Below are 109,967 nucleotides of genomic sequence, written 5' to 3' on the forward strand. Positions count from 1 at the left end.
GCCTTGGGCAAGTGCTCACTTACGTCAAGGTCCGCCGGGGCGCGGCGCCCGGCTACCGGTTCCCGAGGATCAGCTCGGAGCCCTTCTCGCCGATCATGATCGCCGGGGCGTGGGTGTGGCCGCGGTTGAGCGTCGGCATGACCGACACGTCCACCACCCTGAGCCCTTCGAGGCCGCGCACCTTGAGCGACGGGTCCACGACCGACCCCTCGTCCGTGCCCATCCGGCAGGTGCCGACGGGGTGGTAGAGGGTCTCGCCGCGCTCGCGCACCCACTGGGCCAGCTCCTCGTCGCTCTCCGGCCCCCAGTACGGCGCCATCGGCCCGCCCGCGTACCGCTTCATCGCGCTCGTCGCGAACACCTGCTTGGCCGTCCTCAGCCCGGCGACCAGGCGTTTGACGTCGGCCTCCGCGCTCAGGTAGCCGGGGTCGATCAGCACGTCCCGGCCGTTCAGCCCGACCCGGCCGCGGCTCTCCGGTTGCAGCAGCACGACGCCGACGGTCAGGCCGTGCCCGGTCGGCGGGGTGAGCCCGTGGTTCACGAACGGGCCGGGGGCGAAGACGAGCTCGATGTCGGGGGCGGGCTCCTCGTCCGAGGTCCGGACGAAGGCGACCGCCTCGCCGACGTTCGTGGTGAGCATGCCCGAGCGCAGCACGACGTAGCGCAGCAGGTTCACCAGGGACTCGGCCTTGGTCAGGGTCACCGGCTCCCTGCACTCGACGTACACGCCGGAGGCGAGGTGGTCCTGGAGGTTCTTGCCGACCTCGGGCAGCTCGCGCACGACCGGCACCCCCGCCTCGCGCAGCTCCTCGGGCGCGCCCACCCCCGAGCGCATCAGCAGGTACGGCGAGCCGATCGCCCCCGCCGACAGGACGACCTCCTTGGCCGCCCTGACCAGGGTGCCGCCGCTGTGCTCGATGCCGACGGCGCGGGCGCCCTCGAACACCACGCGGTCCACGCCCGCCCCGGTGAGCACCGTGAGGTTGGGCCTGGCGGCGGCCGGGCGCAGGTAGGCGTCGGCCGCGCTCCACCGGCGGCCGCGGTTCTGGGTGACGGGCGTGGGGCAGCAGCCCTCGTTGGAGCGGCCGTTCAGCTCGTCGAGCCGGGTCAGGCCCAGCTCCTCGCAGGCCCGCAGGAAGGCCGCCGTGGTGACGTTGGGGCTGCGCAGCTCGGAGACGTAGAGCGGGCCGGAGGTGCCGTAGACGCCGCCGTGGTTGCTGCCGACGCGCTGCTCGGCCCTGGTGAAGTACGGCAGCACCTCCTCGTACGTCCAGCCGGGCACCCCCCACTGGTCGTAGTCCTCCTGGCAGCCGCGCACCCACATCTGGGCGTTGAGCGAGGACGAGCCGCCGATCACCCGGCCGCGCGGCCAGTAGAGCTCGCGGCCGGACATCTCGTCCTGCTTGGCCGTCGTGAAGTTCCAGTCGTAGTCGGTCTTGAACAGCTTGGCGAACCCGGCGGGCATGCGGATCTCCAGCTTGTCGTCATGCCCGCCCGCCTCGACCAGCGCCACCGACACCGACGGGTCCGCCGACAGCCGGTTGGCCAGCACGCACCCGGCGGACCCCGCTCCGACGATCACGTAGTCGTACTGCATGAGCACTCCAGGGGGCTAAGTAACCTTCCACTTGCTTACTCCAGGTGAGCCGGTGCGTCCATATGCATCTGTAACCTCTGTTACCTACCGGTCGGTATGTAGGGGCTGCCAAGATGGCGGCAAGCGCGTACAGAGGAGGAAGGCGTTCATGCTCAACTTGTCGGTCGTCCTGGAGGACAGCGCCAGAAACAACCCCGACGGCACGGCGATCGTCTTCGGTGACATGCGCCTGCCGTACGGCATGATCGACACTGTCGCCCGCCAGGTGGCGAACCTGCTGGTGTCGCGTGGCATCGGCAAGGGCGACAAGGTGGCCCTGGCCTGCCCCAACCTGCCGTACTTCCCGTTCGTCTACTTCGGCATCCTCAAGGCCGGCGCCACGGTGGTGCCGCTGAACGTGCTGCTGCAGAGCCGGGAGATCGCCTACCACCTCGACGACAGCGACGCCAAGGCGCTGTTCTGCTTCGAGGGCTCGCCGGAGCTGCCGCTGGGCGAGCGCGGCAAGGCGGGGTTCGAGGCCGCGGACGGCTGCGAGCACTTCTTCGTGCTGCCCGCCACCCCGCTGGCCACCGAGTCCCCGTACGGCGAGACGGTGTGGGCCGCGCTCAACGGCGTGCCGGCCGACTTCGAGACCGTGCAGACCGCCCCCGAGGACACCGCCGTGATCCTCTACACCTCGGGCACCACCGGCCAGCCCAAGGGCGCCGAGCTCAGCCACCAGAACATGCTGATGAACGCGCTGATCAGCGACAGGATGTTCCCCCGCTCCGAGGGCGGCGACACCTATCTCGCGGTGCTGCCGCTGTTCCACTCCTTCGGCCAGACGACCGTCATGAACACCGCCTTCATGCGCGGCGCGACCGTCGTGCTGATGCCGCGCTTCGAGCCGGGCGAGGCCCTCGACCTCATGCGCAAGGAGAACGTGACGACCTTCGCCGGCGTCCCGACGATGTACTGGGGCATGCTGACGAAGATCCACGCCGAGGGCGCCGAGGCGCCGCGGAGCCTGAAGGTGGCCGTGGCCGGCGGCGCGTCCTCGCCGGTCGAGGTGCTGAAGGACTTCGAGCAGACCTTCGGCTTCGGCATCCTGGAGGGCTACGGCCTGTCGGAGACCTCCCCGGTGGCCAGCTTCAACCAGCTCGGCCGGCCCACCAAGCCCGGCACGATCGGCACGCCCATCTGGGGCGTGGAGATGAAGCTGATCGACGGCGACTGGAAGACGGTCGAGGGCGAGGGCCCCGGCGAGATCGCCATCCGCGGCCACAACGTCATGAAGGGCTACTACGGCCGCCCTGAGGCGACGGCCGAGGTGATCAAGGACGGCTGGTTCCGCACCGGCGACATCGCCACCCGCGACGCCGACGGCTACTACGCGATCATCGACCGGGCCAAGGACATGATCATCCGTGGCGGCTTCAACGTCTACCCGCGTGAGCTGGAGGAGGTGCTCATGACCCACGAGGCCGTGTCGCTGGCGGCCGTCGTGGGCGTGCGGCACGAGTCGCACGGCGAGGAGGTCAAGGCGTACGTCATCCGAACGCCCGGCTCGTCGGTCACCGAGGACGAGCTGATCGCCTGGGCCAAGGAGAACATGGCCGCCTACAAGTACCCGAGGATCGTCGAGTTCCGCGACGCCCTGCCGATGACGGCCACCGGCAAGATCCTCAAGCGCGAGCTCCGCTGACCGGCCCCGCCGACCACGAGGGCGCGGGCGCGAGCCCGCGCCCTCGTCTTTCCTGACAGCGGGCCGGCAGACGATCAGGAAGAGGTTCTGGAGTGTCCACCGATCCGAGCGCGGTCTTCCGCCGCTACCTGGGCGCGATGGTGCTCAACAGCCTGGCCGCCGCCGAGGCGGCCGGGCTCAACGCCACCGACTACTACGCGCTCAACCTGCTCGACCTGCACGGGCCGCTCACCTCCGGCGAGCTGGCCGTGCAGACCGGGCTGACGACCGGCGCCACCACGCGGCTCATCGACCGCCTGGAGAAGGGCGGGTTCGTACGGCGCGTGCCCGACCCCGCCGACCGGCGCAAGGTGATCGTCGAGGCGGTCGCCGAGCCGCCGGGCCTCGACGCCGTGCTGGCCGGCACCAGGAGCAGGCTGGCCGGCCTGGTCAGGGCCTACTCCGAGACCGAGCGGGCCACGCTGTTCGACTACTTCGGCCGCGCCGCGTCCGCCTACCGGGACGCCACCGACGAGATCGTCTCGTCCCGGCGCGGCTGATGCGGCCGCTCGCGCTGTTCGACCTGGACAACACGCTGATCGACCGGCTGGCCGCGTTCCGGCTGTGGGCGGCCGAGTTCGCCGCGGGGCGCGGGCTGGGCCCGGACGCCGTGAACCGGCTGGTACGGCTGGACGCCGACGGATCCGTGCCGATGGACCTCTTCTTCGCCCGCGTACGCGAACGCTTCGCCCTGGCCGAGCCCGTCGAGGAGCTGTGGCGGGACTACCGGGCCAGGCTGCCGTTCCTGGTGGAGTGCCGGGCCGAGGTGCTGGCGGGGCTCGACCGGCTGCGGGCGGCCGGGTGGGCGGTCGGGATCGTGACGAACGGGATGGCCGACAACCAGACGGGCAAGATCCGGCGTACCGGGCTGGCCGAGCGGGTGGACGGATGGGCGATCTCCGGCGCGGAGGGCGTGCGGAAGCCCGATGCGCGGCTGTTCGAGATCGCCGCCGGCCGGTGCGGGGCCGTGCCGGCGGGCGGCTGGATGGTGGGCGACGACCCGGACAAGGACGTCGCGGGCGGCCGCGGCGCCGGAATGCGGACGATCTGGATCGACCGTGGGACGGGCGTGGCCCGTCCCCAGGCGGACGTGACGGTGGAGGACGTGCTCGCGGCCATGGAGGCGTTGACCGGGATGCCGGGGAGCGGGGGCGGTCGCTAGCGTGGGCCCATGCGTAGCAAGCCCGCGGATCTGGACGAATCGCTGCTGACGTCCGCCCTGGAGGCGTGGGGGATCGAGGCCGCCGGGCCGGCGTACGCGCCGGTGGGCTTCGGCGACCACCACTGGATCGCGACCGGCGCCGACGGACGGCGCTGGTTCCTCACCGCCGCCACCCTGCCCGCCGAACCGGACGAACGCGGCTCGCGGGCGGCGTTCCGGGAGCTGGGGAGGGCGCTGGAGACGGCGGCGGCGCTGTCCGCGACCCTGGGGTTCGTGGTCGCGCCCGTGCCGGACCTCGACGGCGGCGCGCTGCTCCGCCCGCTCGCCCCCCGGTACGCGCTGAGCGTCTTCCCCTTCATCGATGGCGTCACCGGCGATTTCGGCGACGAGCCGAGCGACCAGGAACGCGCCCAGGTCATCGACCTGCTGGCCGAGCTGCACGCCACACCCCCGCCCCCGTCGGCCCCGCTGCGCCCGCTGGAGCCGGCCGGACGGGCGGCGCTGGAGCGGGCCCTCGCCGAGACCAGCCGCCCGTGGACCGGCGGCCCGTACGCCGAGCGCGCCAGAGCCCTGCTCGCCCGCCACGCCGGAGCCCTGCGCGCCCGGCTGCGCGACTTCGACCGCGGATCGCGCGACCTCGGCCCTCTCGTCCTCACCCACGGCGAACCGCATCCGGGCAACCTGCTCCGGCACCGGGGCCGCTGCCTGCTGGTCGACTGGGACACCGTCGGCCTGGCCGTACCGGAACGGGACCTGTGGCTGGTCGCCAGGACCCCCGAGGACCTGGCCAGGTACGCGGCCGCCACCGGCCGTACGCCCGACCCCGCCGCCCTGGCCCTCTACCGGCTGCGCTGGAGCCTCGACGACGTCGCCGGGTACGTCGCCTGGTTCCGCGCCCCGCACGGCCACACCCGCGACGCCGAGCTGAGCTGGCAGTTCCTCACCGGTGCGGTCGATGACCTGGCCGACGGCGTGGCCTCCGCCCTTTAGCCCCGACATGCCCGCATACTGGCACCACTCCCCTCATGCACGACCTGCTTCGCCTGTCCCCTGAGGAGGAGATCATGAGGTTTTGGGTGGTCGCCGGCGCGTTGACGGCACTGCTCGCGGACCCCGCCGCGGTCGCCGTCGCCTCCGCCGGGCTGCCACTCCCGGACGACCCCGTCATGGAGGACGGCACCGAGCGCTCCGAGAACGAGACCAACCCGCAGGGCGCCCGTCCGTCCACCAAGGGCGGCACCTGGACGGGCATCAAGGTGCGCCCGCGCCGTCCGCGCCAGGACAGCGACGTACGCGTGCTCATCCACTGCGACGACGGCGCGACCGACGCGGTCGTGTCCGCCAAACCCTTCAACCCGCCGGGCTCGTTCCTGCCCGCCACGGCGCTCGGCGTCGGCCTGAAGAACGGCCGCGGCTTCGACACCAAGTACATCGCCTACGACGCGCTGCTCGGCCCGCGCGTGGTCAGGCTCCAGTGTGTGCGCATCAAGATGCTGGAGCACCCGCGCAGGCGGATCGTCCGGCTGGTCAGCAGGGACAGCACCGTCGTCCTCGTCCGGCCGTTCAGGAAGGACCACTACTGAGCGCGCTCGGGTTCAGTCCCCGATCAGCTCCGCGAGCACCGCGGCCTCGCTGATCTCGGGCTGCTTCGTCGCGGTGAGCAGGGTCAGCGTGCCCTTCCCGGCGAGTTCGCGCAGGTGCGCCACCGCCTCGGCCCGCTCCGGCTCGGCCAGCTCGCTCCGGTAGCGGTGGCCGAACTCCTCGAACCGGTCGGGGTCGTGCTTGTACCAGGTGCGCAGCTCGGTCGAGGGGGCCACCTGCTTGCACCATTCGTCGAGGTGGGCGTCGGCCTTGGCCAGCCCGCGCGGCCACAGCCGGTCGACCAGCACCCTGGCGCCGTCGTCCGGCTCGGGCTCCTCGTAGACCCGGCGCACCCGCACCTTGTGCCCAGCCGTCACCGTCGCCCCCTTCTCCCGCCGGGCGGGTCGGGAGAGGGCCGAGGGCCCCCTCCCCGTCCGTCACGGCCAGTTGACCGCCGGGCGCAGCTGCACGCCGGACCGGCCGTCGTCGTCCAGCTTGACGCCCAGCACCTGGTGGAGCTGGACCTTGTTACGCTCGAAGCCCACGATGCAGCCGGCCATGTACAGGGCCCACACCCGGGCCGTGCCCATCCCGACCTCCTGGACGGCCTCGTCCCAGTTGGCGTCGAGGTTGTCGCACCAGTGACGCAGGGTCTTGGCGTAGTGCTCGCGCAGGTTCTCCTCGTGGCGGATCTCGAAGCCGATGTCCTCCATCTGCCTGACCAGCCAGCCCACGGACTCCAGCTCGCCGTCGGGGAAGACGTAGCGGTTGATGAAGCCGCCCTTGTTGAACGTCTTCTCCTTGCCCGTCGGACGGGTGATGCAGTGGTTGAGAATGCGGCCGCCGGGCTTGAGCTTGCCGTACAGGAACTCGAAGTACGACGGGACGTTGTCCTTGCCGATGTGCTCGGTCAGGCCGATCGAGCTGACGGCGTCGAAGCCGGTCTCGCGCACGTCGCGGTAGTCCATGAAGCGCACCTCCGCGAGGTCCTGGAGACCCGCGTCGGCGATCGCCTTCTGGGCCCACTCGGCCTGCTGGCGGCTCAGGGTCACGCCCAGGGCCTTGACGCCGTAGTGCTTGGCGGCGTGGATGACCATGCCGCCCCAGCCGCAGCCGACGTCGAGCAGGCGCATGCCGGGCTTGAGGTCGAGCTTCCTGGCCACCAGGTCGAACTTGGTGTACTGGGCCTCCTCCAGCGTCGCGCCCTCCTCGGGGTAGGTCGCGCACGTGTAGGCCATGGACGGCCCGAGCACCCAGCGGTAGAACCGGTTGGACACGTCGTAGTGGTGGTGGATCGCCTCGGCGTCACGCTGCTTGGCGTGGCGCGAGCCGAGCCGGGCCAGGGCGCTCTGACGCACCTCCTGCGGGGGCGGCGGCACCCGCATGAGCAGCGGCTTGACGCCCAAGGACCGCACGGCCGCGAGCTTCTCACCCGCGGTCAGGTCGTTGGTGGTGATGTTCCACATACGATCGAGCAAGGTGTACAGATCGCCATGCACGTCGATGTGACCGGAAATGTACGCCCTGGCCAGGCCCAGCTCCCCAGGGGCCTGCGCCAGATAGGCCACCGCGATGGGCGACTTGACCTCAAGGCCGAGATCGGCGCCGTCAGGACCGGCCTTGCTGCCGTCGTAGGCCATGAACGAGATGTTCGCGTCAGAGCCGACGATCTTCTCAAAGATGCTTGCGAGAGCCATGCTCACCTTCCCCGTACACACTTTTCGTACAGGTCCAGCAGGCGACCGTTCGGGTCGTATTCCCGCTTGACCGGCCAATAAGCATCACCGTTGTACAGCTCCCAGAACTGCTCACGGGCGTAGAAGGAGGTCGAGTAGAGCGACTTGTGGCCGTCCAGCTCGTGCACCGAGTCCTCGATGAGCTTGTTGTAGTAGCCGTCGAACTGGCCGCGCGGCAGCGGGACCATGCCCCAGAAGCCGAAGTTGACGTAGAGCTTGCCGGGCTCCAGCGGGTACAGCGGCCAGCGGGAGCTCGCCCGCAGCGGGCACATCCACACGGGGGTCATGCCCACCTTGTCGTGGAAGAACTCCAGGAACTGCGCGCCGCGCTCGATGGGCACCTCGACGTCCTGGATGACCGACTCCTGGACGGGCTGGTCGCGCCACCGGTCGATGCGGGCGGTCAGGCCGGTCCGCCGGTCGAGGGCGACCAGCCTGCGGTAGACGTCGGAGCGCATCCAGCGGCGCGGCATCAGCGAGCGGACCACCGGCTGCTGCACGCCGAACGCCCGCGAGCACCAGAACCAGTCGGTGTCCCAGCGCCACAGGTAGTCGTGGATGCTCAGCCAGTCGCGGCTGCGCTGCCTGATCGACTGGTAGTAGATGCGCATGCCGGTGTAGTCGGAGACGTAGGGCGCGCGGTCGGCGAAGCGGCCCAGCGTGATGTACATCTCCTCCGGGTCGAAGAAGACGCCGTCCACGAAGTCGACCTGCTCGCCGTCGTGGACCATGCTGTCGCTGATCTCCTGCATGGCCAGCATGCACTTGGCCGCGTCGGTGAACCTGATGTGCGTCAGGTGCACGTACGGCTGGACCTTGCGGAGCTTGATCCGGATGCGCAGCGCGTAGCCGAGCGTCCCGTAGGAGTTGGGGAAGGCGCGGAACAGATCCTGGTGCTCGTTGTCGTCACGGGCCACGATGATGCGGCCGTCGCCGGTGAGGATCTCCAGTTCCTCCACCGACTCGTGCGGAAGGCCGTCCCTGAAGCTGGTCGACTCGATGCCGAGGCCGGTGACGGCGCCGCCGAGCGTGATCGTCTTGAGCTGCGGCACCACGTACGGCATGAGCCCGTGCGGCAACGTGGCCTCGACCAGGTGCTCGTACGTCGTCATGCCCTGGACCTCGGCCGTCATCGTCACCGGGTCCACGCTGATGACTTCGTCCAGGTCCCTGGCCGACAGCTTGGCCGTCTTGCCCCCGTCACGGAACCTGAACAAGTTGGACGTGGACTTGGCCAACCGGGGAGCGGCGTCGCCGGGGATCTCGGCGTAGGACTGCCGGATCTGCTCTACTGCCCGTTGGTGTGTCGACATCGTCGTCGTCACGGAAGCACCCCCTTGAGCTGGTAGAGATCGTCCGTAAGACCGTATCTCCCGCGGGGCGACTCGAACAGACCGGGGTCGTTAAAGACACGAAAACTGTTCATCGTGCCAGGTGAAACGCCTATATGGGAGGCGAATGCGGAAATCTCCTGCGTACGACGGGTGAGACCCCGTTGAGGACGGCACGTACCTCTCGTCCCTCCAGTGCCGCCGCGAGGTTGTCCAGCGTCGCCGTGAGCAGGCGCGTCGTCGCCTCGGGCGTCACCCCGGCGGCGTGCGGCGACAGCAGCACGTCCGCCAGGTCGCGCAGCGGATCGCCGGCGGGCAGCGGCTCGGTGTCGAACACGTCGAGCGCGGCCCCGCCGAGGTGCCCGTCGCGCAGCGCGGCGACCAGCGCCGCCTGGTCGACGACGCCGCCCCTGGCCGCGTTGACCAGCAGCGCGCCCTGCTTCATGCGGCGCGGGTCGATCAGCCCGCGGGTCTCCTCCGACAGCGCGATGACCACGACCAGGACGTCGCTGGTGGCCACCAGCGTCTCCAGGTCGGCGCGGCCGGGCGCCTGCCGCGGGGACCTGGTCCAGTAGGAGACCTCGCAGCCCAGGGCGCCGAACAGGCGGACGCAGTTCTCGCCGATCGGGCCGTAACCGACGACGCCGACCCGGCGGCCGCTCAGCTCACGCGGCCTCAGCCCCTGCTGCGGCCACTCCCCCGCGCGTACGGCGGCGTCGGCGGCCCCCAGCCTGCGCGACAGCGACAACGTGGCCGCCAGGCACCACTCCGACACCGCGACGGCGCTGACGCCCGGCGTGTTGGCCAGCGGCACCCCGGCCTCGGCCAGGGCGGCCAGGTCGTGGCCGTCGACGCCCACCGAGGGCTGCTGCACGAAGGCCAGCGCGGGCGCGTGCTTGACCGCCTCGGCGTCGAGCACGAGCGTGGAGGTCCAGTCGCCGAGCACGATCTCGGCCTCGGGCAGCGCGGCCAGCAGCCCGGCCCGGTCGCGGGTGGCGGGCACGCGGACCGTCACCCGGTCGCCGAGCGGGGCGAGCAGGCCGCGCGTCGCCTCCTCGGGCAGCGGCGGCAGGGCGAGCAGGTTCCAGGGGCTCATGCCTTCACCGTAAAGCTGTCGATCACCTGTCGCATCAGCCCCCTGTTGCGCAGCCACTGGTCCTGGGCGACCGTCCAGGACAGGATGTAGGCCGTCTCGCCGGACACCACCGCGCGGCGCACCTCGTGGTAGGTCATGCCGGGCCTGATCCAGCCGGTGCCCGCGGCGCTGGCCGCCGTCCAGGAGAACTCCCACTCGACCGCCTTGACGCCCCGGTGGACGACCACGCGGCGGCCGCGGCTGATCACCTCCTGACCCTCCTCCCGCAGCGTCTCCTCCGAGTCGCGCAGGATCTGGTTGGCGTCGAGGCTGGAGAACAGGGCCTGGACGCCGAGGTGGGCGTTGCCGTCGCGGCGCGTCCACTCGGTGGAGGACTCGCGCAGCGCGCCCCGCCAGCCGATCGGGCGCAGGATCGACCAGCCGTCCCGCGAGGTCCACGCGCGCACGAGCGGGCGCACCCGGCGCACGGTCGGCGTCGGGGTGGCCGACGGCGTCCGGCTCGTCGTGGGCTCCTGCGAGGGGGACGGCGTCAGCGGGCTGGCCGCGGCGGCCGGCTGGGCGGTGCGCGGGGCGCCCTCGGCGGGCGGGGCGAGCTTGAAGTAGGCGACGGCGCCGCCCGCGACGAGCACCACGGCCGCCGCGGCCACGGCCAGCACGGCCCGTCCGCGTCCGCCGCCGCCCGGCTTCTTCTCCGGCAGGTCGGCGTAGGCCGGCTTGGCCGCCACCTCGATGGCGGCGAGCAGCCGGTCGGCCTCCTCGGCGTCCACCCGCTCGGCGGGCTCCTTGCGCAGCAGGCCCTTCAGGACCGGATGCATGATCGGCGGGATGCGCCGGTAGTCGGGCTCCTCGTTGAGCAGCGCGTTGAGGGTCGCCATGGCCTCGCCGCGGTCGAAGGGCGAGCGGCCCACCATCGAGGCGAACAGCGTCGCGCCGAGCGACCACAGGTCGGAGGGCGGTCCGGCCTCGTCGGCGCGCACCCGTTCGGGGGCGAGGAAGCTGGGCGAGCCGGTCACCATGCCGGTCCTGGTCAGCGAGGCGTCGCCCTCGACCGTGGCGATGCCGAAGTCCATCAGCACCACGCGGCCGTCGTCGGCGATCAGGATGTTGGCGGGCTTGACGTCCCTGTGCAGGATCCCGGCCTCGTGGGCGGCCTTGAGCGCCGACAGCACCTGGCGGCCCACGTCGGCCGCCTGCCGTACGGGCAGGGCCCCGGAGGTGGCCACGACCTCTTCCAGCGAGGGGTGCGCGACCAGCTCCATGACGATCCAGGGCCGCCCGCCCTCCTCGACCACGTCGTAGACCGCGACCACGGAGGGGTGGTTGAGCTTGGCCGCCGTACGGGCCTCGCGGGCGGTGCGCATGAGGTGGCGCTCCTGCTCGCCCGGCGACAGCCCCTCGGGCAGCAGCACTTCCTTGATGGCCACCTGCCGGTTGAGCAGCGTGTCGTAGCCCTCCCAGACGACGCCCATACCCCCGCGGCCCAGTTCGCGCAGTAACTGGTAGCGCCTGGCGACTAGCTGGTTGCTCTCCGAAACCATGTCCTACCCCTGTAGCGGCGCGAGCGCCTGCTGCAGACAGCCGCTGGACGCCGGCGATCTGTAGACCACCCGAACAGTGGGCAAGTTTCCCATACCTCCCACGAGTTCGCGGGGAGGACGCAGGAAAGGCCGCTTGCCACGACTCGCCGAAGGTTGTTCTACTGGGGCAGGTTCTGAGCCCCCTTGTGACGCTGTCGAGGAGATGTCCATGTCGAAGGGTAGTGGCGGTCCGCTGGCCGGAGTGCGCGTTCTGGAGCTCGCGGGGCTGGCCCCGGGGCCGTTCGCCGGGATGATGCTGGCCGACCACGGCGCCGAGGTGCTGCGGGTCGACCGGGTGAAGGCGGTGTCCGACAGACCCCGCACGGACGTCATGGACCGCGGCAAGCGGACGATCGGCCTGGACCTGAAGTCGCCCGAGGGCGTGGCCGCCTTCAAGGAACTGGCCCGCAACGCCGACGTGGTGATCGAGGTGTTCCGCCCCGGCGTCGCCGAACGGCTCGGCATCGGCCCCGCCGACCTGCACGCGGTGAACGAGCGGCTGATCTACGGCCGGATGACCGGCTGGGGCCAGGACGGCCCGCTCGCGCCCACCGCCGGCCACGACATCGACTACATCGCGATCTCCGGCGTGCTGTCGATGCTCGGCCGCGAGGACGACCGGCCGACCCCGCCGATCAACATCCTCGGCGACTTCGCCGGCGGCGGCCTCATGCTGGCCTACGGCGTGCTGCTGGCCCTGTTCGAGCGCGAGCGCACCGGGAAGGGCCGCGTGATCGACGCCGCCATGGTGGACGGCGCCGCCGTGCTCTTCTCAATGTTCTACCAGGCCGCGCAGAGCGGCTTCTGGGGCCCGCGCGGCACCAACCTGCTCGACACCGGCGCCCCCCAGTACGACACCTACGAGACCGCCGACGGCGGCCACCTGGCGGTCGGCTCGCTCGAACCGCAGTTCTGGGACGCCATGGTGAACCTGATGGGCCTGACCGGCCTGCCCGACAGGAACGACAGGACGCAGTGGCCCGCCCTCAAGGCCCGGCTGGCCGAGGAGTTCGCCAAGCGCACCCGTGCCGAGTGGGAGGCCCTGTTCGAGGGGTCGGACGCCTGCGTCTCCCCCGTCCTGTCCATGGCCGAGGCCGCGCGGCACCCGCACAACGTCGCCCGGGGGACGTTCACCGAGGTCGGCGGCACGACCCAGCCGATGCCCGCGCCGCGCCTGCTCGGCACGCCGGCCCCGGACCTGTCGCCGGCCACGCGTCTCGCGGACCTGTCCGCCTGGGGGTTGTCGGCGGAGGAGGCGGAAAAGCTGCGCGAGCGGGGCGTCCTGGCCTGAGACGGCATTCCCGGGCGTGCGTTCAGTCAGGGGCGTGACGGCGTTCTCTGGGCGTTCGTGGGCGTTCCTGGGCGTTCCTGGGCGCTCGTCAGGGGTGTGACGGCGTCGCCGGGCGTGTGTGGGCCGTGTAGTCCTTGAGGGTGATCGAGTCGTGCAGGCGCACCCCCTTGCTGCTGATCTTGGTCGCGGCCCTGGTGAGGGCGACCGGCACGTGGTTGACCAGCCGGATGCCCTGGGTGAGCGCCCACAGGTCGAACCGGCTCCCCGGCACGATGCCCCTGGCCGCACGGCGGGCGAACGAGCGGCTGCGGCGCACGTAATCGCCCATCTCGGCCTCATAGGCGGGGTAGGCGGTCCGGTGGTCGCCCCCGTGCGCGGCCAGCTCGCCCGCCAGCACGTACGCCCCCACCACCGCCAGGCTCGTGCTGCCGCCCACGGCCGGGCCCGGGCAGTAACCGGCGTCCCCGGCCAGCGTCACCCGGCCACGCGACCAGGAGTCGAGCCTGAGCTGGGTGATGGAGTCGAAGTAGAAGGCGGGCGTGCGGTCCAGCTCGTCCAGGATTCTGGGGACCTGCCAGCCCAGGCCGCCGAACCGCTCGCGCAGCAGTTCCTTCTGGCGGGCCACGTCCCGATGGTGGTAGTCGAGCGGCTCCGGCGTCCTGAACAGGAAGCCGGCCCGCGCGTCGTCCATGTGCGGGGCGCTGTACACGGCGGCCATCCAGCCCTCGCCCGCCATGGCCTCCATCCGGCCGTCCAGGTCCAGGAAGTTGGGGACGGAGGCGACGGCGAGGTAGGCGCCGATCCAGGAGGTGAAGCGCTCCTCGGGGCCGAAGGTCAGGCGGCGCACGTTGGAGTGCAGCCCGTCGGCGCCGATCACCAGGTCGAAGCGCTCCTGCCGGCCGCTGTCGAAGCACACCTCGCCGTCCTCGGAGATCGAGGCGATGGAGTCGCCGAAGACGTAGGCGGCGTCATGGCGGGTCGCCTCGTGGAGGACCTCGCTCAGGTCGTCGCGCATGATCTCGACGTGCCGGTCGGAGACGGCCGTGAGGACGCGGCGCAGCTCCAGTTCCACGGGCCGCGCCCGGCCCTCCCGGTGGACCCTGAGCCAGTCGGTGCCGGTCTTCTTCGCCATGATCGGCCTCAGGACGCCCATTTTCTCGACGATGTCCATGGCCGGTTTGAACAGGTCGACCGCGTGGCCGCCCGACTTCCTGAGCGCCGGGGCGCGTTCGACGACCGTGACCTCGAAGCCGTACCTGGCCAGCCAGTACGCCAGCACCGGCCCGGTGACGCTGGCTCCCGAGACGAGGACCTTCATGGCCGCTCTCCTTACTTAACGGTTGGTAAGTCCACGCTAGCACGCGTCCTTACTTAACGGTAGGTAAGGGATAAACTTCTGCCATGCCCAGTGACACCAAGTCCCGCATCCAGGCGGTGGCCCGCGAGCTGTTCGCCGAGCAGGGCGTGCAGAACACCAGCCTGCGCCAGATCTCCGACCGGCTGGGCATCACCAAGCCCGCGCTCTACTACCACTTCGCCTCGCGCGACGACCTGGTGCGCAGCATCGTGCAGCCGCTGGTGGAGGACTTCGAGCGCTTCACCGCCAGGCGGCAGCCCGGCGACCCGCGCGCGCTGCTCGACGACTACTTCGAGCTCATGTGGCGCCACCGCGACGTGACCGGGATGATGGTGCGCGACATCTCGATCCTGTCCTACCTCGATCTCGGTCAGCGCATGTTCGAATGGCGGCGCGAGCTGATCGCCCTGCTGCTCGGGCCCGACCTCACGCAGGCCCAGCAGATCCGGGCCACGGTGGCGCTCGGCGGCATGGCCGACTGCACGGTCGAATACGCCGGCCTCCCGTTGGAGGACGTCAAACCGACGGCAGTCGCAGCGGCAGCCGACGCCCTCGGCCTCTGACCAGGCCGACCACGCGAACCTCGCCCCCTCACCCCCTCGCCAAGCGACCTGAACGGCCGCGCCCTCAGGGTGCGGCCTGGACGGCCGCGTGGAGGTCGGCGCCTTCGGGGGTGACCTAGACGGTCGGCGCCCTCGGGATGTGGCCTAGACGGTCGGCGCCCTCGGGATGTGGCCTAGACGGTCGGCGCCCTCGGGATGTGACCTAGACGGCCACGTAGAGGTCGGCGCCCTCGGGGTGGTGGACCTCCAGGTCCGTGGTGAAGGCGCGGGAGGGCTGGCCGCCCGACTCGGTGAACTGCCACACCTGCTGCCACGCCTCGATCAGCGCCTGCGGCATCGGCCCGCGGGCCTGCAGCCGCAGCGACTTGGCGATCGGCACGCGCACCGCCACCATGCCCTCGGGCAGCCGCGGCACCGTGCGCACGCCGATCCCGACGATCTGCGTATAAGCGCCGGTGTGGTCGCTCTCGTAGTCGGTGAGCACCGCGTAGAGGTTCTCGTCGACACGGCCCGGCACGTGCGCGAAGGCCCCCGGCGCGCCCGCCCGCTGCCACAGCGCGGGCAGCGTCGCCCGCGCCGGATCCGCCTCGTCGGCGTTCGTCGTGCGTACGGCGAAGCCCACCACGGTCAGCTCGGCCCGTTCGACGATATCCACGACTTCCCTCCCCCAAATGTGTCCCCGGCCGATCATAAGCCCCGGAGAAAGGGGGAAACCCCTTGTTGAACCTGTCACCCCATAAGATGGATGAACGTGAAGTTTCTCAATGACCAAGAGCCTCGCTACGATTTGACTTACAGCGACGTGTTCATGGTGCCGTCGCGCTCCTCGGTCGGATCGCGGCTCGCGGTCGACCTCTCCACGAACGACGGCACGGGCACCACCATCCCCCTCGTCGTCGCCAACATGACCGCGGTCGCCGGCCGCCGCATGGCCGAGACCGTGGCCCGCCGCGGCGGGATCACCGTGATCCCCCAGGACATCCCCCTCGACGTCGTCGCCGAGGTGGTCGACTGGGTCAAGAAGCGCGACCTGGTCCACGACACCCCGCTCACCCTCACCCCGCACGACACCGTGGGCGAGGCGCTGCAACTGCTGCCCAAGCGCGCCCACAACGCGGTCATCGTCGTCGACTGGGACAACCGTCCCGTCGGCGTGGTGACCGAGGCCGACTGCCAGGGCGTGGACATGTACACGCAGCTGTCCGAGGTCATGTCGAGCGAGCTGCTGACGCTGCCCGCCGGGCTCGACCCGCGCGCCGCCTTCGACCGCCTGCACGGGGGACGTCACCGCCTCGCGCCCATCGTGGACGAGGACGGCCGGCTGGTCGGCATCCTCACCCGTACGGGCGCGCTGCGGGCCACGCTCTACCAGCCCGCACTGGACGCCCAGGGCCGCCTGCGCATCGCCGCGGCCGTCGGCGTGAACGGCGACGTCGCCGCCAAGGCCAAGGAACTGCTGGAGGCCGGGGCCGACTGCCTGGTCGTGGACACCGCCCACGGCCACCAGGAGAAGATGATCGCCGCCCTGCGCGCGGTACGGGCGCTCGACCCCGGCGTACCGGTCGCGGCGGGCAACGTGGTGACCGCCGAGGGCGTGCGCGACCTGGTCGAGGCGGGGGCCGACATCCTCAAGGTCGGCGTGGGGCCGGGCGCCATGTGCACCACGCGGATGATGACCGGCGTCGGGCGTCCGCAGTTCTCGGCGGTGCTCGAATGCTCGGCCGAGGCCCGCCGTCTCGGCAGGCACGTCTGGGCGGACGGCGGCGTCCGGCACCCTCGGGACGTGGCGCTCGCGCTGGCCGCCGGGGCGTCCAACGTGATGATCGGCTCGTGGTTCGCCGGCACGTACGAGTCGCCCGGCGACGCCCGTACCGACGCCGACGGGCGCAAGTACAAGGAGAACTTCGGCATGGCCTCCTCGCGGGCCGTACGGCTCAGGACCGCCGAGGACTCCGCCTACGACCGGGCCAGGAAGGCGCTGTTCGAGGAGGGCATCTCGACCTCGCGCATGTACCTCGACCCCAAGCGGCCCAGCGTGGAGGACCAGATCGACGGGATCGTCGCGGGCCTGCGGTCGTCGTGCACGTACGCGGGTGCGGCGAACCTGGAGGAGTTCCACCGCCAGGCCGTCGTCGGCATCCAGAGCTCGTCGGGCTACGCGGAAGGCATGCCTCTGCACCAAAGCTGGTGACCCACCCGGCACCGTCCGTTGGTGCGCCGGGTTCGCCGTGCTCGGGCGCGGCCTACCGGGGCCAGGCGCGGTCGCAGGCGGCGAACGTCTCGGCGGGCGCCGGCCCGATGCCCCGGGCCGCGCCGGTGACCACGGCGACGCGCCCGGTGACCAGCACGGCGCCGGGAGAAAGGGCGGCCATGAACGACGACGATATCCCGACGGCATAGAGTCGTCGGGTTATTGTCATCGTCAACAGGAGCACATTCGTGGCACTCGAGAAGCCTGAGATCGACTTCCCCGAGGGCAACCCGCCCGCCGATCTGGAGATCGTCGACCTCGTCGAAGGCACTGGCCCCGAGGCCAAGCCGGGCCACAACGTCAGCGTCCACTACGTGGGTGTCTCGTTCTCGTCCGGAGAGGAGTTCGACGCGTCGTGGAACCGCGGCCAGGCGTTCGAGTTCCCGCTCGGGGGCGGCCGCGTCATCGCGGGCTGGGACCGCGGGGTCGCCGGGATGAAGGTCGGCGGCCGTCGCAAGCTCGTCATCCCGCCGCACCTCGGCTACGGTGACCGCGGCGCGCCGCCGCGCATCAAGGGCGGCGAGACGCTGATCTTCGTGGTCGACCTGCTCGGCGTCAGCTAGACCGGGAACGGGCGGGCCGCCGACAGCGGCCCGCCCGGCTTCCTGGGTCTCCCTGCTTCCGCGGCTTCCCCCGCTTTGGCAAAACCCGGGACAAATCGGGTGGGGAAATGTCGGCGTGGTGAGGCACGATAGCGGTGTGCTTCTGATCGACGTGGTCCGTACCTCCGACGCGGTGACGCGCACCTCCGCACGGCTGGGCAAGGTCGGCCATCTGGCCGAGCTGCTCGCCCGGGTCGGCCCGGACGAGGCGGAGATCGCCATCGCCTACCTGTCGGGCGATCTGCCGCAGCGCCAGGTGGGCGTGGGCTGGCGCTCGCTGGAGGACGTCCCGCAGCCCAAACTGGCGGCCACCGCCACCCTGACGGCCGTCGACGCGCTGCTGACCCGCATCAAGGCCATCTCCGGCCCCGGCTCGCAGGCGGCGCGCAGGGCGCTGGTCGCCGAGCTGTTCGCGGGGCTGACCAGCCAGGAGCAGCAGTTCATGCGCAGGCTGCTCAACGGCGAACTGCGTCAGGGCGCCCTCGACGGCGTGATGATCGAAGCGCTGGCCAAGGCGTCCGGTGCGCCGTCGGCCGACGTGCGGCGCGCGCTCACCCTGCGCGGCTGGCTGCCCGCCGTGGGCGCGGCGGCGCTGACGGGCGGCGTGACGGCGTTGCACGCGTTCAGGCTGGAGGTGGGCCGGCCGGTCTCCCCCATGCTCGCGGGCAGTGCCCCCAACGTGGCCGCCGCGCTGGAGAAGGCGGGCACGCCCGCGTCCCTGGAGTGGAAGCTCGACGGCGTGCGCGTGCAGGCCCACCGCTCGGGCGCGGAGGTGCGGGTCTTCACCCGCACACTCGACGACATCACCGCGCAGGTGCCCGAGCTGGTCGAGGCGGTGCTCGGGCTCGACTGCGCCGACCTGGTGCTCGACGGCGAGGTTCTCGCGCTGCGGCCGGACGGGCGTCCCCACCCGTTCCAGGTGACCGCGAGCCGCGTCTCCAGCAAGACAGACGTCGCCAGGCTGCGCGAGCAGACCCCGCTCAGCGTGTTCTTCTTCGACGCGCTGCGCGCCGACGGCGCCGACCTGCTCGACCTGCCGTACTCGCAGCGCCAGGAGGCCCTGGCCCGCGCCGTCCCGCCCGGCCTGCTGACGCCGCGGCTGATCACCGCCGACGTGGCGGAGGCGGAGAAGTTCTTCACGGACGTGGTCAAGGCGGGCCACGAGGGCCTGGTGGTCAAGTCCCTGTCCGCTCCCTACGCCGCCGGCCGACGTGGCGCGGGCTGGGTCAAGGTGAAGCCCCGGCACACCCTCGACCTGGTGGTCCTGGCGGCCGAGTGGGGCCATGGCCGGCGCCAGGGCAAGCTGTCGAACCTCCACCTGGGCGCGCGCGACCCCGAGGGCGGGTTCGTCATGCTCGGCAAGACGTTCAAGGGGCTCACCGACGAGCTGCTGGCCTGGCAGACCGAGCGGTTCCTCGAACTCGCCGACGGCCCCACCGACGAATGGGCGGTCAAGCTCCGGCCCGAGCTGGTCGTGGAGATCGCCTTCGACGGCGTGCAGCGCTCGCCGCGCTACCCCGGGGGGATGGCGCTGCGCTTCGCCCGGGTGCTGCGCTATCGGCCGGACAAGCGCGCCGAGGACGCCGACACCGTGGACACCGTCCGCTCCCTGATGTTCTGAGACCGCTCCTCCCGTTCACGCTCCCCGGACCGGCTGGACGTCCAGAGCGAGGGTTGCCCCGTGGATCTCCCGCTTACGGCTTGAGGCCGGAATCTCCTGTCACGTGGTCTTTGGCGAGTTCTGCCGTTCTCCAGAAACCCCAAGATCCTCGGCGTACGCTCGGCGTTCTGGGCCTCTTGCGCCCTTAAGAGAGATATGTCACTGTATGTCGCATTAAGTTGTCTTTACCTGCTGTTTGTCGCATATGTTCTTCCTCGCCCGCCGGATCCCCATCCCTTGCGGGCGGACAGGCCGTCACGCGCCTCCACACCCCCATGACCTGGCCTTTCCCTTTCATGTCCCCTAGCTAGGACCGTGGTTTACCTTGGGCCAGCACTCCCACAAATCGTCCCCCAACGACCGCAAGCTCTCCCCGGGCAAGCGCCGCTGGACCGCCATCGCCGCAGGCGCCGCCGTCGTGGCCGCCGCCTCGACCACCGCCTGGGCCGCCGTCGGCAACGACGCCCCCGCCACCACCACCGCCAAGGACGCCGCCACCGCGGCCACCTCGGCCCGCACCGCCAACCCGCCGGGCGCGGCCCAGGTCTCCCAGGCCAAGCCCATCACCCCGGCTCCCAGCACTTCGAGCCCCAGCGCTTCGAGCCCCGGCGCCTCGACCGCCACCGCTTCGGAGCCCGGCGCGAAGACCGTCCCGGACAGTCCGCACGGCGACACCCCCGCGCCCAAGGCGCCCGCCGCCGCACAGCCCGCCGCCACCGAGACGGCGGCGTCCGAGACGGCGAAGACGGCCAAGACCGTCAAGCCGGTCAAGCTCAGGACGACGAAGCCGAAGGTCCGCGTCCTGTCCTCCGGGACCTGTGGCGCCTCGTACTACGGCGAGCCCCAGATGACGGCCAGCGGCGAACGCTTCAACCCCTCCGCCATGACCGCCGCCCACAAGTCCCTCCCCCTGGGCAGCCGCGTCCGCGTCACCAACCCGCGCAACGGCTCGTCGGTCACCGTGCGCATCAACGACCGCGGCCCGTACGTGGGCGGCCGGTGTCTCGACCTCTCCACGGCCGCGTTCGACGCGATCGGCAGTCTGAGCTCGGGCGTGATGACCGTCCGCTACGAAGTTCTGGCCCGCTGACCGCCCCTCCGGCCCCGTCTCGGCCCCGCCCCCGCCTGTTCGCCATCCGGGGGCGGGCCGGGCCCTCCCCCAGCACCACCCACCACGAATCCCCCGACAACCTCGCAGACCCTCCGGCATCCGCCCACCCGCGCCCCGGGCATTCCCCACCAACGCCCCGAGCATCCCCCGCCCGAGCCCCGGCACATCCCCCGGCCTGAGCCCCTTCCTCTGAGAGCAGCGGGTGCGGCTATTTGACCAGCCGGACCGTCAGCGGGTAGCGGAAGGCGCTCTCCGACAGGGCGGAGATGCCGCCGACGATGCCCAGGACGACGGCGGCGACCCAGATCACCGGCAGAAGCACGATACCGATGACGGTGAAGGGCAGGATGAACGTCGCCCCCACCACGGTGAGCTGGAAGTTCAGGGCCTCAAGTGCCTGCCGACGCAGGTACGGCGACGTCTTGGCCGCGGTGAGCAGCAGGATCAACGGGCCGACGACCGGGATCCCGACGGCTATCAGCAGGTGGCCGAACGCGGCCTGGAGGCGTTCGTTGCTCTCCGAAGCCCGCACCGGACGGACCGGCTGCGGCATCGGCGGCGCGAAGCCGGGCACCGCCGTCCTCCCGTACAGCTCGTTCATGATGGGCATCAGGTCACCGTGGGTACGGGCGGTCATCGCGCGCCCCAGCCGGTCGTCGAACTCCAGCTTGTCGAACCGGCCCTCCGCGTAGGCGGCCTTGACATGCTCGACGACGTGCTCTCGGTCCAGGTCGGTGACGCGCAGATGAGCTGGCGGCACCTGTCCCGGCCCCGGGGTCTTGGGTACCCCAGCCATGATGGTCATGCCTCTCCTTGGAATCGGCGGTCAACCTTCATACTGCGTCCTCGGAGCCGGACGTGCCATCGGGAGAAACCCGGAGCTGTCCCCGAGATCATCCCCGACGCCGGAGCTCCAGACGGTATAAAAAGGATTCATGAGATGGCGAGACCGCTACGGTATCCGTCGGCTGCGCGGCCAGAAGATCGCGCGGTTCGACCGCGAGGCGACCGATGCCGACATCGAAGCGCTCATCGCCTTCGCACGTTCGCGGCGTGGCGTCGAGTTCTACGTCGAGCCGGAGACGTTCGCCACCGACACGACCGCTGTGGCGGTGGCTGACGACGGCGAGTGGACCAGGCGGAGGGTCGGGTCGCCCGCCGTGATCCACAAGGTCGCCCGAGATCTGGCGTTACCGGTGTACGACGTGCAGCTGACGGGCTATCCCCCTCGGATGCGGGCGTACAACGAGCGCCGCCGCCGTGAAGAAGGCAGCCTGTAGTTCTGGTGGAAAGGGCGCTGGTCGATGTGACCGGCGCCCTTTCTTCATGCGCTCCCACCCGGCCCCCGGTGCCGGACGGGCCCGTGCGGGGACGGGTCGTCGTCGAGCAGGCCGAGCATGGGGACCAGCCAGCCGCCGTTGGCCGGGCCCATGGCGGTGTCGAGCTCGGCGGGGGTGGGGAGGCGGTCTCGGACGATGGCGGGTGAGAGCAGGCTCTGCAGGGCGTGCATCAGGAGGTTGGCCATCGAGTAGTGGGGGTCGGTGGTGAGCGCGCGTTCGAGGGCGATGGTGGCGAGGATGTTGTCGCCCGTGCGCCAGGCGGCCATGGCCAGCAGGGAGGCGGCCGGTGGGACGAAGCGGGGCTCCAGGCGGCGCGTGAGGTCTTTCCACAGGGGCAGGTGGGCGTCCCGCATCGTGGTCCAGGCTTCGTCGCGGACTCTGATCACGCTCAGGGCCAGGCCCAGCCGGGCGGCTTCGACATCGTCGAGGCGGACGCCGGCGGAGTGGGCGGTCAGGCTCGCGCGGACTGCGGTGAGCGCGTCGGCGACGTAGCTCCGGGCGAAGGTGTCCAGGTCGGGGGCTGCTGTCAGGCGGGCTCGCACCTCGGCCACGGCGGCCGCGGTGGCCCGGCGCATCGCCATGCGGACCGGGCCCGTTGCCGGGGCGATCGTGCGTTCCAGGCTGCGGCGGTCGGGAAGGGCGACCATGCCGCGCACCGTCGCCTCGGCGGCGATCTGGCTGGTGGTCGGGTCGTAGGGGGTGCCCTCGGGCGGGCAGCAACGGGGAAGCTCGCAGACGTAGGACCAGTAGCGCCCTTCATGGGCGCGGATCGCGTCGCCCACGTGGATCTCCGACGCGGCGGCCACGAGCCTGGCCTCGTCGACGGCCGGGGTCACCGTCTCGCCTCCGCCGTAGCCGACGACGACCATCTCGGTGATGCCTTCGCGGGCGAAGAGCTCGGTGAGGGGGGCGAGGGTGCCCCGGGGGAACGGGAGGCTCCACCTCGCGGCCACCTTGGCCTGGCCGTGGTGGAGGCCGATCACGACCAGGCTGTCATGGGGGTGGAAGCCGACCAGGTAGGGGACTGCGGCCAGGATGTCGGCCGGGCTGGTCAGGGTGAGGCAGGGGGCCGGGGCGTTGGTCGTCATGAGCGCCAGGGTGCCGGGAAGGCCCGACCCGAGAACGCCCGAGCGCGGTTCTGTGGACGAGAAGCGCCCCGCCGCCCGTCCTGTGGAAAACCGTGTGGGGCGTCGTTGGGGTCAGGGGGACGGTGGGGTCAGGGGGGTTGGGGCTGGGGTGGGGGGTGGGGTGGGGGCGATGCGGGCGCGTACGAGGAGGGCGGCGCCCGCCACCGCCGCCGGCATCATCACGACCGCCACCAGCGGCACCAGGAACAGCAGGAAGCCGACCACCCCGAACCCCAGCGTGGTCGCCATGTTCCGGCGCAGCAGCGCGAAGCGTTCCTTCCTGGACACCCCCCGGCGTTCGAGGGCCAGCGTGGTGAGCTCGACCGTCAGGAAGAACCCGGAGACGAAGGCCCCCACCACGGGCACCACCGTCTGGCCGATCACCGGCACGAACCCCAGGAAGAACAGCGGCACGGTGAGGAGCAGCACGTAGAACAGGGTGATCAGGCTGTCCCGGATCGAACGGGGCAGCGTACGCCACCACGGCTGCTCCACCGCCCCGGGCAGCGGATCGGCCTCGGCCGAGAGCCGTTCGTAGAACGGCTCGCCGATCGCCAGCGTCAGCGCCGCGAACGTCAGCACCGCCAGCGCCAGCCCGCCGAGGAAGATCGCGATGCCCACCAGCGTGCGGAACAGGTCGACCCAGCTCCACGAGTCGGCGAACGGGGTGAAGAACTCGGCCAGGTCGCGGGCGTGGGTGCCGAGCAGGATCAGCGCCACCACGTAGACGGCGAACGCGATCACCGCCGGGATCAGCCCGAACAGCCACCACCGGCCGTGCCGCGACACCCATCCGAGACCCTGGAAGAAGAAGCCGACACCGGCCGCGAAGTCGCGCAGAGATCGCATGCCCGGCAGGCTAGCGCCAGAACGACGTGACCGCGTAACCCAGTTCGTCGAACAGCTCGCGCAGCAGCGGCAGGGACACCCCGAGCACGTTGCCGTGGTCGCCCTCGATGCCCTCGACGAACCAGCCGCCGCGCCCCTCGATGCTGAACCCGCCGGCCAGGCCGAGCGGCTCGCCGGTGGCGACGTAGGCGGCGATCTCGTCCTCGGACGGCTGGCCGAAGCGCACCACGGTGCTGGCCACCTGGGCGGCCTGCCGCCCCGCCGGCACGTCGATCACGCAGTGGCCGGTCACCAGGCGGCCGGTGCGCCCGCGCATGATGCGCCACCGCTCGACGGCCTCCTCCGCGGTGCCCGGCTTGCCGTAGGGACGGCCGTCGAGTTCGAGGATCGAGTCGCAGCCGATGACCAGCCCCTCCTCCAGCCCGCTCGCGACCGCCTCCGCCTTGGCCCTGGCCAGGACGAGGCTGAGCGCCGCCGGCGAGTGCGCGGTGTAGGCGTCCTCGTCGACGCCGGAGACGATGACCTTGGGGTCGAGGCCGGCGTTGCGCAGCACGGTGAGGCGGGTGGGAGAGGCAGAGGCCAGAACGATCACCGTCCCAGCTTACCGAAGGCCCGCGCGGTCACCAGTCGTGGTTGGGGGTCCCTCTGGCGGGCTGCCGGTCGGCCGGGTCGTACGGGCCGCCCTGGGCCGGGACGGCGCCGCCGAAGATGCCGCTGAGCAGGCCGTCGAGCAGGTGGCCGAGGCCGCCGGGCAGCGAGGCGTGCTCCTGGCGCAGGTCGGCGGCGAGGGCGGAGGCGTCCATGTTCGCCTTGGCGGCGCGGTTGGCCAGCAGGGACATGACCATGGGGGCGACGAGGGGAAGCAGTCTCATGATGGTGCCGGAGCTGACGCAGGCCAGTTGCGAGAGCCCGGCGGCGGCCCGTTCGGTGCCCTGGCCGCCGAGGACGTGGCCGAGGATGCTGTGGCCGTCGCGGGTCAGCGAGGCCACGTCGCCGTTGAAGGGGTCGGTGTCGACGTGGTCTTCGAGGGCGCCGCGCAGGGCCTCCGCGCCGTCGGGGTGTTCGGCGTTGCGGGCCATGCCGCCGAGGACCGTGCCGGCCACGGCCTCGACGACCTTGCGCGCCGTGGCCGTGTCGGTGCCGAGCATCCCGGCGATCTGGTCCACCCCTGAGTCGCCGAGCTGAGCGAGAAGCTCGTCATTCAGTGTCAAGACGGTCCCCCGATCTGAGTCGCGGGAGACGTTCCCCGGCCGTGATCGAGCCAAGGCCGGGGTTCCCCTAAGTCTCGGGAAAGCCGGGTTTCCCGGGGTTCAGTCGAGGGCGGGCTGCTTGCTGCCGCTGGCCAGGCCGGCGGCGGCGTACGCGCTCACCTCGTCGAGCGTCTCGTGTTCGAGCAGGGCCGCGACGATGCCGTCGAGCCGTTCCCGGTTCTCGGTGAGCACCTGGACGGCGCGTTCGTAGCACTCGTCCACGATGCGCCGTGCCTCCTCGTCCACCGTGGCGAGGGTGGCCGGCGACGCCTGCGGCGCGGAGCCGTCGTTGGGCAGGATGGTCAGCGGGCCGACCTTCTCCGACATGCCCCATCGGCCCACCATGCCGCGCGCGATCATGGTGACCTGTTCGAGGTCGTTCTCGGCGCCGGTGGTGATGATGCCGTAGACCACCTGCTCGGCCGCCATGCCGCCGAGCGCGCCGGTGATGCGGCCGCGCAGGTACTGCTCGTCGTAGGCGTAGCGGTCGGTGTCGGGGGTGGACAGCGTGACGCCGAGCGCCCGGCCGCGCGGGATGATCGAGATCTTCCTGACCGGGTCGGCGCCGGGCTGGAGCATGCCGAGCAGGGCGTGTCCGGCCTCGTGGAAGGCGGTGCGGGTGCGCTCCTCCTCCGGCATCACGATGCTGCGCGCCGCGCCGAGCTGAAGCTTCTCCAGCGCGTCCGCGAAGTCGGACATGTCGACCTTCTCCTTGCCGCGCTTGGCGGCGAGGAGTGCGCCCTCGTTGACGAGGTTGGCCAGGTCGGCACCGGTCATGCCGGGGGTGGTCTTGGCGATGCGGTCGAGGCTGACCTCGCCGTCGAGCGGCACGCCGCGCGAGTGCACCTCCAGGATCGCCGTGCGCCCGGCCGCGTCGGGCAGGCCCACCTGCACCGTACGGTCGAAGCGCCCGGGACGCAGCAGCGCCGGGTCGAGGATCTCGGGCCGGTTGGTGGCCCCGATGACGATCACGCCTTCGGCGCCGGAGAAGCCGTCCATCTCGGTGAGGATCTGGTTCAGCGTCTGCTCGCGCTCGTCGTGGCCGCCGATGCCGCCCGCGCCGCCGCGGGCCCGTCCGATGGCGTCGATCTCGTCGATGAACACGATCGAGGGAGCGACCTTGCGGGCCTCCTCGAACAGGTCGCGCACGCGCGAGGCGCCCACGCCGACGATCATCTCGATGAACTCGGAGGCGCTGGCCGAGAAGTACGGCACCTTCGCCTCGCCCGCCACGGCCCTGGCCAGCAGCGTCTTGCCGGTGCCGGGAGGGCCGGCCAGCAGCACGCCCTTGGGCAGCTTGGCGCCCAGCCTGCGGTACTTGCCGGGGTCCTTCAGGTAGTCGACGACCTCGACGAGCTCGTTCTCCACCTCGTCGATGCCGGCGACGTCGTCGAACGTGACGCGCACCTTGCCGGCCTCGACCGGCTTGGCGGCCTTGGACTTGCCGAGCCCGCTCAGGCCGCCGCCCATCATGCTCGCGCCGCGGCGCATGACCCAGATCCACAGGCCGGCCAGCAGCAGCACGGGCAGCAGCGACAGCAGCAGGTTGGAGAAGAAGCCCCGGGTCAGCGGCTTGGAGGTGGTCTCCACCTGGGCCGACTTGAGCTGCTGGTCGAGCTGGTCGGTGTTGGCGAAGGCGGGGATCTCGGTCTGGAACTTGGTGTAGGACTCGCTGCTCTCGGGGTTCTTGGCCGAGCTCCTCAGGTCGCCCTCGACCGACAGCCCCTGGGCGTAGATGTCCTTGACGTTCTTGGCGTCGACCTGCTTGGTGAACTCGGTGTACGAGATCGTCTCGACCGAGTTGCTGTCCACGAAGGACGACACGACGAAGAAGCCCGCGTACACCACGAGCAGGGTGACGACGAATCGCCACCAGTTGATCTTGGGCCGCCCGCCAGGCGAACCGGGCAGGCCCTCCGAGCGCCAGGGCGGCTTGACCTTGCCCTTGTTCGGTGCCTGCGGCGGTCCAGAGCGTTCCACGGCGTCACTCCCCCACATCGCCGCATACATGATCTTTCTAGCCTAGAACACGCACTCCCGAGACCACGCGGCCAATATCACGCCAACGCTTTCTCTGCGAGTCAGGCACTGTGACGAACGCAAGTCCTGGCTTGCTCATTCCCCCGTCCATGACTACGACGGCCGCTCTTGACGATTGTTTGCCGTATTTGACGCGATATACGAGCATCCATCCGGTTTTAACCCGTTGCGAGGCGAGCCAGCTGATCTTGGAGCCCTTGGGGTGGTGGTTGAGCGTCCAGCGGGCGGCCAGCAGCGCCGTGTCGCGCGGCGACCTCTGCTCCATGATCGGCAGCGGGCAGGTCACGAGCATGCCGCGCAGCTTGCCGCCGCGCGCCGCCGGCAGCACCTGCTTGCTGGTGAACGGCGCCGCGCCGTGCGTCTTCCACGGCTTGCCCAGCCGGGGCACGGCCAGGCCGGTGCGCCTGTCCTTCACCACGCTCTTGGCCGGCCGAGGCAGGGCCATGCGCTTGACGCGGCCGGTCAGCCGGGGCACGCGCGGGTCGGCGTACAGGGCCTGCATGGCGGTGTAACCGGGCGCGAGGGAGGAGCCCGGCGACGGTGTGGGGGTCGGGACGGGGGGCGAGGAAGTGGGGGACGAGGAAGTGGGGGACGACGTCGGCGTGGGGGTGGCCGACGACGTGGGGGCCGGAGCGGACGAGGCGGGTGCGGCCGGCGGCGCGGTTACCGGCCCCGCCACGACCTCGTCCGGCCCGGACGGGAGCGCCAGGACGATCACCGTGGCGCCGAGCGCCACGGCCGCCACGACGGCGAGCCCCCGATAGATCGACCGCATCCGGACATCGCCGATGCGGGAGCGCCTGGGCGGTGAAACGGGGGTCGCAGGGCGGTCTGTGGTTCTCACTCGTGAACCCTCGGTCTCATCTTCCCCATGGAGCACGACGGGAGCGTACGACATATCCCGCCATTGCGTGTGTGAAGCGACCGAAGTGCAATCATGGCGGGGTGGAACAGGTGGAACTGCGGTTCGGCGAGGACTCCCGGTTCGCCCAGACGCACACGAACCTCTCGGCGGTCAGGTGGGAGCCGACGGGCCTGTGGGTGGCCGGCGACGAGACCGCCACCGTCGAACGGCTCACCTGGACCGGCGACCACTTCGGCGACGAGCGCTCGTTCGCCCTGGCCGACTACGTCGAGCTGCCGGCCGGGCGCTTCGACGAGGCCGACATCGAGGGCCTGGCCAGGGCCGACGGCCACCTGTGGGCGGTCGGCTCGCACAGCCTCAAACGCCGCAAGGCCAAGCCGGGCGAGCCGGAGAAGTCGATCAGAAGGCTGGGCACGGTCGTCCGCGAGGAGAACCGGTTCATCCTGGTCCGCCTGCCGCTCGACGAGACCGGCGAACGGCCGCTGCCCGGCGCGATCCTGTCCGGCGGACGCAACGTCGCCGCCATGCTGGCCGACGACCGCCATCTGGCGCCGTTCCTGGCGCTGCCGGGCAAGGACAACGGGCTCGACATCGAGGGCATCGCGGTCGTGGGCGAGCGGGTCTACCTGGGGCTGCGCGGGCCGGTGCTGCGCGGCTGGGCGGTGGTGCTGGAGATCCGGCCCGTGGACGACGGCGGCGGCCGGTTACGGCTCGACGGGCCGTACCGCAAGCACTTCCTCGACCTCGGCGGGCTGGGCGTGCGGGACATGTGCCCGCACGGCGGCGACCTGCTGCTGCTCACCGGCCCCACCATGAGCCTGGACGGCCCCGTTCGGGTCGTGCGCTGGCGGGAACGGCAGGACGGCGGGCTCGTGCCCGCACACGACCTGGAGACCGTCCTGGAGCTGCCCTACGGCGTCGGCGACGACCACCCGGAAGGGCTGGCCGTGCTGCCCGACGGCCGGCTCATGGTCGTCTACGACAGCCCGTCGCCCGCCCGGATCACCCCGGCGGGCGGCGTGCTGGCCGACATCTTCACGATCTAGCCACCCGCCCGAGGAGCCAGGGCGCCTCGGCGACGAACGTGCACGAACCCGGCTCGATCTCGGTGAACCCGGCGTCGCGCACCACGGGCAGCCCGGCGGCCACCTTGGCGTCGAAGTCGTCCCGGTCCGGCGCGGCGCGCACGGAGACCGCCAGGCCGTCCGCCCGCCAGGCGGCCCGCTCGGCCTCGTCGCTGGCCCACCAGGCGAGCTGCGCGGCGTGCCCGGCCTGGGCCATGGCCTTGCCCGCCGACATGGTCAGCCTGGGGTTCTCCCACAGGACCGGCGGGCCGGACGGTTCGCCGGGCTCGGCCGTGTCACTCAGCTCGGTGCCGCCCACCTGGAGCCGGGCCAGATCCTTGGGCCAGGCGTCGAGCGGGACGGGCGGGTGCACCCGCACCTCCGCCGTGCGGTGCTCGATCGTGCGGCCGGGCAGCGCGGCGGCCCTGCGCCACTCGGCGCCCCTGGCGCGGCGCACCACCTTGCGGATCTTGCCGGTGGACTGCCAGGCGTGCAGCTCGGCGGCCCACTCCCCCGGGCCGTCCAGCAGGCTCAGCACGGCCATGGCGGCGGCCTCCAGCGCGTCGGTGCGCTCGGGGGGAGCGGCCCTCTCGATCCTGACCACGAGGGGGAGGACCATCAGTTCGGTCTCGTTCATCACCGTCTAGCATGCCGGATGGCCAGGGACATTCCCGCGGCCAGGAGGCAGAGGGCGCCGGCGGCGTACCAGGCCAGGTCGTAGGCGCCGAGCCGGTCGCGGGTCAGGCCCGCGCCCACGGCGGCGATCGCGGCGCCCACCTGGTGCGAGGCGAACACCCAGCCGAACACGACGGCGCCGTCCTGGCCGTAGATCCGGCGGCACAGGGCGACGGTGGGGGGCACGGTGGCCACCCAGTCCAGGCCGTAGAACACGATGAAGATCAGCATGCTGGGCTCGGTGGTGGCCGCGAACAGGCCGGGCAGCAGCATCAGGGACAGGCCGCGCAGGCCGTAGTAGACGCCGAGCAGCAGCTTGGGGTTGATCTTGTCGCTGAGCCAGCCGGAGGCGACCGTCCCGACGATGTCGAAGACGCCGATGATCGCGAGCAGCCCGGCGGCGACCGGCTCGGCCATGCCGTGGTCGTGCGCGGCGGGGATGAAGTGGGTGCCGACCAGGCCGTTCGTGCTCATGCCGCAGATCGCGAAGCCGCCGGCGAGGAACCAGAAGGCGCGCGTGCGCGCGGCCGAGCGCAGCACCGTCAGCGCCCGCGCCGCCGCGTTCCCGGCGGCCGGCCTCGTCCGTACGGCGTCCGCCTCGGCGCCGAGAGCCGTCGTGCCCACCTCCTCGGGGTGGTCGCGCAGCAGCCACCAGACGAACGGCACCACCGCCAGCGCGGCGGCGGCCACCGTCAGGGACGCGGCCCGCCAGCCCGGCCCCTCGGCGAGCTGGGCCAGCACCGGCAGGAAGATCAGCTGCCCCGTCGCGCCCGCCGCGGTCAGGATGCCGGTGACGAGCCCCCGGTGCCGGACGAACCAGCGGTCGGTCACCGTGGCGGCGAACACCAGCGCCATCGACCCGGTGCCGAGCCCGATGAACACGCCCCAGAACAGCAGCAGGTGCCAGCTCGCCGTCATGATCACGGTGAGCCCGCTGCCGACCGCGACCAGCAGCAGCGCCAGCGACACCACGCGGCGCATGCCGAAGCGGTCCATCAGCGCGGCGGCGAAGGGGGCGGTCATCCCGTAGAGCACCAGGTTGATCGACACGGCGAGCGAGATCGTGCCCGTGCTCCAGCCGAACTCGTCGTGCAGCGGGGTGATCAGCACGCCGGGGGTGGCGCGGAAGCCGGCCGCGCCGAGGATGGCCACGAAGGCCACGGCCGCGACCCACCAGGCGCGGTGGATCCTGGGGGTCCGCGTGGGGGTGGGGGTGGTGCTCAACGTCATGCGCCAATCCTGATTTACAGGCATTTAGTGGCGCGAGTGGCCCGAAAGCCAATATGTGCAAGAATCAGGCCATGGCCCACCGAGTCGCGGTCGTCGTGCTGAACAACTTCGCCCCGCTCGACCTCGGCGTGCCCGGCCAGGTCTTCCAGTCGGCCGAGACGCCGGACGGCGAGAAGCTCTACGAGGTCGTGACCTGCTCCCCCGACCGCGAGCCGGTCCGCTGCACGGCCGGCTACACCGTGCTGCCCGACCACGACCTCGACGTGCTCGACACGGCCGACACGGTGCTGGTCCCGGGCATCCACGGGGGCCGGGCGATGAAGGACGGCACGATCACCGCCACCTTGCGCGCGGCCCTTCAGGACCGCCCGCGCGTCATGTCGATCTGCACGGGCGCGTTCGTCCTGGCGGCGGCGGGCCTGCTGGACGGCCGCCCGGCCACCACGCACTGGCGCGAGGCGGCCCGGTTCGCCACCCTGTTCCCGCTGGTCAAGCTGGACCCCGACGTGCTGTTCGTGGACGACGGCGACGTGCTGACCTCGGCCGGCGTCGCGGCGGGCCTCGACCTGTGCCTGTACGTGATCAAGCGCGACCACGGCGCCGAGGTGGCCAACCGGACCGCCCGCCGCTGCGTGATGCCCCCCTGGCGGGACGGCGGCCAGGCACAGTACATCGAGCGTCCCCTGCCGCACGACGACGCCGGCGGCACCGCCGCGACCCGCGACTGGATGCTGGCCCACCTCGACGCCCCGCTCGACCTCAACGCGCTGGCCGGCCACGCCAGGATGAGCGTGCGCACCTTCACCAGGCGCTTTCGCGAGGAGACCGGGATGAGCCCGGCCAAATGGCTGACCGGCCACCGCGTCGGCCACGCCAGGCGCCTGCTGGAGACCACCGACCTCGGCGTGGAGGACGTGGCCAGGCGCTCCGGCTTCGGCACGGCGGTCTCGCTCCGCCAGCACCTGCACGCGGCCGTGGGCGTCGCGCCGCTGACCTACCGGCACACCTTCCGCCGCTCCTGAGCCGCTCGCCGGGAAGGCGCGGGACGGCCTACTCGAACAGGTCGGGCTGCTCGCGCACGATCTGGTCGTGCAACGGCTGGTAGTTGATCCAGCCGACCAGGTCGTTGCCGATCTGCTGGTGGGTGAGGGCGGCGTTGTCGGGCTCGATGGGCACGACCTGCCCGGCGGCCTTGGCGAGGAGCTGCACCTGCGCCGAGCGTTCCATGGTGATGAACCACCAGGCGGCCGCGTCCACCGTGTCGCCGACGGTCAGCAGGCCGTGGTTGCGCAGCACGAGGGCCTTGTTGCCGCCCAGGGTGGCGGCGATGCGCTTGCCCTCCTCCAGGTCGGTGACGACGCCCGTGTAGTCGTCGAACAGCGCGTTGTCCTGGTAGAAGGCGCAGGCGTCCTGGGTGATGGGCTCGATGGTCTGGCCGAGCGCCGACAGGGCGCGGCCGTGGACGGAGTGGCTGTGGGCGGCCGCGACCACGCCGGGACGGGCCTGGTGCACCTGGGAGTGGATGGCGAAGGCGGCCTCGTTGACGTGGTAGCGGCCCTCGACGACCTGGCCCTCGTGGTTGACGAGGATGAGGTCGCTGACCCTGACGTGCTTGAACGACATGCCGAACGGGTTGACCCAGAAGTGGTCGCTCAGCTCGGGGTCGCGGGCGGTGATGTGCCCGGCCACACCCTCCTCGAACCCGAACCTGCCGAAGATGCGCAGCGCCGCCGCGAGCCGCTCCTTGCGGTGCCGCCGCTCCTCCTCGATCGTCTCGAACGTCGGCGGCAGGCGGAAGATGAGGTTGTCCGGCATGGCTCTCCTCGTGCACAGAATGTTGTTCTGACCGCAGACTAGCGCCTGAACGGCACGCCCGCCGTCCGCGATCTGGCCAGGATCACCAGGGCCTCCCCGAGCAGGCCGACGCCGATCGACAGCGGGATCGACCTGACCTCCTCGTGCATGCCGGCGGCCAGCGCCAGCGCGCCCACGCCGAAGCTGATCGCGAACGTCACGGCCCACACGACCAGCGTCTTCCAGGTGTAACGCTGCCAGAGCACGCCGTCCTTGGGGAACACCTGCGTGGTGGCCGCCCTGAGTGCGCCGAAGGCCACGCCGATCAGGGCGGTGACCGCCAGCCACGTGACGTCGAGAACGGTCGGGTGCACGTCGAGCAGGCCGTGGAGGCCGATGCCGATGAGGATGACCGGCGGCGCGTACACGTCCTTGGCGATGAGCGGCTGGCCGATCATGCGCCTGGCGACGGCGTAGACGACGAGCGCGGCGATTAGTAGCACGTCCATGCTAAATAAAGTAGCAGGGGCGTGCTATAAAGGACAACATGCCGAAAGTCGTCGATCCCGAGGCCCGCCGCGACGAGGTGGCCGACGCCGTGTTCCGGGTCGTGCGCCGCGCCGGGTTCGAGCAGGCGTCGCTGCGCAACGTGGCGGAGGAGGCCGGGCTGGCCATCGGCTCGGTGCGCCACTACTTCGCCGGGCACACCGAGCTGATGACCTTCGCGATGCGCGCCTCGATCGAGCGGGTCGGCGCGCGCCTGGAGGAACGCGTCGGCCCGCTGCTCGCCGCGCAGGACGGCGAGGAGCGGGCCGAGCGGGTCGAGCTGATGTTGTCGGAGCTGCTGCCGCTGGACGAGCCGCGCCTGGAGGAGGCGGCCGTCTGGCTGGCCTTCACGACGGCCGCGCGCACCCGGCCCGAGCTGCGTCCCCTGGCCCGCGAGGCGTACGACGGCATGCGCCGGCTGGTCGGCCGCATCGTCGAGGGCATCGCCGCGCACGGCGGCCTGGGCGACGCCGAGGTGGAGACCGAACGGCTGTGCGCGCTGATCGACGGGCTCACGGTCGAGGGCGTGCTGCACCCCGAGCGGATGACGCCCGCGCTGATGCGCCGCTGCCTACGCCGTCATCTCGACACCCTTGCCGAACCACGTCTCTAGCGCCCGCGTCAGCGTCTCGTCCGGCGTGCCGGCCCAGGCCACGTAGCCGTCGGGGCGCACCAGCACGGCCTCTGCCGGGCACGACGGCACGGTGACCGTCTCGACCCGCTCGTGGCGTACGCGCAGCTCGCCGGTGCGGTCGAGCAGCAGCGGCCGGGCCCGGGAGGCGGGCTCCGGCGGCAGGTCGGCCAGGAACCGGCCGGCCAGCGGATGCCCGTCGCCGGGCGTCGGGTAGGGCAGGTCGGAGCCCGCCAGGAGCGCGGCGAAGCGCCGCCGGTTGGCGTCGTCGCCCAGCAGCTCGGCGAACAGCTCGCGCAGGGCCGTCACGTCCGGGCCCGGCGCGGCCAGGGCGAGCTGGGCGCTGGAGTGCATGGCCACCCGCTCGGCGGCGGGCCTGCGCTCGGCGTCGTAGGTGTCGAGCAGCCCGGCCGGCGCCCAGCCCTGGAGCTCGGCGGCCAGCTTCCAGGCCAGGTTGGCGGCGTCCTGGAGGCCGAGGTTGAGGCCGGGAGCGCCCATGGCGGAGTGCACGTGGGCGGCGTCGCCCGCCACGAAGACGCGGCCCGCCCGGTAGCGGTCGGCCACCCGGGTCTCGCGGCCGTTCAGGCGCCTGAGCAGGTGGGGGCCCTCGCCGGTGGGCGGGCCGAGCGGGAGGTCAGCCCCGAGCACGCGGGCCAGGCTCGCGCGCAGCTCGCCGATGGTCATCGGCTCGTCGTCGCCGGGGATCTCGCCGCCCCACTCCATCGAGGTGACCGAGAGCACGCCCGGCCCCGCGGGCAACATCGCGTACGCGCCGCGCTCGGTCCGGTGCCAGGTGTAGAGCACGAACGTGCCGTGGCCGGGCACGTCCATCTCGACCGTGCCGGGGCTCACGACCGCTCCCGGCACGGTGACGTGGGCCGTACGGCTCACGACGTCGGCCGCGCGCACCCCCGGGAAGCCGATGCCGGACCGCTTCCTGACCAGGCTGTGGGCGCCGTCGCAGCCCACCAGGTAGCGCGTACGCAGCTCGTAGGGGCCTTCGGGGCCCGACACCGAGAGCGTGACGCCCTCGCCGTCCTGCTCGAAACCGGTCAGCTCGTGGCCGCGCCGGATCTCCGCGTCCAGCTCGACGGCCCGCCGCTCGAACAGCTCCTCCAGCTCGGGCTGCCGGACGCCGAGGGCGCGCAGCGGATTGCCGTCGAGCCCGGCCAGGTGGAGCGGCATGGCGCCGAAGACGAACGCGGGCACGGGCGCGGGCGCCGTGGTGAGGCCGCGCTGGTGCAGCAGGCCGACGACCTGGCCGATGATGCCGTTGGCCTTGGGCTGGTCGCTGCGGACGGGCAGGCGTTCGAGCACGACGGGCCGCACTCCGGCCAGGCCGAGCTCGCAGGCCAGCATCAGGCCGTTGGGGCCGCCGCCGGCGACGACGACGTCGACGGTCGTGAGCTCTTGTCGGGTCACGAGGTCTCTCCTTCAGGCGAGGGGCAGGGGGCGGGCAGTCCGGCGGCCAGGCAGCCCAGGGCCTCGCGCAGCAGCGGCACCAGCGGGACGGGCGGATCGGAGCGCAGCCAGTGGCCGACGGCGACCTGCACGGCGGCGCTCACCGTGGCCGCCACCAGGTGCGGGTAGAGGTCGCGGCGCGCGTCGGCGCCCGTGCGCTCGGCCACGGCCGCGGCCAGCTCGCCGTCGGCCGCGAACTGGGCCTTGAGCGCCTCGGCGCGCAAGGCGGGCTCGCCGGCCAGCAGGCGGGTGAGGGCCAGCCGGTCGCCGTCGGGCGGCGCGGGGCTGGCCATGGCCTGCTCCCACGGCTCGGCGACCGCCGCGACCAGCGCCTCCCACAGCGGCTCGGCCGCCGGACGGGCGCGCAGCACGGCCACCGTCCGCCGGACGCGGTCGGTGTGGCGGGCGGCGAGGGCCTCGTACTTGCTGGAGAAGTAGTTGTTGAACGTGCGTGGCGACACGCCGACCAGGTCGGCGACGTCCTCCACCCGGACGTTCTCCAGCCCGCGCTCCAACGCCAGCCGGAGCGCCGCGTCCATCAGCGCCTCGCGGGTCGCCTGCTTCTTCCGTTCCCTCAGTCCGCTCACTCTTTCAGAGTACGCACTTTTGCGGAGTAAGCAATCTTTCCGAATGAGCATTTTTTTACTAACGGAAAAAGGCGCCGGCCGGCGTTAGATTGGAGGCATGTCCACCATCCTGACCATGGAGTTCGCCGGTACGGTCAGGGCCGACCGCTCGGGCCCCGTCGACCGGCTGCGCGACGCCGGTGCGATGACCGAATGGGTCCGCGAGCACGCGGCCGACCTGGGCGTCCCGCCCGACTTCACCGCCACGGAGGAGCTGCGCGAGCAGACCGTACGGCTGCGCCAGGCCGTCAGGGCACTCCTGGCCAGGGCGATCGCCCCCGACCCGCCGAGCGTCGCGGACGCCGGCCGCCTGCCCGGCTTCGCCGAGTCGCTGGCCCTGGTGAACGCGACCGCCCTGGCCGCCCCCACCGCTCCGCAGCTGTCGTGGACCGGCGAGCCGTCGCTGACCCTGGTCCCGGCCGTGAAGGCGAACCCGTCCACGCGCCTGCGGGGGCGGCTGGCCGTCGCGACCGTGGAGTTCCTGGCCGGGCCCGACCACACCCTGCTGCGCACCTGCGGAGCTCCGCGCTGCGTGCTCTATTTCGTCAAGGAGCACGCGCGCCAGGAGTGGTGCTCGCCGGCCTGCGGCAACCGCGCGCGGGCGGCCCGCCACTACCGGGAGCACAAGAAATAGCCTCATCTAACGCCACTGAGCCGGTTTTGCCGTTATATTGTTTTCTAACGGCAAAACAGCCGCGCAGGCGTTAGACGAGGAGAGTCGTATGTCATTCCAGACCGGGCACGTCGGGCTCAATGTCACCGACCTCGACAGGTCCAAGGAGTTCTACGGCCGCGTCTTCGGCTTCACCGTCGCGAGCGAGTCCCAGGAGGACGGCCGCCGCTACGCCCTCCTCGCCCAGGACGGCAAGCTCGTGGTGACGCTCTGGCAGCAGAGCGACGGCCGCTTCCCCACCGCCCTGCCCGGCCTGCACCACCTGTCCTTCCAGGTCGAGGACCTCGCCGCGGTGCGCAGGGCCGAGCAGGTCGTGCGGGAGATCGGCGCGACGCTGCACCACGGCGGCGTGGTCCCCCACGGCGAAGGCGCCACCTCAGGCGGCGTGTTCTTCGAGGACCCCGACGGCATCCGGCTGGAGATCTCCGCACCCGGCGCCGCCGGTGACCGTCCCGCCCCCAGTGCCGGCGCCCCGACCTGCGGATTCTTCTAAATGAGACATCCAGGGGAGATCGCCGTCCAGGCGCGGGCCGGGGTGCGGACGCCGGGCGCGTTCGGCAGCTCGCGCACCCGTCCGGAGATCCCCGAGGTGGCCGCCGCGTTCCTGCGGGCCCAGCACCTGCTGGTGGCGGGCGCGGCCGACGACCTCGGCCGGGTGTGGGCCGACGTGCTGACCGGCCCGCCCGGGTTCGCCGACGCCGACGCCGACCGCACGATCACCGTCCGGGCGCTGCCCTCGGCGCCCCTGCGGGACCTGTTCACGGCGGAACGCGACATCGGGCTGCTGGCCATCGAGCCGCACACCCGGCGCCGGATGCGCGTGAACGGCACCGCCGTACAGGCAGGGGACGGGCTGGTGATCTGGACGGAGCAGGTGTACTCCAACTGCCCCAAGTACATCCAGACCCGCGAGCCCACCGCCGCGCCGGGCCTCCCCGAGGTCGTCGGCGGCGGGACGGCGTTCGCGCCGCACCACGCCGAGTGGATCGGCGCCGCCGACACGTTCTTCATCGCCACCCGCGCCGAGGGCCTGGGCGCCGACGTCTCGCACCGAGGCGGCAACCCGGGGTTCGTCCGGGTCACCGGGCCGGGATCGCTGGAGTTCCCCGACTACACCGGCAACTCGATGTACATGACGCTCGGCAACCTGGAGCTGGACCCCGCCGCCGGGCTGCTGTTCGTCGACTGGGAACGCGGCCGCACCCTCCACCTGACCGGGCGGGCGGAGGTGGACTGGAGCGCGGAGCAGCGGTCGGTGCGGTTCGAGCTGACCGCGTACACGGAGGTGGACGGCACGGTCGGCGCGGGGTGGACCGCGCCGGGCCTCCACCGCTTCAACCCGCCCGTCACCCGCTGACGGCGGCGGACCTGCCAGGTGAGGGGCCGAAGGTGCGGCGGTAGGCGGAGGGCGAGGTGCGCATGGCCCGCGTGAAGTGGTGCCGGAACGTCGCCGGGCTCTCGAACCCGACCGCCGCCCCGATCTCCTCCACCGGCGCCGCCGTCGACTCCAGCATCGACAGGCTCGCCGCCACCCGCTGCGAGATCACCCACCGCAGCGGGCTGGTCCCGGTCTGCCGCTTGAAATGCCTGATGAACGAGCGTTGCGACATGTGTGCCACCCCGGCCAGGTCCGCCACGCCGATCGGCTCGGCCAGGTGTTCCAGCGCCCATCCCATCGCCCTGGCCACGCCGCCGTCGTCCGTGACGGGCGTGACGGCGGCCTCGATGAACTGGGCCTGACCGCCCTCCCGGTGCGGCGGGACGACCAGGCGGCGGGCGACCGCGTTGGCCACGTTCGGGCCGTGGTCGGTGCGTACCAGGTGGACCAGCAGGTCGAGGCCGGCCGCGCTGCCCGCGCTGGTCAGCACGTCGCCGTCGTCCACGTACAGGACCGAGGGGTTGACGCGGACGGCGGGGTGGCGACGCTGGAGCAGGTCGGCGTAGCGCCAGTGGGTGGTGGCCTCGCGGCCGTCCAGGAGGCCGGCGGCGGCCAGCGCGAACGCGCCGGAGCAGATCGAGACCATCCGGGCGCCCCGGCCGTGGGCCAGGCGCAGCGCCTCGACCAGCTCGCCGGAGACCTCGCCCCGGACGTCCGCCACGCCGGGCACGATCACCGTCCCGGCCCCGGCCAGGACGTCGAGCCCGTGCGCGGCCTGCATGGTGAACCCGCCGACCACGCGCAGCGGCTCGGGCGTCTCGGCGCACACCTTGAGGTCGTACCAGGGCACGTCCAGCTCGGGCCGGGGCAGCCCGAAGAACTCCACGACGCACCCGAGCTCGAACGGCGCCATCCCGTCGAAGGCCAGCACGGCGACCGTGGGCAGACGGGCGGGCGACGGGAGCGGACGGACGGTGGACGGAAACGGCACATCCGCATATTAACCGCCCATATCCGGTGCCAGCAGGTTAGCGCCCCCCTCCCTGCGGCAGGAGTGATATATGCATATTTCGGGGGTAGAGACCGTTTTCCCCGATCACCGCTACGAGCAGGCGGAGATCACCGAAGCGTTCTCCCGTCTGACGGACTGCGACGAGGAGCTGCTGCGGCACTTCCACGCGGCCACCGGCGTCGTGGGCCGAAACCTCGCGCTCCCGCTGGACGGCTACACCAAGCTCGACTCCTTCGCCCGGGCCAACGCCCTGTTCATCGAGATCGCCCTCGACCTGGGCGAACAGGCCGTGAGGGGCGCCCTCGAAAAGGCCGACGTGCCGCCGGGGAAGGTCGACCACCTGCTGTTCTGCTCGACCACCGGCCTGGCCACCCCCTCCCTGGACGCCCGGCTGGCCCAGCGCCTCGGGTTGCGCGGCGACGTCAAGCGGGTGCCCGTGTTCGGCCTCGGCTGCGCGGCCGGGGCCTCGGGCCTGTCGCGCCTGTACGACTACCTGCGCGGCTGGCCCGACCAGGCCGCCGTGCTGGTCTGCGTGGAGCTGTGCTCGCTGACCATCCAGCGCGACGACACCTCGATCGCGAACCTGATCGCCAGCGGCCTGTTCGGGGACGGCGCGGCGGCCGTCGTGGGCACCGGACGCGGCAAGGGCCCCGAGGTGGTCGCCACCCGCAGCAGGCTCTACCCCGACACCGAGCACCTGATGGGATGGGAGGTGGGCGACCACGGCTTCCACATCGTGCTCGACGCCGACCTCACCGACTTCGTGGACCAGGTGCTGGCCGACGACATCCGGGGCTTCCTGGCCGACTACGGCCTGACCCCCGACCAGGTGCCGACATGGATCTGCCACCCCGGCGGCCCCAAGGTCATCGAGAAGATCGTGGACAGCCTCGACCTCGACCCCAAGGCTTTGGACGTGACCTGGCGGTCGCTGCGGACGTACGGGAACCTGTCGTCGGTCTCGGTGCTGCACGTGCTCCAGGAGACGCGCGGCCATCCCGGGCGCCCCGCCGTGCTGATCGCGCTGGGCCCCGGCTTCTCCGCCGAGCTGCTCCTGCTTCACTGGTGATGACGACCGGGCGACGGCCGCACCGGTGATAACGGCCGGGCGACGGCGGCCTTCCCAGGCCCGGCGCGACCGCCCGCGCATGCCACCTCATTGATCCCTGTTCGTCACAAATGATCACGCGACGATCGCGGTTTGTACTCGCTTGCGTCTCCGGCCCGGCCGCTGCCACCCGAATCCCCGTCATAGGACGCGGAGGTGGTTGCGATGAGATTTCGTCCCTTAGCCATTCGTCCCTTAGCCATCAGCGTCGGGCTCGCCGCGCTCCTCGGACTCGCCGCGTGCGGCGGCTCCGGCGGATCGTCCGGCAGCGCGGCGCGGGCCCCGCTGTCGGACGCGCAGCGTCGGCCCGCGCCGAGCGCGTCCGCGACCGGCGCCCAGGAACCCGAGCAGGACACGACCAAGGCGCAGATCTCCACCTTCGCCCTGGACGTGGACACCGCCTCGTACGGCTACGCCCGCCGTACGCTCCAGGAAGGACGCTGGCCGGCGCCCGGCGAGATCCGCCCCGAGGAGTGGGTCAACGCCTTCCGGCAGGACTACGCGCAGCCCACCGACGACGGCTTCGCCGTGCACGTGGACGGCGCGCGGCTGCCCGGCCGCGACGAGGCCGTGCTCCGCGTGGGCCTGCAGACCCGCGCGTCCGACGCCGCCGCGCGCCGCCCGGCCAACCTCACGTTCGTGGTCGACGTCTCCGGCTCGATGGCCGAGACCGGCCGCCTCGACCTGGTCAAGTCGTCCCTGCACAAGCTGCTCGACCAGCTCGCGCCCGGCGACCAGGTGTCGCTGGTGGCCTTCAGCGACGAGGCGGAGGTGCTGGCCTCCATGACGCCGCTCACCGCCCGGAGCCAGCTCCACGCGGCGGTGGACGAGCTGGACACCGCCGGCGGCACGAACCTGCAGAGCGGCGTCCTGACCGGGTACCGGGAGGCGTCCCAGGCGTTCCGGCCCGCCGCCACGAACCGGGTCATCCTGCTCTCCGACGGCCTGGCCAACCAGGGGGAGACCGAGTGGCGGACCATCGTGGAGCAGGTCAAGGAGTACGCGGGCAAGCAGGTCACGCTGCTCACCGTCGGCGTCGGCCGCGACTACGGCGACGAGCTGATGGAGCAGCTCGCCGACAACGGCGACGGCATGGCCGTCTACGTGGACTCCGAGCAGGAGGCCGACAAGGTCTTCACCACCCAGCTCCCGGCCAACATCGAGGTACGCGCGCGCGACGCCAAGGCGCAGGTCGTCTTCAACCCCTCGGTCGTGGAGACCTACCAGCTCATCGGGTACGAGAACCGCACGTTGTCGGCCGAGGAGTTCCGTGACGACAGCCGCGACGGCGGCGAGATCGGCCCCGGCCACTCGGTCACCGCCCTGTACGCCCTCCGCCTCAAGCCGGGCGCCCGGGGCCAGCTCGCCCAGGCGACGGTGCGCTGGCAGGACCCCGACACCCGCGAGGCCGCCGAGGCCGGCAAGTCGCTGCGCGCCGACGACCTGAACGACTCCATCTGGACCAAGACGCCGGTCAGGCTGCAGGTGGACGTGGTGGTCGCCGCCTTCGCGGTCTACCTGCGGGACAGGAAGGCGTTCGGCCTGGACCTGCCGACCCTGCGCGAGCACGCCGGGCGCCTGGCACAGGCGTCGGAGGACCCGATGGTCACCGAGCTGGTCACCCTGATCGACAAGGCCGGCTCGGTCGGCTGACCACCCGGCGGGATCAGGCGGGGTCGGGGGCCAGCCGGGAGGACACGAAGCCCTGGTGGGGCGAGCGCGAGACGGGCAGCGCGCCCGCGTAGAGCTCCCCCACCATCGGCCTGGGCTCCGGATGGCAGAACACCGACGAGCCCGTGCGCAGGATCGCCGGGCTGTTCATCACCAGCGGCAGCCAGGCCAGCAGGAAGGGCAGCGCGTTCGCGGCCTGCTCGGGGGTGAGCTCCTGGCCGCCGACGACCGGCAGCACCGCCGCCACGCACCGCTCGCGGAACGACGCGTCCTTGGCGGCCAGCCGTTCCAGCTCCCGCCGGGACCGCCGGTAGGCGCGGTTGCCGGTCAGCTCGCCGCAGTCGAAGACGGTGGCGTTGGCCGCGCCCATGCCTTCGAGCACCCGGATCACCCGGTTGCGCGTGTTGTTGGCCGCCGACCGCGCCTTGATCAGCGCCGCCCCGGACGGCACCCCGCGCGCGACCAGCGTGCCGGCCAGCTCGACGCCCGGCACGAGCACGTGGACGCCGGTGAACGTGCGGGTCGCCCACTCCAGCAGACTGCGGATGGCCCGAAGGGTGAAGAACCCGTCGAACGCGCTGACCTCGACGACGGCATGCTCATGAGCGGCGAGGATCTTCGCGCACCGCGCGGTCAACGGGACGGCCTGCACGCTGGACATGGCACGGAGAGTAGCAAGATTTGACTGTGCGTATGCCTGGTACGCGCATGTGTTTCGCCGGTCCCGAAGTCCTATACACTTGTGATCGCAGCAAGGGGCTATGGCGCAGTTGGTAGCGCGCCTCCATGGCATGGAGGAGGTCTGGGGTTCGAATCCCCATAGCTCCACCCCTCATCCGCCCGGGCGTTCGTCCCGGGTCATTCTTCCGCCCGCAGCTCGTAGTCCATCGTGTAGGAATGCGAGCCGTCCGGGGCGATGGTGATGGTCATCCCTCCCCTGAGGCCGGTCAGTTCGCCGGTGCCCGAATCGGGGACGACCGTGACGGTGAGCGACTGCTCCCCACGGTCGCTCATCGCCTGGTGCGCCACGACGAAACTGCCCTTCCGGCCCTCCAGGGTGCCCTCGACGCGTTCGAGCGCCACGTACGCGCGCGAGTCCTCGACCGGGGTCGAGGTCACCATCAGGTGGACGACGCTCGTCCCGGTCAGGTCGCCGTGGAAGGTCTTGGTCATGCTGACGAGGCCGAGCGTGACGCCGTCGCGGTCGTCGAAGGACGGCTTGGCGTCCCAGCCGGCGGTGTCGAAGGTTCCCTTTGCGGTCATGGGGCCATCGTGCCGGTCATACCTGTCAGGTTGCGTCAGGTACCGGCCAGGCGTTCGACGACGGGCGCGAAAGCGTCGATGAACTGGGCGTTCACCGTGACGTACGAAACGCCGAGGCGGTCCCTGCGCCGCCGGAGGGTCTCGGCCATCTCGTCGGGGGTGCCGGTGAGCAGGCCGGTGGCGTCGGGGCCGAGCGGGCCGAAGCGGCCGGCCAGCCAGGCGGGCGGCTCGCTGCCCGCGGCCACCAGGTTCATGCCGAGCTCCAGGTCGTGGAAGCGGTCGCCGGCCAGCTCGTACAGCTCGTCCAGCTTGGCCGCGACCTGGTCCTCGGTGTGCTGCGGCGGCACGCCGAGCGCCACCGTGTCGGCCTTGCGCGCGGCCAGCCCGAGCACGCGGGCGCCGGTCGCGGCGACCAGGATCGGCACGTCCTTGACCGCGTCGATCGTCGCGGCCAGGCGTTCCACGCGTTCGGCCGGGGTGCCGAACGGCACGCCGAGCGCCGCCGCGTCCTGCTCGGCGCCGGGACGGCCGGCGCCCAGCCCCAGCTCGAAGCGTCCGCCGGTGAGGGTGTGCAGGGTGGCGGTCTCCCAGGCGACGGTCTCGGGCGTCCGGTACGGGGCGCTGACCACGTACGTGCCGACGCGCAACGTCGTGGTGACGGCGGCGGCCGTGGCCGCGGCGGCGAACGGCGACAGCGTCCCGAGCGTGTCGGGCACGAGCAGGGTGGCGAAGCCCAGGCTCTCGACCCTGCGGGCCAGCCCGGTCCATGCCTCGGCGTTGAGCGCGTAACCGGCGACGGCGCCGAATCTGAACGGGTGATCGGTCATGCGCTCCACGATGCCGCGCCGGGCCGGCGGGCACATCGTCCGCCGGACCGGTGACCCGCTACGACGGCGGGTGCATGCCCGGCACGGGCCGCTACTCCCCCAGCAGTAGCCGGACGAAGTCGTTGGCGAACTTGCCCGCCGGGTCCAGCCGCCGGACCAGCTCGCGGAAGTCGTCGGGGCAGGCGGGCCGGCGGGTGGACAGCTTGCCCCAGTGCGGCAGCGGCTCGAAGGGGGCGAGCGTCCGCTCGACCATGTCGAGCGCCGGGAGCACGGTGGCGACATCCCTGACCCAGGTGAAGTGCACGCCCACGCTGTCGCGGTCACGGAAGGGGCTGAGCCACAGGTCGTCGGCGGCGATCGTGCGCACCTCCGAGACCCGCAGGGCCGGCCGGACGCGGTCGCCGACGGCGTACAGCTCGCGCAGCGCCTCGACCGCGTGCGCCCGGGGCAGCAGGAACTCCGACTGGAGCTCGTCGCCGGCGCCGCTCGGCGGGGCGTCGGGGCGGAAGTGCGGCAGCCGCTCGTGCCAGGGGCCCGGCACGCCGAGCTGCGTGGTGCAGGCGTCGGCGGGCATGCCGGCCAGCGGGTGGCGGGGCCCGGGAGCGGGACGGGTGCCGTACCAGGAGTCGTCGGTGAACTCCTCGCGGCGCTTCAGCCAGACCCGGGTGTCGCGCCAGTCGGTGAACAGGCTGACGCTGTAGCCGTTGGCCATGATGTCGTCGAATCCGTCGAGGGCGTCGGGCGTCAGGCCCTCGCGGACGTACTGGCGCAGCTCGAAGGCCGGTACGAGGTCGAGCGTCAGCGTGCTGACGACGCCGAGCGCGCCCAGCGCGACGACCGCCCCGGCGAAGTCGTCGTCCCCGCGTGACAGCGACAGCAGCGAGCCGTCGGCGGTGACCAGCTCCAGCCCGGACACGGCGGCGGCCAGGCAGCGGTTGGCGTCGCCGGAGCCGTGCGTGGCGGTGGCGACCGAGCCGCCGACCGAGATGTGCGGGAGCGAGGCCAGGTTCTCCAGCGCGAACCCGGCCGCGTGCAGCGCCTGGGCCAGCCGCGCGTACGTGGTGCCGGCCGCGACCCGGACCTTGCGCGCCGCGCTGTCGATCTCGATCGTCGCGGGCATGCGGTCGAGCACGACGAGGTCGCCGGTGGTGTCGGCGACGTCGTTGAAGGAATGACCGCTGCCCAGCGCCCGCACCCGGTCGCCGGCGGCCACCAGGCCGCGCAGCTCGTCGAGGCCGGCGGGACGGTGAACGGCTCGCGCCCGGAAGGCGGTGTTGCCCGCCCAGTTGGTCAACATCACGGCTTCACCCTATTCATCCGAATTCGCTTGCCGATGTTCCCGCCTGTCACTACGTTCGGCCCCGTGCTGTATCTGTCCGAGGCCATGGGCCTGGCCACCCTCGTGCTGTGGCTCTACTGCCTCTTCGACGTGATCACCACGCCGGACGCGGTCTGCAGGAACCTGCCCAAGATCGTATGGGTGCTCGTGGTCCTGCTGTTCCCACTGGTCGGCTCGGTCATCTGGCTCGTGGCGGGCCGCCCGGAACGTGCCCCGCAGGCGGCCGCGCGCCCGAGCGCCTTCCCCGAGTACGACCGCCCGGGGCGCTTCGCCGCCACCAACCCCGACGACGACGAGGAGTTCCTGCGCCGCTGCCGCGAACGCGCCGAGGAGCAGCGCAGGAACGCCCCGAAGAAGCCGCCGGAGGACTAGGAACGGACTAGAAGCCCTGGGCCAGGCGGTAGTACGCCTGGTTCCAGCGCATCTCCTTGACGAACTGCGCCGTCGTGGTGTCCTTGTCGATCACCAGCAGCTCGACGCCGAGCATGTCGGCCAGGTCGGTGAGCTCCTCGCGTCCGACGGCGGTGGACAGCACGGTGTGGTGCGGCGCGCCGGCGGTCAGCCACGACTCGGTGGAGGTGCGCAGGTTCGGCCGCGGCGACCAGACGGCGCGGGCCACGGGCAGCCTGGGCAGCGGCTCCGGCGGCGCGACGACGTCGATCTCGTTGGCCACCAGGCGGAACCGGTCGCCCATGTCGGCCAGGCCGACGACGACGCCGGGGCCGGGCGCGGCGTCGAACACCAGCCGCACCGGGTCCTCCCGCCCGCCGATGCCCAGCGGATGGATCTCGCACGACGGCGTCCCGGCGGCGATGGACGGGCAGACCTCCAGCATGTGCGCGCCGAGGATGAGCTCGTTGCCGGGCGTCAGGTCGTAGGTGTAGTCCTCCATGAACGACGTCCCGCCGGGCGTCATCGACTTGAGGGTGCGCAGCAGGACCGAGGTCTTCCAGTCGCCCTCGCCGCCGAAGCCGTAGCCGTCGGCCATCAGGCGCTGCACGGCCAGGCCGGGGAGCTGACGCAGGCCGCCGAGGTCCTCGAAGTTGGTGGTGAAGGCCCGGAAGCCGCCGCTCTCGAGGAAGCCGCGCAGGCCGAGCTCGATCCTGGCGGCGTACCGCAGGGACTCGTTGCGTTCGCCGAGCAGCTCGGGGGCCACCCGGTACAGCTCGGCGTACTCCTTGACCAGCGCGGACACGTCGGCGTCGGAGGCCGCGTCCACGGCCTCGACCAGGTCGTTGACGCCGTAGGTGTTGACCGAGACGCCGAACCGGAGCTGCGCCTCGACCTTGTCTCCCTCGGTCACGGCCACGTCGCGCATGTTGTCGCCGAAACGGGCCAGCTTGAGCGCCCGCACCTCGGCCACGCCCCTGGCCGCGCGCGCCCACGCCTCGATGCGCGCGCCGACCGCCGGGTCGCTGACGTGCCCGGCGACGGTCTTGCGCGGCACGCCGAGCCGGGTCTGCACGAACCCGAACTCGCGGTCGCCGTGCGCGGCCTGGTTGAGGTTCATGAAGTCCATGTCGATCGAGCTCCACGGCAGCTCGACGTTGGCCTGCGTGTGCAGGTGCAGCAGCGGCTTGCGCAGCGCGTCGAGGCCGGCGATCCACATCTTGGCCGGGGAGAAGGTGTGCATCCAGGCGATGACGCCGGCGCACTCGTCGTCCGCGTTGGCCTCCAGCATGACGCGCCTGATCGCCGTGGCGTCGGTCAGCACGGGCTTCCACTGCACGGGCACGGGAAGCTGCTCGGCGATGCGCCGCGACTGCTCGGCCACCTGGCGCAGCGTGTCCTCGCCGTACAGTCCCTGGCTGCCGGTCAGAAACCAGATGTTCAACGCGGGCTCCTCTGTCCGTAGACGTTCTGATAGCGGTCGTACAGGCGGTCGACGTGGGCCGGGCCGATGGGCAGCGGCGTGCCGAGCTGCCTGGACACGTGGACGGTGCGGGCGACGTCCTCGCACATCACGGCGGCCTTGACGGCGGCCTTGGGGTCCTTGCCGATGGTGAAGACGCCGTGGTTCTGCATGAGGACGGCCGGCGAGCGGTGGCCCGCGAGCGTCTCGACGATGCCCTGGCCGATGGAGTCGTCCCCGATCAGCGCGAACGGGCCGACCGGGATCTCGCCGCCGAACTCGTCGGCCATCGCCGTCAGCACGCACGGGATGGGCTCGCCGCGCGCGGCCCACGCCGAGGCGTAGGTCGAGTGGGTGTGCACGACGCCGCCGACCTCGGGCATCTTGCGGTAGACGTAGGCGTGCGCGGCGGTGTCGCTGGAGGGTGCGTGGGCGCCCTCGACGAGGTTGCCGTCGAGGTCGCACACGACCATGTTCTCGGGGGTCAGCTCGTCGTAGGAGACCCCGGACGGCTTGATGACGAACAGGTCCTCCCCCGGGATGCGGCCCGAGACGTTCCCCGCCGTCCAGACGACCAGGCCGTACCGGACCAGCTCCGCATGAAGCCTGGCGATGGTGGTTCTCACTGGGCGGCCTCGTTCCTGATCGTGCGGAGCGTGTGGAGCATGCGTCCGTCCCCGAAGTGGTCGTGCAGTTCGCGGTACTGGGCGTACAGGCGGTCGTAGGCGTCGGCGCGGGCCTCGTCGGGCACGTACGCCGCCCGCGTGCGCTTGCCCATGGCCGCCGCGGCCTCCTCGATGCCCGGGTAGGCCCCGGCGGCGACGGCGGCGTGGATCGCCGAGCCGAGCGCCGGGCCCTGGTCGGAGCCGATGACCGACAGCGGGCGGCGCAGCACGTCGGCGTAGACCTGCATGAGGAAGCGGTTCTTCAGCAGCCCGCCGGCGACCACGAACTCCTCGACGGGCACGCCCGACTTCTCGAACGTCTCGACGATCATGCGGGCGCCGTACGCGGTGGACTCGATGAGCGCGCGGTAGACGTCCTCGGGCCTGGTGGCGAGGGTCTGGCCGACGATCACGCCGGACAGGTCGTGGTCGACCAGCACCGAGCGGTTGCCGCCGAACCAGTCGAGCGCGACCAGCCCGTGCGCGCCGACGGCCTGGCGCTCGGCCAGCTCGGTCAGGCGCTCGTGGCCGTCGGTGCCGAAGGAGTCGACGTACCAGGCGAAGATGTCGCCGACGGCGGACTGGCCGGCCTCATAGCCCCACAGGCCGGGCACGATGCCGTCCCGGACGACGCCGCACATGCCGGGCACCTCGGCCAGCCGGTCGCTGGGCATGATGTGGCAGGTGGAGGTGCCCATGATGGCCACCATCTGGCCGGGGCGCACGGCGTCCGCGGCGGCGGCGGTGACGTGGGCGTCCACGTTGCCGACGGCCACGGCGATGCCCTCGGGCAGGCCGGTCCACGCGGCCGCCCGCGCGGTCAGGACGCCGGCGAGGCCGCCGAGGGGGGCCAGGGTGGTGCCGTTGACGTCGTCGCCGACCACACCGGTGGCCAGTTTGCCGGCGAAGCCGGAGAAGCCGGGGTTCAGGGCGGCGAGGAAGTCCTCGGAGGGGTAGCTCCCGTCCTGGAAGACGCCCTTGTAGCCGGCCGTGCAGATGTTGCGGCTCTCGACGCCGGAAAGCTGCCAGATGATCCAGTCGGCCGCCTCGATCCAGCGCTCGGCCCTGGCGTACACCTCGGGGGCCTCCTCCAGGACCTGGAGGGCCTTGGCGAACTCCCACTCGGAGGAGATCTTGCCGCCGTAGCGCGGCAGCCAGCTCTCGCCCCGGGTCGCGGCCAGCTCGTTGATCCGGTCGGCGTGCGGCTGGGCGGCGTGGTGCTTCCACAACTTCGGCCAGGCGTGCGGCTGCTCGGGCGTCTCGAAGCACAGGGGCGTGCCGTCGGCCGTGGTCGGCAGCACGGTGCAGGCGGTGAAGTCGGTGCCGATACCGATCACGTCCTCGGCGGCGACCCCGGCGGCGGCCAGGGCCTCGGGCACGGCCACGCGCAGCACGTCCAGCCAGTCCCGCGGGGACTGCAGCGCCCAGTCGGGGCCGAGGCGCACGCCGGTACCGGGCAGCGTGTGCTCGATGACGCGCTCGGCGTACTCGTGGACGGCGCTGCCCAGCTCGGCGCCGTCAGCCACGCGGACGACGACCGCGCGCCCCGACAGCGTGCCGAAGTCCACTCCGACCACGAACTTGTTAGCGTTCACATTGCACTCCAGGAAGTTGTCTGTTCGCCTGCCGGTTACCACGCCGGAGCGGCGGCCGGCGCGGTGCTGGACCTGACGACGAAGCTGGGACGCACCACCATGCGCTCGTACGCCGCCGGCCCGGCGTCGATCTGCCGCAGCAGCACCTCGATGCAGTGGCGGCCCACCACGTCGAAGTCCTGCCGGACCGTGGTGAGCGGTGGCGAGAAGAACTCGGACTCGGGGATGTCGTCGAAGCCCACGACACTGATCCGGCCGGGGACGGGCACCCCGGCCTCGCTGAGCGCGCGCAGCACGCCCAGCGCCATCTGGTCGTTGGCGGCGAACACCGCGGTGACCCCGTCCATGCGGGCCAGCCTCTTGCCGGCCTCGTACCCGGCGCGCGGGCTCCAGTCGCCGGCCAGCGGCTCGGGCACCGGGCGGCCGGCCTGCTCCAGCGCCGAACGCCAGCCCTCGACCCGGCCCTCGGTCTCCAGCCAGTCGGCCGGCCCGGTGACGTGCCAGACCGTCTCGTGGCCGAGGTCGAGCAGGTGCCGGGTGGCCAGCCTGGCGCCCTCGACCTGGTCGATGCAGACCGCGGAGACGTCGGCGCCGTGCGCGCCCTCGACGACGACCGCGGGCACCCCGGCGGGCAGGCTGTCCAGGGCGGAGGCGGCCGAGCGCTGCGGCGCGACCACCACCACCCCGTCCACGCTCTGCTCGGCCAGGTAGTCGAGCGCGTCGCGGACGCCGGCCGCGTCGATCGACTTCAGGCTGACGATGCTGACGAAGTACCCCGCGGTCCTGGCCGCCTGTTCGATGCCGAAGACCATGCTGGCCGGGCCGTACAGGGTGGTGTCGAAGCTCACCACCCCGAGGGTCCGCGACCGCTTGGTGACCAGCGCGCGGGCGACCAGGTTGCGCCGGTAGCCCAGGCGGGTGATGGCCTCCTCGACCCGGGCGCGGGTGTCGGCCCGGACGTTCGGGTGGCCGTTGAGCACCCGCGAGACCGTCTGGTGCGACACGCCGGCCTCCTTGGCCACGTCGGCCATGACCGGCGGACGCGGCCTGGGGCTCGGTAGCACGGGTTCTCCTTTCGCGGGGCTGCCTGGACCTGCGGCGGTCAGCGGGAGGCGCCCGCCCGGCGCTTGGTCCACACGTCGAACGCGACGGCGGCCAGCAGGACGGCGCCCTTGACGAGCATCACGCGCTCACTGGGCGAGCCGATGAGCGACATGCCGTTGTTGATGACAGCCATGATCAGACCGCCGGTGATCGCGCCGACGACCTTGCCGACACCGCCCTGGACGGCCGCGCCGCCGATGAAGGCCGCCGCGATGGCGTCCAGCTCGAAGCTGTTACCGGCGGTCGGGCCCGCCTGGTTGAGCCGGCCGGCGAAGATGATGCCGGCGATGGAGGCCAGCACGCCCATGTTGACGAAGATCCAGAAGACCACCGACTTGACCTTGACGCCGGACATGACCGCCGCCTGGAGGTTGCCGCCGATGGCGTAGATCTGCCGGCCGAAGACCGTGCGGTTGGCCATCAGCGAGTACGCCAGCACCAGCACGGCCAGCAGCACCAGCACCCACGGCAGGTTCTTGAAGCGGGCGAGCTGCACGACCAGGAACAGGATCAGCGCGGCGCCGGCCGCCATCTTCAGCGCGAACACGGCCATCGGCTCGACCGACTGGCCGTAGCCCCTGCGGGCGTTGCGGGTGCGCCACTGCGCGGCGACCATGCCGCCGATCGCGACCAGGCCGATGAGCAGGCTGAACAGGTCGGCGCCGCCCAGCGGGCCGAGGCCCACGTTGCCGAGGTAGCCGTCGGTGAAGCCGTTGGCCAGCGTGCGGACCTGGTCGGGGAACGGGCCGATGCCCTGGTTGCCCAGGACGGTCATGGTCAGCGCGCGGAACAGCAGCATGCCGGCCAGCGTGACGATGAAGGCCGGGATGCCGAAGTAGGCGATCCAGTACCCCTGCCAGGCCCCGATGAGCGCGCCGGCGGCGACCGTGATCAGCAGGGCCAGCGGCCACGGCAGGCCCATGTTCACCATGAGCACGGCGGCCAGCGCTCCGGTGACCGCCACCACCGAGCCGACCGACAGGTCGATGTGCCCGGCGATGATGACCAGGATCATCCCGATCGCGAGGATCAGGACGTAGGAGTTCTGGACGATGATGTTGGAGATGTTCTGCGGCTGGAGCAACGCGCCGTCGGTGAGCACCGAGAACAGCACGATGATCAGCGCGAAGGCGATGTAGATGCCGCTCGAACGCAGGTTCAGCGACAGGCCGCCCAGCGACACCCGGCCGGGCCGCCGCGGCGCTCCCCCGTCGCTTCCCGCGCCGACCTGCACGTCGGCGGGCGTGATGCTGCTCATCGGGGCTACTCCTGTCCCTTGGTCATGAGATGCATGAGGCTTTCCTGGGTGGCCTCCCGGCGGGGGACCTCGCCGGTGACGCGACCTTCGGAGAGCGTGTAGATGCGGTCGCACAGGCCGAGCAGCTCAGGCAACTCACTGGAGATCACCAGCACGGCCTTGCCCTGGTCGGCGAGGCGGTTGATGATCGTGTAGATCTCGTACTTGGCGCCGACGTCGATGCCGCGGGTGGGCTCGTCGAGGATGAGCACGTCGGGCTGCGTCAGGATCCACTTGGACAGCACGACCTTCTGCTGGTTGCCGCCGCTCAGCTTGCCGACGACGCTGTTGACGCTGGGCGCCTTGATGTTCATGCTCCGGTGGAACTCCTCGGCGACCTTGTACTCCTCGTTCTCGTTCACCCAGCCGCGCCGGGCCAGGCCCTTGAGCCCGGCCGCGCTGATGTTGCGCTTGATGTCCTCGATGAGGTTCAGGCCGTACCGCTTGCGGTCCTCGGTGGCGTAGGCCAGGCCGTGGTGGATCGCGTCCTGCACGTTGCGGATCTCGATCGGCTTGCCGTCCTTGAAGACCTTGCCGGAGATGTGCACGCCGTACGTGCGGCCGAACAGGCTCATCGCCAGCTCGGTGCGCCCGGCGCCCATCAGGCCGGCCAGGCCGACGATCTCGCCCCTGCGCAGGGTGAGGGAGGCGCCGTCCACGACCTTCCTGCCGGGCTGGCTGGGGCTGTGGACCGTCCAGTCCTCGATCCGCAGGACCTCCTCGCCGATCGTCGACTCGTGCGGCGGGAAGCGGTTGTCCAGCGCGCGGCCGACCATGCCGGAGATGATCCGGTCCTCGGTGACGTGGTCGGTGGCCATGTCCAGGGTCTCGATCGTGCGGCCGTCGCGGATGATCGTGACGGAGTCGGCGATCGCGGTCACCTCGTTGAGCTTGTGGGAGATGATCACGCAGGTGATGCCCTCGTCCCGCAGCCCGCGCAGCAGGTCGAGCAGGTGGGCCGAGTCGTCGTCGTTGAGCGCGGCGGTCGGCTCGTCGAGGATGAGCAGCCGCACCTCCTTCGACAGCGCCTTGGCGATCTCGACGAGCTGCTGCTTGCCGACGCCGAGGTCGGAGACCGTCGTGGTCGGGTTCTCGTTCAGGCCGACGCGGCGCATCAGCTCGGCGGCCTCGTAGTTGGTGCGGTTCCAGTCGATGAAGCCGCGCCTGGCGCGCTCGTTGCCGAGGAAGATGTTCTCGGCGATCGACAGCTGCGGGCTGAGCGCCAGCTCCTGGTGGATGATGACGATCCCGGCGTGCTCGCTGTCGCGGATGCCGGCGAACTCGCAGCGCGCGCCCTCGAAGGTGATCTCGCCGTCGTAGTCGCCGTGCGGGTAGACCCCGGACAGCACCTTCATCAGCGTCGACTTGCCGGCGCCGTTCTCGCCGCAGATGGCGTGGATCTCGCCGCGCCGGACGGCCAGGTTGACGTCCTGCAGCGCCTTGACACCGGGGAACGTCTTGGTGATCCCGCTCATCCGCAAGATGTGCTCGGTCATATGCCCCTCGCTCAGGTGTGGGAAGTGCCCCCGGGGGACCGCCGTCCCCCGGGGCGGGCCCTTACTTGAGCTGGTCCTCGGTGTAGTAGTTGCCGCCGACGATGATCTCCTTGTAGTTGCTCTTGTCCACGATCACCGGGTCGAGCAGGTAGGAGGGGACGACCTTGTTGCCGTTGTCGTAGTCCTTGTCGTTGTTCACCTCGGGCTTGCCGCCCTTGAGAACCGCGTCGGCCATCTTCACCGTCTGCTCGGCGAGCTTGCGGGTGTCCTTGAAGATGGTGGAGTACTGCTCACCGGCGATGATCGACTTGACCGAGGCGAGCTCGGCGTCCTGGCCGGTCACGACGGGGTAGGGCTGGCCGCTGGTGCCGTAGCCGGAGCTCTTGAGCGCCGACAGGATGCCGATGGACAGGCCGTCGTACGGGGACAGCACGCCGTCCACCTTGGTGCCGCCGGTGTAGGTCTTGGTGAGGATGTCCTCCATGCGCTTCTGGGCCGTGGCCGGGTCCCAGCGCAGGATGGCGGCGGTCTTGAAGTCCTTCTGGCCGCTCTTGATCACCAGGGTGCCGTCGTCGATCTTCGGCTGGAGCACCGACAGGGCGCCGTTCCAGAAGAAGGTGGCGTTGTTGTCGTCGGGCGAGCCGCCGAACAGCTCGACGTTGAAGGGGCCCTTCTTGCCGTCGTCCACGCCGAGGCCCTTGAGCAGCGAGGTCGCCTGCTGCACGCCCACCTTGAAGTTGTCGAAGGTGGCGTAGTAGTCGACGTTCGGGCTGTTGCGGATCAGGCGGTCGTAGGAGATGACCGGGATCTTGGCGTCGGCGGCCTGCTGGAGCTGCGAGGTGATCGCGGTGCCGTCGATCGAGGCGATGATCAGGAGCTTGGCGCCCTTGGTGATCTGGTTCTCGATCTGGTTGGCCTGCGTCGGGATGTCGTTCTCCGCGTACTGGAGGTCGACCTTGTAGCCCAGCTGTTCGAGCTGCTGCTTGACGTTGTCGCCGTCGTGGATCCACCGCTCGGACGACTTGGTGGGCATCGTGACGCCGATCAGGGCGCCCGCGCCGCCGGCGGCGGCCGACGTGGAGGCGTCGGCGTCGACCGTCTTCTGGCTGGAGCCGCAGGCCGTCATGGTCGCGGCGAGCGCGATGGCGGACACCACGCCCCCGATACGTCCCAACCTCATGTGGCACTCCTTGCAATGGGGGTTGCGGCAGCGGATGTGAGCGTTAACTGCCGATCGAGCACAGGATTCAGTCACAGAACATGCCGAATCAGAACAAAGTTCGCGCGCTTCGTTCCCGCTGATTGTTATCGCTAACAAAGACTCTGTCAACGGTTGGACCTAACCTCACGGAAACCTTTAGGTAACTTTCGCGGCAGCCTCCTCGCAGGTCAGCGCCTTGAGCGCGCACTGAAGAGCCGTTGCAGGACGATGAAGACGAAGAGCAGCAGACCGATGAAGATCTTGGTCCACCAGGAGCTGAGCGTGCCCTCGAAGCTGATGATCGTCTGGATCAGACCGAGCACCAGCACGCCGAGCACCGTGCCGAGCAGGAAGCCGCTGCCGCCCGTGAGCAGCGTGCCGCCGATCACCACGGCGGCGATGGCGTCCAGCTCCATGCCCACGGCGTGCAGGCCGTAGCCGGAGAGCATGTAGAACGACAGCAGCACGCCGCCGAGCGCCGAGCACAGGCCGCTCACCGTGTAGACCGTGATCTTCGTCCGTCCCACCGGCAGTCCCATGAGCAGCGCCGACTGCTCGTTGCCGCCCGTCGCGTACACGGCCCGGCCGAGCCGGGTGTAGTGCAGCACGTACGCCGCCACCAGCACCACCGCCACCGCGACGAGCACGCTCGGCGAGATCCACAGACCGGCGACCAGGTCGATCCTGGTCTGCGCGAACGCCGTGAACGTCGGGTCCTCGATCGGGATGGATTCCGTGCCGATCGTGTAGCACAGCCCCCGGGCCAGGAACATCCCGGCCAGCGTCACGACGAACGGCTGGATGTCGAAGGCGTGCACGATGTACCCCATCACCAGCCCGAGCCCGGCCCCGACGGCCAGCACCAGCGGCACCACCACGTACGGCGGCCACCCCGGCCCCGACATCAGCGACGCCGAGATCATCGTGGACAACGCCACCACCGACCCCACCGACAGGTCGATGCCCCCGGTCAGGATCACGAACGTCGTCCCCACCGCCACCACCAGCAGGAACGCGTTGTCGATGAAGACGTTGAGCACCACCTGCCCGCCGGCGAACCCCTCGTACCGGACGCCGCCCACGACGAACATCGCCACGAACAGGCACGCCGTCACGAGAACGGGCAGGTACCGGGCCGGCAACGCGACCCGGCCCACGGTCATGGTCGTCACAGGGTCACCCGCACTTTCTCCTCGGGGGCCGAGCCGGCCGGCGCGCTCCGGACGCGCCGGCGCAACGCCTTCGCGCGGAACGACGGCGACTGCACCAGGCAGACCGCCGTCACGACCAGCGCCTTGAACAACAGGGTCGTCTCGGGCGGCACGCCGATGGAGTAGATCGTCGTGGTCAGCGTCTGGATGATGAGCGCGCCGAGCACGGTCCCGCCCAGTGAGAAGCGCCCGCCGGCCAGCGAGGTGCCGCCGATCACCACGGCCAGGATGGCGTCCAGCTCGATCCACAGGCCGGCGTTGTTGCCGTCGGCGCTGGAGACGTTCGAGCTGATCATGAGCCCGGCGATGCCCGCGCACAGGGCGGCGAAGGCGTAGACCATGATGATGATCCCCCGCGACCTGATGCCCGCGAGCCTGCTGGCCTCGCCGTTCCCGCCGACCGACTCGATCAGCAGGCCCAGTGCCAGCCGCCGGGTCAGGAACGCGGTGACGGCCAGCACCGCCAGCACCAGCAGCACCCCGAACGGCACCGCCAGCAGATACCCGCCGCCGATCAGCTTGTACGCCGGGCTGTTGACCGTGATGATCTGCCCGTCGGTGATGAGCTGGGCCAGGCCGCGCCCGGCCACCATGAGGATCAGCGTGGCGATGATCGGCTGGATGCCCGCCTGCGCGACCAGGAACCCGTTCCAGGCGCCGAGCACCAGGCACAGCGCGAGCGCCGGCGCCACGGCGGCGAGCACGCCGGCGTCCTCGCTGATCCGCAGGCAGGCCAGCGCGCCCGAGATCGCCACCACCGAGCCCACCGACAGGTCGATGCCGCCGGTCGCGATGACCAGCGTCATGCCGAGCGAGACCAGGATCAGCGGCGCGCCGAAGCGCAGGATGTCGATCAGGCTGCCGTACAGGTGGCCGTCCCGGACCTGGACGGAGAAGAAGCTGGGGGTGAAGAACACGTTCAGGGCCAGCAGCAGCGCGAGCACCGCCACCGGCCACAGCAGCCGCCGCATCAGGCCCGCCCTCCGCTCGCGATCGTCTCCATCAGCACGTCCGTGGTCAGGGCGTCGTCGTTGGGCAGCTCGGCCACCAGCCGCCGGTCGCGCAGCACCCCGACCTTGTGGCTGAGCCGCAGCACCTCCTCCAGTTCGGCGGAGATGAACAGCACCGCCATGCCGCCGTCCGACAGCTCGGCGACCAGGCGCTGGATCTCGGTCTTGGCCCCGACGTCGATGCCCCGGGTGGGCTCGTCGAGGATGAGCAGCCGGGGCTCCAGGATGAGCCAGCGCGCCAGCAGCACCTTCTGCTGGTTGCCGCCGCTCAGGTTCCGGACCAGGTGCTCGGGGTTGGGCGGGCTGATCCGCAGGGCCTTGACGTACCGGCCGACCAGCTCGTCCTGCTGCTCGCGGGGCACGGGCCTGGTCCAGCCCCGGGTGGCCTGGAGCGCCAGGATGATGTTCTCGCGCACGGTGAGGTCGGGGATCAGGCCGTCCTCCTTGCGGTTCTCCGAGCAGAAGGCGATCTTGTGGTTCATCGCCGCGCGCGGGGTGCGCAGCGCGACGGGCGCGCCGCCGACGGCCAGCTCGCCGCCGCCGGCGTGGTCGGCCCCGAACAGCAGCCGCGCGACCTCGGTGCGCCCCGAGCCGAGCAGCCCGGCCAGGCCCACGACCTCGCCCTCGTGGATGGTGAGCGAGAACGGCTCGACGGCCCCGGCCCGGCCCAGTCCGCGCGCCTCGACCAGCGGGCGGTCGAAGACCTTGGCCTCGCCGTGCAGGCGTTCGAGGGCGGCCAGCTCCTGGCCGATCATCTTGCCGACCAGCTCGATCTGGGGCAGCTCGCGGGTCAGGTACTCGCCGACGAGCCGTCCGTTGCGCAGGATCGTCATACGGTCCGAAATTTCGTAGATCTGGTCGAGAAAGTGGGAGACGAAGAGGATAGCGATGCCTTCCTCCTTGAGCCGCCGCATCACCCGGAAGAGCTGCCGCACCTCGTCGGCGTCCAGGCTGGAGGTGGGCTCGTCCAGGATCAGCACCCGTGCCTCGATGTCGACCGCCCGCGCGATCGCCACCATCTGCTGCACCGCCGGCGAGTACGCCGACAGCGGCGCCGAGACGTCGATGCTCAGGTCCAGCCTGGTCAGCAGCTCGCCGGCCCTGGCCCGTACGCGTTTCCAGTCGATGCGCCCGAACCTGCGCGGCTCGCGGCCGATGAAGATGTTCTCGGCCACCGACAGGTTCGGGCAGAGGTTGACCTCCTGGTAGACCGTGCTGATGCCGCCCTGTTGCGCCTCGCCCGGGCCGGCGAAGGCGACGGGCCGGCCGCCCAGCTCGATCGTGCCCGAGTCGGCGGGATGCACGCCGGTGAGCACCTTGATCAGGGTGGACTTGCCCGCGCCGTTCTCGCCCATGAGCGCGTGCACCTCGCCGGGCAGCAGCCGCAGGTCCACGCCGTCCAGGGCCTTGACCCCGGGAAACTGTTTGCCGATCCCGTTCATCGTCAGGACCGGCACGGGTGCGGCCATGCGCCTCCCCTTCCGCCTGAAGGGGCCGGGCTCCGGGCCCGGCCCCTTGCGATCAGTACTGACGGCTGGACAGGACCTGCTTGGCCTGCTCCTGCGTGAACGTGGTCTCCTCGGTCACCACGCGGGCCGGCACCTGCTCGCCCTTGACGACCTTCTTGGCCAGGTCCATGAGCTGCGGGCCGAGCAGCGGCGAGCACTCGACGATGTAGTTGATCTTCCCGTCGGCCAGGGCCTGCATGCCGTCCTTGACGGCGTCGACGGTGATGATCTTGATGTCCTTGCCGGGCACCTTGCCGGCGCCCTCGATGGCCTCGATCGCGCCCAGGCCCATGTCGTCGTTGTGGGCGTACAGCACGTCGATGTCCGGGGTGGACTTCAGGAAGGCCTCCATGACCTCCTTGCCCTTGGCCCTGGTGAAGTCGCCGGTCTGCGAGGCGACGACCTTGAACTTCGGGTCCGCGCCGATGACCTGGGCGAACCCGGCCTTGCGGTCGTTGGCGGGGGCCGAACCGGTGGTGCCCTGGAGCTCGACGATGTTCACCGGGTCCTTGACGTCCTTGTACTCCTCCACCAGCCACTGACCGGCCTTCTTGCCCTCCTCGACGAAGTCCGAGCCGAGGAAGGTCTTGTAGAGGGAGGTGTCCTTGGAGTCGACGGCGCGGTCGGTCAGGATGACCGGGATCTTCGCGTCCTTGGCCTCCTTGAGCACCGTGTCCCAGCCGGACTCCACCACCGGCGAGAAGGCGATCACGTCCACCTTCTGCTGGATGTAGGAGCGGATGGCCTTGATCTGGTTCTCCTGCTTCTGCTGGGCGTCGGAGAACTTGAGCGTCACGCCCGCGGTCTTGGCCGAGTCCTGGACGGACTTGGTGTTCGCGGTGCGCCAGCCGCTCTCCGCGCCGACCTGGGCGAAGCCCATGGTGATCGAGCCGCCGCCGCCGCTGCCGCCGCTGCCTCCGCCGCAGCTCGCCACCGACATCGCGGTGAGCCCGGCGAGCACCAGCGCCGAGATCCTCTTCAACACGTGGGGGGTTCCCTTCTCATGTGAGCGCTAACAGCCGAGGTCGGCCGCCTGCGCCTTCCTGTCTCGGGGGCCTGCGCGGTCCCGTCGGGCCGCGCCCGTCTCGCGGGCCGGCGACCGCGGGACGCCACCTCGCCTCCTCGGCCGCGACCGGGAGGAGACGGTCCCGGACCGACCCCGCGACCGCTCCCTTCCCGGCTTGGCCATGACTGTGAACGTTAACAAGCACCCCCGTCAAGGGTCCCCTTCATTACGGTCGCGTCACGCCGGACACCCCTTGACTCCAGGGGTGTCCGGTCCCTAACGTGGCGCCGATTACCTCTGTGAGCGCTCACCTCTCCTGGTAGCGCTAACAGCCTCTGGCCCGAGGAGCGCCCATATGCAGCGATCCGTCCCGGTGCCGGGAAGCCCACGGCCTCCCGGCCCGCCCGCCGCCGTACGCCTCAGACCGGCACGACGCGATGGTGGGTGGTGATCCGGCCGTCGTCGTCCAGGACGTGGAAGACGAGCCCCGGCGGCAGCGCGTAGTCGGCGCAGCCGGCCAGCGTCGTGGCGCCCTCCCACGGCAGCCTCAGCGTGGACACCACGCCCGGGGCCACGAGCAGCGGACGTCCGGCGAACGTGGTGGCCGCCGCCGTGTGGGCGTGGCCGACCAGCACGGCGGTCACGCCCGGATGCCCGGCCAGCAGGGCCGCGAGGCGTTCCGGACGCTCCAGCATGATCGTGTCGACCGCCGAGTGCAGCGTGACGGGCGGGTGGTGGAAGGCCACGAGCACCGGCAGGTCGCGTTCCCCGGCGAGCACGCCGTCGAGCCAGGCCAGCGTCTCGTCGTCCAGGTCGCCCGCGTCCTGGCCGGGGATGGAGGAGTCGCACACCACGTAGACGGCCCCGTCCGTGCGGTGGACCCGGTTGACCGGCCCGGACGCGGCCGGCTCGCCGAGCAGCACCCGGCGGAACTCCTCCCGGACGTCGTGGTTGCCGGGGCACACCAGGACCGGGTGGCGCGAGGTCAGCAGTTTGCGCGCCTGCTCGTACTCCTCGGCCAGCCCGTGGTCGGCGATGTCGCCGCTGACGAGCACCGCGTCGAGGTCGTACGGGAGGGCGTCCAGGTAACGCATGACGGCGTCGGCGCGCTCGACGGACCGGTCCGAGCCGCCGATGTGGATGTCGCTGAGATGGGCGATCACGAGCATGACGAGAAGTCCTTTCGGGATACGTCCTCGACGCTAGCCGCCTGCCGAAGCGGTCGTAAGATCCAGTTCCGTGCTGAAACGCGAGACCAGTGGCTCGGCGCGTCCGGAGTCGTGACCTGGGCGTTCGGGGATCGCAGCGTCCCGGGCGCGGAAAACCCCGATAAATGCGGGCTTCTCGGGTAGTTGACGGGCTCTCACGACCTCGATGGAGGAGTCCGATGAGCTGGAGCTACCGCAAGACGATCAAGCTGGGCCCGGTCCGGCTGAACCTGTCCCGCGGCGGCGTTGGACACAGCTGGGGCAACCGGCTGTTCAGGGTGACGCGTACCGCCGACGGCCGCCGTACGCTGTCGGTCAATCTGCCCGGCGGCTTCCACTGGCGCAAGACGCTCAGCGGGCGCTGATCCCCCGCCGGAACGACGGGCCGGAGGCGAGCGGCCTCCGGCCCGTTCCCGTCTTCCCGGGACGCCGGACGGATGATGATCTGTAGGCATGAACGCCCATATGAGCCCGGAGGAGTTCCGCCGCCACGGCAGGCAGGTCGTCGACTGGATCGCCGACTACATGGCGGGCATCGAGTCCCGTCCGGTCAGATCGCGGGCCGAGCCGGGAGAGATCCGCAGCGCGTTGCCCGCGGAGCCGCCCGAGCACGGCGAGCCGTTCGAGGCCGTCCTGGACGACCTGAACACGATCCTGCTGCCCGGGATCACCCACTGGCAGCACCCGTCCTTCTTCGCCTACTACCCCTCCAACGCCAGCGGCCCGGCCATCCTCGGCGACCTGCTCTCCAGCGGGCTCGGCGTGCAGGGCATGCTGTGGGTCACCAGCCCGGCCTGCACCGAGCTGGAGACCGTGGTGGTGGACTGGCTGGCGAGCCTGCTCGGCCTGCCCGCCCACTTCAGGACCGACGCGCGCGGCGGCGGCGTGATCCAGGACTCCGCGTCGAGCGCCTGCCTGGTCGCGCTGCTCGCCGCCCTGCACCGGGCGAGCGGCGGCCGGGCCGGGCGCACGGGGATCGCCGAGCGGTACACGATCTACGTCTCGTCGCAGACGCACTCCTCGCTGGAGAAGGCCGCCCGCGTCGCCGGCCTGGGCTCCGACGGCGTACGGGTGGTCGACGTGAACCCCCGTACGCTGGCCATGGACCCCGGGCGCCTGCGCGAGCTGATCGCGGCCGACAAGGCGGACGGCGCGGTGCCGGCCATGGTCTGCGCCACCGTCGGCACCACCTCCACGGCGGCCGTCGACCCGGTGCCCGAGATCGGCGAGGTGTGCCGCGAGCACGACGTGTGGCTGCACGTGGACGCGGCCTACGCCGGGGTCGCCGCCGTCTGCCCCGAGTTCCGGATGCTCAACGACGGCGTGGCCGAGTACGCCGACACCTACTCCACCAACCCGCACAAATGGCTGCTGACCAACTTCGACTGCACCGTGCTGTGGACGGCCGACCGCGCCCCCTTGCTCGGCGCGATGTCGATCCTGCCCGAATACCTGCGCAACGCCGCGACCTCGACCGGCTCGGTGGTCGACTACCGCGACTGGCAGATCCCGCTGGGCCGCCGCTTCAGAGCGCTCAAACTGTGGTCGGTGATCCGCTGGTACGGCGCCGAGGGCCTGCGCGCCCACATCCGCAAGGGCGTCTCCCTGGCCCAGGACCTGGCCGCCCGGATCGCCGCCGACCCGGCCTTCGAGCTGCACGAGCCGCACCCGCTCGGCCTGGTCTGCTTCCGCCCCCGCTGGCCCGGCCTGTCACCCGCCGACGCCGACGCGGCCACGCTGCGCCTGCTGGAGACCCTGAACGCGGGCGGCTCCCTCTACCTCACGCACACCAGGATCGGCGACCGCATCGTGCTCCGCATGGCCATCGGCGGCCCCGCCACCGAACGCCGCCACGTCGACCAGGCCTGGGCCGACATCGGCCGGGAACACGCCGCCCTGGCCCGGCACACCGCCCGGAACGGCTAGATCGGCAGCCCGGCCTGCGCGGCCAGGGCGCCGAGGACCTTGGCGAGCACGGCCCGGTCCCCCGGGCCGAGCCCGCCGGTCAGCTCCGCGTCGAGCTCCAGCGTCACCTCCAGGCACCGGCCCAGCAGCGCGCGCCCGTCGTCGGTGAGGTCGAGGACCTGACGCCGCCGGTCGTCGGGGTCGCGCACCCGTGAGATCGCGCCGAGCCGTTCGAGGTGGTCGGCCAGCGTCACCACCAGGCTCGGCGCGACGCCCATGGCCCTGGCGACGTCGAGCTGCGAGGCCGCGCCGCGCGCCTCCAGCAGGGTCATCAGGCCGACGTGCTTGGGCTTGAGATCGAGCGGGACGATCGCGGCCGTGAACCGCTCGGTGACGATCGCGCCGAGCGTCCCGATCCTGAAGGCCATCGTCCCCGCCATCGACACCGGCTTGGCTTCATCCACATCCGCAATGGTAGCGTCAATACATCATTCACAAGATGAACGATTCGCTTCAGGGGTGGCGGTTCAGGCCGTGCTCGTAGGCCCAGATGACCGCCTGGACCCGGTCGCGCAGGCCGAGCTTGCCCAGGATGCGGCCGACGTGCGTCTTGACGGTCCCCTCGGACAGGAACAGCGAGCCCGCGATCTCGGCGTTCGTCTCCCCCCAGGCGATGTGCCGCAACACCTCACGCTCGCGGTCGGTCAGCGGGTCCGGCCCGGCGGCCGGAAGGTGCGGGGCGACGTGGTCGAGCAGGCGGCGGGTGGTCGAGGGCGCGATCACCGCGTCCCCCCGGTGGACGGTCCGCACCGCGGCCAGCAGTTCCTCGGCCGGGGCGTCCTTGAGCAGGAACCCCGAGGCTCCGGCCCGGAGTGCGGCGAAGGCGTACTCGTCCAGGTCGAAGGTGGTCAGGACGATCACCTTCGGCGCGTCGGCGGACGCCAGCAGCCGGCGCACGGGAACGAAAAAGGCGGCGCCCTTGCGGACGCCGCCTGAATTTCTGTGGAGCTATGGGGATTCGAACCCCAGACCTCCTCCATGCCATGGAGGCGCGCTACCAACTGCGCCATAGCCCCTTGCGATCACCAAGTGTATCGGACTTCCGGAGCCCTCGCGTCACGCCGGATCCCGCGTCCCGGGCGGACCGGAGGAGGTCTCCGGCCCGCCCGGAAGGGAGCGCGTCAGGCGGCGCGGCGGACCGGGATGCCCGCCTCCCCGGCCAGCGCGGCCACGTCGACCCCGGCCTCGCGCAGCAGGCGGCCGGCGCCGTTCGCGCCGTCGGCCAGCAGGCCCCACAGCAGTCGTTCGCCGGTGACCGGTCCCGGCTTCCACATGGCCACCTCGATCACCTTCCTGGCGTGCATGGCCAGCGGGATGCCGCCCAGCGGCCCGTCCAGGGTCACGCGCAGCGGGCGCAGCCGGGACCTGCGCAGGACCCACCGCTCGGGCGCGTCCGCCCCCGCCCTGGTACGGCGGCGCACCTCGTCGAGATCGATGCCGAGGGTGGCCAGCAGCTCCCGCGCGTCGCCCAGGTCGATCCGGGTGCGCAGGTCGGCGCCGGAGGCGGTGAACGACGACAGCGAGAACGGCCGCACCTCGGCCACCCCCAGCAGCAGGAGGTCGGCGCCGAGCGTGTCGCGGTGGGCGTCGAGCGCGAGCATCCCGGCCCGGACCACCGCCCGTCGGGCGCCTTCTGTGAACCTGTCGAACACCTGCTACCTCCCCGTTCTGCGGGCGTGCTTGCGATGTGCGGACTGCCGCCGGACCCCCAGCGCGCCGGCGATCTGCTCCCACGACCACCCCGCCGCGCGGGCGTTGGTGACGTGGACGGCCTCCAGCTCCTCCAGCAGGGCCCTGAGCGCGGCGACGGCGGCCAGGCCCGTTCCGGGGTCGCGGTCGGAGGCCGCCTCGGCCAGTTCGGTGACGTCCATGGCGTCAGCATGTGCTGACAGACGCTCATTTGTCAACACATGCTGACGCCTCAGAGGCGTTCGGCCAGGTCGACGAGGACGGGCAGGGCGGCGGCGAGGCGGTCGCGCTCGTCCGGGGTGAGGGAGTCGACGGCCGCGGCCAGGCGTTCGGTGATCACCTGTTCGCGACTGTCCAGCGCGGCGCGGCCGGAGCCGGTGATCGCGGTGATCACCCGTCGCCGGTCGGCGGGGTCGGGCTCGCGGGCCACCATGCCCCGCTGGTGGAGGCCGCCCAGGACGGTGCCGATCGCCTGGGCGGTGATGCGTTCCAGGTGCGCGAGCTGGGCCGAGGTGTGGGGCCCGTCCCGGTCGAGGCGGGAGAGCACGGCGAGCTCGGTGAAGGAGACGTCGTCGCCGGAGGCGTTGGTGTAAAGCTGCCGGATGCGGCGGGCGAGCCGCCCGACCGAGATCCGCAGATCCTTGGCTAGCACGAAACCAAGTCTAGCTTTATCAATCCAGCTTTGGTAGTTTCCCGGCACTATGTGCTACGACAACGACGCCGCCCCACCGCGCCCACAGCCGCCGATCACCGGCACCCGATCCGCCGACCTCCGCCTGACCTCCGCCGACGGCACGTCGTTCGCCGCCTACGAATCCCGTCCCGACCGGGTGAGCGGCCCCGGCGTCGTGATCCTCCCCGACGTCCGCGGCCTGCACGGCTTCTACAAGCAGCTCGCCGTACGGCTGGCCGAGCAGGGGCACCCGGCCGTCGCCATCGACTACTACGGCCGGACCGCCGCCGACGACGACCGGGGCGAGTCGTTCCAGGTCATGGCCCACATCCCCAAGCTGACCAGGGAGAACATCCAGGCCGACCTGCGGGCCGCGGCCGGGCGCCTGGGCGGGCCGGCCGTGGCGCTCGGGTTCTGCATGGGCGGGCGGAACGCGTTCTTCGCCTCGGCGCCCGGGTTCGGGTTCGCCGGCGTGATCGGGTTCTACGGCGCGCCGGGGATCGCCGGCCCGTACGGCCCCGGGCCCACCCAGCACGCGGCCGAGCTGGGCGCGCCGATCCTCGGCCTGTTCGGCGGGGCCGACGAGGGCATCCCGGCCGAGCAGGTGACGGAGTTCGGGGACGCGCTGACCGGGGCCGGGATCGAGCACGAGATCGTCGTCTACCCGGGCGCCCCGCACGGGTTCTTCGACGAGGCCCACGAGGAGCACGAGGCGGTCTGCGCCGACGCGTGGCGGCGGGTGCTCACCTTCCTGGCCGCCAGAGCCTGACCCGCAGGAGCCGCGCGCGGTCAGGGCCGCCGGTGCGAGGTCACCCGCAGGTGGTGCGCATGGTCAGGGCGGCTTCTTCGAGCGAGAACGCGACCTCGACCGTGCCCAGCTCCCCCGTGTCGCGCACGTGCGTGCCGCCGCACGGGATCGACACCTCGCCCTCGGGCAGCGAGCAGTGCCAGGTGCGCAACGCGGTCAGACCGGGCCCCGGCACGTCCAGCCGGACCGGCGCACGGGCCGCCACCCACGTCCGGAGCCGTTCGTTCACCCGCCGGGCCAGCTCGGTCAGGTCCAGGTCGTCGGCGGAGAAGCCCTTCTTGCGCAGCGACTTGCCGAGGCGGTACTCGTCCACGCTGCCGTGCGGCAGGATGCGCGAGGAGGTGATCGCCGTCTGGTCGAAGTCGGGATTGCCGAGCCGGTCCAGCCGCACCTCCTTGCGCCACCTGTCCGCGAGCGCCGCGTTGAGCGCCAGCGCGGCCAGGTGGCAGGCGGTGTGGCCGGCCGAGAGCGCCGCCCGGTACCCCGCGTCCACCTCCAGAGCCACCTCCGTGCCGACGGGCAACGGGGTCTCCGTGACGTGGACGACCAGCCACTCCCAGCCCTCGGTGCCCCGCCGGACGGGGATGGACTCGCCGACGAAGATCTCACCGTCGTTCGACTGGGCCCCTGTCACGCAGTCGACGACCGGCAGCTCGCCGAGCGTCCCCCGATCGGCGGGCTGGTCGGGCCAGGTGTGGTCAAGGGGATGGAACGGCGTCTCGGCAGTGACGAGGCCGTGCCGGTCCCCCACCGGCACGGCCCCGACAATCGGGGAACGGCCGCTGACGTGGCCGTTGGGGAAGGTGACGACAGTGGATCTCACCTGGTCATTGTGGCAGGGGCGCGCTCGTCCTCCAGGTAGCGGTCACGGCCGGCGTACAGGCCGGTGAAGAGCTGGACGACGATCACGCCGAAGAGCAGGGCGTACGTCAGCTCCCAGCCGCCGGTCATCTGGTAGATCACGCCGACCAGCAGCGGACCGGCGCCGGCGATGAGATATCCGGCGCTCTGCCCGAAGGCCGACAGCGCGGCCGTGGACTCCGCCGTACGGGTGCGCAGCCCCAGCATCATCAGCGCCAGCGGGAACGACCCCATGCCGACCGCCACGAACACCACCCACACCATGGCGGTCGAGGCGGGCGCGAACCACAGCCCGAGGAAGCCGATCGCGTAGAACACGACCAGCCCCACGACGACCGGCCGCTGGTCACGGAAGCGCGCGGCGATCGTGGGCACCAGGATCGAGACCGGGATGTTCAGGGCGGTGAACACGCCGAGGATGAGCCCGGCCTGCGAGGAGGTGTATCCCCCGTCGGTGAGGATCGTGGCGAGCCAGCCGAACATGATGTAGGCGATCATCGACTGGGTGCCGAAGTAGACCGCCACCATCCAGGCGAGCTTGCTCCTGAGCAGGGTCGAGATGCCCGCGTCCCGCCTGCCCGTGTCCCGCTCCGGCTCACTGCGCAGCAGCGCAAGCCACGGAATGGCGGCCACGGCGGCCAGGGCCGCCCACACGCCGAGCGCGATGTGCCAGTCCCCCGACGCACGCTCGATCGGCACGGTCGCGGCGGCGGCCAGCATGGTGCCCGCCGCCAGGGCCGTGGTGTAGACGGTGGTCATGATCCCGGTACGTCCGGGGAAGTGACGCTTGATCAGCGTCGGGATGAGCACGTTGCCCACGGCGCCGCCGGACAGCGCCACCGCGCTGCTCAGCAGGAACACCGGGGCCGACCCCACCAGCGACCTGACCAGGATGCCGGTGCCGAGCGTGACCAGCGCGAGCAGCAGCAGCCGGTGCTCGCCGATCCGCCGGGCCAGCGTGGGAGTGATCGCGCCGACGCCGGCGAAGGCCAGCACGGGCAGCGTGGTGAGCAGGCCGGTGCCGACGCTGCTCATGCCGAGGGCCCCGGCGAGCTGGTCGAGCAGCGGTCCTACGCTGGTGACGGCCGTGCGCAGGTTGAGCGCGGCGAGAACGATCCCCAGCACGAGAAGCCAGGCCAGGGGGGCGGTTCTGCCTGTTCTGCCACGGGCCTCTTGGGCGAGCACGCTCATGCTGGGAAGGTCCTCCACTCATCAAATCATGGGACGAATCACCACCTTAACAGGACCGAAATGTCCCTTTATTCCTGGACATGAGAAAGCCCCCGGGGCGGGGGCTGATGATCTCAAGGGGAGATGGCCCTACAGGACCGGGCTCGGGCCCTCCGGGGGCTGGTTGCGCGGGGGGACCGGCCCGGGAGGCGGCAGGGTGCCGCCGGGCGGGTAGTCGCCGCCGCCGACCGTGCCGGGCGGGACCGGCGCGCCGCTGTCGCCGTACGTGGAGCCGTGCTCGTGCTGGTGCTGGTGGGCGCCGGGGACGTCGCCGCGCCAGCCGCCCGTCTCGCCGCCGCGCGACTCGATGAACGACTTGAACCGTTCCATGTCGTTCCTGATGCGCAGCCGGACGATCTGCAGCGCGTCGCCGACGGTCTCGACGACGCCCTCGGGGTCGTACTCCATCTGGAGGGTGACCTTGGTGGTGTCGGCGTCGATGCGGTGGAAGGTGACGACGCCCGCGTGGTGCGGCGAGTCCGTGCCGCGCCAGGCCACGCGCTCGTCGGGGTGCTGCTCGGTGATCTCGGCCTGGAACTCGCGGCGGACCCCGGCGATCTCGACCACCCACTCGGTGAGCGTGTCGGAGATCTGCTTGACGGACTCCACGCCCTCCATGAACTCGGGGAAGCTCTCGAACTGAGTCCACTGGTTGTAGGCCACGCGGATCGGGACGTTGACGTCTACTGAGTGCTCGATCGTGCTCATGGGGTCTGTCACTGCCCGCGCACGGCGGGCGTTAACGCCTGCGCAGCAGCCAGTAGAGGCCCACGAAGGGCAGCACGAGCGGGATGAACAGGTAGCCCTTGCCGTACGACGACCACACTGTGGCGTCGGGGAAGGCCGCCGGGTCGACCAGGCTCGCGGTGCCGATCACCAGCACGCCGGCCAGCTCGATGACGAGCGCGCCCAGCGCGAGCCGGCGGGCGCCGCGCACGAGGGCCAGGGTGAGCACGAGGTAGACCAGCGCGGCGAAGGCCGACAGCGAGTAGGCCAGCGGCGCCTCGCCGAACCTGGTGGCGATCTGCACGGCCGCCCGCGCGCCCGCCGCCAGCGAGAACAGCCCGTAGACGGCGACCAGCGCGCGCCCCGGGCCGGTGCCGATCGGGGCGGTCACGCCACGCCCTGCCAGATCTGCAGCAACCGCGCGTTCATCACCGCGATCGCGAACCCGGCCACGACCAGGATCGCCGTGCCCCACCGGCTGCGCTCGGCCAGCGCGAGGAACACCCCGGCGGGCGGGATCAGCACCTGGCCGCCGATGTACCCGAACAGCGTGGCCTTCTCCGGCGGCCCCTCGCCGCCGGACACCGCCGCGATCACGAACCCGGCCTGCACCAGGATCGCCACCTCCAGCACGGCGAAGCCGACCAGCAGGACCATGCCCATGGGACGGTTGCGGACGGCGACGACCAGGCTGGCCAGCATGAGCAGCAGTGAGCCGACGATGACGATCGTGGCGACGGTGGTGTTCATCGGGACACAGGTTAGCGCCCGTGCAGGTCGCCCTCGATTCCGTCCAGCACCCACGACAGGCCGCGCTCGAAGTTGTCGTCGGCCCCGGCCACACCCTGCTCGATCATCGGCGCCAGCCTGGGGAACTCGCCGTTCTCGATCAGCTCCCTGATGTACGGCTCGGCCACGGCCGCCCGCTCGGCCTCGTTGACGCCGCCCTGCCGGGGCTGCCCCCGCTCCAGCGCCTCCCTGACCACGAACCCCGTCATGTAGTCGTTGAACGCCGCGAGATAGCGCCAGGCCCGCAGCCGGTCGACCCCGAGCCCGTCGAAGGCCGACAACTTCTGCTCGACGTGCCGCAGCCCGTTGGGCCCGACGGCGACGCGCTGGGAGATCAGCTCGACCCGCCACGGGTGGCGGCGCACGACCTCGCGTTCCCGCCCGGCCAGCAGCAGCAGCGCCGCCCGCCAGTCGGCCGGCAGCGGCTCCTCGACCAGCACCTCGGCCGCGATCTCGTCGGCCATCAGGGCGAGCAGGTCCTCCTTGCGCTCGATGTAGGAGTACAGCGTCATCGTGCGCGCGCCCAGCTCGGCGGCCACCCGGCGGATCGAGACCGCGCCCAGCCCCTCGGCGTCGGCGACCCCCACGGCCGCGGCCACGACCGCTTCCCTGGTCAGCGCCGGACGCCGTGGCGGCCCCGGACGCGACCACACGGAACTCATGCCCCTGATGCTACACCGTACGAAACTGATACGGTGTACGACATGCGATACAGCGTACGGAGCTCCTTCCGGGCGACCGCCCTGGTCGTACTGCTCGGCGTGATCATGACGATGCTCGACACGACGATCGTCAACGTCGCCCTCGGCACCCTGTCACGCGACTTCGGCGCGACCCCCGCCACCATGCAATGGGTGGTCACCGGCTACCTGCTGGCCCTGGCGATGACCGTGCCGGTCACCGGCTGGGCGGTCGGCCGCTTCGGCGCGCGCCGGGTGTGGCTGGTCTCGCTCGTGCTGTTCGCCGCCGGGTCCGCGCTCAGCGCCGCGGCCTGGTCGATCGGCAGCCTCATCGCCTTCCGCGCGCTCCAGGGGCTGGGCGGGGGCCTGCTGCTGCCGGTCGGGCAGACGATGCTGGCCCAGGCCGCCGGCCGGGAGCGCATGGGCCGCGCGATGGCGATGATCTCGGTGCCGGCGATGCTGGCGCCCGTCCTCGGGCCCGTGCTCGGCGGGGTGATCGTGGAGGGGCTCGGCTGGCGCTGGATGTTCCTGGTGAACCTGCCGGTGGGAGCCGCGGCGCTGGTGGCGGCGCTGGCCCTGGTGCCGCGCGAGCCGGGCACGGACCGGCGGCGGCTCGACGTCACCGGGCTCGCGCTGCTCTCCCCCGGCCTGGCCGCGCTCGTCCACGGCCTGGCCGAGGTGGGCGCCGGCGCCGCTCCGCCGTATCCGACGTTGTGGGGCGGCCTCGCGCTGGTGGCCGCGTTCGCGGTGCGGGCGCTGCGGCGGCCGGACGCCCTGGTGGACCTGCGGCTGTTCGGCGACCGCAGGTTCGCCTCGGCGGTGCTCGCGATGGCGTGCTACTCGGCGGCCGCGTTCGGCGTCACCGTGCTCGTGCCGCTCTACAGCCAGTTCGCCGAGGGCGGCGGCGCGCTGGACGCCGGGCTGCTGCTGGCGCCGATGGGCGTCGGGGCGGCGATCACCATGCCGCTGGCGGGCCGGCTCACCGACAGCAGGGGGCCGCGCGGCGTCGGCGCGGCGGGGGTGGTGGTCGCCGTGCTGGGGATCGCGGCGTTCGCGCTCTTCGGCGGGTTCGTGCCGGTGTTCGTGCTCGGGCTGGGGCACGGGCTGGTGTCCACGTCGGTGATGGCGGCGGCGTTCACCACGCTGGACCGCGCCGCCCTCCCCGCCGCGACCACGCTGAGCACGATCGCCGTACGCCTGGCCGCGCCGTTCGGCGTCGCCCTGCTGACCGTGCTGACGCAGGCGTTCACCAGGGCGGGGGTGGAGCGGCCGTACGCGTACGCGTTCGGCTGCGCGGTCGTCCTGGCCGCCGTCTCGCTGGTGCCGATCGTGCTCATAGGATCGGGGACGTGCAGAGAATCCTCGTCAGCGCCTGCCTGATGGGCCGCCGCGTCCGCTACGACGGCGGCGCGAAGACCAGCGCCGACGCCCTGCTCGCGCGCTGGCGGGAGGAAGGGCGGCTGGTGGTGGTCTGCCCCGAGGTGACGGGCGGGCTGCCCGTTCCGCGCCCGGCGGCCGAGATCGAGGGCGGCGCGGGCGGGGCGGCCGTGCTGTCCGGCGCGGCGCGCGTGCTGGCGAGCGACGGCTCCGACGTGACGGCCGAGTTCGTGGCGGGGGCGCGGGCCGCGCTGGAGGCCGCGCGCTCGGCCGGGGTCCGGCTCGCCGTGCTCAAGGAGGGCAGCCCCTCGTGCGGCGCGCTGGCCGTCTACGACGGCACCTTCGGCGGACGGCGGGTGCCCGGCCAGGGGGTGACCACCGCCCTGCTCGAAGCGCACGGCGTCCGCGTGTTCACCGAGGAGCAGCTTCCCGAGGCGGCCGGCTACCTGCGCGACCTGGAGGCGTAGAAGGCCCCCGCCAGGCCGGCGGCGAGCAGGACCGCCATCGTGTCGTGGAACCAGGTGCTCAGCGTCGTGGCCGCCGACGGCCGCAGGGCCAGCGCCAGGATGCCGATCAGCACGCCGCCCAGGGCCCCCGCGTGGGTGTAGACCAGGCCGTCCCAGGCCCACGGGCGGCGGGACAGGGCGCCGGAGCCGCCGGCCAGCAGGCCCAGGGCGCACAACGTCTCCACGACCACCGCGGGCGGCACGACCGGCTGGGACATCGGGCCGAGCGGGATGCCCGCGTGCAGCAGCGCGGCCCCGAAGAAGATCAGCGCGTAGACCAGCGAGAGCGCGCCGAGGGCTTTGCGCAGTGCGTCCATGGGCTCCACGCTCGCACCGCCGGGGCCGGGCGGAATCGTCCTCAGGGAGAAGGCCGCGGTACGCCGCCCGTGGTAGCCAGCATGCGCCGGACGATCCGGATCACCTCGTCGATCGTCACCTGGGCGTCGTCGTCGGACTCGCAGGCCGCCACCCCGCGCCCGGCCTCGCCCATCACGGTGGTCAGCAGGGCCACCAGCACGTTGCTCTCCGGCGTGTCCGCCAGGCCGAGCAGCCGTTTGTTGCCGCCGATCCACTCCCAGCCGCGCTGCCTGCGCAACGTGGTGAACTCGGCCGGGCCGTCGTTCTCCAGGAACAGCCGGGCCACGTCGCGCTGCTCCCACGAGCCTTCCAGGTAGGCGCGGGCGCCGGCCAGGAACCGTTCCTCGCCGGCGCCCCCGGTGGCCTTGGCCGCGCGGGAGGTGCGTTCCTCCTGGTCGCGCATGAACTGCTCCCACAGGGCGAGGAACAGGCCCGGCTTGCCGCCGAAGTGGTGGTACAGGCTGCCGACGCTGATGCCCGAGGTCTCGACGATGTCGGCGACCGTGGCCTCGGCGTACCCCTTGCCCAGGAAGACCTCGCGGGCGGCGCGCAGCAGGGTGTCGCGGGTGCCGCTGGAACGTCCCCAGCCCCGGTTCTTCATTCGGTCATTATGTACGGTCCGCCAGGTTTGATCGGGAAATCGAACCGACCCGATAAAACGGAAACTTTCTCGCATTCCCAGGAGTCGTACAGGTGCAAGGGGGCCCGGATCATTTCGAAACGGGGAAAGGATTCGGCGACAATGACTGTCGACCTGAACAACGCACAACCCCTGGCCTGGGATTCGGCCACGCTCGACGCGGACACCAAGGAGATGCTGGACAATCTCCAGCCCAACATTCTCCGCGCGCACGTGCGCGAGCATCTGTCCGTGCTGTTCGTCAGGTTCAACGACGTCGCCGCGGGAAAGGCGTTCCTGCGGCACATCGCCGTCACGAAGATGAAGTCCGCGCGCCGCCATCTTGAGGAGGTGCGCGAGTTCGGCGCGAACGGCCGGCGCGGCACTCCGTACGTCGGCATCGGCATCAGCAAGGCCGGCTACCGCGACCTCGGCCACTCCGTCGAGGACGTGCGCAAGTTCGGCGACAAGGTGTTCCGCGACGGCATGAAGCGGCGCGTCGCCGAGGTGGACGACCCGCCGGTGACCGAGTGGGAGCCCGCCTACCAGCGGGAGATCCACGCCGTCATCCTCATCGGCGACGCCCGCCAGGACCGGGTCGAGGAGCTGCGCGAGGAGATTTTGGGCGAGTTGCCCGCCAGCGCGCGACTGCTCGGCGAGGAGACCGGCCACGGCATGCGCAACCCGGCCGGCGACGGCATCGAGCACTTCGGGTACGTGGACGGCCGCAGCCAGCCGCTGTTCGTGAAGGACGAGGTGGACAAGGAGCCGAAGGAGCACTGGGACCCCGCCTTCCCGCTCTCCAACATCCTGGTCGCCGACCCCTTCGCGCCGCACCCGCAGCGGCACTTCGGCAGCTACCTGGTCTTCAGGAAGCTGGAGCAGAACGTACGGGCGTTCAAGGAGATCGAGCAGGACCTGGCCGACGCCCTCGGCCTGCTCGGCGCCGACCGCGACCGGGCGGGCGCCATGCTCGTCGGCCGCTTCAAGGACGGCACCCCCGTCACGCTCAAGGCCAAGCCGGGCGGCGGCCCGGTGGCCAACGACTTCACCTTCGACGACGACCCGGGCTCGAAGTGCCCCTTCAGCGGGCACATCAGGAAGACGAACCCGCGATCGTTCGGCCGCGAGGTCCTCATGGCCCGCCGGGGCCAGACGTACGGCGACCGCACCGACGACCCCTGGGACGACTCCCCGCCCCGCACCCGCCCGAGCGGTGAGGTCGGCCTGCTGTTCATGGCCTTCAACAGCAGCCTGCTCGCCCAGTTCGAGTTCACGCAGCAGAGCTGGGCGAACAACGAGGACTTCCAGAACCCGGCGACCGGCCACGACCCGGTCATCGGGCAGGGAGCCCGTGACGTCAAGGTGAGCTGGCCGAAGGTGTGGGGCCGGGCCGAGCCGTCGTCCCTCCAGGCCCAGGTCACCCAGACGATCACGATGAAGGGCGGCGAGTACTTCTTCGCGCCGTCCCTGGCCTACCTCCGCAACCTGTGACACCCGGGCCCGGCGGGGACGCCCCCCGCCGGGCCACCCACCGCTCCGGCTCTTGTCGGGGCGGGGTTCTAAGATCGGATCTCCGGGGGGAGATCTGACGATGTTGCGGGCGTTCTTCAAGACAGAGGCGGGCAGCACGAGCGTGCTGCTCGTGGCCACCGCCCTGGCCATGCTCTGGGCCAACTCGCCGTGGTCCGGCACCTACGAGGCGTTCTGGCACCTGCCCATGGGCATCTCGTTCGGCGACGCGGAGTTCTCCCTCGACCTGCGCCACTGGGTCAACGACGGCCTGATGAGCGTGTTCTTCTTCGTGATCGGCCTGGAGGTCTCCTACGAGGTGCGCCTCGGGCAGCTGCGGGACCGGCGGCTGATCGCCGTGCCGGCCGTGGCCGCCCTCGGCGGCATGCTCGTGCCCGCCGCCGTCTACCTCGCGCTCAACCTCGGCGGCCCCGGCGCGGGCGGGTGGGGCGTGCCCATCGCCACCGACACCGCGTTCGTGCTGGGCGTGCTGGCCGTCGTCGGCGCGCGTTGTCCCGACCCGCTGCGGGCGTTCCTGCTGACGCTGGCCATCGTGGACGACGTGCTGGCCATCATGATCATCGCCATCTTCTACACGACGAGCCTGCAGCTCACCGCGCTCGTGGTGGCCGTCGTGCTGCTGGCGGCGATCGTGCTGCTGCGCCGGCTGAAGATCTGGCGGGCGCCGGCGTACATCGCGCTCGGGTTCGGGTTGTGGGTCGCGACGCTGGAGAGCGGCATCCACCCGACGCTCGTCGGCATCGCGCTCGGCGTCCTCGTCTTCGTCTACGCGCCCAGCGACCAGAAGTTGCTGCTCGCGGGCGAGGCCGTCCAGGAGTTCACCACCGAGCCGAGCGCGCGGGCGGCCAGGGAGGCCACGCGGCGCGTCCAGCGGGCCGTCTCGGTCAACGAACGGCTCCAGCTCCGCCTGCATCCGTGGAGCAGCTACGTGATCGTGCCGGTGTTCGCGCTGGCCAACGCCGGGGTGCGGCTCGACGGCGAGACCCTGCGGGCGGCCCTGACCTCGCCCATCTCCCTCGGGATCGCGCTGGGGCTGCTGCTCGGCAAGTTCGCCGGGATCTCGCTCGGCACGTGGCTGCCGCTGCGGCTCGGCTGGGGCATCCTGCCCGGGAACCTGGTGTGGGGGCAGTTGCTGGGCGGCGCGGCGGTCTCCGGGATCGGGTTCACGGTGGCGCTGTTCATCGTCGACCTGGCCTTCGACGACCCGGCCGTCCAGAGCCAGGCCAAGATCGGCATCCTGGCCGGGTCGCTGCTGTCCGCCGCGATGGGCTGGGTGATCTTCCGGATGGCCTGGGACCGTGGTGGCGTCTGCGCGCCTCCCGAGGCCGAGCCCGACGAGGAGCTGCCCGACGTGCTGTCCGTCCCGGTCGGCCCGGAGGATCACGTGCGGGGCCCGGCGAACGCGAAGGTGACCATCGTCGAGTACGGCGACTTCGAGTGCCCCTACTGCGGCCGTCTCCACCCGGTCCTGGACGAGATCCTGCGCAAGAACCCCGACGTACGGCTCGTCTTCCGGCATTTCCCGATCCGGTCGTTGCATCCCCGGGCCGCGTCCGCCGCGATCGTCGCCGAGGCCGCCGCCGACCAGGGGCGGTTCTGGGAGATGCACGACATCCTCTACGACAACCAGCGCTTCCTCACCGACGCCGACCTCGAACACTACGCCGCCGAACTCGACGCCGACCCCTGGGGGGACGTGGCCGGGCACACCTCACGCATCGCGCTCGACGAGGCGTCCGGCAAGGAGAGCGGCGTACGCGGCACCCCCACGCTGTTCCTGAACGGCCGCCGTCACAAGGGCGGCCTGGACCTGCAGTCGATCAGCCGCGCGGTGGAAGAACTGCGCGAATCCCCGTAACGTCGCCCGAGTCCCCTTCTGGCTGGAGTCGCCCAATGAGTTTCCTCAACATGCTCACGAATCTGCTCCCCACCCTCCTGACCGCCCTGCTGCTCGTCGTGGGCGTCGTCGTGATCGGGATGAACAGGCGGCACGTGGGCCGCGCGGCCGTCCTCGGCATGTCGGGATGCGGGCTGCTGCTGATCGGCACGCTGATCAACCTCGTGCTGAGCCTGCTGACGCAGATGCTGATCGAGTCGTACGGCAGCAGCATGATGGCCGTCCTGCCGTTCGCGTACCTCATCTCCTCGCTCTTCCACCTGGTCGGCATCGGGCTGCTGATCTGGGCCGTCGTCGCGCGCCGGAACGCGCCGCAGCAGCCCCCGGCCGGCTGGCAGCAGCCCCCGCAGCAGTACCACCAGCCGTACCAGCAGCCCGCCCCCCAGCCGGGCCCCCAGGCCGGTCCTCAGGCGGGTCCCCAGCCCGGTCCTCAGGCCGGTTGGCAGCCGCCGCAGCCTCCCGGGGGCGATCAGAGCGGTTACTGAGCCTTCCGACGTCTGGACGGCATTTCACCGGCAAGTATGACAATGTCGGCGTAACCCACCTCCAGCGCCGCGTCTGAGGGGATCATGAAGCGAGAGCCGCAGGAGCCGGATCCGAACCAGACCGTCATCCACCGCGTCCCCCATCCGGAGCAGACGTCCCTGCCCCCGCAGGGCCCGCCGGACGCGCCGTACACGCAGAGCCTGCCCTACACCCCGGACATGCTCCCCGACGTCCCCCTGTACGAGCCCACGCCGCCCCCGAAGTCGGCCTGGCGGTGGGTGATCCTGGTGGGCGGGCTCCTGCTGCTGGTCGCGGTGCTGGCCGTGGGCACGGTCCTGTGGGTGCGCGGCCAGGCGCCCTGAGGCCCGCATGAAGCTCCGGGTCAGGACGTGCGGGTGAAGTCCATCGTCCAGTTGGTCTCCCAGGTCTCGCCCTCGTCCGCCGAGAACGACTGCTCCCACCTGGCCCGGTGCTCGTCCACGACGGTCCAGAGGAACCGGCAGCGCACCGGCCGGCCCTCGTGGGTCTCCTCGCCGTGGAACTCGCCCCGGTTCCCGGTGAACGCGCCCACCATAGGCCGGGTGTCCAGCGTGCCGCTCGCGCTGCTGGCCCAGTAGATCGACCACTGCCCCGTCCGGGGGTGGTGGACGCGTACGGTCATCCCGTGCCATCCCTTGGTCGGGAAGGCGATCTCGTCGACGCTGGCCGCGCCGTCGAAGTGCCGGGTCGCGACCGACCGGCCGGGGAACTCGTCCCATTCGTCGCTGCCGGACAGCGGCTTGACGAGCCTGCGGTTCAGGACGTCCCAGGTGCCTGCGAGGAAATCGAAGTCGTTCATGTGAGCGAACGTACGGCCGGGTCACTGACATGTAGTGTCAGTGACCGTGCGCGCCTCCCGCCTGGTCTCGATCCTGCTGCTGTTGCAGACGCGCGGCCGCATGACGGCCCACGACCTGGCCGAGCGCCTGGAGGTCTCCGTACGCACCATCTACCGCGACATGGAGTCCCTGCACACCGCCGGCATCCCCCTCTACGGCGACGCCGGGCCCAACGGCGGCTACCAGCTCCTCGCCGGCTACCGCACCCGGCTCACCGGGCTGACCACCGACGAGGCCGAGTCGTTGTTCCTGGCCGGGCTGCCGGGCCCGGCGGCCGAGCTGGGCCTCGGCGCGGTGGTGACCGCGGCCCAGCTCAAGCTGATGGCCGCGCTCCCTGTCGAGCTGCGCGACCGCGCGGGCCGCATCCAGGAGCGCTTCCACCTCGACGCGCCCTCCTGGTACCGCGACGCCGAACCGGTCACCTACCTGCCCGCCGTGGCCGACGCCGTGTGGAACGAGCGGCCCGTCCAGGTCACCTACCGGAGGTGGAAGGCGCCCCAGGAGGTGGAGCGGCGGCTGGAGCCGTACGGGCTGGTGGTCAAGGCGGGCCGGTGGTACCTGGTGGCGCGCTGCGGCGAGCACGTACGCACCTACCGCGTCTCCCAGATCCTCGACCTGCACGCACTCCCCGGCACGTTCGCCAGGCCCGAGGGCTTCTGCCTGGCGGACTACTGGCAGGGCTACCTGGCCGAGTTCGAGGCCAGGCTGAGGCGCGGCGAGGCGGTGGTCCGGCTGTCGCCACGCGGCCTGGAACGCCTGCCCGACCTCATGACGCCCGGCGTCGCCGCGGCGGCGCGGGAGACCGCCGAGCCGCCGGACGCCGAGGGCTGGACGCGGGTCACCGTGCCGATCGAGTCGATGGAGCACGCGCTCGGTGAGTTCCTGCGACTGGGCACCGACGCCGAGGTGCTGTCCCCGGCCGCGCTGCGCGAGGCCCTGGGCGCGGCGGCGGCGGAGCTGGCCCGGCGCTACGCCTGACGGAAACTTTCACGCCCCCTTCTCGGCCCGCGCAGGTCAGAGCCCCGCCGAGGGACCGGCCGTTGTCACGCCGAAAGTTTCTCTTCATACTCGCAATATTTCAGGCGAACGAGAGGAACCCGATGAACCTGAGAGCTCGACTGGCAGGCGCCGTGATCGCCATCGCGGCGCTCGCCGTCGCGGGCCTGATCACCGCTCCTCCGGCCGCCTCGGCGCAGCTCACCGAGGTGACCGGCTTCGGCACCAACCCGACGAACCTGCGCATGCACCTGTACGTCCCCGACGGCGTCGGAACCCGTCCGCCGGTGCTGGTCGCCGTGCACTACTGCACCGGCTCCGGCCCCGCCTTCTACTCGGGCACCGAGTTCGCCTCGCTCGCCGACCGCTACAAGTTCATCGTGATCTACCCGTCGGCGACCAGGAGCGGCTCCTGCTTCGACGTCTCCTCCCCGCAGGCGCTGCGGCACGACGGCGGCAGCGACCCCGTCGGCATCGTGTCCATGGTCCGGTACGTCCAGCAGCGGTACGCCACCGACCCCGCCCGCACGTACGTGACCGGCGCCTCCTCCGGCGGCATGATGACGAACGTGCTGCTGGGCGACTATCCGGACGTGTTCCAGGCAGGGGCGGCGTTCATGGGCGTGCCGTTCGGCTGCTTCGCCACCACCGACGGTTCGAGCTGGAACAGCGCGTGCGCGAACGGCCAGATCACCAAGACCCCGCAGCAATGGGGTGACCTGGTACGAGCCGCCTACCCCGGCTACACCGGCGCTCGCCCGCGCATGCAGGTGTGGCACGGCACCGAGGACTCCACCCTGCGCTACCCGAACTTCCAGGAGGAGATCAAGCAGTGGACGAACGTCCACGGCCTGACCCAGACCCCGAGCCTCACCGACCAGCCCCAGCCCGGCTGGACCAGGACCAGGTACGGCGGCACGGGAACGACCGCCCAGGTCGAGGCGGTGAGCGTCCAGGGCGTCGGGCACAGCCTGCCCACCGGCGGGATGGCCGCGGCCGCCGTCGCCTTCCTCGGCCTGACCACCGGCGGCCCGACCCCGACCCCGACGCCCACCCCGACGCCCACGCCCACGCCCACGCCGACCACGAGCCCGCCGGGCGCCTGCCGCGTCTCCTACACCACCAACGCCTGGAACACGGGCCTGACGGCGGCCGTCACGATCACCAACACCGGCGCCTCGACCCTGTCGTCATGGGCGCTGGGCTTCACGCTGCCCCCGGGCCAGACCGTCACCTCGGCCTGGAACGCCACGGTCTCCCCCGCGGCCGGCCAGGTCACCGCCAGGAACGTCGCCTACAACGCGACACTCGCGCCCGGCGCGTCGACGTCGTTCGGATTCCAGGCGACGCACACCGGCAACACGAACGCGCCCGCCGCCTTCACGCTGAACAACAGCCCCTGTAACTGACCGTTCGTCCTGGGAGCCGTTCAAGGGCCGAGCCCCACCGGGTTCGGCCCTTGGAGGCCACTCGAACCAGGGAAAGAAACTGTGTGGAGCTATGGGGATTCGAACCCCAGACCTCCTCCATGCCATGGAGGCGCGCTACCAACTGCGCCATAGCCCCTGGTCACCGCTTCGGGTCCACCCGTTGCGGCGCTCCGAGAGCATATAGCCATCCGCGCCCTTTCGCCTAATCGCCCGACCGCCGTCCCGCTTGCGCCCGTGCCACCAGCACGGCGAGCCCGTCGAGCTGCCTGCGCAGCCCGAACTCGAAGACGGAATCCAGGTCCAGTTCGAGGCCGGGCGCGGTGACGACCTTGGCCAGCGTGGGATAGGCCCCGGAGCTGAGCAGTTCCCCCAGTTCTCCCTCGTGCTCGCTCATCCACTCGTCCTCGGTGACCCCGGTCTCGGTACGCGCCTGCAACTCCGCCTCCAAGCTGACGGCGTTGCCCCGGATGAAGTTCACCAGCGCCACGACGGCGTGCAGCATGGTGCCCGCGTCCAGGCCGAGCCCGTCCAGGGCGCGCAGCAGCCGCTCGGTGTGCGCCATGCCATGCGGTACGAACTGCGGCCGGGTCAGCGAGACCGCCTGAGCCAGCCACGGATGCCGCAGATGCACCCGCCACAACTGCCTGACCTCCAGCTCCAGCTGCGGACGCCAGCCACGCGGCACCTGCCCCGCGGGCGGCTCCTCGCCATGGACGGCGTCCGTCATGAGCAGGACGAGCTCGTCCTTGCCCGCCACGTGCCGGTACAGGGACATGGCCGAGACGTCGAGGTCGGCGGCCAGCCGGCGCATCGACACGGCGGCCAGCCCCTCCCGGTCGGCGACCGCGACCGCCTGGCGCACGATGCGCTGCCGGGTGAGGTCCTGCGCGGCCCGCCGTACGGGCCCGGCGACGACGGTCCCGACGCCCGGCACGGCCCGGGTGAGCCCGTCCTCGCGCAGCCTGCCCAGGGCCTTGGTCGCGGTGGCCATCGCCACCCCCCACTCCCGGATGATCTCCCGGGTCGACGGCACCCGGTCCCCCGGGGCCAGGTCGCCGCCGGTGATGCGATCGCGCAGTTCGTCCGCGATGCGCAGATGGACGGGCCGGTCCACGGCCACCCCTTTCCCGCACTAGTGCACCAGGCGCGGCACCCCTGACGGCACCTCACCGCCGCACTAGTGCGCCGGGCGCCCCTCTTGCCTGCTCCGAAACCCGAACCTACGGTACGCGTACAACGTACAGAGCGCACTATCAAGGGAGGCCACCGTGAAGGCCGTACTCATCTCCGGCGGCGGCGTCGCCGGGCCCACGCTCGCCCACTGGCTGGCCCGTCACGGGTTCCGGCCGACCGTCGTCGAGCGCGCCCCCGCCCTGCGCACCGGCGGCCAGGCCGTCGACTTCCGCGGCGTCCCGCAACTGGAGGTCCTCAGGCGCATGGGCGTGCTGGACACGATCAGGGCCGCCCAGACCGGAATGGGCGACATCGCCATCGTCGACGGCGACGGCAGACGGCTGGCCGGGCTGCCGTCCGAGGTGTTCAGCGGCGAGGTGGAGATCCTGCGCGGCGACCTGACCCGCATCCTGAACGAGGCCGCCCCCGCCGAACGCCTCTTCGACGACTCGATCACCTCCATGACCGAACGCCCCGACGGCGTGCACGTCACCTTCGAAAAGGCCGCGCCCCGCACGTTCGACCTGGTCGTGGGCGCGGACGGCATCCGCAGCAAGGTACGCGAGCTGGCCTTCCCCGCCACTCCCCTGCGCCATCTCGGCTTCTACGGCGCGATCTTCTCCGTCCCCGGCACGTACGGCCTGGACCATGACGGCCTGATGCACAACGTGCCGGGCCGCTGCGCCACCATTGTCAGGACGAACGGACACACCAGGGCAGCGCTCGACTTCGCCACACCCCCGCTCGACCTCGACCACCGCGACCAGGCGGCGCAGCGGGCCCTGATCGCGCGGGCGTTCCGGGGAGTGGGCTGGCAGGTGCCGTCGCTGGTGGCGGCCATGGAGACAGCCGAGGACTTCTTCTTCTGGCAGGCCGCCCAGGTCGTCCTGCCCCGCCTGTCGTCCGGCCGGGTGGCGCTGGTCGGCGACGCCGGGTACGCCCCCGGCCCCGGCGGCATGGGCACCGGGCTCGGGGTGGTCGGGGCGTACGTGCTGGCCGCCGAGCTGGCCGCCGCCCCCGACGACCATGCGGCCGCGTTCGACGCCTACGAACGGCGGATGAGGCCGTACGTCCAGGTGTGCCAGAAGCAGGCCGAGGGGGCCGACAAATACCTTGTGCCGGGCACGCGGTCGCGGATCTGGCGGCGGAACCAGCTGATGCGCATGCTGCCGTACCTGCCGGGCAAGGGCATGGTGAAGCGGATGACGGAGAAGGCCGCGAGCGCCATCACGCTGCCGGAGCACACCCGGCAGGGCGCCCGCCGCCCCGCGCGGCCGGCCTGAGCCGGTCGGCTACACGACCGCTTCGGGGCGGTCGTCGCTGCTGATGGGCTCGGGAAGGGTGCCCGCGTTGTGTTCGAGCAGCCGCCAGCCCTGGCGGCCCTCCTGCAGGACCGACCAGGAGCAGTTGCCCAGCCCGCCCAGCGTCGGCCACAGCTCCTCGGGCAGGCCGAGCAGCTCGCAGATGCCGAGGCGCAGAGCGGCGCCGTGCGAGGCGACGACCAGGAGCCCGTCGTCGTCGAGCCGGGACGCCCACTTGCGCATGGAGGTCGCCACCCGGACCGCGACCTCGGAGACGGGTTCGCCGTCGGGGGCCTCCCAGGCGACGTACTCCTCGGGCCAGCGCGCGGCGATCTCGTCGCGCGTCAGCCCCTCCCACTGACCGCCGCCGCGTTCGCGGAAGTCCTTGTCGACGCTCACGTCGAGCCCGACGAGCCGCCCGAGCGCCAGGGCCGTGTCATGGGCGCGCTGGAGGTCGGAGGAGACGATGAGGGTGGGCCGCAGCGAGGCCAGCAGCGAGGCCGCCCTGGCCGCCTGCGCGACGCCGGTCTCGTCGAGCGGGATGTCGGAATGCCCCTGGAAGCGGTGCTCCACGTTCCACAGGGTCTGTCCGTGGCGGAGGCAGACGATCCGCCTGCTCAACTGCGGGCCCGCTGCATGTTGGCGAGCATGACGCTCTCCGGCAGGCTGATGGCCGGGCAGTCCTTCCACAGGCGCTCGAGCGCGTAGAACGTGCGGTCTTCCTCATGCTGGACGTGCACGACGATGTCGATGAAGTCGAGCAGCACCCAGCGGCCCTCGCGCTCGCCCTCGCGGCGCACGGGCTTGGCGTCGGCCTCGGTGCGCAGCCGGTCTTCGATCTCGTCGACGATGGCGCGGACCTGGCGGTCGTTCGTGGCTGAGCAGAGCAGGAAGGCGTCGGTGATGACGAGCTGCTCGCTCACGTCATAGGCGAGGATGTCATCGGCCAGCTTGTCGGCCGCGGCCTCGGCGGCGATCTGGACGAGCTGAACGGATCTGTCGGATGCGGTCACGATGCGGGTCTGTCCTCCTGTGTCGGCAGCATGCCCATATACCGAGGGTACCCTTCCAGGCCGAAACCCCTCACCCACGGCACGGAGAGCTTCAGCCTTCCCCGTGATACAACCCTCGTTTGTTGATGTACTGCACGATTCCGTCGGGTACCAGATACCAGATCGGCTCCCCCTTGGACACCCGCTGACGGCACTCCGACGAGGAGATGGCCAGCGCGGGAATCTCCAGGAGCGTCACCCTGCCCTCGGGCAGCCCCGGATCGTGCAACGTGTGCCCCGGACGCGTGCAGCCCACGAAGTGCGCCAGCTCGAACAGCTCGTCGGCGTCCTGCCAGCCGAGGATCGCGCCGAGCGCGTCGGCGCCGGTGATGAAGTACAGGTCCACCTGCGGGCCGTAAACGGTGGAGATGTCGCGCAATGTGTCAATGGTGAAGGTGGGGCCGGGGCGGTCCACGTCGACCCGGCTCACGGAGAAGCGGGGGTTGGAGGCCGTCGCGATGACCGTCATCAGATAGCGGTCCTCGGGGGCCGACACCTCGCGTCCGGACTTCTGGTACGGCCGCCCGGTCGGCACGAACACGACCTCGTCGAGGTCGAAGTGATGGGCGACCTCGCTTGCTGCGACCAGGTGGCCGTGGTGGATGGGATCGAACGTCCCACCCATCACACCTACCCGCCGCTTCCCCTGGATACCAGGCGCGTTCATCATGAATCGGACCTTACGTGGACGTCGTACCCGAACATGATGGCACCCCCCTTGGTGATGTCCGCGCATCCCCTCCGTTGCGGACGTAGCATGCCGGGCATGACGACCACCCCGGACCGCAACCGCGTCCAACTGCCCGGCATCTCGTCCCGTGCCTACGAACACCCCGCAGACCGGTCCGCCCTGGTCGCTCTGCGTAAGTTGAGTGGGTTCGACACGGTTCTCAAGCAGATGTCCGGCCTTGTAAGTGAGCGCCGACTTCGCCTGATGTATCTGGCGTCGTCCGTGCGCGTCAGCGAGACCCAGTTCCGTGCGCTGTACGACATGGGCCGCGACGCCGCCTACACCCTCGACCTGCACCGCATCCCGGAGATCTACGTCCAGCAGGACCCGCAGGTCCAGGCCAAGGCCATCGGCTTCGACGACCCGTTCATCGTCGTCACCACCGGCCTGCTCAACCTCATGGACGAAGAGGAGCAGCGCTTCGTCATCGGCCACGAGACCTCCCACATCCTGTCGGGTCACGCGGTCTACCGGACGATGCTCGACATCCTCACCCGCCTCGCCACGCGCGTCGCCTGGATCCCGCTCGGCTACATCGGGTTGCGCGCGATCGTCGCGGGCCTGGAGGAGTGGTATCGCAAGTCGGAGCTCTCCTCCGACCGCGGCGGCCTGCTGACCGCCCAGAACCCCGACTCGGCCAAGCGCGCGCTGATGAAGCTCGCCGGCGGCGCCTACACCCACGAGATGAACATCGAGGCGTTCCTGGCGCAGTACCAGGAGTACGACACCGCGGGCGACCTGCGTGACGGCTTCCTCAAGGTGCTCAACCTGCTCGGCACCACCCACCCGTTCGCCGTGGTGCGCGTGGCCGAGCTCGACAAGTGGCAGCGCAGCGGCGAGTACGACCGCATCATCGGCGGCGACTACCCGCGCCGCGAGGACGACGCCAACGCACGGGTGACCGACGAGATCAAGGCGGCGGCCGAGTCCTACCGCGCCTCCTGGTCGCAGTCGCAGGACCCGTTCATCGGCGTGCTGCGCGACGTGGCCGAAGGGGCGGTGAACGCGGGCGAGCGCATCTTCAACCGCTTCTCGCGCCGCGACGGCGGCCAGGGCTGACCGGCCGGCCGTCCTCGCCGTCTACAGCAGAAGGGCGATCGCGCGCACGGCGGCCGCGCACAGGGCGACGAACCCGCCCAGCACGGCCAGTGCGCGTAGCCCTTCCCTGCGCAACTCCGGCAGCTTGCCGCCGATCCGCTCGATCTCGCGCCCGGTGATACCGCCGCACAACATGCCGAACACCACCGCCGCGACCGTCACGGGCGCCGGCTGCTGCCACCAGTCGGAGTCGATCTGACCGCCCCCGGTCACCCAGAGCGCGCCGCCCGACGCCACCGCGACGGGCACCCCCGGCCACACCACGGCGGTCGCCGCCGCCCCGGTCAGCGCGAACGGGAACAGCAACACGCGCAGCGCGATCCGCATGCGACGCGCGCTGCGCTTCCTGACCAGCCAATGACTCATCCAGAGCGTCCTGGTCAGCACCACGAACGCCGTGGTGATGGCGATGGAGGCGATCGGCCAGATCACCGACGTCACCACGCACGGCACCGCCAGCACCGCGAGCAGCAGCAGAGCGGTGTTGCCCGCGGGCAGCGTGGTCGGCGACTCGGCCCTGAGCCTGCCCCGCCGGCCGCCGTCCTGTGACCTGCTCCGCACGGCCGCCGTCGCCCGCGCGCGCGGGCCCGTCTTGGGCTCCGCGCCGGTCCTGGACCGGGACGCGGCGGCCTTGCCGTCGGTGCCGGTCCTGCCCCTCGGCGGCGGAACCGCGCCGTCGGCCCTGACCCGCGTCCCGTCGGCGCCGGTCCTGGCGCGCGTTCCGTCCGCTGCGGTTCTGGCGCGGGGGCCGGGGGTAGAGCCGTCGGTGCCCGTCCTGGCGCGGGTGCCTTCCGTTCCCGTCCTGGCGCGGGGCCCGGGGGCGGCTTCGGCGCCGGTCCTCGCGCGCGTTCCGTCCGCTGCGGTTCTGGCGCGGGAGCCGGGGGTCGAGCCGTCGGCGCCCGTCCTGGTGCGCGATCCGGGGGCCGCGCCGTCCGTGCCCGGCCTGGGGCGCGTGCCCGAGGCGGCGCCTTCGGCCCGGCTCCTCGCCGCCGGCGGCTCGGTCCGGTTCCTGGGTACGGGCGGCTTCCCGTCCACGCCGGTACGCGTGCGCGGCACGGGCGTCTTGCCCTCCGTGCCCGTACGGCCGCGCGGCACGGGCGTCTTGCCCTCCGTGCCGGTCCGGCCGCGTGGCGCGGGGATCTCGGCCGCCGCGCCGTTCGCCCGGCTCCGCTCCCTCTCGCCCCTGGACGCCTCCTCGGCGGCCGCGGGCGCGTCGCCGTCGGGGCCGCTGGTGGCCTTGGCCAGCCGGGAGAGCCGGTCGGCCAGCAGCGCGGCGGTGGGCCGCTTGCCGGGCTCCCGGTTGAGCGCGGCCCGCACCAGCGGCAGCAGCGCCACCGGCACGCCCTTGAGGTCGGCCTGCCCGTTCAGCACCGCGTACATCTGCGCCTCGGCCGTGCCGCGCCCGAACGTGGGCCGCCCGGTCGCCGAGAACGCCACGGTGGCCGCCCAGGCGTGCACGTCGGCGGGCGAGTCGACCTGCTCGTCGGCGAAGATCTCCGGCGCGGTGTAGCCGGGCGTGCCGAGGAACGTGCCGGTCATGGTGAGCCTGGTCGCATCGAGCACCTGCGCGATGCCGAAGTCGATGAGGACCGGCCCCTCGGTGCCCATGATGATGTTGCCCGGCTTCAGGTCACGGTGCACGACCCCGGCCGCGTGGATGATGGCCAGCGCCGCCGCGATGCCCTGCGCCATGTGCACGAGCTGCCCCAGGTCGAGCGGCCCGCTCTGGCGTACGCGCTCCAGCAGCGTGACGCCCTCGATGTGCTCCATTACCAGGTACGGCCGGGCACAGCTCAGATCGGCGTCGAGCACCTTGGCCACGTAGGGGCTCTCGACCCTGCGCAGCGCGCGCACCTCACGTTCCAGCCTGACCCGGGACATCTCGTCCTCGGTCAGGTCGTGGAGGACCTTGAGTGCGACCTGCTCGCCACGGCGGGTGGTGGCGAGGTAGACCTCGCCCATCCCTCCTCGGCCGAGCCGCTCGACCAGGCTGTACGGCCCGACCTTGCCGAGCTTGCTCACCGTCCCTCCCCGCCCGGCGCGCCCATAAGGGACACAACCCTAGCGCTGGGACGACAGTTGACGTCCGCGGCGCGCCGGAGCCGTTGAACCTTTATCGGTGTGAACGGTCGGAGAGCATGCTGTCGAACTCGGCCGTGGGTTCCTCGGACAGGGCCTTGCGCCCCTTCCTGCGCCAGTTGACGTGACCGCGGCGCTCCAGCCAGAGCAGCAGGCGGTCGGCGCCGAACAGCACCGCGGCGGAGAAGACAAGGGCGACGACAATTTCCATGACACCCAGTCAACCCAGGCCGCGGGCCACCGGTCAGCCCGACACGCCGACTAACCGCAAGCCGGGCCGGGCACCACGGTGCCTTCTGACGTGCGCAGATGCCCTTCTCCTGTGTAGACCCACTTGGTGGAGGTCAGCTCCGGCAGGCCCATCGGCCCGCGCGCGTGCAGCTTCTGCGTGGAGATGCCGATCTCCGCGCCGAACCCGAACTCGCCCCCGTCGGTGAACCTGGTCGAGGCGTTCACCGCCACGGCCGCCGAGTCGACGAGCGCGACGAAGCGGCGGGCGGCCCGCTGCGACCGGGTGACGATCGCGTCGGTGTGCCCGGAGCCGTAGCGTCGGATGTGGGCGACGGCGTCCTCCAGCGAGCCGACGACGGCGGCGGCGATGTCGAGTGACAGGTATTCGGTGAAGAAGTCGTCCTCGGTGACCGGCACGACCTCCCCGAAACCGGCGATCCGCTCGTCACCGTGGACGGTCACCCCCGCCTCGGCCAGCGCCCGCAGCGCCCTGGGCACGAACGCGTCGGCGACCCCCTCGTGCACGAGGAACGTCTCGGCCGCGTTGCACACCGACGGCCGCTGCGCCTTGGAGTTGACCAGGATCTGCACGGCCAGGTCGAGATCGGCCTCCGCGTCGACGTAGACGTGGCAGTTGCCCACGCCGGTCTCGATCACCGGCACCGTGGACTCCTCGACCACCGAGTTGATCAGCGCCGCGCCGCCGCGCGGGATCAGCACGTCGACCAGCCCGCGGGCGCGCATCAGCTCCTTGACCGAGTCGCGCGTCCGGCCCGGCACGAGCTGCACCGCGCCGGCGGGCACCTGGGTGCCAGCGAGCGCGTCCTGCATGATCCGCACCAGCGCCGTGTTGGAGGAGTAGGCGCTCGACGAGCCCCTCAGCAGCACCGCGTTGCCGCTCTTGAGGCAGAGCGCGGTGGCGTCGACCGTGACGTTGGGACGCCCCTCGTAGATGATCCCGATCACGCCCAGCGGCACCCTGACCTGCCGCAGCTCCAGCCCGTTGGGCAGCGTGCTCCCCCGGACGACCTCGCCGACCGGGTCGGGCAGGTCGGCCACCTCCCGCACGGCCTCGGCGATGGCCCCGATCCTGGCCTCGTCGAGCCGCAGCCGGTCGACCATCGCCTCGGACGTGCCCTGGGCCCGCGCCCGCTCGACGTCATCGGCGTTGGCCTCGACGATCTCCGCCGCGTGCGCGACCAGGGCGTCGGCGATCACCCGCAACGCCCGGTCCTTCGGCGCCCGCGGCAGCGGGGCCAGCTCGGCGGCGGCCTCTCGTGCCGCGCGGGCGACCTTCAGGAACTCCTCGGACATCGCGTGCTCCTCACTGGTGATGGCCTTCCAGTATGACGATGTCGTCCCGGTGAATCAGCTCGCGTTCATATTCCGGACCGAGCGTGCTGGCCAGCTCTCTCGTGGAGCGTCCGAGCAGCCCGGGGATCTCGGCGGCGTCGAAGTTGACCAGGCCGCGCGCCACCACCCCGCCCTGCGGAGCACACAGGTCGACGGGGTCGCCCGCGGCGAACTCGCCCTCCACGGACGTCACGCCGGCGGGCAGCAGCGACTTGCGGCGGCCCACGATCGCCTCGACCGCCCCCTGGTCGAGGTGCAGCCGGCCGCGCCCGGTGGTGGCGTGGGCGAGCCACAGCAGCCGCGTGCCGGGGTGCCGGCCGCCGGGGTGGAAGTAGGTGCCGATGTCGGCCCCGGCGAGCGCCTGGGCTGCGTGGGCGGCGGCGGTGAGCACGACCGGCACGCCCGCGCCCGTGGCGATCCTGGCCGCCTGGACCTTGGTCACCATGCCGCCGGTGCCGACCGCCGCGCCGTTCCTGCCCAGCTCGACGCCGACCAGGTCCTCGGGGCCGCGGACCTCGGCCAGCCGGCGCGAGCCCGCCCGGCTCGGCGGGCCGTCGTAGAGGGCGTCGACGTCGGACAGCAGCACCAGCGCGTCGGCGTGGGTCAGATGGGAGACCAGCGCCGCGAGCCGGTCGTTGTCGCCGAACCTGATCTCGTCGGTCGCGACCGTGTCGTTCTCGTTGACGATCGGCACGATGCCCAGCTCCAGCAGCCGGGCCAGGGTGCGCTGGGCGTTGGCGTGGTGGGCGCGGCGCATCATGTCGTCGGCGGTCAGCAGCACCTGGCCGACGCGCAGACCGTAGCGGGCGAAGGAGGAGGTGTAACGCGCGACCAACACCCCCTGGCCGACGGAGGCGGCCGCCTGCTGGGTGGCCAGGTCGCGTGGTCGCGCCGACAACCCCAGCGGGCCGAGGCCCGCCGCGATCGCTCCCGAGGAGACCAGCACGATCTGCGTCCCGGCACGCCGCCGCGCCGCCAGGACGTCGACGAGGGCGTCAACCCGGTCGACGTCGATCATGCCCTGGGGGGTGGTGAGCGAGGAGGAGCCGACCTTGACGACGACCCTCGACGCTGAGCTGATCTGTTCCCGCACGCCTGGCAGCCTATCCGAGCCCGCCCCCCACCCCAGGCCCCCTTCACCCCAGGCAGAACCCCACGACCGACCGCCCGCACCACCGCCGACCGCCCACACCACCACGGTCCGACCGCCACTGCACCGCCGTCCCGCCACCGCCGCACCGCAGCGGGACCGTCACCGGACGGCGGCGCGACCACCAGGCGGCTGTCAACCTCAGACGGCCGTCCGAGCCACGCCGCTGTCTACCCCAGACGGTCGTCCAAGCCGCGCCGCTGTCTACCCCAGACGGTCGTCCAAGCCGCGCCGCTGTCTACCCCAGACGGTCGTCCAAGCCGCGCCGCTGTCTACCTCAGACGGTTGTCCGAGCCACGCGGACCCTGCCGCACCGACTCCGCGCTGAGCGTCGGCTGCCAGTCGAAGACGTACCCGCCCTCCATCGGCCCGATGACCACCTCGGCCCCGGCCTTGGCGCCCGCTTTGACCAGTTCTTCTTCCACACCGAGCCGTTCGAGCCGATCGGCCAGGTAACCGACGGCCTCGTCGTTGCTGAAGTCGGTCTGCCGGATCCACCGCTCCGGCTTCTCACCGGTGACCTGGAACATGTTCTCGTTGACCCGCCGCACCTTGAACCCGGCCTCACCGAGCTGCTTGGGCCTGATCACCAGTCGGGTGGGCTCCTCGACCGGCTTGTTGGCCCTGGCCGCCGCCACCCACTCGCCCATCGCGTACGTGAGCTCCCGCAGCCCGTCGTGCGTGGCCGCCGAGATGACGAAGACCTGCAGCCCCCGCTCCTCGAACTCGGCCCTGACCATGTCGGCCAGCTCCCGCGCGTCGGGCACGTCGGCCTTGTTCAGCACGATCATCCGCGGCCGGTCCTCAAGCTTCCCGTACGCCCGCAGCTCGGCCTCGATCACCTCGTAGTCGCTGATCGGGTCGCGTCCCGGCTCCATGGTCGCGCAGTCGATGACGTGCACGAGCATGTCGCAACGCTCGACGTGGCGGAGGAACTCGTGCCCGAGCCCCTTGCCCTGCGAGGCCCCCGGGATCAGGCCGGGCACGTCGGCGACGGTGAACACGTTCTCGCCGGCCGTCACGACCCCCAGGTTGGGGATGAGCGTGGTGAACGGGTAGTCCGCGATCTTCGGCTTGGCCGCGCTCAGCGCCGCGATCAGCGACGACTTGCCCGCGCTGGGGAACCCGACCAGCGCCACGTCGGCGACGCTCTTGAGCTCCAGCATGACGTCGAGCCCGTCACCGGGCTCCCCGAGCAGCGCGAACCCGGGCGCCTTGCGCCTGGATGTGGCCAGCGCGGCGTTGCCGAGCCCGCCGTGGCCGCCCTGGGCGATGACGTACCGGGTGCCGGCTCCCACGAGGTCCACCAGCACCTCACCCGTGCCGGCGTCCTTCACCACGGTCCCGTTCGGGACGACGAGGATCACGTCGTCGCCGTTGGCGCCGTCGCGGTTGGAGCCCTGCCCCTGCTTGCCGTTGTCGGCGCTGCGGTGGGGACGGCGGTGGTAGTCCAGCAGCGTCGCGGTGTTGGGATCGACCTCAAGGATCACGTCGCCACCGCGGCCGCCGTTCCCTCCGTCGGGGCCTCCGAGCGGCTTGAACTTCTCCCGGTGGATGGAGGCACACCCGTTCCCCCCGTCACCGGCCTTGACGTGCAGGACCACCTGGTCCACGAAGTCCGGCATCCAGCTCTCCTCCATCAGCCCACCAGGGCATACAAGATCAACTACAACAGGGCGCCCCCGCAGGGCCCCAGAAAACGCCTAAGGGGTGGATCGACAGGCGATCCACCCCTTGAAGCAACACCGAAGCGAAGCTGATTACTCCGCGACGGGAACGATGCTGACGGCGCGACGACCGCGCTTGACGCCGAACTGCACGTGGCCGGCGGCCAGCGCGAACAGCGTGTCATCGCCACCGCGGCCGACGTTGTCGCCGGGGTGGAAGTGGGTGCCGCGCTGGCGAACGATGATCTCGCCCGCGTTCACCAGCTGGCCGCCGAAGCGCTTGACGCCCAGGCGCTGAGCATTGGAGTCACGGCCGTTCCGGGTGGACGACGCGCCCTTCTTGTGTGCCATCTCTCAAACTCCCGATCAGGCCTGGTCGATACCGGTGATCTTCACCTGGGTGTACCGCTGACGGTGACCCTGGCGCTTCTTGTAACCGGTCTTGTTCTTGTACTTGAGAATGCGGATCTTCGGGCCCTTGGTCTCACCGAGGATCTCGGCGTTGACCGTGAACTTGCCCGCCTCGGTGGTCACATCGCCGTCGTTGACGACGAGCACCGTCGGCAGCGTAACCGAAGAGCCGACCTCGCCGGCGACCTTGTCCACCTCGAGGACGTCACCGACGGAGACCTTCTGCTGCCTGCCGCCGCAACGAACGATCGCGTACACCGCGGAACCCTTCTACTGACTCGCTGTTGACCTCAGCCGCCCCGCATCGAGGCGGCCGCCGAATGCTGCGCCTATCATTCGGCCTGTCTCAAACCGACGAACCGAGTAAGCGCGCCAACAGGGCACGTCACCTGACGCACCGATTCACCAGGGTACCGCTTTACGGTGCCCTAGGCGAACCGGACGGATCGTCGGAAGCCTGCCGAAGCTACTCGGCGGACTTGGCTCGGCGGGAGCGTCGCCGCCCTCTGCCGGAAGTCTGGCTGGCCTGGTCGTCCTCAGCCGGGACGTCATCAAGCGCACCGGTCACGGTATCACGGCTGGCGGAGTCCTTGGCCGCGGAAACCTTGTCCGAGACCGCCTTCTCGATCGCCATCTTGCCCTGCGTACCACGCGGCTCGGGCTTGGCCTCGACCGGCTCGGTCGAGACGATCAGCCCACGCCCGTTGCAGCACTCACAAGGCGTCGAGAACGCCTCCAGCAGCCCCTGGCCGACCCGCTTACGCGTCATCTGCACCAGGCCCAGCGAAGTCACCTCGGCGACCTGGTGCTTGGTCCTGTCGCGCGCCAGGCACTCCAGCAGCCGCCGCAGCACCAGGTCGCGGTTGGACTCCAGCACCATGTCGATGAAGTCGATCACGATGATGCCGCCGATGTCCCGCAGCCGCAGCTGGCGCACGATCTCCTCGGCCGCCTCCAGGTTGTTCCTGGTGACGGTCTCCTCGAGGTTGCCGCCCTGGCCGGTGAACTTGCCGGTGTTGACGTCGACGACGGTCATCGCCTCGGTACGGTCGATCACCAGCGAGCCGCCGCTCGGCAGCCACACCTTGCGCTCCAGCGCCTTGCCCAGCTGCTCGTCGATCCGGTACGACTCGAACACGTCGCCCTGCCCGGTGTCCCAGCGCGACAGGCGCTCGGCCAGGTGCGGCGCGACGTACTTGACGTACTCGTCGACGGTGTCCCAGGCGTCCTCGCCCTGCACGACCAGCGAGGTGAAGTCCTCGTTGAACACGTCGCGCACGACCCGGATGGTCAGGTCGGGCTCGGCCGACAGCAGCTCGGGCGGGCTGGCCGACTTGGCCTTCTTCTGGATGTTCTCCCACTGGGCCGACAGCCGGGCCACGTCGCGGGCCAGCTCGTCCTCGGAGGCGCCCTCGGCCGCGGTACGGACGATCACACCGGCGTTCTCCGGCATGACCTTCTTGAGGATGCTCTTAAGCCGGGTGCGTTCCTTGTCGGGCAGCTTGCGGCTGATGCCGGTCATCGACCCGTCCGGCACGTACACCAGGTAACGGCCGGGCAGGCTGATCTGCGAGGTGAGCCGGGCGCCCTTGTGGCCGATCGGGTCCTTGGTGACCTGCACCAGCACCGACTGGCCGGACTTCAGCGCCGCCTCGATCCGCTTGGGCTGTCCCTCCAGCCCGGCGGTGTCGAAGTTCACCTCACCGGCGTACAGGACGGCGTTGCGCCCCTTGCCGATGTCCACGAACGCGGCCTCCATCGACGGCAGCACGTTCTGGACCTTGCCCAGGTAGACGTTGCCGACGTAGGACTGGCTGGCCTCGCGGTTGACGTAGTGCTCGACGAGCACGCCGTCCTCGAGGACCGCGATCTGCGTACGGTCGCCGTGGCGGCGCACCACCATCATGCGGTCGACGGACTCGCGGCGAGCCAGGAACTCCGACTCCGTGATGATCGGCGGACGCCTGCGGCCGAGCTCGCGCCCCTCACGGCGGCGCTGCTTCTTGGCCTCCAGGCGGGTCGAGCCGCGCACGCTCTGCACGCCGTCGGTGGCGGTCACCAGGGAGGCGGCGCGGCCGGAACGCGGCGCGCGGATGCGCACCACCGTGTTCGGCGGGTCGTCGCTGGAGGGCTCCAGGGTCTCCTCGGTGCCGCGGCGGCGACGACGGCGACGACGACGCGAGCCGGCGGCCTCTTCCTCCTGGCCCTCCTCGCCCTGGTCCTCGTCGGCCTCCTCGTCGCCTTCCTCGCCTTCCTCGCCCTCGTCACGCTCGCGCGACTTGCCGCGGCCCCTGCCTCCGCGGCGGCGGCGACGACGGCGACCGCCGCCCTCCTCCTCCTGCTCGTCGGAGGTGTCGATCTCACCCTCGTCCTCGACGAGGGTCTCGTCGACGAGCTCCTCGACCTCCTCGGGCTCCGGCTCGGGCTCGGGCCGCCGGATCACCGCGGGCTTGCCCTGGGTGGGGTCGGGGGCCTGGAACAGCGGCGCGAAGATGGCCGCGGGACGCTGGAACGCCGTGCCCGGCTCGTCCGTCCTGCGCGCGCTCAGCCCGAAGGGGTCGGCGAGCAGGCTCGGCCGGTCGACCTCCTCGTCGAGGTCCTCACCGGCGGGCTCGTCGTCGAGCGGCTCGTCCTCGGGCAGGATCTCCAGGATGTCCTCGTCGGCCGCCTCGGCGGCCTCGGGCACGGTGACGGCCACCTCGATGTCGGAGGGCGTCGCGACGACCTCGACGTCGGCGCCCGCCGGCGCCTCCACGACGACCTCTTCGGCCTTCTTCCGCGTACGCCGCCGCTTCGGCGCCTCGGCCTCCTCCTCCGGGAGCGCTCCCGCGACCTCCGGCTCGGCCTTCTTCGTCGTACGGCGGCGCGTCGTGGTCGCGGTGGACCGCGTGCGCGTGGCCCTCTTGGGCTTCTCCTCGGGCATGTCGGCGGCGTCGACCACGGCGTCAGCCACGGCCGCCTCGACCACACTGGCCACCTCGCCGGCTTCGGCCGGACCGCCCGCGTACGCCAGGCTCTCGGCCTCCGGGCTCTGCAGCACGGGCGCCACGACCGGCTCGGCCGCGCCGGCCGTCCGCTCGGCGGCTTCCCGCCGGTCGACGACGGGCGCCACGACGGGCTCGGCCGACGTGCCGGCCTGCGACGCGGCAGGGCTCTCGGCCTGCTGCGGAGCCGGCCCCTCAGGCACGACGGCTCCGGACGCGACACCTTCGGGCGTACCGGCCGCAAGGGCACCGGCTCCAGCCGCGGCGCCCTCGGGCGCGCCGGGCTGTGCCTGAACGCCCTGGGCGGCTCCGGCCTCGGCTGCGGGCGCCGCCGCGCGGGCCCGGGTTCTCCTGCCGCGCCCCGCGTCGGGGGCGGGCTCACCGGCCGCGCGCTGCACGGCGTTGGTCTGCACCGGTTGCACGTCGGCAACCGACGGCGCGGCCTGTGCGGCCGCGACCGTGATCGGGGCGGCGGCGGCCGGCTCCTCCGGCAGCTCCGGCGGGGGACCCGCCGGGCGGCTCGCGGAGCGGCGGCGCCTGGTCACCTTGGGCTGTTCAGTTGTCTCCCCGTCAGGGCCAGTGGCCCCGGCGTTGGGCTCATTGTCGAGCATGCGGGCGCTCTCCCGTCAGCTCCCGGGCGCGTCGCCGCGCCGCGCAGGAGCCATCGTGTCTCGTTGTCCGCCCCCGCCTCCGGGAAGGAGGCGCGGGCGCCAAGTCCTGTCAGCGGTGGCGCCCCGCTCACGCAGGGCACCTCCTTAGCCGACGACGTGCTCACCCGCCGGTCCCGCCTCGCCGCCGCGCGTCGTCTCGCGGTCAGGGCCGAGCGGGTCGGCAAGCGCACCGGTACCGGCGTCGAGCGGCCCCTGCGCCAGCCTGGTCACCTCGGGGGGGACCGGCGGCGCGAAGTCGGCCACAAGGCGCAGCCCTGTGAGCACATCATCGGGTCGAACGGCAGGCGTCATGTGCCGAACAACCATGCGCAGTATGACACACGTCTGTCCTGGCACCTGAGCTGCAGTTCTGTCTGTTCCCTCGGACACCACGAGCCCCAGGACGGCCTCCCGCGCGTCGAAGCGCCGGGGACCCTTCTTGGTGAGGCGCTCGACCTCCACGGTGCCCGCCGCGAGGAATTTCTCCACCGCCACTTGGGCGAGCTCGCGATCGGCGCCGGGCAGGCGTACCTCCCAGTCGGAGACCTCCAGTCGGTCGGCCAGCCCCCCTGGGCCCGCCTCCACGACGTCGACCACATCGAGACCGGGCGGCAGCGACGCGTCCAGGCTGGACTTGACCTGCTCGGGGTCACACAACGTGGTGACACCGATCTCGAGGTATTCGGCCTCGCTGGCGACGCCGGTCGGCGCTGCGCCCGCGTAGGAGATCTTCGGGTGGGGCGAGAAGCCCGCGCTGTAGGCCACCGGAATACCGGCACGACGGACCGCCCTCTCGACGGCCCGCGAGATGTCGCGGTGACTGGTGAAGCGCAGGCGGCCGCGCTTGGCGTAACGCACGCGAAGGCGCTGCACCGTAGGCGCGGGCGGAGGCCCGTCGGGAACAGGTTTCAGAGCTTTGCGTCCTTCCCTTGTAAGAGTTCCTTCTCCCAGGATAAGCCGCCGCGACACGTGTCCGTGTACGCCGTGACACGGCTCGCCCACTGAGCGCGCTAGACCACGGTGAGAGGAAGGAGCTTGCGCCCTGTCGGGCCTATCTGGATCTCGGTGCCCATGGTGGGACAGACCCCGCAGTCGTAGCACGGGGTCCAGCGGCAGTCTTCGACCTCACCGCCGGACACGGCCTCCTGCCAGTCCTGCCACAGCCATTCGCGGTCGAGCCCGGCGTCGAGGTGGTCCCACGGAAGCACCTCGTTCTCGGCCCGCTCGCGGGTGGTGTACCAGTCGACGTCGACGCCCGCCTTCTCGGCGGCCTGCATCCACCTGTCGTAGGAGAAGTGCTCGCTCCAGCCGTCGAACCGGCCGCCGTCCTCCCAGACGGCCCTGATCACCGCGCCGACCCTGCGGTCGCCCCGCGAGAGCAGGCCCTCCACGATGGACGGTTTGCCGTCGTGGTAGCGGAAGCCGATGGCCCGGCCGTACTGCTTGTCGCCGCGCAGCGAGTCGCGCAGCGCCTTGAGCCGCCTGTCGACGGTCTCGTGGTCGGCCTGCCCGGCCCACTGGAACGGGGTGTGCGGCTTGGGCACGAACCCGCCGATGGAGACGGTGCAGCGGATGTCACGGCTGCCGGTGGCCTCGCGACCCGCCTGGATGACCTTCTTGGCCAGGTCGGCGATGCCGAGCACGTCTTCGTCCTGCTCGGTGGGCAGGCCGCACATGAAGTAGAGCTTCACCTGCCGCCAGCCCTGCGAGTAGGCGGTGGTGACCGTGCGGATGAGGTCTTCCTCGGTGACCATCTTGTTGATCACCTTACGCATGCGCTCGGAGCCGCCCTCGGGGGCGAACGTGAGACCCGAGCGCCTGCCGTTCCTGGAGAACTCGTTGGCCAGGTCGATGTTGAACGCGTCGACCCTGGTCGAGGGCAGGGACAGCGAGGTGTTGGTGCCTTCGTAGCGGTCGGCCAGGCCCTTGGCGACCTCGCCGATCTCGGAGTGGTCGGCCGAGGACAGCGACAGCAGGCCGACCTCGTTGAAGCCGGACTCCTTGATGCCGTTGTCCACCATGGCGCCGATCGTGGTGATCGACCGCTCCCGCACCGGACGGGTGATCAGACCCGCCTGGCAGAAGCGGCACCCGCGCGTGCAGCCGCGGAAGATCTCCACGCTGAACCGCTCGTGCACCGTCTCGGCCAGCGGCACCAGCGGCTTCTTCGGATAGGGCCACTCGTCGAGGTCCATCACCGTGTGCTTGTGCACCCGCCACGGCACCTCGGACCTGTTGGGCGCGACCCGCTTGATGCGCCCGTCGGGGTGGTAGTCGACGTCGTAGAACTTCGGCACGTAGACGCCGCCGGACTCGGCGAGCCGCATCAGCAGCTCGTCGCGCCCGCCGGGACGCCCCTCGGCCTTCCACTCACGGATGACCTCGGAGATGGCGATCGAGATCTGCTCGCCGTCGCCGAGCACGGCCGCGTCGAGGAAGTCGGCGATCGGCTCGGGGTTGAAGGCCGCGTGACCGCCGGCGAGCACGATCGGGTCGTCCTCACCCCGGTCGACGGCCCTGAGCGGGATCCCGGCGAGATCGAGCGCGGTCAGCATGTTGGTGTAGCCCAGCTCGGTCGAGAACGACAGGCCGAGCACGTCGAAGGCGCGCACCGGCCGGTGCGCGTCGACGGTGAACTGCGGCACGCCCTCGGCCCGCATGAGCGCCTCAAGGTCCGGCCAGACCGCGTAGGTGCGCTCGGCCAGGGTGCGGGGCAGCTCGTTGAGGATCTCGTAGAGAATCGCCACGCCCTGGTTGGGCAGCCCGACCTCGTAGGCGTCCGGGTACATCAGCGCCCACCGTACGTCGGCGGAGTCCCAGTCCTTGACGGTCGAGTTGAGCTCACCCCCGACGTACTGGATGGGCTTCTGCACCTTGGGCAGCAGCGCTTCCAGGCGGTGGAATATCGACTCGACAGGCATACCTTCCAGGGTAGCGGCGCGCGGACGGTGACAGGTCCGGCCGGACACCAACGCGCCGGTCGGACGGCCCGCCCTTTCTTCTAGCTGAACGACTGCCGCCGCACCCTGATGGCCAGAAGCAGCCCGACCGCCATGAGATTCGCGAACGTGGCGGTGCCGCCGTACGACACGAAGGGCAGCGGCAGTCCGGTGATCGGCATGATCCCGATCGTCATCCCGACATTGATGAACGTCTGGAACGCGAACCAGCACACGATCATGCCCGCGACCAGCGTGCCGAACCGGTCGTCGCAGTGCCGAGCGACCTTCAGCCCGCGCAGCAGCACCACGCCGAGCAGCAGCACCACGGTGACCGACCCGATGAACCCGAACTCCTCCCCCGCCACCGTGAAGATGAAGTCGGTGTGCTGCTCGGGCACGAACCGGCCGGTCGTCTGCCCGCCGCCGAAGAGCCCCTTGCCCAGCAGCTGCCCCGAGCCGATCGCGATCAGCGACTGCGTGCTGTTGTAGCCCACCCCGCGCGGATCCACCTTCGGATCGACGAACGCGGTGAACCGCGCCACCTGGTACGGCTCCAGCAGGTTGAAGTAGAACACGCTGAACACCCCGGCCGCCGCCACGAGCACCAGCGCCACGATCCACCGCTTGCGCACGCCCCCGATCACCAGCCCCGCCGCCGTGATCACGGCGAGCACGAGCGCGGTGCCGAGGTCGGGCTGCAGCATCACCAGCCCCATCGTGATGCCCGCCGCGATCAGGGCCAGCGTGATGTCCAGGCCGCGCGGCCGGTCGCTGCCCTCGGCGGGCTGGGCCAGCAGCATCGCAATGATCAGCAGCAGCCCGACCTTGGCGAACTCCGACGGCTGCACCGCGAACCCGCCCCCGAGCAGGATCCACGAGTGCGACCCGTTGATCGTCGCCCCCAGCGGCGTGATCACCAGCGCCAGGCCCACCAGCGACACCAGGAACACCAACGGCGCGTACGCCCGCATCGCCCGATGGTCCACCATCGCCACCACGGCGCACAGTGTCACGCCGATGACCTCGTTGAGCAGGTGTTTCTTCACCAGCCCGGTGGCCCCGGGCGCCCACGTGCGGGTCGAGGACCACACCAGCAGGGTGCCGATCAGGCACAGACCGGCCACGGCGACGAGCATCAGCCCGTCCATGCGCCGCACCACCGAGTGCTCGCCGATCGCCCGCTGGATGAGCGAAGGCCGCCGCTGCGCCATGGCGCGCGTCATTGGTGGATCACCGTCCCGTCCGGCGCGAACTTCGGCAGCTTGGTCGGCAGCCTGCCCCCGGGCACCGCGGCAGGCTCGCCCTTGAAGCCGTAGATGCCCTCGTAGATCTCACGTGCGGCCGGCGCCGCGGTCGAGGCGCCCATGCCGCCCTGCGACACCATGACGACCACCACGAACTGCGGATTGTTGGTGGGCGCGAACGACGCGAACCACGAGGTGTCCTTCTTGCCCCACACCTCCGCGGTACCGGTCTTGCCGCCGATGCGCACCTTGTCCATGGGGAAGCCGGTGAACGCCCCTGCCGCGGTGCCGTCGGAGGGCACCTGGCTCAGCGCGTTCTTGATGTAGAGGCGTTCCTTGTCGCTGATCGGCAGTTTGCCGACCACCGGCACGTCGATGGTCTTGACCACCTTGCCGTCCGGCCGCACCTGCGCCCACCCGATGCGCGGGCTGCGGACCTTGCCGTCGCTCACCAGCGCCATGTAGGCCCGCGCGAGCTGCATCGGCGTCACCAGGACGTCGCCCTGCCCGATGGCGAAGTTGGCCGAGTCACCGGGACGCAGCAGGAAACCCTCGGTGCAGTTCTCCAGCGCCAGGCGTTTGAGGAAGTCGGCCCGCGCCCGGTCCTTCTCCTCCGGATACCCCTTGCGTGACCGCTCGCAGCTCGTCGCGCTGGTTCGGTTCCACATGTCCTTCTTCCAGGCCCGGTCGGGGATGCGCCCGGAGGACTCGCCCGGCAGGTCGACCCCGGTCGCATGGCCGAACCCGAAAGCCCTGGCGGTGTTGGCGAACACTTCCTTCGTACGCTTCTTCGGGTTGCGCCCGCCGTCCTTCAGGTACTGCTCGTACGCCGCCCGGTAGAAGATCGTGTCGCACGACTTGACCAGCGCCGTGTGCAGGTTCATCTGCCCGAGGCCGATCCCCCGGAAGTTGCTGAAGGACCGGTCGCCCACCATGTACGCCCCAGGGCAGTCGTACGTGCCGTTGATCGGATACCCGGCCCGCAACATCGCCGACACCGACGACACCTTGAACGTCGAACCGGGCGCGAACTGCCCGTTGATCGCCCGCGACACCAGCGGCTTGCCTGACTTGTCCGACAGCAGCCATTGGTAACCCTTGGCCGAGATGCCCCCGGCCCAGATCTCCGGGTCGTACCCCGGTGCGCTGGCCACCGACACGACCCGCCCGGAACGCGCGTCCAGGACCACCGCGGCGCCGCCGTCCGCCCCCGGCGCGCTCTGCATCGCGTGCGCGAGCGCCTTCTCCGTCACCGCCTGCACCCGCGCGTCGATGCTGGTCACCAGATGGTCTCCGGCGACCGGCTGCACCTGCTCCTCGACCCCGAGGGCCTTGCCCATCCGGTCGACCTGCACCCTGCGCAGCCCCGACTTGCCGCGCAGCGCGTCGTCGTAGACGTACTCGATGCCGTCGCGCCCCGCCAGGTCGACGCCGGAGAAACTGGCCTTGAGCCCTTCGCGCTTCTCCAGCTCCGCCTCGGTCACCGGCTGCAGGTAACCCAGCATCTGCGCCCCGGCCCGGCCCCCCGGGTACTGCCGGACGGAATGGATCTCGGCGGTGACCCCGGGGAACTCCTCCTGCCGCTCCAGGATCTGCAACGCCTCGCGCGTGTCCACCTTCTCGTCCAGCGGAACCGGCTGGTACGGCGACCCCGTCCAGCACGGCTTGCCCACCCCCGGACCGCACGGCGTGATGCGCTGCCGCAGGTCCTTGACCGGCCGGTCGAGCACCGCGGAGAGCCTGCGCAGCACGCTCATCCCCCCGCCCGGCATCCTGTTCAGCTTCGTCCTGTCCACGGACACGACCAGCGCCGTCCTGTTGCGCACCAGCGGACGCCCCGAGGAGTCGAGGATCTGCCCCCGCACCGCGGGCACGATCACCGTGCGCGTCCTGGTCTCCATCGCCCTGGTCACGAACTCCTGGCCGCGCACCACCTGCACCTGCCACAGCCGTACGGCCAGCACGACGAGCAGCACCACCACCAGGACGTGCAGCACCAGCAATCTGGCACGCATGCGGATCATGTCGAATACCTCGGCTGTCTCCCCCGGGTGGCCAGCCAGATCACCACCGGCGCCACGATGAGCGTGTAGAGAACGGTGACGGGCACCTGCTGGGTCAAGGTCGACAGCGACACCCGCGGATCGGAGATCAGCCCGGCCACCCCGACGGCCACCAGAGGCGCGATCAGCACGCACAGCACGACGGTCGTCGCCGGCCCGCCCGCGCCGCGCCCCGCCACGTAACCCACCACCGCCAGCACGAACGCGTACTGGCCCATCAGATGCGCCGTCGGCGGCATGAGGTCCACCAGCAGCCCCGAGAAGAATCCGACCATCGCCCCCGCCACCGGCCCGCGGTCCAGCGCCACGCCCACCACCGCCAGCAGCACCAGATCAGGCGCGCCGCCCGCCGGCAACGGCAGCCGGTTGACCAGCATGACCTGCGCCAGCACCGCCAGCACCACGACCATCGCCCCGATCACCGTGCCTCCGTCCCCGCCGAAAGCAGCACGCCACTCATCCCCCGATCACCACATCAGCAGCGGCCCCGTCGGAGGCCGTGCCGTCGCCGGTCACCGCGCCCCCTCCTTGGCCGGCAGCACCGCATCACGCGGGTCCCGCTTGGGCCCTTCGACGACCACCCCGACCACGTCGAGCGCCGTCAGGTCGGCGAACGGCCTGGCGTAGGCGATCCGGGTCAGCTCCCCGGGCGTGGACTCGACGCGTTCGATCACCCCGATCGGCACCCCCGGCACGTACGGCCGCCCGTTCTTGGAACCGAAGCTGACGATGCGGCCGCCCCGCTCCATCGGCGCCGTCGAGTCGAGCAGCCTGAACTGCACGAGCCGCCCGTTCTCGCCCACGCCGTGCACCACGCCGATCTCCTGCCCGCCCTCCAACCGCCCCCCGGCGGCCGAGGCTGGGTCGCTGAGCAGCACCACGGTCGAGGTGGTGGCCGAGGCCTGGATGACCCGGCCGACCAGCCCGTCACCGTTGAGCACCGTCATGTCGGTACGCACCCCGTCGCCCGTGCCCACGTCGATCTGCACGCTGTCCTCGAACCCTGGCTGCCCGCGCCTGGCAACCACGTTGGCCGTGACCACCTTGTAGCCGCCGGTGCCCGAAAGGCCGAGCAGCTTCTTGAGCTCCGCCGACCGGGTGGCGTCGAGCGTGCTGGAGGACAGACCGGCACGCAGCCTGGCGTTCTCCGCCTGGAGCTGCTCGATGTGCCGCTGCGCGCTGGGCGCGCTGGCCAGGGCGTGCAGGAAGCCGCCGACGGGACGCACCACGCCCCCGCCGAACCGCTCCGCCGCGCCGAACACCCAGGATCCCGCCGAGCGCAGCGGGCGCAGCGGTGAGCTGTCGCCCGCACGATGGTCGATGGTCAGGACGACCAGCGCCGCCATCAGCAGCACTCCCAGGATCAGCCGAGCCCGGCGCGAGTCTCTCATCAGTGCCGCGACTCCGGAACCAGGACCTGCTGCAGGGCCTCGAACTCCTCCGCGCACTTGCCCGACCCGATGGCGACCGAGTCGAGGGCGTTCTCCACCAGGTGGACGGGCATGCCGGTCTCGGCCTTGACCCGCTCGTCGAGGCCCTTGAGCAGGGCGCCACCGCCGGTCAGGGCGATGCCGCGGTCCATGATGTCGCCCGACAGCTCGGGCGGGCACTTGTCGAGGGTGGTCTTCACCGCGTCGACGATCGCGTTGACCGGCTCCTCGGTGGCCTTGCGGATCTCCTCGCTCGACACGATGATCGTCTTGGGCAGCCCGCTGATCAGGTCGCGCCCGCGCACCTCGGCGTGGGACTCCTCACCGTTGGGGCAGGCCGAGCCGATCGCCATCTTGATCTCCTCGGCGGTGCGCTCGCCGAGCATCAGCGAGAACTCCTTCTTGGCGAACGTGATCACTGCCTGGTCGAGCTCGTCGCCGCCGATCCTGATCGACTGGCTGGTGACCACGCCGCCCATCGAGATGATGGCCACCTCGGTGGTGCCGCCGCCGATGTCGACCACCATGTTCCCGGTGGGTTCGTGCACGGGGAGCCCGGCCCCGATGGCGGCGGCCATCGGCTCCTCGACGATGTAGACCTTCCTTGCGCCTGCCTGGTAGCCGGCTTCCTTCACCGCGCGCTGCTCGACGCTGGTGATGCCGCTCGGCACGGCGATGATGATGCGTGGCTTGGCGAAATGGCGTCGTCTGTGCACTCGTTGGATGAAGTAGCGCAACATCCGTTCGGTGACGTCGAAGTCGGCGATCACGCCGTCCTTCAGCGGGCGGACCGCGACGATGTTGCCGGGCGTACGACCGATCATTCGCTTGGCCTCGATGCCCACCGCCACGATCTTGCCTGTGGTGGTGTTGATCGCTACGACTGACGGCTCATTGAGCACGATGCCCCGGCCACGCACGTATACCAACGTGTTGGCGGTGCCCAGATCGACCGCCATGTCACGGCCGAGAAACGCGAGCTTGCTGCCCATGGGGAACGGAGCCCTCCGTATCGTCGTTCGCGAATGACTACGGATCGAATTCGAATCGTAACGTGACGTACCCACCAGTGAGCGCAATGAGCCCTCGCGCTCCACAAAAATCTCCAGCCCCTACCTCAACCTGGATTTTGCCCGAATTGCACCCACACGACCGGATCAACTACGTCAGCGCCTGCCAGACTTGGAACGCTACAACGTGCCGCCGACAAAAAGACGCGCCCGCACGGCGTGAAGCCGGCGGGCGCGTGGGTGAGGCTGACTGTTAGAAGCGGTCGGGGAAGAAGATCTTGATCTCCCTGGCCGCGGACTCGGGCGAGTCGGAGCCGTGGACGACGTTCTCGCCGATCTCCAGGGCGTGGTCGCCGCGGATCGTGCCGGGGGCGGACTTGACCGGGTCGGTGGCGCCGGCGAGCGCACGGAAGGCCTCGATGGCGCGCGGGCCCTCAAGGACCATGGCCACGAGCGGCGCCGACGTGATGAAGTCGACCAGCTCGCCGAAGAACGGCCTCTCGGCGTGCTCGGCGTAGTGCGTCTTGGCGGTGTCGGCGTCGAGGGTGCGCAGGTCCATCGCCACGACCTTGAGGCCCTTGCGCTCCACGCGGGCGATCACGTCACCGATGAGGCCACGCTTCACCCCGTCGGGCTTGATCAGGACAAGAGTGCGCTCGGACACGTGTGGTTCTCCTTTGAACAGATTCGGGTCGCGGCTACAGGCGCCTGGCCTGACCACGAGGGCGCTCGCGGGGCACGGGCCCTCGCGTCGCCATAGCCGTCGCTCAGCTTACCGTCCACGCCCCCACCCTCGACGCCACAGGCACGACGCGCGCGGGCGAGGAGTGTCAGGACCGCCCGGCCACCACAGGTGCGAGGCAGACGACCTGACACGCGCACGCCAGGCCCTCAGGACCGCTCGCCGTCCTCGGGCGAGGGTGACTGCGGCGGCACCGCGGGAACGGGCTCGCCCGGCTCGTCCTCCTCAGGCGCGGGAGAACCTTCGGGAACGACCGATCCCCACGTCCTGAGCGGCTCCTCCGCCGCCGCCTCGCCGCCCCGGCCGGCCCCGACCGCGACCTCTGCCAGTTCGCCGCCGGACGGCGGTTCCTCCTCCCTGGACGGCCGCCGCCCCATCACCGCCGCCAGCACGATGACGCCCACCAGCAGGAACCCGCCGATCAACGCCCACCAGTGCAACGCGCCCACGAAGCTGTCGACCAGTTCCTGGCGCGACCCGACGCCCTCCAGCATCCACATCTGCACGCCGGTGCCCAGCAGGTAGCCCGCGAGCACCCCCGCGAAGCACAACGACAACCCGAACGCGGCCGCCCCGATCCCGACCTCGCCGAGCGTGGCCGTCACCGCGACCGTCGCCCCCACCGCCAGCAGCGTGAACGGCACCGCCAGCACGAGCCCGTCGGCCGACGGCACGACCAGCCGCACCGAGCACAGGCCGACCACCATCGCCAACAGCCCGAGCGGCGCCGCGAACCGGCCCACGCCCTTGGCGAACATCCGCACGCCCACCCCGGCGACGACCGCGAGCACCGCCGCCACGCCGAACGGCGTCCACAGCCCGCGCAGCCCCGGCCCGCCCAGACCGCCCATCTCCACCAGCGTGACCTGCGCCGTGCTCGGCAGTAGCACCACCCCGACAGCCACCATCGTGTACGCGTACGTGCGGTTCTCCGACCGCCCGATCGAGCCGAGCGCCAGCAGCCCGGCGATCGCCAGCCCGGCCAGCAGGATCACCGGGACGACCCCCCACCCCGCGCTCGCCGTGCTGATCGCCACGACCGCGATGCCCGCCGCGGGCACCGCCGCGAGCAGCAGCCGGCTGCACTCCCGGGCGTCCGGCGCGGGCGCGGGCCATCGCCCGGCGAGCCTCCAGACCACCAGGTACGCCGCCGCCAGCGCCAGCCCGACCCCGGTGGCCATCGGGTAGGGCTGCAACGTGACCTTCCAGCTCGTCACGTCGACCAGTGGCCAGAGCGCGAACGCCTGAGCCTCCAGCAGGCTGACGCCGAACACCCCGGCCCACAGGCCCCGCAACGCGGGTGTACGGTCCCAGACCGCCACCAGCGTGGCCGGGACGATCAGGCCGCCACCAATGCCGCGCAGCACGCGTACGACACCGACGACCAGCTCGGAAGCCGCGTATCCGCCCGCCGCGTCGGCCACCGCCACCAGCGCGAGCCCCGCGACCAGCACGTGGGCCACCTTCATCCGCCGTAACGCGACGGCCGCGAGCGGCACGGTCAGCATCAGGGCGGGCAGCGCCAGCCCGTGCGTACGACTCAGCCCGATCTGGTCGAACTCACCCGGCAGCAGGTCGGCGACCACGGACAACGTGTTGGGGATCGCGACGATCGCCAACGGCAGCGCCACGAGGACGAGCAGCCCGAGCACCACGTCGAGCAGCCATGAACGTCTGAGGCCAGCCGAATGCGGCGACCGTTGATTTGGGGGGACGGCCATGTAGGCCGACTTTAGCGGGAAGTCACGCCCTCGACACGGCGAGCGACGATAATCGCGGTGATCCACAGTGCGGCGAAGATCGCGCCGAGGAAGAACATGGTGGACACGACGAAGCCCGTGGCGATCGCCAGCACCTGGACGACACTGCCCATGACGTACCCGAAGGGCCGTTTGAGCAGGCCCGCGGCGACCACGCACAGCACCGCGAGCCCGATGCCCACGGTGACGGCGAGCGCGGGGGCGACACCGCCCACGGTGATCGCGACCGGCGTGACGAGCCCGGCCACGATGGCCTCCATGCCGAGCACGCTCGCGCCGAGCCTGCGCATGCCCGGCGTAACCTCGAAATTCATCTCACACCATCCGCCTTCAGCAGATGCCGGGCATCTCCCGCCGTAACCACCGAACCGGTGATGAGCACCCCGGTCCCGCTGAACTCCCCTTCGGCATCGGCGATGCCGATGCCCCTGTCGATGGCCTCGTCGAGCCGCTCGACGACGTGCACGCGGTCCTCACCGAACAGCGGCACGGCCAGCGCGGCGAGCTCCTGCGCCGACAACGACCTGGGCGATGAGTTGGTCGTCACCACGATCTCGTCGACCATCGGCTCCAGCAGGTCCAGCAGGGTCTCGACGTCCTTGTCACGCATGACCGCGACCACGCCGATCACCTTGGCGAAGTCGAACGCCTCGTGCAGCGCCTCCAGACTCGCCTCCAGCCCGCCGGGGTTGTGCGCGGCGTCGATCACCACCGTGGGGGTGCGCCGCACGACCTCCAACCGGCCGGGCGAGGCCGCCTGAGCGAACGCCTGGCGTACCAGATCGACGTCGAGGGGGTCGTCGCCGCCGGTCAGCGCCTCGACGGCGGCCAGCGCGCAGACCGCGTTGCTGGCCTGGTAACTGCCGTAGAGCGGCAGGTAGACCTCGTCGTAGACGCCCTTGAGCCCGCGCAGCGTGAGCAGCTGCCCGCCCATCGCCATCTCCCGGCCGAGCACGCCGAACTCCAGCCCCTCGCGCGCCACGACCGCGCCGACCTCGGCCGCACGCCGCATCAGCACCTCGGCCGCGCCCAGCTCCTGCTGAGCGAGCACGGTCGTGGCACCCGGCTTGATGATCCCGGCCTTCTCCCCGGCGATGCTCGGGATGTCAGGCCCCAGACGATCCATGTGATCGAGGGAGATGGGCGTGATGACAGACACCAGCCCGTCCGCGACGTTCGTCGCGTCCCACGACCCGCCCATGCCCGCCTCGATCACCGCGACGTCGACCGGCGTGTCGGCGAACGCCGCGAACGCCATGGCCGTCAGCAGCTCGAAGAACTGGATGCGCCGGTGCCCCTGCGCGTCGGCCAGCTCGACGTAGGGCAGGATCTCCTCGTAGACCTCGGCGAAGCGCTCCTCGCTCAGCGGCTCACCGTCGACCGTGATGCGCTCGCGCACGGTGACGAGGTGCGGGCTGGTGAACCGCCCCACCCTCAGGTTGCGCTCCCGCAGGAGCGCCTCGGTCAGCCGCGCCGTGCTCGTCTTGCCGTTGGTGCCGGCGATGTGTATGACCGGGTACGCCCGCTGAGGCGAGCCGAGCAGGTCCAGGAGGGCGGCGACCCTGTCGAGCGTCGGCTCGAAATCCCACTCGACGCCCCGCTCCAGGATGGCGCGTTCAACCGCACGATAATCCACCCCTCAACCCTACTGACCACGCGAAGCGCTCTGGACGCGGGGCAAACATATCGTGAATCGTATAGAAAATTGGAGGGTACTCACCTCTCCCGGCGGGTGCCACCTTGGAGAACAGCCTGCTCTACCCCCCAGCAGGCGCTTTCAAGGAGGCCATCGTGGAAGGCGAGAACACTCGCGAGGAAAGGCAGCGCGGAATCACCAGAAAAGCGCTGTTCAAAGCGGCTCTCATAGCGACACCGGTCCCGTTCCTGATCGGCGAGGTGCCGGCCCTGGCCCGCACCATGGTCGGGAGCGGCCAGGAGCTTGAGCCCACCCCGTTCTGCGACGACGGCGACGATCTGACGATCTCGCAGACCGAGGGCCCCTACTTCAAGCCGAACTCCCCCCAGCGCTCGACCCTCCCCGGCTCGGGGACCCCGCTGACGGTGAGCGGATACGTGTTCGGCACCTCCTGTCAGCCGCTGGCGAACGTGCTGCTCGACTTCTGGCAGGCGGACACCAACGGCAACTACGACAACGTCACGTACAACTTCCGTGGGCACCAGTACACGAACGCCCAGGGCGCCTACAAGCTCACCACCATCGTGCCCGGCCTCTACCCCGGTCGTACCAGGCACATCCACGTCAAGGCGCAGGCTCCTGGCCGAGGGATCCTCACCACGCAGCTCTACTTCCCCGGCGAGCCGCGCAACAACACCGACTCGATCTACGACCCGAGACTCCTCATGAACGTCCGTCCAGTCGGCACGGGGAAGGAGGCGACGTTCGACTTCGTGCTGAACGTCCAGGGCGTGCCCCCCACGCAGACGCCTACTCCCACGCCCACGACGAGCCCGCCTCCGGGCGGCGGAACCTGGAAGGTTGGGGTGACCTACCAGGCGGGTGACCAGGTGACGTACGGCGGGCAGACGTACCGGTGCCTGCAGGGGCACACGTCACAGGCCGGCTGGGAGCCGTCCAACGTCCCGGCCCTGTGGCAGCGCGTCTGACCCCACTGGTCCCCGAACGCAAAAAAGGGCCACCCCGGCTGCTGGGGGTGGCCCTCGTTCGTGTTCCATGCCACACATGCAAAGAAGGCCCCACACAAACGTGTGGGGCCTTCTTCGAAAGATTGTCCGGCGGTGACCTACTCTCCCACACCCTCCCGAGTGCAGTACCATCGGCGCAGAGAAGCTTAACTTCCGGGTTCGGAATGTAACCG

111 protein-coding genes, 3 tRNA genes, 1 rRNA gene and 1 pseudogene are annotated in these 109,967 nt (G+C 71.3%); 37 read left to right on the forward strand and 79 right to left on the reverse strand.

The window, feature by feature from the left end; genetic code table 11:
* Nucleotides 1-52 precede the first annotated feature (52 nt).
* Nucleotides 53-1,597 (reverse strand): GMC family oxidoreductase N-terminal domain-containing protein, encoded by a 1,545-nt coding sequence (locus tag AB0J97_RS20325; protein ID WP_364090808.1) that lies wholly within the window; start codon nucleotides 1,595-1,597, stop codon nucleotides 53-55.
* A 148-nt stretch (nucleotides 1,598-1,745) separates the two neighbouring features.
* On the opposite strand from AB0J97_RS20325, the gene AB0J97_RS20330 reads away from it, so the two are divergent.
* The 5 genes from AB0J97_RS20330 (at nucleotide 1,746) to AB0J97_RS20350 (ending at nucleotide 6,065) form a co-directional block, all read left to right on the forward strand.
* Nucleotides 1,746-3,281: a long-chain fatty acid--CoA ligase gene (locus tag AB0J97_RS20330; RefSeq protein ID WP_364090811.1), complete on the forward strand. Its 1,536-nt coding sequence runs from the start codon at nucleotides 1,746-1,748 to the stop codon at nucleotides 3,279-3,281.
* 92 nt (nucleotides 3,282-3,373) lie between these two features.
* A complete protein-coding gene (locus AB0J97_RS20335) occupies nucleotides 3,374-3,820 on the forward strand; it encodes a MarR family transcriptional regulator (protein ID WP_357698691.1) in 447 nt (148 codons plus the stop codon).
* Complete coding sequence (locus AB0J97_RS20340) at nucleotides 3,820-4,482, forward strand: HAD family hydrolase (protein WP_357698694.1); 663 nt, start codon at nucleotides 3,820-3,822, stop codon at nucleotides 4,480-4,482. Before AB0J97_RS20335 ends, AB0J97_RS20340 begins: the two co-directional genes overlap by 1 nt.
* A 9-nt stretch (nucleotides 4,483-4,491) precedes the next feature.
* Complete coding sequence (locus AB0J97_RS20345; protein ID WP_364090816.1) at nucleotides 4,492-5,472, forward strand: aminoglycoside phosphotransferase family protein; 981 nt, start codon at nucleotides 4,492-4,494, stop codon at nucleotides 5,470-5,472.
* Nucleotides 5,473-5,546: 74 nt separating this feature from the next.
* On the forward strand, nucleotides 5,547-6,065 hold the full coding sequence (locus tag AB0J97_RS20350) for a hypothetical protein (RefSeq protein WP_357698699.1): 519 nt from the start codon (nucleotides 5,547-5,549) through the stop codon (nucleotides 6,063-6,065).
* A gap of 12 nt (nucleotides 6,066-6,077) precedes the next feature.
* Here the strand turns inward: AB0J97_RS20350 and AB0J97_RS20355 are convergent, their stop codons facing one another.
* The 5 genes from AB0J97_RS20355 to AB0J97_RS20375 form a co-directional block, all read right to left on the reverse strand.
* Nucleotides 6,078-6,440, reverse strand: coding sequence for a DUF488 family protein (locus AB0J97_RS20355; protein ID WP_364090820.1), 363 nt, complete (start codon nucleotides 6,438-6,440; stop codon nucleotides 6,078-6,080).
* 60 nt (nucleotides 6,441-6,500) lie between these two features.
* Nucleotides 6,501-7,760 carry a cyclopropane-fatty-acyl-phospholipid synthase family protein gene (locus tag AB0J97_RS20360; RefSeq protein ID WP_364090823.1) on the reverse strand — a complete coding sequence of 420 codons (1,260 nt, stop codon included), beginning with the start codon at nucleotides 7,758-7,760 and terminating at the stop codon, nucleotides 6,501-6,503.
* A 2-nt stretch (nucleotides 7,761-7,762) separates the two neighbouring features.
* Nucleotides 7,763-9,112 carry an FAD-binding oxidoreductase gene (locus AB0J97_RS20365; protein ID WP_357698705.1) on the reverse strand — a complete coding sequence of 450 codons (1,350 nt, stop codon included), beginning with the start codon at nucleotides 9,110-9,112 and terminating at the stop codon, nucleotides 7,763-7,765.
* 130 nt (nucleotides 9,113-9,242) lie between these two features.
* Complete coding sequence (locus tag AB0J97_RS20370; RefSeq protein ID WP_364090826.1) at nucleotides 9,243-10,226, reverse strand: NAD(P)-dependent oxidoreductase; 984 nt, start codon at nucleotides 10,224-10,226, stop codon at nucleotides 9,243-9,245.
* Nucleotides 10,223-11,764, reverse strand: coding sequence for a serine/threonine-protein kinase (locus tag AB0J97_RS20375; protein WP_357698710.1), 1,542 nt, complete (start codon nucleotides 11,762-11,764; stop codon nucleotides 10,223-10,225). The genes AB0J97_RS20370 and AB0J97_RS20375 overlap by 4 nt, the downstream gene beginning before the upstream one ends.
* 208 nt (nucleotides 11,765-11,972) lie before the next feature.
* On the opposite strand from AB0J97_RS20375, the gene AB0J97_RS20380 reads away from it, so the two are divergent.
* Nucleotides 11,973-13,094: a CaiB/BaiF CoA-transferase family protein gene (locus AB0J97_RS20380; RefSeq protein WP_364090833.1), complete on the forward strand. Its 1,122-nt coding sequence runs from the start codon at nucleotides 11,973-11,975 to the stop codon at nucleotides 13,092-13,094.
* An 88-nt stretch (nucleotides 13,095-13,182) separates the two neighbouring features.
* Here the strand turns inward: AB0J97_RS20380 and AB0J97_RS20385 are convergent, their stop codons facing one another.
* Nucleotides 13,183-14,412, reverse strand: a complete 1,230-nt coding sequence (locus AB0J97_RS20385; protein WP_364090836.1) for an FAD-dependent monooxygenase — start codon at nucleotides 14,410-14,412, stop codon at nucleotides 13,183-13,185.
* 83 nt (nucleotides 14,413-14,495) lie between these two features.
* Between AB0J97_RS20385 and AB0J97_RS20390 the strand changes: the two genes are divergently transcribed.
* Nucleotides 14,496-15,014 carry a helix-turn-helix domain-containing protein gene (locus AB0J97_RS20390; RefSeq protein ID WP_357698719.1) on the forward strand — a complete coding sequence of 173 codons (519 nt, stop codon included), beginning with the start codon at nucleotides 14,496-14,498 and terminating at the stop codon, nucleotides 15,012-15,014.
* Between the two features lie 202 nt (nucleotides 15,015-15,216).
* On the opposite strand, the gene AB0J97_RS20395 is transcribed toward AB0J97_RS20390, so the two are convergent.
* Complete coding sequence (locus tag AB0J97_RS20395) at nucleotides 15,217-15,669, reverse strand: effector binding domain-containing protein (protein ID WP_357698721.1); 453 nt, start codon at nucleotides 15,667-15,669, stop codon at nucleotides 15,217-15,219.
* Between the two features lie 96 nt (nucleotides 15,670-15,765).
* Here AB0J97_RS20395 and AB0J97_RS20400 point away from each other — a divergent pair, with 96 nt between their 5' ends.
* The gene (locus AB0J97_RS20400; protein WP_357698723.1) at nucleotides 15,766-17,205 is read left to right on the forward strand and encodes a GuaB1 family IMP dehydrogenase-related protein; all 1,440 of its coding nucleotides are present in this window, start codon (nucleotides 15,766-15,768) and stop codon (nucleotides 17,203-17,205) included.
* A gap of 52 nt (nucleotides 17,206-17,257) precedes the next feature.
* Here the strand turns inward: AB0J97_RS20400 and AB0J97_RS20405 are convergent, their stop codons facing one another.
* On the reverse strand, nucleotides 17,258-17,386 hold the full coding sequence (locus AB0J97_RS20405; RefSeq protein ID WP_364090843.1) for a hypothetical protein: 129 nt from the start codon (nucleotides 17,384-17,386) through the stop codon (nucleotides 17,258-17,260).
* Between the two features lie 67 nt (nucleotides 17,387-17,453).
* On the opposite strand from AB0J97_RS20405, the gene AB0J97_RS20410 reads away from it, so the two are divergent.
* The 3 genes from AB0J97_RS20410 to AB0J97_RS20420 all read left to right on the forward strand — a co-directional run bounded on the left by AB0J97_RS20410 (nucleotide 17,454) and on the right by AB0J97_RS20420 (nucleotide 20,617).
* Nucleotides 17,454-17,828: an FKBP-type peptidyl-prolyl cis-trans isomerase gene (locus tag AB0J97_RS20410; RefSeq protein WP_352357863.1), complete on the forward strand. Its 375-nt coding sequence runs from the start codon at nucleotides 17,454-17,456 to the stop codon at nucleotides 17,826-17,828.
* A 136-nt stretch (nucleotides 17,829-17,964) separates the two neighbouring features.
* On the forward strand, nucleotides 17,965-19,488 hold the full coding sequence (locus tag AB0J97_RS20415; protein WP_364090847.1) for an ATP-dependent DNA ligase: 1,524 nt from the start codon (nucleotides 17,965-17,967) through the stop codon (nucleotides 19,486-19,488).
* Between the two features lie 364 nt (nucleotides 19,489-19,852).
* Nucleotides 19,853-20,617 (forward strand): septal ring lytic transglycosylase RlpA family protein, encoded by a 765-nt coding sequence (locus AB0J97_RS20420; RefSeq protein ID WP_364090850.1) that lies wholly within the window; start codon nucleotides 19,853-19,855, stop codon nucleotides 20,615-20,617.
* A 229-nt stretch (nucleotides 20,618-20,846) separates the two neighbouring features.
* Here the strand turns inward: AB0J97_RS20420 and AB0J97_RS20425 are convergent, their stop codons facing one another.
* Nucleotides 20,847-21,443, reverse strand: coding sequence for a DUF1707 and DUF4870 domain-containing protein (locus tag AB0J97_RS20425; RefSeq protein WP_357698733.1), 597 nt, complete (start codon nucleotides 21,441-21,443; stop codon nucleotides 20,847-20,849).
* A 130-nt stretch (nucleotides 21,444-21,573) separates the two neighbouring features.
* On the opposite strand from AB0J97_RS20425, the gene AB0J97_RS20430 reads away from it, so the two are divergent.
* Nucleotides 21,574-21,918, forward strand: coding sequence for a hypothetical protein (locus AB0J97_RS20430; protein ID WP_352327808.1), 345 nt, complete (start codon nucleotides 21,574-21,576; stop codon nucleotides 21,916-21,918).
* 44 nt (nucleotides 21,919-21,962) lie between these two features.
* On the opposite strand, the gene AB0J97_RS20435 is transcribed toward AB0J97_RS20430, so the two are convergent.
* From AB0J97_RS20435 to AB0J97_RS20460, 6 genes are all read right to left on the reverse strand, one after another.
* Complete coding sequence (locus AB0J97_RS20435; RefSeq protein ID WP_364090854.1) at nucleotides 21,963-23,066, reverse strand: DUF4192 domain-containing protein; 1,104 nt, start codon at nucleotides 23,064-23,066, stop codon at nucleotides 21,963-21,965.
* A 111-nt stretch (nucleotides 23,067-23,177) separates the two neighbouring features.
* Nucleotides 23,178-23,954, reverse strand: a complete 777-nt coding sequence (locus AB0J97_RS20440; RefSeq protein ID WP_357698738.1) for an EI24 domain-containing protein — start codon at nucleotides 23,952-23,954, stop codon at nucleotides 23,178-23,180.
* Between the two features lie 10 nt (nucleotides 23,955-23,964).
* Nucleotides 23,965-24,546, reverse strand: coding sequence for a nucleoside triphosphate pyrophosphatase (locus AB0J97_RS20445; protein WP_357698741.1), 582 nt, complete (start codon nucleotides 24,544-24,546; stop codon nucleotides 23,965-23,967).
* Nucleotides 24,547-24,574: 28 nt separating this feature from the next.
* The gene (locus AB0J97_RS20450; protein WP_364090858.1) at nucleotides 24,575-25,165 is read right to left on the reverse strand and encodes a DUF937 domain-containing protein; all 591 of its coding nucleotides are present in this window, start codon (nucleotides 25,163-25,165) and stop codon (nucleotides 24,575-24,577) included.
* Nucleotides 25,166-25,264: 99 nt separating this feature from the next.
* Nucleotides 25,265-27,184, reverse strand: a complete 1,920-nt coding sequence (ftsH, locus tag AB0J97_RS20455; protein ID WP_364090863.1) for an ATP-dependent zinc metalloprotease FtsH — start codon at nucleotides 27,182-27,184, stop codon at nucleotides 25,265-25,267.
* Between the two features lie 37 nt (nucleotides 27,185-27,221).
* Nucleotides 27,222-27,746 (reverse strand): hypothetical protein, encoded by a 525-nt coding sequence (locus AB0J97_RS20460; RefSeq protein ID WP_364090866.1) that lies wholly within the window; start codon nucleotides 27,744-27,746, stop codon nucleotides 27,222-27,224.
* A gap of 40 nt (nucleotides 27,747-27,786) precedes the next feature.
* Here AB0J97_RS20460 and AB0J97_RS20465 point away from each other — a divergent pair, with 40 nt between their 5' ends.
* Nucleotides 27,787-28,008 (forward strand): hypothetical protein, encoded by a 222-nt coding sequence (locus AB0J97_RS20465; protein ID WP_364090871.1) that lies wholly within the window; start codon nucleotides 27,787-27,789, stop codon nucleotides 28,006-28,008.
* A 181-nt stretch (nucleotides 28,009-28,189) separates the two neighbouring features.
* Complete coding sequence (locus tag AB0J97_RS20470) at nucleotides 28,190-29,155, forward strand: DUF3616 domain-containing protein (RefSeq protein ID WP_364090875.1); 966 nt, start codon at nucleotides 28,190-28,192, stop codon at nucleotides 29,153-29,155.
* Here the strand turns inward: AB0J97_RS20470 and AB0J97_RS20475 are convergent.
* Both AB0J97_RS20475 and AB0J97_RS20480 read right to left on the reverse strand, forming a co-directional pair.
* Nucleotides 29,145-29,810, reverse strand: coding sequence for a peptidyl-tRNA hydrolase (locus AB0J97_RS20475; RefSeq protein ID WP_364090878.1), 666 nt, complete (start codon nucleotides 29,808-29,810; stop codon nucleotides 29,145-29,147). The two genes, AB0J97_RS20470 and AB0J97_RS20475, sit on opposite strands and share 11 nt — an antisense overlap.
* Nucleotides 29,810-31,078, reverse strand: a complete 1,269-nt coding sequence (locus AB0J97_RS20480) for an MFS transporter (RefSeq protein ID WP_364090881.1) — start codon at nucleotides 31,076-31,078, stop codon at nucleotides 29,810-29,812. Before AB0J97_RS20480 ends, AB0J97_RS20475 begins: the two co-directional genes overlap by 1 nt.
* 71 nt (nucleotides 31,079-31,149) lie before the next feature.
* Here AB0J97_RS20480 and AB0J97_RS20485 point away from each other — a divergent pair, with 71 nt between their 5' ends.
* The gene (locus tag AB0J97_RS20485) at nucleotides 31,150-32,100 is read left to right on the forward strand and encodes a DJ-1/PfpI family protein (protein ID WP_357698762.1); all 951 of its coding nucleotides are present in this window, start codon (nucleotides 31,150-31,152) and stop codon (nucleotides 32,098-32,100) included.
* A 28-nt stretch (nucleotides 32,101-32,128) separates the two neighbouring features.
* Here AB0J97_RS20485 and AB0J97_RS20490 read toward each other — a convergent pair whose 3' ends face one another.
* Together AB0J97_RS20490 and AB0J97_RS20495 are read right to left on the reverse strand one after the other, a co-directional pair.
* Nucleotides 32,129-32,893, reverse strand: coding sequence for a class II aldolase/adducin family protein (locus AB0J97_RS20490; protein WP_364090885.1), 765 nt, complete (start codon nucleotides 32,891-32,893; stop codon nucleotides 32,129-32,131).
* Between the two features lie 38 nt (nucleotides 32,894-32,931).
* Nucleotides 32,932-33,381 carry a hypothetical protein gene (locus tag AB0J97_RS20495; protein WP_357698766.1) on the reverse strand — a complete coding sequence of 150 codons (450 nt, stop codon included), beginning with the start codon at nucleotides 33,379-33,381 and terminating at the stop codon, nucleotides 32,932-32,934.
* 38 nt (nucleotides 33,382-33,419) lie between these two features.
* On the opposite strand from AB0J97_RS20495, the gene AB0J97_RS20500 reads away from it, so the two are divergent.
* A complete protein-coding gene (locus AB0J97_RS20500; protein ID WP_364090888.1) occupies nucleotides 33,420-34,031 on the forward strand; it encodes a TetR family transcriptional regulator C-terminal domain-containing protein in 612 nt (203 codons plus the stop codon).
* Here AB0J97_RS20500 and AB0J97_RS20505 read toward each other — a convergent pair.
* Together AB0J97_RS20505 and AB0J97_RS20510 are read right to left on the reverse strand one after the other, a co-directional pair.
* Nucleotides 33,990-35,471, reverse strand: coding sequence for an FAD-dependent monooxygenase (locus AB0J97_RS20505; protein WP_364090891.1), 1,482 nt, complete (start codon nucleotides 35,469-35,471; stop codon nucleotides 33,990-33,992). The two genes, AB0J97_RS20500 and AB0J97_RS20505, sit on opposite strands and share 42 nt — an antisense overlap.
* A complete protein-coding gene (locus AB0J97_RS20510) occupies nucleotides 35,468-36,097 on the reverse strand; it encodes a TetR family transcriptional regulator (protein ID WP_364090894.1) in 630 nt (209 codons plus the stop codon). Before AB0J97_RS20510 ends, AB0J97_RS20505 begins: the two co-directional genes overlap by 4 nt.
* A 97-nt stretch (nucleotides 36,098-36,194) precedes the next feature.
* On the opposite strand from AB0J97_RS20510, the gene AB0J97_RS20515 reads away from it, so the two are divergent.
* The 3 genes from AB0J97_RS20515 (at nucleotide 36,195) to AB0J97_RS20525 (ending at nucleotide 38,166) form a co-directional block, all read left to right on the forward strand.
* Nucleotides 36,195-36,770: an ABATE domain-containing protein gene (locus tag AB0J97_RS20515; protein WP_364090897.1), complete on the forward strand. Its 576-nt coding sequence runs from the start codon at nucleotides 36,195-36,197 to the stop codon at nucleotides 36,768-36,770.
* An 88-nt stretch (nucleotides 36,771-36,858) separates the two neighbouring features.
* Entirely contained in the window at nucleotides 36,859-37,302 is a 444-nt protein-coding gene (locus tag AB0J97_RS20520; protein ID WP_364090900.1) for a VOC family protein, read from the forward strand.
* Nucleotides 37,303-38,166: a pyridoxamine 5'-phosphate oxidase family protein gene (locus AB0J97_RS20525; RefSeq protein ID WP_364090903.1), complete on the forward strand. Its 864-nt coding sequence runs from the start codon at nucleotides 37,303-37,305 to the stop codon at nucleotides 38,164-38,166.
* Here AB0J97_RS20525 and AB0J97_RS20530 read toward each other — a convergent pair.
* Complete coding sequence (locus AB0J97_RS20530) at nucleotides 38,156-39,178, reverse strand: helix-turn-helix domain-containing protein (RefSeq protein ID WP_364090906.1); 1,023 nt, start codon at nucleotides 39,176-39,178, stop codon at nucleotides 38,156-38,158. The two genes, AB0J97_RS20525 and AB0J97_RS20530, sit on opposite strands and share 11 nt — an antisense overlap.
* A gap of 70 nt (nucleotides 39,179-39,248) precedes the next feature.
* On the opposite strand from AB0J97_RS20530, the gene AB0J97_RS20535 reads away from it, so the two are divergent.
* A complete protein-coding gene (locus AB0J97_RS20535) occupies nucleotides 39,249-40,268 on the forward strand; it encodes a 3-oxoacyl-[acyl-carrier-protein] synthase III C-terminal domain-containing protein (protein ID WP_357698785.1) in 1,020 nt (339 codons plus the stop codon).
* A gap of 204 nt (nucleotides 40,269-40,472) precedes the next feature.
* Complete coding sequence (locus AB0J97_RS20540; RefSeq protein WP_364090910.1) at nucleotides 40,473-41,960, forward strand: von Willebrand factor type A domain-containing protein; 1,488 nt, start codon at nucleotides 40,473-40,475, stop codon at nucleotides 41,958-41,960.
* A gap of 13 nt (nucleotides 41,961-41,973) precedes the next feature.
* Here the strand turns inward: AB0J97_RS20540 and AB0J97_RS20545 are convergent, their stop codons facing one another.
* Nucleotides 41,974-42,639 (reverse strand): tRNA-dependent cyclodipeptide synthase, encoded by a 666-nt coding sequence (locus AB0J97_RS20545; RefSeq protein ID WP_364090912.1) that lies wholly within the window; start codon nucleotides 42,637-42,639, stop codon nucleotides 41,974-41,976.
* A gap of 94 nt (nucleotides 42,640-42,733) precedes the next feature.
* Between AB0J97_RS20545 and AB0J97_RS20550 the strand changes: the two genes are divergently transcribed.
* Nucleotides 42,734-42,806, forward strand: a tRNA-Ala gene (locus tag AB0J97_RS20550).
* Nucleotides 42,807-42,836: 30 nt separating this feature from the next.
* On the opposite strand, the gene AB0J97_RS20555 is transcribed toward AB0J97_RS20550, so the two are convergent.
* The 3 genes from AB0J97_RS20555 to AB0J97_RS20565 all read right to left on the reverse strand — a co-directional run bounded on the left by AB0J97_RS20555 (nucleotide 42,837) and on the right by AB0J97_RS20565 (nucleotide 45,365).
* Nucleotides 42,837-43,241 (reverse strand): DUF3224 domain-containing protein, encoded by a 405-nt coding sequence (locus AB0J97_RS20555; protein ID WP_357698792.1) that lies wholly within the window; start codon nucleotides 43,239-43,241, stop codon nucleotides 42,837-42,839.
* 35 nt (nucleotides 43,242-43,276) lie between these two features.
* Nucleotides 43,277-44,068 (reverse strand): LLM class flavin-dependent oxidoreductase, encoded by a 792-nt coding sequence (locus AB0J97_RS20560; RefSeq protein WP_364090916.1) that lies wholly within the window; start codon nucleotides 44,066-44,068, stop codon nucleotides 43,277-43,279.
* 91 nt (nucleotides 44,069-44,159) lie between these two features.
* Complete coding sequence (locus AB0J97_RS20565) at nucleotides 44,160-45,365, reverse strand: FAD-binding protein (RefSeq protein ID WP_364091055.1); 1,206 nt, start codon at nucleotides 45,363-45,365, stop codon at nucleotides 44,160-44,162.
* 66 nt (nucleotides 45,366-45,431) lie between these two features.
* Between AB0J97_RS20565 and AB0J97_RS20570 the strand changes: the two genes are divergently transcribed.
* The gene (locus AB0J97_RS20570) at nucleotides 45,432-45,779 is read left to right on the forward strand and encodes a PLDc N-terminal domain-containing protein (protein ID WP_364090919.1); all 348 of its coding nucleotides are present in this window, start codon (nucleotides 45,432-45,434) and stop codon (nucleotides 45,777-45,779) included.
* Nucleotides 45,780-45,786: 7 nt separating this feature from the next.
* On the opposite strand, the gene araA is transcribed toward AB0J97_RS20570, so the two are convergent.
* The 12 genes from araA to AB0J97_RS20630 form a co-directional block, all read right to left on the reverse strand.
* A complete protein-coding gene (gene araA, locus AB0J97_RS20575; protein ID WP_364090922.1) occupies nucleotides 45,787-47,241 on the reverse strand; it encodes an L-arabinose isomerase in 1,455 nt (484 codons plus the stop codon).
* Nucleotides 47,238-47,885 (reverse strand): L-ribulose-5-phosphate 4-epimerase, encoded by a 648-nt coding sequence (locus AB0J97_RS20580; RefSeq protein WP_364090924.1) that lies wholly within the window; start codon nucleotides 47,883-47,885, stop codon nucleotides 47,238-47,240. Before AB0J97_RS20580 ends, araA begins: the two co-directional genes overlap by 4 nt.
* Nucleotides 47,882-49,501 carry a ribulokinase gene (araB, locus tag AB0J97_RS20585; protein WP_364091058.1) on the reverse strand — a complete coding sequence of 540 codons (1,620 nt, stop codon included), beginning with the start codon at nucleotides 49,499-49,501 and terminating at the stop codon, nucleotides 47,882-47,884. Before araB ends, AB0J97_RS20580 begins: the two co-directional genes overlap by 4 nt.
* 53 nt (nucleotides 49,502-49,554) lie before the next feature.
* Complete coding sequence (locus AB0J97_RS20590; RefSeq protein ID WP_357698949.1) at nucleotides 49,555-50,550, reverse strand: LacI family DNA-binding transcriptional regulator; 996 nt, start codon at nucleotides 50,548-50,550, stop codon at nucleotides 49,555-49,557.
* Nucleotides 50,551-50,621: 71 nt separating this feature from the next.
* Complete coding sequence (gene mmsB, locus AB0J97_RS20595) at nucleotides 50,622-51,881, reverse strand: multiple monosaccharide ABC transporter permease (RefSeq protein WP_357698806.1); 1,260 nt, start codon at nucleotides 51,879-51,881, stop codon at nucleotides 50,622-50,624.
* 5 nt (nucleotides 51,882-51,886) lie between these two features.
* Nucleotides 51,887-53,416, reverse strand: coding sequence for a multiple monosaccharide ABC transporter ATP-binding protein (gene mmsA / locus AB0J97_RS20600; RefSeq protein ID WP_364090927.1), 1,530 nt, complete (start codon nucleotides 53,414-53,416; stop codon nucleotides 51,887-51,889).
* A gap of 61 nt (nucleotides 53,417-53,477) precedes the next feature.
* Nucleotides 53,478-54,596 carry a multiple monosaccharide ABC transporter substrate-binding protein gene (gene chvE / locus AB0J97_RS20605; protein WP_357698812.1) on the reverse strand — a complete coding sequence of 373 codons (1,119 nt, stop codon included), beginning with the start codon at nucleotides 54,594-54,596 and terminating at the stop codon, nucleotides 53,478-53,480.
* A gap of 209 nt (nucleotides 54,597-54,805) precedes the next feature.
* Nucleotides 54,806-55,780: a galactofuranose ABC transporter, permease protein YjfF gene (yjfF, locus tag AB0J97_RS20610; RefSeq protein WP_357698951.1), complete on the reverse strand. Its 975-nt coding sequence runs from the start codon at nucleotides 55,778-55,780 to the stop codon at nucleotides 54,806-54,808.
* 5 nt (nucleotides 55,781-55,785) lie between these two features.
* On the reverse strand, nucleotides 55,786-56,799 hold the full coding sequence (locus tag AB0J97_RS20615) for an ABC transporter permease (protein WP_364090931.1): 1,014 nt from the start codon (nucleotides 56,797-56,799) through the stop codon (nucleotides 55,786-55,788).
* Nucleotides 56,799-58,307, reverse strand: coding sequence for a sugar ABC transporter ATP-binding protein (locus AB0J97_RS20620; protein WP_364090934.1), 1,509 nt, complete (start codon nucleotides 58,305-58,307; stop codon nucleotides 56,799-56,801). Before AB0J97_RS20620 ends, AB0J97_RS20615 begins: the two co-directional genes overlap by 1 nt.
* A 52-nt stretch (nucleotides 58,308-58,359) precedes the next feature.
* A complete protein-coding gene (locus tag AB0J97_RS20625) occupies nucleotides 58,360-59,331 on the reverse strand; it encodes an ABC transporter substrate-binding protein (RefSeq protein WP_364090938.1) in 972 nt (323 codons plus the stop codon).
* 440 nt (nucleotides 59,332-59,771) lie between these two features.
* Nucleotides 59,772-60,521, reverse strand: coding sequence for a metallophosphoesterase (locus tag AB0J97_RS20630; RefSeq protein WP_364090941.1), 750 nt, complete (start codon nucleotides 60,519-60,521; stop codon nucleotides 59,772-59,774).
* Nucleotides 60,522-60,739: 218 nt separating this feature from the next.
* Between AB0J97_RS20630 and AB0J97_RS20635 the strand changes: the two genes are divergently transcribed.
* Nucleotides 60,740-60,925, forward strand: a complete 186-nt coding sequence (locus AB0J97_RS20635; RefSeq protein ID WP_352326433.1) for a DUF4236 domain-containing protein — start codon at nucleotides 60,740-60,742, stop codon at nucleotides 60,923-60,925.
* 88 nt (nucleotides 60,926-61,013) lie between these two features.
* On the forward strand, nucleotides 61,014-62,486 hold the full coding sequence (locus AB0J97_RS20640) for a pyridoxal-dependent decarboxylase (RefSeq protein ID WP_364090945.1): 1,473 nt from the start codon (nucleotides 61,014-61,016) through the stop codon (nucleotides 62,484-62,486).
* Here AB0J97_RS20640 and AB0J97_RS20645 read toward each other — a convergent pair.
* The 6 genes and pseudogenes from AB0J97_RS20645 to AB0J97_RS20670 form a co-directional block, all read right to left on the reverse strand.
* Nucleotides 62,483-62,929 (reverse strand): MarR family winged helix-turn-helix transcriptional regulator, encoded by a 447-nt coding sequence (locus AB0J97_RS20645; RefSeq protein ID WP_364090948.1) that lies wholly within the window; start codon nucleotides 62,927-62,929, stop codon nucleotides 62,483-62,485. The two genes, AB0J97_RS20640 and AB0J97_RS20645, sit on opposite strands and share 4 nt — an antisense overlap.
* 49 nt (nucleotides 62,930-62,978) lie before the next feature.
* Nucleotides 62,979-63,419 (reverse strand): annotated as a pseudogene (locus AB0J97_RS20650) (response regulator transcription factor); the annotation flags it as partial.
* A 49-nt stretch (nucleotides 63,420-63,468) separates the two neighbouring features.
* Nucleotides 63,469-63,541, reverse strand: a tRNA-Ala gene (locus AB0J97_RS20655).
* 105 nt (nucleotides 63,542-63,646) lie between these two features.
* Nucleotides 63,647-64,177, reverse strand: a complete 531-nt coding sequence (locus tag AB0J97_RS20660; RefSeq protein WP_364090951.1) for a Clp protease N-terminal domain-containing protein — start codon at nucleotides 64,175-64,177, stop codon at nucleotides 63,647-63,649.
* A 3-nt stretch (nucleotides 64,178-64,180) separates the two neighbouring features.
* Entirely contained in the window at nucleotides 64,181-64,396 is a 216-nt protein-coding gene (locus tag AB0J97_RS20665; RefSeq protein WP_357698841.1) for a helix-turn-helix domain-containing protein, read from the reverse strand.
* A gap of 50 nt (nucleotides 64,397-64,446) precedes the next feature.
* On the reverse strand, nucleotides 64,447-64,866 hold the full coding sequence (locus tag AB0J97_RS20670) for a MarR family transcriptional regulator (RefSeq protein ID WP_364090956.1): 420 nt from the start codon (nucleotides 64,864-64,866) through the stop codon (nucleotides 64,447-64,449).
* Nucleotides 64,867-64,915: 49 nt separating this feature from the next.
* Here AB0J97_RS20670 and AB0J97_RS20675 point away from each other — a divergent pair, with 49 nt between their 5' ends.
* Nucleotides 64,916-65,656 carry a dienelactone hydrolase family protein gene (locus AB0J97_RS20675; protein WP_364090959.1) on the forward strand — a complete coding sequence of 247 codons (741 nt, stop codon included), beginning with the start codon at nucleotides 64,916-64,918 and terminating at the stop codon, nucleotides 65,654-65,656.
* Nucleotides 65,657-65,696: 40 nt separating this feature from the next.
* On the opposite strand, the gene AB0J97_RS20680 is transcribed toward AB0J97_RS20675, so the two are convergent.
* The 6 genes from AB0J97_RS20680 to AB0J97_RS20705 form a co-directional block, all read right to left on the reverse strand.
* A complete protein-coding gene (locus AB0J97_RS20680; RefSeq protein ID WP_357698850.1) occupies nucleotides 65,697-66,518 on the reverse strand; it encodes a metal-dependent hydrolase in 822 nt (273 codons plus the stop codon).
* Nucleotides 66,515-67,765: an MFS transporter gene (locus AB0J97_RS20685; RefSeq protein ID WP_357698852.1), complete on the reverse strand. Its 1,251-nt coding sequence runs from the start codon at nucleotides 67,763-67,765 to the stop codon at nucleotides 66,515-66,517. The genes AB0J97_RS20680 and AB0J97_RS20685 overlap by 4 nt, the downstream gene beginning before the upstream one ends.
* A gap of 111 nt (nucleotides 67,766-67,876) precedes the next feature.
* The gene (locus tag AB0J97_RS20690; protein WP_364090962.1) at nucleotides 67,877-68,494 is read right to left on the reverse strand and encodes an SRPBCC family protein; all 618 of its coding nucleotides are present in this window, start codon (nucleotides 68,492-68,494) and stop codon (nucleotides 67,877-67,879) included.
* Between the two features lie 31 nt (nucleotides 68,495-68,525).
* On the reverse strand, nucleotides 68,526-68,903 hold the full coding sequence (locus AB0J97_RS20695) for a hypothetical protein (protein ID WP_364090965.1): 378 nt from the start codon (nucleotides 68,901-68,903) through the stop codon (nucleotides 68,526-68,528).
* Nucleotides 68,900-69,262 carry a hypothetical protein gene (locus AB0J97_RS20700; RefSeq protein WP_364090968.1) on the reverse strand — a complete coding sequence of 121 codons (363 nt, stop codon included), beginning with the start codon at nucleotides 69,260-69,262 and terminating at the stop codon, nucleotides 68,900-68,902. Before AB0J97_RS20700 ends, AB0J97_RS20695 begins: the two co-directional genes overlap by 4 nt.
* Before the next feature lie 11 nt (nucleotides 69,263-69,273).
* Nucleotides 69,274-69,963, reverse strand: a complete 690-nt coding sequence (locus AB0J97_RS20705) for a TetR/AcrR family transcriptional regulator C-terminal domain-containing protein (protein ID WP_364090971.1) — start codon at nucleotides 69,961-69,963, stop codon at nucleotides 69,274-69,276.
* A 42-nt stretch (nucleotides 69,964-70,005) separates the two neighbouring features.
* On the opposite strand from AB0J97_RS20705, the gene AB0J97_RS20710 reads away from it, so the two are divergent.
* Together AB0J97_RS20710 and AB0J97_RS20715 are read left to right on the forward strand one after the other, a co-directional pair.
* Nucleotides 70,006-71,361 carry a DHA2 family efflux MFS transporter permease subunit gene (locus AB0J97_RS20710; RefSeq protein ID WP_364090974.1) on the forward strand — a complete coding sequence of 452 codons (1,356 nt, stop codon included), beginning with the start codon at nucleotides 70,006-70,008 and terminating at the stop codon, nucleotides 71,359-71,361.
* Nucleotides 71,331-71,825 (forward strand): DUF523 domain-containing protein, encoded by a 495-nt coding sequence (locus tag AB0J97_RS20715; RefSeq protein ID WP_357698868.1) that lies wholly within the window; start codon nucleotides 71,331-71,333, stop codon nucleotides 71,823-71,825. The genes AB0J97_RS20710 and AB0J97_RS20715 overlap by 31 nt, the downstream gene beginning before the upstream one ends.
* On the opposite strand, the gene AB0J97_RS20720 is transcribed toward AB0J97_RS20715, so the two are convergent.
* Nucleotides 71,801-72,181: a hypothetical protein gene (locus AB0J97_RS20720; RefSeq protein WP_357698870.1), complete on the reverse strand. Its 381-nt coding sequence runs from the start codon at nucleotides 72,179-72,181 to the stop codon at nucleotides 71,801-71,803. The genes AB0J97_RS20715 and AB0J97_RS20720 overlap by 25 nt on opposite strands.
* A gap of 41 nt (nucleotides 72,182-72,222) precedes the next feature.
* Entirely contained in the window at nucleotides 72,223-72,822 is a 600-nt protein-coding gene (locus tag AB0J97_RS20725) for a TetR/AcrR family transcriptional regulator (protein ID WP_364090981.1), read from the reverse strand.
* A 141-nt stretch (nucleotides 72,823-72,963) separates the two neighbouring features.
* Here AB0J97_RS20725 and AB0J97_RS20730 point away from each other — a divergent pair, with 141 nt between their 5' ends.
* From AB0J97_RS20730 to AB0J97_RS20745, 4 genes are all read left to right on the forward strand, one after another.
* Entirely contained in the window at nucleotides 72,964-74,334 is a 1,371-nt protein-coding gene (locus AB0J97_RS20730; protein ID WP_364090984.1) for a Dyp-type peroxidase, read from the forward strand.
* 100 nt (nucleotides 74,335-74,434) lie between these two features.
* Nucleotides 74,435-76,231, forward strand: coding sequence for a Na+/H+ antiporter NhaA (gene nhaA, locus AB0J97_RS20735; protein WP_357698877.1), 1,797 nt, complete (start codon nucleotides 74,435-74,437; stop codon nucleotides 76,229-76,231).
* Between the two features lie 50 nt (nucleotides 76,232-76,281).
* Nucleotides 76,282-76,755, forward strand: a complete 474-nt coding sequence (locus AB0J97_RS20740) for a hypothetical protein (RefSeq protein ID WP_364090989.1) — start codon at nucleotides 76,282-76,284, stop codon at nucleotides 76,753-76,755.
* Nucleotides 76,756-76,839: 84 nt separating this feature from the next.
* Entirely contained in the window at nucleotides 76,840-77,118 is a 279-nt protein-coding gene (locus AB0J97_RS20745) for a hypothetical protein (RefSeq protein ID WP_357698882.1), read from the forward strand.
* 20 nt (nucleotides 77,119-77,138) lie between these two features.
* On the opposite strand, the gene AB0J97_RS20750 is transcribed toward AB0J97_RS20745, so the two are convergent.
* Nucleotides 77,139-77,594 (reverse strand): hypothetical protein, encoded by a 456-nt coding sequence (locus AB0J97_RS20750; protein WP_357698885.1) that lies wholly within the window; start codon nucleotides 77,592-77,594, stop codon nucleotides 77,139-77,141.
* 46 nt (nucleotides 77,595-77,640) lie between these two features.
* Here AB0J97_RS20750 and AB0J97_RS20755 point away from each other — a divergent pair, with 46 nt between their 5' ends.
* Both AB0J97_RS20755 and AB0J97_RS20760 read left to right on the forward strand, forming a co-directional pair.
* Nucleotides 77,641-78,612 carry a YafY family protein gene (locus AB0J97_RS20755; protein WP_364090994.1) on the forward strand — a complete coding sequence of 324 codons (972 nt, stop codon included), beginning with the start codon at nucleotides 77,641-77,643 and terminating at the stop codon, nucleotides 78,610-78,612.
* Nucleotides 78,613-78,734: 122 nt separating this feature from the next.
* Nucleotides 78,735-80,039 (forward strand): PHB depolymerase family esterase, encoded by a 1,305-nt coding sequence (locus AB0J97_RS20760; protein WP_364090997.1) that lies wholly within the window; start codon nucleotides 78,735-78,737, stop codon nucleotides 80,037-80,039.
* Nucleotides 80,040-80,123: 84 nt separating this feature from the next.
* Here AB0J97_RS20760 and AB0J97_RS20765 read toward each other — a convergent pair.
* Nucleotides 80,124-80,196 (reverse strand) — tRNA-Ala (locus AB0J97_RS20765).
* A gap of 66 nt (nucleotides 80,197-80,262) precedes the next feature.
* Nucleotides 80,263-81,174 carry a TetR/AcrR family transcriptional regulator C-terminal domain-containing protein gene (locus AB0J97_RS20770; RefSeq protein WP_364091000.1) on the reverse strand — a complete coding sequence of 304 codons (912 nt, stop codon included), beginning with the start codon at nucleotides 81,172-81,174 and terminating at the stop codon, nucleotides 80,263-80,265.
* 154 nt (nucleotides 81,175-81,328) lie between these two features.
* Between AB0J97_RS20770 and AB0J97_RS20775 the strand changes: the two genes are divergently transcribed.
* The gene (locus tag AB0J97_RS20775) at nucleotides 81,329-82,516 is read left to right on the forward strand and encodes an FAD-dependent monooxygenase (protein ID WP_364091003.1); all 1,188 of its coding nucleotides are present in this window, start codon (nucleotides 81,329-81,331) and stop codon (nucleotides 82,514-82,516) included.
* Between the two features lie 9 nt (nucleotides 82,517-82,525).
* Here the strand turns inward: AB0J97_RS20775 and AB0J97_RS20780 are convergent, their stop codons facing one another.
* The 3 genes from AB0J97_RS20780 to nadD form a co-directional block, all read right to left on the reverse strand.
* Nucleotides 82,526-83,155 carry a histidine phosphatase family protein gene (locus AB0J97_RS20780; RefSeq protein WP_357698895.1) on the reverse strand — a complete coding sequence of 210 codons (630 nt, stop codon included), beginning with the start codon at nucleotides 83,153-83,155 and terminating at the stop codon, nucleotides 82,526-82,528.
* Complete coding sequence (rsfS, locus tag AB0J97_RS20785) at nucleotides 83,152-83,547, reverse strand: ribosome silencing factor (RefSeq protein ID WP_357698897.1); 396 nt, start codon at nucleotides 83,545-83,547, stop codon at nucleotides 83,152-83,154. The genes AB0J97_RS20780 and rsfS overlap by 4 nt, the downstream gene beginning before the upstream one ends.
* Nucleotides 83,548-83,638: 91 nt before the next feature.
* Nucleotides 83,639-84,256, reverse strand: a complete 618-nt coding sequence (gene nadD / locus AB0J97_RS20790) for a nicotinate-nucleotide adenylyltransferase (protein ID WP_357698899.1) — start codon at nucleotides 84,254-84,256, stop codon at nucleotides 83,639-83,641.
* Nucleotides 84,257-84,343: 87 nt separating this feature from the next.
* Here nadD and AB0J97_RS20795 point away from each other — a divergent pair, with 87 nt between their 5' ends.
* Nucleotides 84,344-85,375 carry a M48 family metallopeptidase gene (locus AB0J97_RS20795; RefSeq protein WP_357698901.1) on the forward strand — a complete coding sequence of 344 codons (1,032 nt, stop codon included), beginning with the start codon at nucleotides 84,344-84,346 and terminating at the stop codon, nucleotides 85,373-85,375.
* 21 nt (nucleotides 85,376-85,396) lie between these two features.
* Here AB0J97_RS20795 and AB0J97_RS20800 read toward each other — a convergent pair whose 3' ends face one another.
* The 19 genes from AB0J97_RS20800 to AB0J97_RS20890 all read right to left on the reverse strand — a co-directional run bounded on the left by AB0J97_RS20800 (nucleotide 85,397) and on the right by AB0J97_RS20890 (nucleotide 108,766).
* Nucleotides 85,397-87,436, reverse strand: a complete 2,040-nt coding sequence (locus AB0J97_RS20800; protein ID WP_364091008.1) for a protein kinase — start codon at nucleotides 87,434-87,436, stop codon at nucleotides 85,397-85,399.
* Between the two features lie 91 nt (nucleotides 87,437-87,527).
* A complete protein-coding gene (locus AB0J97_RS20805; protein ID WP_357698905.1) occupies nucleotides 87,528-87,704 on the reverse strand; it encodes a hypothetical protein in 177 nt (58 codons plus the stop codon).
* A 50-nt stretch (nucleotides 87,705-87,754) separates the two neighbouring features.
* Nucleotides 87,755-89,038 (reverse strand): glutamate-5-semialdehyde dehydrogenase, encoded by a 1,284-nt coding sequence (locus AB0J97_RS20810; protein WP_364091012.1) that lies wholly within the window; start codon nucleotides 89,036-89,038, stop codon nucleotides 87,755-87,757.
* Between the two features lie 10 nt (nucleotides 89,039-89,048).
* Nucleotides 89,049-90,170 (reverse strand): glutamate 5-kinase, encoded by a 1,122-nt coding sequence (gene proB / locus AB0J97_RS20815; protein WP_357698909.1) that lies wholly within the window; start codon nucleotides 90,168-90,170, stop codon nucleotides 89,049-89,051.
* Between the two features lie 329 nt (nucleotides 90,171-90,499).
* Complete coding sequence (gene obgE / locus AB0J97_RS20820; RefSeq protein ID WP_364091017.1) at nucleotides 90,500-91,852, reverse strand: GTPase ObgE; 1,353 nt, start codon at nucleotides 91,850-91,852, stop codon at nucleotides 90,500-90,502.
* A gap of 135 nt (nucleotides 91,853-91,987) precedes the next feature.
* On the reverse strand, nucleotides 91,988-92,245 hold the full coding sequence (gene rpmA, locus AB0J97_RS20825) for a 50S ribosomal protein L27 (RefSeq protein ID WP_012893687.1): 258 nt from the start codon (nucleotides 92,243-92,245) through the stop codon (nucleotides 91,988-91,990).
* A gap of 15 nt (nucleotides 92,246-92,260) precedes the next feature.
* Nucleotides 92,261-92,563 carry a 50S ribosomal protein L21 gene (gene rplU / locus AB0J97_RS20830; RefSeq protein ID WP_357698913.1) on the reverse strand — a complete coding sequence of 101 codons (303 nt, stop codon included), beginning with the start codon at nucleotides 92,561-92,563 and terminating at the stop codon, nucleotides 92,261-92,263.
* Nucleotides 92,564-92,771: 208 nt separating this feature from the next.
* On the reverse strand, nucleotides 92,772-95,900 hold the full coding sequence (locus tag AB0J97_RS20835; protein WP_364091020.1) for an Rne/Rng family ribonuclease: 3,129 nt from the start codon (nucleotides 95,898-95,900) through the stop codon (nucleotides 92,772-92,774).
* Between the two features lie 144 nt (nucleotides 95,901-96,044).
* Entirely contained in the window at nucleotides 96,045-96,797 is a 753-nt protein-coding gene (locus AB0J97_RS20840) for a TIGR03936 family radical SAM-associated protein (protein ID WP_357698917.1), read from the reverse strand.
* A 152-nt stretch (nucleotides 96,798-96,949) separates the two neighbouring features.
* Nucleotides 96,950-98,860, reverse strand: coding sequence for a TIGR03960 family B12-binding radical SAM protein (locus AB0J97_RS20845; RefSeq protein WP_364091025.1), 1,911 nt, complete (start codon nucleotides 98,858-98,860; stop codon nucleotides 96,950-96,952).
* An 80-nt stretch (nucleotides 98,861-98,940) separates the two neighbouring features.
* Nucleotides 98,941-100,104: a rod shape-determining protein RodA gene (gene rodA / locus AB0J97_RS20850; RefSeq protein WP_357698921.1), complete on the reverse strand. Its 1,164-nt coding sequence runs from the start codon at nucleotides 100,102-100,104 to the stop codon at nucleotides 98,941-98,943.
* Nucleotides 100,101-102,149, reverse strand: a complete 2,049-nt coding sequence (gene mrdA, locus AB0J97_RS20855; RefSeq protein ID WP_357698922.1) for a penicillin-binding protein 2 — start codon at nucleotides 102,147-102,149, stop codon at nucleotides 100,101-100,103. The genes rodA and mrdA overlap by 4 nt, the downstream gene beginning before the upstream one ends.
* Complete coding sequence (gene mreD / locus AB0J97_RS20860; protein WP_364091029.1) at nucleotides 102,146-102,610, reverse strand: rod shape-determining protein MreD; 465 nt, start codon at nucleotides 102,608-102,610, stop codon at nucleotides 102,146-102,148. Before mreD ends, mrdA begins: the two co-directional genes overlap by 4 nt.
* Before the next feature lie 90 nt (nucleotides 102,611-102,700).
* The gene (gene mreC / locus AB0J97_RS20865) at nucleotides 102,701-103,579 is read right to left on the reverse strand and encodes a rod shape-determining protein MreC (RefSeq protein WP_357698926.1); all 879 of its coding nucleotides are present in this window, start codon (nucleotides 103,577-103,579) and stop codon (nucleotides 102,701-102,703) included.
* Nucleotides 103,579-104,610 carry a rod shape-determining protein gene (locus AB0J97_RS20870; RefSeq protein WP_352358052.1) on the reverse strand — a complete coding sequence of 344 codons (1,032 nt, stop codon included), beginning with the start codon at nucleotides 104,608-104,610 and terminating at the stop codon, nucleotides 103,579-103,581. Before AB0J97_RS20870 ends, mreC begins: the two co-directional genes overlap by 1 nt.
* A 271-nt stretch (nucleotides 104,611-104,881) precedes the next feature.
* Nucleotides 104,882-105,292: a nucleoside-diphosphate kinase gene (ndk, locus tag AB0J97_RS20875; RefSeq protein WP_364091034.1), complete on the reverse strand. Its 411-nt coding sequence runs from the start codon at nucleotides 105,290-105,292 to the stop codon at nucleotides 104,882-104,884.
* Nucleotides 105,293-105,519: 227 nt separating this feature from the next.
* Nucleotides 105,520-107,025: a hypothetical protein gene (locus AB0J97_RS20880; protein WP_364091037.1), complete on the reverse strand. Its 1,506-nt coding sequence runs from the start codon at nucleotides 107,023-107,025 to the stop codon at nucleotides 105,520-105,522.
* A 77-nt stretch (nucleotides 107,026-107,102) separates the two neighbouring features.
* A complete protein-coding gene (locus AB0J97_RS20885; protein ID WP_357698931.1) occupies nucleotides 107,103-107,444 on the reverse strand; it encodes a DUF4233 domain-containing protein in 342 nt (113 codons plus the stop codon).
* Nucleotides 107,441-108,766: a folylpolyglutamate synthase/dihydrofolate synthase family protein gene (locus AB0J97_RS20890; protein WP_364091040.1), complete on the reverse strand. Its 1,326-nt coding sequence runs from the start codon at nucleotides 108,764-108,766 to the stop codon at nucleotides 107,441-107,443. Before AB0J97_RS20890 ends, AB0J97_RS20885 begins: the two co-directional genes overlap by 4 nt.
* Nucleotides 108,767-108,921: 155 nt before the next feature.
* Between AB0J97_RS20890 and AB0J97_RS20895 the strand changes: the two genes are divergently transcribed.
* Nucleotides 108,922-109,755, forward strand: coding sequence for a carbohydrate-binding protein (locus tag AB0J97_RS20895; RefSeq protein WP_357698935.1), 834 nt, complete (start codon nucleotides 108,922-108,924; stop codon nucleotides 109,753-109,755).
* 124 nt (nucleotides 109,756-109,879) lie between these two features.
* On the opposite strand, the gene rrf is transcribed toward AB0J97_RS20895, so the two are convergent.
* A 5S ribosomal RNA gene (gene rrf / locus AB0J97_RS20900) occupies nucleotides 109,880-109,967 on the reverse strand; the annotation flags it as partial.

This window comes from Nonomuraea sp. NPDC049607 (genome assembly GCF_040675375.1).
In the GTDB taxonomy this organism is placed as follows: Bacteria; Actinomycetota; Actinomycetes; order Streptosporangiales; family Streptosporangiaceae; genus Nonomuraea.

Excerpts from the sequence above, each read along its gene's own strand:
- AB0J97_RS20690 (WP_364090962.1), bottom strand. The coding sequence starts at position 68,494 with ATGAGCACGATCGAGCACTCAGTAGACGTCAACGTCCCGATCCGCGTG.
- AB0J97_RS20725 (WP_364090981.1), bottom strand. The coding sequence starts at position 72,822 with ATGAAGAACCGGGGCTGGGGACGTTCCAGCGGCACCCGCGACACCCTG.
- AB0J97_RS20635 (WP_352326433.1), top strand. The coding sequence starts at position 60,740 with ATGAGCTGGAGCTACCGCAAGACGATCAAGCTGGGCCCGGTCCGGCTG.
- AB0J97_RS20425 (WP_357698733.1), bottom strand. The coding sequence starts at position 21,443 with ATGACCATCATGGCTGGGGTACCCAAGACCCCGGGGCCGGGACAGGTG.
- AB0J97_RS20845 (WP_364091025.1), bottom strand. The coding sequence starts at position 98,860 with ATGCCTGTCGAGTCGATATTCCACCGCCTGGAAGCGCTGCTGCCCAAG.
- AB0J97_RS20435 (WP_364090854.1), bottom strand. The coding sequence starts at position 23,066 with ATGACGACCAACGCCCCGGCCCCCTGCCTCACCCTGACCAGCCCGGCC.
- AB0J97_RS20380 (WP_364090833.1), top strand. The coding sequence starts at position 11,973 with ATGTCGAAGGGTAGTGGCGGTCCGCTGGCCGGAGTGCGCGTTCTGGAG.
- AB0J97_RS20525 (WP_364090903.1), top strand. The coding sequence starts at position 37,303 with ATGAGACATCCAGGGGAGATCGCCGTCCAGGCGCGGGCCGGGGTGCGG.
- mmsB (WP_357698806.1), bottom strand. The coding sequence starts at position 51,881 with ATGAGCAGCATCACGCCCGCCGACGTGCAGGTCGGCGCGGGAAGCGAC.
- chvE (WP_357698812.1), bottom strand. The coding sequence starts at position 54,596 with ATGAGGTTGGGACGTATCGGGGGCGTGGTGTCCGCCATCGCGCTCGCC.
- AB0J97_RS20620 (WP_364090934.1), bottom strand. The coding sequence starts at position 58,307 with ATGGCCGCACCCGTGCCGGTCCTGACGATGAACGGGATCGGCAAACAG.
- AB0J97_RS20495 (WP_357698766.1), bottom strand. The coding sequence starts at position 33,381 with ATGGACGTGCTACTAATCGCCGCGCTCGTCGTCTACGCCGTCGCCAGG.
- AB0J97_RS20535 (WP_357698785.1), top strand. The coding sequence starts at position 39,249 with ATGCATATTTCGGGGGTAGAGACCGTTTTCCCCGATCACCGCTACGAG.
- AB0J97_RS20330 (WP_364090811.1), top strand. The coding sequence starts at position 1,746 with ATGCTCAACTTGTCGGTCGTCCTGGAGGACAGCGCCAGAAACAACCCC.
- AB0J97_RS20545 (WP_364090912.1), bottom strand. The coding sequence starts at position 42,639 with ATGTCCAGCGTGCAGGCCGTCCCGTTGACCGCGCGGTGCGCGAAGATC.
- AB0J97_RS20475 (WP_364090878.1), bottom strand. The coding sequence starts at position 29,810 with ATGAACGAGACCGAACTGATGGTCCTCCCCCTCGTGGTCAGGATCGAG.
- AB0J97_RS20730 (WP_364090984.1), top strand. The coding sequence starts at position 72,964 with ATGACTGTCGACCTGAACAACGCACAACCCCTGGCCTGGGATTCGGCC.
- AB0J97_RS20565 (WP_364091055.1), bottom strand. The coding sequence starts at position 45,365 with ATGTTGACCAACTGGGCGGGCAACACCGCCTTCCGGGCGCGAGCCGTT.
- nhaA (WP_357698877.1), top strand. The coding sequence starts at position 74,435 with ATGTTGCGGGCGTTCTTCAAGACAGAGGCGGGCAGCACGAGCGTGCTG.
- AB0J97_RS20795 (WP_357698901.1), top strand. The coding sequence starts at position 84,344 with ATGCCGGGCATGACGACCACCCCGGACCGCAACCGCGTCCAACTGCCC.
- AB0J97_RS20385 (WP_364090836.1), bottom strand. The coding sequence starts at position 14,412 with ATGAAGGTCCTCGTCTCGGGAGCCAGCGTCACCGGGCCGGTGCTGGCG.
- AB0J97_RS20485 (WP_357698762.1), top strand. The coding sequence starts at position 31,150 with ATGGCCCACCGAGTCGCGGTCGTCGTGCTGAACAACTTCGCCCCGCTC.
- obgE (WP_364091017.1), bottom strand. The coding sequence starts at position 91,852 with ATGCCGGACTTCGTGGACCAGGTGGTCCTGCACGTCAAGGCCGGTGAC.
- AB0J97_RS20705 (WP_364090971.1), bottom strand. The coding sequence starts at position 69,963 with ATGAGTTCCGTGTGGTCGCGTCCGGGGCCGCCACGGCGTCCGGCGCTG.
- mreC (WP_357698926.1), bottom strand. The coding sequence starts at position 103,579 with ATGAGAGACTCGCGCCGGGCTCGGCTGATCCTGGGAGTGCTGCTGATG.
- AB0J97_RS20340 (WP_357698694.1), top strand. The coding sequence starts at position 3,820 with ATGCGGCCGCTCGCGCTGTTCGACCTGGACAACACGCTGATCGACCGG.
- AB0J97_RS20745 (WP_357698882.1), top strand. The coding sequence starts at position 76,840 with ATGAAGCGAGAGCCGCAGGAGCCGGATCCGAACCAGACCGTCATCCAC.
- AB0J97_RS20665 (WP_357698841.1), bottom strand. The coding sequence starts at position 64,396 with ATGGACGTCACCGAACTGGCCGAGGCGGCCTCCGACCGCGACCCCGGA.
- AB0J97_RS20390 (WP_357698719.1), top strand. The coding sequence starts at position 14,496 with ATGCCCAGTGACACCAAGTCCCGCATCCAGGCGGTGGCCCGCGAGCTG.
- AB0J97_RS20720 (WP_357698870.1), bottom strand. The coding sequence starts at position 72,181 with ATGGACGCACTGCGCAAAGCCCTCGGCGCGCTCTCGCTGGTCTACGCG.
- AB0J97_RS20540 (WP_364090910.1), top strand. The coding sequence starts at position 40,473 with ATGAGATTTCGTCCCTTAGCCATTCGTCCCTTAGCCATCAGCGTCGGG.
- AB0J97_RS20560 (WP_364090916.1), bottom strand. The coding sequence starts at position 44,068 with ATGACCGATCACCCGTTCAGATTCGGCGCCGTCGCCGGTTACGCGCTC.
- AB0J97_RS20885 (WP_357698931.1), bottom strand. The coding sequence starts at position 107,444 with ATGAATTTCGAGGTTACGCCGGGCATGCGCAGGCTCGGCGCGAGCGTG.
- rpmA (WP_012893687.1), bottom strand. The coding sequence starts at position 92,245 with ATGGCACACAAGAAGGGCGCGTCGTCCACCCGGAACGGCCGTGACTCC.
- AB0J97_RS20590 (WP_357698949.1), bottom strand. The coding sequence starts at position 50,550 with ATGGCCGACGTGGCCAAGGAGGCCGGCGTGTCGCACCAGACGGTCTCG.
- AB0J97_RS20760 (WP_364090997.1), top strand. The coding sequence starts at position 78,735 with ATGAACCTGAGAGCTCGACTGGCAGGCGCCGTGATCGCCATCGCGGCG.
- AB0J97_RS20515 (WP_364090897.1), top strand. The coding sequence starts at position 36,195 with ATGTCCACCATCCTGACCATGGAGTTCGCCGGTACGGTCAGGGCCGAC.
- AB0J97_RS20750 (WP_357698885.1), bottom strand. The coding sequence starts at position 77,594 with ATGAACGACTTCGATTTCCTCGCAGGCACCTGGGACGTCCTGAACCGC.
- AB0J97_RS20370 (WP_364090826.1), bottom strand. The coding sequence starts at position 10,226 with ATGAGCCCCTGGAACCTGCTCGCCCTGCCGCCGCTGCCCGAGGAGGCG.
- AB0J97_RS20805 (WP_357698905.1), bottom strand. The coding sequence starts at position 87,704 with ATGGAAATTGTCGTCGCCCTTGTCTTCTCCGCCGCGGTGCTGTTCGGC.
- mrdA (WP_357698922.1), bottom strand. The coding sequence starts at position 102,149 with ATGATCCGCATGCGTGCCAGATTGCTGGTGCTGCACGTCCTGGTGGTG.
- AB0J97_RS20520 (WP_364090900.1), top strand. The coding sequence starts at position 36,859 with ATGTCATTCCAGACCGGGCACGTCGGGCTCAATGTCACCGACCTCGAC.
- AB0J97_RS20490 (WP_364090885.1), bottom strand. The coding sequence starts at position 32,893 with ATGCCGGACAACCTCATCTTCCGCCTGCCGCCGACGTTCGAGACGATC.
- AB0J97_RS20360 (WP_364090823.1), bottom strand. The coding sequence starts at position 7,760 with ATGGCTCTCGCAAGCATCTTTGAGAAGATCGTCGGCTCTGACGCGAAC.
- AB0J97_RS20700 (WP_364090968.1), bottom strand. The coding sequence starts at position 69,262 with ATGAACACCACCGTCGCCACGATCGTCATCGTCGGCTCACTGCTGCTC.
- AB0J97_RS20615 (WP_364090931.1), bottom strand. The coding sequence starts at position 56,799 with ATGCGGCGGCTGCTGTGGCCGGTGGCGGTGCTCGCGCTGCTGCTGGCC.
- AB0J97_RS20325 (WP_364090808.1), bottom strand. The coding sequence starts at position 1,597 with ATGCAGTACGACTACGTGATCGTCGGAGCGGGGTCCGCCGGGTGCGTG.
- yjfF (WP_357698951.1), bottom strand. The coding sequence starts at position 55,780 with ATGACCGTGGGCCGGGTCGCGTTGCCGGCCCGGTACCTGCCCGTTCTC.
- mmsA (WP_364090927.1), bottom strand. The coding sequence starts at position 53,416 with ATGACCGAGCACATCTTGCGGATGAGCGGGATCACCAAGACGTTCCCC.
- AB0J97_RS20740 (WP_364090989.1), top strand. The coding sequence starts at position 76,282 with ATGCTCACGAATCTGCTCCCCACCCTCCTGACCGCCCTGCTGCTCGTC.
- AB0J97_RS20365 (WP_357698705.1), bottom strand. The coding sequence starts at position 9,112 with ATGTCGACACACCAACGGGCAGTAGAGCAGATCCGGCAGTCCTACGCC.
- AB0J97_RS20345 (WP_364090816.1), top strand. The coding sequence starts at position 4,492 with ATGCGTAGCAAGCCCGCGGATCTGGACGAATCGCTGCTGACGTCCGCC.
- AB0J97_RS20405 (WP_364090843.1), bottom strand. The coding sequence starts at position 17,386 with ATGGCCGCCCTTTCTCCCGGCGCCGTGCTGGTCACCGGGCGCGTCGCC.
- AB0J97_RS20675 (WP_364090959.1), top strand. The coding sequence starts at position 64,916 with ATGTGCTACGACAACGACGCCGCCCCACCGCGCCCACAGCCGCCGATC.
- AB0J97_RS20640 (WP_364090945.1), top strand. The coding sequence starts at position 61,014 with ATGAACGCCCATATGAGCCCGGAGGAGTTCCGCCGCCACGGCAGGCAG.
- rodA (WP_357698921.1), bottom strand. The coding sequence starts at position 100,104 with ATGACGCGCGCCATGGCGCAGCGGCGGCCTTCGCTCATCCAGCGGGCG.
- AB0J97_RS20375 (WP_357698710.1), bottom strand. The coding sequence starts at position 11,764 with ATGGTTTCGGAGAGCAACCAGCTAGTCGCCAGGCGCTACCAGTTACTG.
- AB0J97_RS20350 (WP_357698699.1), top strand. The coding sequence starts at position 5,547 with ATGAGGTTTTGGGTGGTCGCCGGCGCGTTGACGGCACTGCTCGCGGAC.
- AB0J97_RS20430 (WP_352327808.1), top strand. The coding sequence starts at position 21,574 with ATGAGATGGCGAGACCGCTACGGTATCCGTCGGCTGCGCGGCCAGAAG.
- AB0J97_RS20440 (WP_357698738.1), bottom strand. The coding sequence starts at position 23,954 with ATGCGATCTCTGCGCGACTTCGCGGCCGGTGTCGGCTTCTTCTTCCAG.
- AB0J97_RS20710 (WP_364090974.1), top strand. The coding sequence starts at position 70,006 with ATGCGATACAGCGTACGGAGCTCCTTCCGGGCGACCGCCCTGGTCGTA.
- AB0J97_RS20460 (WP_364090866.1), bottom strand. The coding sequence starts at position 27,746 with ATGCAGGCCCTGTACGCCGACCCGCGCGTGCCCCGGCTGACCGGCCGC.
- AB0J97_RS20810 (WP_364091012.1), bottom strand. The coding sequence starts at position 89,038 with ATGTCCGAGGAGTTCCTGAAGGTCGCCCGCGCGGCACGAGAGGCCGCC.
- AB0J97_RS20500 (WP_364090888.1), top strand. The coding sequence starts at position 33,420 with ATGCCGAAAGTCGTCGATCCCGAGGCCCGCCGCGACGAGGTGGCCGAC.
- nadD (WP_357698899.1), bottom strand. The coding sequence starts at position 84,256 with ATGATGAACGCGCCTGGTATCCAGGGGAAGCGGCGGGTAGGTGTGATG.
- AB0J97_RS20555 (WP_357698792.1), bottom strand. The coding sequence starts at position 43,241 with ATGACCGCAAAGGGAACCTTCGACACCGCCGGCTGGGACGCCAAGCCG.
- AB0J97_RS20480 (WP_364090881.1), bottom strand. The coding sequence starts at position 31,078 with ATGACGTTGAGCACCACCCCCACCCCCACGCGGACCCCCAGGATCCAC.
- AB0J97_RS20630 (WP_364090941.1), bottom strand. The coding sequence starts at position 60,521 with ATGCTCGTGATCGCCCATCTCAGCGACATCCACATCGGCGGCTCGGAC.
- AB0J97_RS20835 (WP_364091020.1), bottom strand. The coding sequence starts at position 95,900 with ATGCTCGACAATGAGCCCAACGCCGGGGCCACTGGCCCTGACGGGGAG.
- AB0J97_RS20870 (WP_352358052.1), bottom strand. The coding sequence starts at position 104,610 with ATGGGCAGCAAGCTCGCGTTTCTCGGCCGTGACATGGCGGTCGATCTG.